The organism is Coleofasciculus sp. B1-GNL1-01, from assembly GCF_040220235.1.
GTDB lineage: Bacteria > Cyanobacteriota > Cyanobacteriia > Cyanobacteriales > Coleofasciculaceae > Coleofasciculus.
The window spans coordinates 1-82253 of sequence record NZ_JAVJTO010000095.1 but is presented as its reverse complement, the minus strand read 5'-3'; the positions used below and the strand labels follow the sequence as shown (position 1 = coordinate 82253).

At 45.8% G+C, this 82253-nt stretch carries 60 protein-coding genes and 3 pseudogenes; 33 read left to right on the top strand and 30 right to left on the bottom strand.

All coding sequences use genetic code 11. The features are described 5' to 3' along the window. Positions 1-548: 548 nt before the first annotated feature. The 5 genes from RID53_RS23700 to RID53_RS23680 form a co-directional block, all read right to left on the bottom strand. Positions 549-950 carry a hypothetical protein gene (locus RID53_RS23700; protein ID WP_446390440.1) on the bottom strand — a complete coding sequence of 134 codons (402 nt, stop codon included), beginning with the start codon at positions 948-950 and terminating at the stop codon, positions 549-551. Positions 951-1024: 74 nt separating this feature from the next. Further along, on the bottom strand, positions 1025-2572 hold the full coding sequence (locus RID53_RS23695; protein ID WP_446390439.1) for a mercuric reductase: 1548 nt from the start codon (positions 2570-2572) through the stop codon (positions 1025-1027). Between the two features lie 43 nt (positions 2573-2615). Next, positions 2616-3149 carry a peroxiredoxin-like family protein gene (locus RID53_RS23690; protein ID WP_446390438.1) on the bottom strand — a complete coding sequence of 178 codons (534 nt, stop codon included), beginning with the start codon at positions 3147-3149 and terminating at the stop codon, positions 2616-2618. A 142-nt stretch (positions 3150-3291) separates the two neighbouring features. Continuing rightward, on the bottom strand, positions 3292-4404 hold the full coding sequence (locus tag RID53_RS23685) for a VTT domain-containing protein (protein ID WP_446390437.1): 1113 nt from the start codon (positions 4402-4404) through the stop codon (positions 3292-3294). Between the two features lie 96 nt (positions 4405-4500). Further along, entirely contained in the window at positions 4501-5349 is an 849-nt protein-coding gene (locus tag RID53_RS23680) for a TIGR04283 family arsenosugar biosynthesis glycosyltransferase (RefSeq protein WP_446390436.1), read from the bottom strand. Between the two features lie 359 nt (positions 5350-5708). Between RID53_RS23680 and RID53_RS23675 the strand changes: the two genes are divergently transcribed. The 6 genes from RID53_RS23675 to RID53_RS23650 all read left to right on the top strand — a co-directional run bounded on the left by RID53_RS23675 (position 5709) and on the right by RID53_RS23650 (position 9747). Next, positions 5709-6362, top strand: coding sequence for a TlpA family protein disulfide reductase (locus tag RID53_RS23675; protein ID WP_446390435.1), 654 nt, complete (start codon positions 5709-5711; stop codon positions 6360-6362). Positions 6363-6381: 19 nt separating this feature from the next. Continuing rightward, entirely contained in the window at positions 6382-7233 is an 852-nt protein-coding gene (locus RID53_RS23670; protein WP_446390434.1) for a cytochrome c biogenesis CcdA family protein, read from the top strand. Between the two features lie 97 nt (positions 7234-7330). Further along, complete coding sequence (locus tag RID53_RS23665; protein ID WP_446390433.1) at positions 7331-7675, top strand: thioredoxin family protein; 345 nt, start codon at positions 7331-7333, stop codon at positions 7673-7675. A gap of 159 nt (positions 7676-7834) precedes the next feature. Next, positions 7835-8065: a nitrate/nitrite transporter NrtS gene (gene nrtS / locus RID53_RS23660; protein ID WP_446390432.1), complete on the top strand. Its 231-nt coding sequence runs from the start codon at positions 7835-7837 to the stop codon at positions 8063-8065. Positions 8066-8422: 357 nt separating this feature from the next. Next, positions 8423-8986: a sigma-70 family RNA polymerase sigma factor gene (locus RID53_RS23655; RefSeq protein WP_446390442.1), complete on the top strand. Its 564-nt coding sequence runs from the start codon at positions 8423-8425 to the stop codon at positions 8984-8986. Further along, positions 8980-9747 (top strand): anti-sigma factor, encoded by a 768-nt coding sequence (locus tag RID53_RS23650; RefSeq protein WP_446390431.1) that lies wholly within the window; start codon positions 8980-8982, stop codon positions 9745-9747. Before RID53_RS23655 ends, RID53_RS23650 begins: the two co-directional genes overlap by 7 nt. Positions 9748-9889: 142 nt before the next feature. On the opposite strand, the gene topA is transcribed toward RID53_RS23650, so the two are convergent. Next, positions 9890-12088: a type I DNA topoisomerase gene (gene topA / locus RID53_RS23645; protein WP_446390430.1), complete on the bottom strand. Its 2199-nt coding sequence runs from the start codon at positions 12086-12088 to the stop codon at positions 9890-9892. 116 nt (positions 12089-12204) lie between these two features. Here topA and RID53_RS23640 point away from each other — a divergent pair, with 116 nt between their 5' ends. Continuing rightward, positions 12205-13026: a DUF4231 domain-containing protein gene (locus RID53_RS23640; RefSeq protein ID WP_446390429.1), complete on the top strand. Its 822-nt coding sequence runs from the start codon at positions 12205-12207 to the stop codon at positions 13024-13026. Here RID53_RS23640 and RID53_RS23635 read toward each other — a convergent pair whose 3' ends face one another. Next, positions 13027-13191 (bottom strand): hypothetical protein, encoded by a 165-nt coding sequence (locus RID53_RS23635; RefSeq protein WP_157453194.1) that lies wholly within the window; start codon positions 13189-13191, stop codon positions 13027-13029. Between the two features lie 220 nt (positions 13192-13411). Between RID53_RS23635 and RID53_RS23630 the strand changes: the two genes are divergently transcribed. After that, the gene (locus RID53_RS23630) at positions 13412-14074 is read left to right on the top strand and encodes a Uma2 family endonuclease (protein WP_446390428.1); all 663 of its coding nucleotides are present in this window, start codon (positions 13412-13414) and stop codon (positions 14072-14074) included. A gap of 93 nt (positions 14075-14167) precedes the next feature. Here the strand turns inward: RID53_RS23630 and bchD are convergent, their stop codons facing one another. Further along, on the bottom strand, positions 14168-16195 hold the full coding sequence (bchD, locus tag RID53_RS23625; protein WP_446390427.1) for a magnesium chelatase ATPase subunit D: 2028 nt from the start codon (positions 16193-16195) through the stop codon (positions 14168-14170). Positions 16196-16529: 334 nt separating this feature from the next. Between bchD and RID53_RS23620 the strand changes: the two genes are divergently transcribed. Beyond that, complete coding sequence (locus RID53_RS23620; protein WP_446390426.1) at positions 16530-17879, top strand: aromatic ring-hydroxylating dioxygenase subunit alpha; 1350 nt, start codon at positions 16530-16532, stop codon at positions 17877-17879. Between the two features lie 269 nt (positions 17880-18148). Here the strand turns inward: RID53_RS23620 and RID53_RS23615 are convergent, their stop codons facing one another. Further along, positions 18149-19375: a sensor histidine kinase gene (locus RID53_RS23615; protein WP_446390425.1), complete on the bottom strand. Its 1227-nt coding sequence runs from the start codon at positions 19373-19375 to the stop codon at positions 18149-18151. Between the two features lie 156 nt (positions 19376-19531). Here RID53_RS23615 and RID53_RS23610 point away from each other — a divergent pair, with 156 nt between their 5' ends. The 11 genes and pseudogenes from RID53_RS23610 to RID53_RS23560 form a co-directional block, all read left to right on the top strand. Then, on the top strand, positions 19532-20590 hold the full coding sequence (locus tag RID53_RS23610; RefSeq protein ID WP_446390424.1) for a YihY/virulence factor BrkB family protein: 1059 nt from the start codon (positions 19532-19534) through the stop codon (positions 20588-20590). Between the two features lie 79 nt (positions 20591-20669). Next, positions 20670-25694: a PAS domain S-box protein gene (locus RID53_RS23605; protein ID WP_446390423.1), complete on the top strand. Its 5025-nt coding sequence runs from the start codon at positions 20670-20672 to the stop codon at positions 25692-25694. A 214-nt stretch (positions 25695-25908) separates the two neighbouring features. After that, positions 25909-27414 (top strand): CBS domain-containing protein, encoded by a 1506-nt coding sequence (locus RID53_RS23600; protein WP_446390422.1) that lies wholly within the window; start codon positions 25909-25911, stop codon positions 27412-27414. Next, a complete protein-coding gene (locus RID53_RS23595; protein ID WP_446390421.1) occupies positions 27356-29959 on the top strand; it encodes a PAS domain S-box protein in 2604 nt (867 codons plus the stop codon). Before RID53_RS23600 ends, RID53_RS23595 begins: the two co-directional genes overlap by 59 nt. Positions 29960-30140: 181 nt before the next feature. Continuing rightward, entirely contained in the window at positions 30141-30797 is a 657-nt protein-coding gene (locus RID53_RS23590) for a phosphoribosyltransferase (RefSeq protein ID WP_446390420.1), read from the top strand. Between the two features lie 403 nt (positions 30798-31200). Then, on the top strand, positions 31201-32541 hold the full coding sequence (locus RID53_RS23585) for an erythromycin esterase family protein (RefSeq protein ID WP_446390419.1): 1341 nt from the start codon (positions 31201-31203) through the stop codon (positions 32539-32541). 460 nt (positions 32542-33001) lie between these two features. Further along, positions 33002-34420 (top strand): ATP-binding protein, encoded by a 1419-nt coding sequence (locus RID53_RS23580; protein WP_446390418.1) that lies wholly within the window; start codon positions 33002-33004, stop codon positions 34418-34420. Beyond that, positions 34417-39348 (top strand): WD40 domain-containing protein, encoded by a 4932-nt coding sequence (locus RID53_RS23575; protein WP_446390417.1) that lies wholly within the window; start codon positions 34417-34419, stop codon positions 39346-39348. The genes RID53_RS23580 and RID53_RS23575 overlap by 4 nt, the downstream gene beginning before the upstream one ends. A gap of 218 nt (positions 39349-39566) precedes the next feature. After that, the gene (locus RID53_RS23570) at positions 39567-40109 is read left to right on the top strand and encodes a ferrochelatase (RefSeq protein ID WP_446390416.1); all 543 of its coding nucleotides are present in this window, start codon (positions 39567-39569) and stop codon (positions 40107-40109) included. A 183-nt stretch (positions 40110-40292) separates the two neighbouring features. Further along, positions 40293-40472, top strand: a pseudogene (locus RID53_RS23565) (STAS/SEC14 domain-containing protein); the annotation flags it as partial. A 79-nt stretch (positions 40473-40551) separates the two neighbouring features. Further along, positions 40552-41993 (top strand): annotated as a pseudogene (locus tag RID53_RS23560) (IS5 family transposase); the annotation flags it as partial. Between the two features lie 104 nt (positions 41994-42097). Here RID53_RS23560 and RID53_RS23555 read toward each other — a convergent pair. Beyond that, positions 42098-42679 (bottom strand): annotated as a pseudogene (locus RID53_RS23555) (cation diffusion facilitator family transporter); the annotation flags it as partial. A 176-nt stretch (positions 42680-42855) separates the two neighbouring features. Between RID53_RS23555 and RID53_RS23550 the strand changes: the two are divergent. Beyond that, complete coding sequence (locus RID53_RS23550; protein ID WP_446390415.1) at positions 42856-44541, top strand: NAD(P)H-quinone oxidoreductase subunit 4; 1686 nt, start codon at positions 42856-42858, stop codon at positions 44539-44541. A gap of 211 nt (positions 44542-44752) precedes the next feature. On the opposite strand, the gene RID53_RS23545 is transcribed toward RID53_RS23550, so the two are convergent. From RID53_RS23545 to RID53_RS23510, 8 genes are all read right to left on the bottom strand, one after another. Further along, positions 44753-46120, bottom strand: a complete 1368-nt coding sequence (locus RID53_RS23545) for a cobyrinate a,c-diamide synthase (RefSeq protein ID WP_446390414.1) — start codon at positions 46118-46120, stop codon at positions 44753-44755. Between the two features lie 164 nt (positions 46121-46284). Continuing rightward, complete coding sequence (opcA, locus tag RID53_RS23540; protein ID WP_446390413.1) at positions 46285-47652, bottom strand: glucose-6-phosphate dehydrogenase assembly protein OpcA; 1368 nt, start codon at positions 47650-47652, stop codon at positions 46285-46287. Positions 47653-48024: 372 nt separating this feature from the next. After that, a complete protein-coding gene (zwf, locus tag RID53_RS23535; RefSeq protein ID WP_446390412.1) occupies positions 48025-49554 on the bottom strand; it encodes a glucose-6-phosphate dehydrogenase in 1530 nt (509 codons plus the stop codon). Between the two features lie 249 nt (positions 49555-49803). Next, the gene (gene tal, locus RID53_RS23530; protein ID WP_446390411.1) at positions 49804-50961 is read right to left on the bottom strand and encodes a transaldolase; all 1158 of its coding nucleotides are present in this window, start codon (positions 50959-50961) and stop codon (positions 49804-49806) included. 102 nt (positions 50962-51063) lie between these two features. After that, a complete protein-coding gene (fbp, locus tag RID53_RS23525; protein ID WP_446390410.1) occupies positions 51064-52128 on the bottom strand; it encodes a class 1 fructose-bisphosphatase in 1065 nt (354 codons plus the stop codon). A 178-nt stretch (positions 52129-52306) separates the two neighbouring features. Continuing rightward, on the bottom strand, positions 52307-52540 hold the full coding sequence (locus tag RID53_RS23520) for a hypothetical protein (protein ID WP_446390409.1): 234 nt from the start codon (positions 52538-52540) through the stop codon (positions 52307-52309). An 84-nt stretch (positions 52541-52624) separates the two neighbouring features. Continuing rightward, positions 52625-55783 carry a CHAT domain-containing tetratricopeptide repeat protein gene (locus RID53_RS23515; protein WP_446390408.1) on the bottom strand — a complete coding sequence of 1053 codons (3159 nt, stop codon included), beginning with the start codon at positions 55781-55783 and terminating at the stop codon, positions 52625-52627. 149 nt (positions 55784-55932) lie between these two features. Further along, the gene (locus RID53_RS23510; RefSeq protein ID WP_446390407.1) at positions 55933-57039 is read right to left on the bottom strand and encodes a hypothetical protein; all 1107 of its coding nucleotides are present in this window, start codon (positions 57037-57039) and stop codon (positions 55933-55935) included. Positions 57040-57510: 471 nt separating this feature from the next. On the opposite strand from RID53_RS23510, the gene RID53_RS23505 reads away from it, so the two are divergent. The 3 genes from RID53_RS23505 to RID53_RS23495 all read left to right on the top strand — a co-directional run bounded on the left by RID53_RS23505 (position 57511) and on the right by RID53_RS23495 (position 58611). Further along, positions 57511-57789: a 2TM domain-containing protein gene (locus RID53_RS23505; RefSeq protein WP_446385904.1), complete on the top strand. Its 279-nt coding sequence runs from the start codon at positions 57511-57513 to the stop codon at positions 57787-57789. 35 nt (positions 57790-57824) lie between these two features. Then, entirely contained in the window at positions 57825-58133 is a 309-nt protein-coding gene (locus RID53_RS23500; RefSeq protein ID WP_006105246.1) for a DUF3181 family protein, read from the top strand. A 235-nt stretch (positions 58134-58368) separates the two neighbouring features. Beyond that, positions 58369-58611 carry a hypothetical protein gene (locus tag RID53_RS23495; RefSeq protein ID WP_446390406.1) on the top strand — a complete coding sequence of 81 codons (243 nt, stop codon included), beginning with the start codon at positions 58369-58371 and terminating at the stop codon, positions 58609-58611. 88 nt (positions 58612-58699) lie between these two features. Here RID53_RS23495 and RID53_RS23490 read toward each other — a convergent pair whose 3' ends face one another. Further along, positions 58700-59143, bottom strand: a complete 444-nt coding sequence (locus RID53_RS23490) for a hypothetical protein (protein ID WP_446390405.1) — start codon at positions 59141-59143, stop codon at positions 58700-58702. 483 nt (positions 59144-59626) lie between these two features. Here RID53_RS23490 and acs point away from each other — a divergent pair, with 483 nt between their 5' ends. Then, a complete protein-coding gene (gene acs / locus RID53_RS23485; protein WP_446390404.1) occupies positions 59627-61597 on the top strand; it encodes an acetate--CoA ligase in 1971 nt (656 codons plus the stop codon). A 223-nt stretch (positions 61598-61820) separates the two neighbouring features. On the opposite strand, the gene RID53_RS23480 is transcribed toward acs, so the two are convergent. Further along, positions 61821-63662 carry a protein kinase domain-containing protein gene (locus tag RID53_RS23480; RefSeq protein WP_446390441.1) on the bottom strand — a complete coding sequence of 614 codons (1842 nt, stop codon included), beginning with the start codon at positions 63660-63662 and terminating at the stop codon, positions 61821-61823. Positions 63663-64048: 386 nt separating this feature from the next. Here RID53_RS23480 and moaA point away from each other — a divergent pair, with 386 nt between their 5' ends. Next, complete coding sequence (gene moaA, locus RID53_RS23475) at positions 64049-65035, top strand: GTP 3',8-cyclase MoaA (RefSeq protein ID WP_446390403.1); 987 nt, start codon at positions 64049-64051, stop codon at positions 65033-65035. A 140-nt stretch (positions 65036-65175) separates the two neighbouring features. Here the strand turns inward: moaA and RID53_RS23470 are convergent, their stop codons facing one another. Both RID53_RS23470 and rpsD read right to left on the bottom strand, forming a co-directional pair. Continuing rightward, the gene (locus tag RID53_RS23470; RefSeq protein WP_446390402.1) at positions 65176-65319 is read right to left on the bottom strand and encodes a hypothetical protein; all 144 of its coding nucleotides are present in this window, start codon (positions 65317-65319) and stop codon (positions 65176-65178) included. Between the two features lies 1 nt (position 65320). Continuing rightward, on the bottom strand, positions 65321-65929 hold the full coding sequence (gene rpsD / locus RID53_RS23465) for a 30S ribosomal protein S4 (RefSeq protein WP_446390401.1): 609 nt from the start codon (positions 65927-65929) through the stop codon (positions 65321-65323). A 95-nt stretch (positions 65930-66024) separates the two neighbouring features. Here rpsD and RID53_RS23460 point away from each other — a divergent pair, with 95 nt between their 5' ends. The 3 genes from RID53_RS23460 to RID53_RS23450 all read left to right on the top strand — a co-directional run bounded on the left by RID53_RS23460 (position 66025) and on the right by RID53_RS23450 (position 69213). After that, positions 66025-67500: an aminotransferase class I/II-fold pyridoxal phosphate-dependent enzyme gene (locus RID53_RS23460; protein ID WP_446390400.1), complete on the top strand. Its 1476-nt coding sequence runs from the start codon at positions 66025-66027 to the stop codon at positions 67498-67500. A 25-nt stretch (positions 67501-67525) separates the two neighbouring features. After that, positions 67526-68131, top strand: coding sequence for a precorrin-6Y C5,15-methyltransferase subunit CbiT (cbiT, locus tag RID53_RS23455; RefSeq protein WP_446390399.1), 606 nt, complete (start codon positions 67526-67528; stop codon positions 68129-68131). Between the two features lie 176 nt (positions 68132-68307). Then, positions 68308-69213 carry a phosphatidate cytidylyltransferase gene (locus RID53_RS23450; RefSeq protein WP_446390398.1) on the top strand — a complete coding sequence of 302 codons (906 nt, stop codon included), beginning with the start codon at positions 68308-68310 and terminating at the stop codon, positions 69211-69213. A gap of 160 nt (positions 69214-69373) precedes the next feature. Here the strand turns inward: RID53_RS23450 and RID53_RS23445 are convergent, their stop codons facing one another. The 5 genes from RID53_RS23445 to RID53_RS23425 all read right to left on the bottom strand — a co-directional run bounded on the left by RID53_RS23445 (position 69374) and on the right by RID53_RS23425 (position 75909). Further along, positions 69374-69982 carry a hypothetical protein gene (locus RID53_RS23445; RefSeq protein WP_446390397.1) on the bottom strand — a complete coding sequence of 203 codons (609 nt, stop codon included), beginning with the start codon at positions 69980-69982 and terminating at the stop codon, positions 69374-69376. 193 nt (positions 69983-70175) lie between these two features. Next, complete coding sequence (locus tag RID53_RS23440; RefSeq protein ID WP_446390396.1) at positions 70176-71807, bottom strand: CHAT domain-containing protein; 1632 nt, start codon at positions 71805-71807, stop codon at positions 70176-70178. A gap of 526 nt (positions 71808-72333) precedes the next feature. Then, positions 72334-73005, bottom strand: coding sequence for a hypothetical protein (locus tag RID53_RS23435; protein ID WP_446390395.1), 672 nt, complete (start codon positions 73003-73005; stop codon positions 72334-72336). Between the two features lie 124 nt (positions 73006-73129). Further along, positions 73130-75490 carry a protein phosphatase 2C domain-containing protein gene (locus RID53_RS23430; protein ID WP_446390394.1) on the bottom strand — a complete coding sequence of 787 codons (2361 nt, stop codon included), beginning with the start codon at positions 75488-75490 and terminating at the stop codon, positions 73130-73132. 140 nt (positions 75491-75630) lie between these two features. Then, entirely contained in the window at positions 75631-75909 is a 279-nt protein-coding gene (locus tag RID53_RS23425) for a DUF6737 family protein (protein ID WP_446390393.1), read from the bottom strand. A gap of 111 nt (positions 75910-76020) precedes the next feature. Between RID53_RS23425 and RID53_RS23420 the strand changes: the two genes are divergently transcribed. After that, a complete protein-coding gene (locus RID53_RS23420; RefSeq protein WP_044210515.1) occupies positions 76021-76281 on the top strand; it encodes a hypothetical protein in 261 nt (86 codons plus the stop codon). Between the two features lie 57 nt (positions 76282-76338). After that, positions 76339-76611: a hypothetical protein gene (locus RID53_RS23415; protein WP_446383565.1), complete on the top strand. Its 273-nt coding sequence runs from the start codon at positions 76339-76341 to the stop codon at positions 76609-76611. An 8-nt stretch (positions 76612-76619) separates the two neighbouring features. Here RID53_RS23415 and ndhM read toward each other — a convergent pair whose 3' ends face one another. After that, positions 76620-76961, bottom strand: coding sequence for an NAD(P)H-quinone oxidoreductase subunit M (gene ndhM, locus RID53_RS23410; RefSeq protein WP_446383567.1), 342 nt, complete (start codon positions 76959-76961; stop codon positions 76620-76622). A 303-nt stretch (positions 76962-77264) separates the two neighbouring features. On the opposite strand from ndhM, the gene RID53_RS23405 reads away from it, so the two are divergent. Beyond that, positions 77265-78134 (top strand): hypothetical protein, encoded by an 870-nt coding sequence (locus RID53_RS23405; protein WP_446390392.1) that lies wholly within the window; start codon positions 77265-77267, stop codon positions 78132-78134. 150 nt (positions 78135-78284) lie between these two features. Here RID53_RS23405 and RID53_RS23400 read toward each other — a convergent pair whose 3' ends face one another. After that, entirely contained in the window at positions 78285-78485 is a 201-nt protein-coding gene (locus RID53_RS23400; protein ID WP_446390391.1) for a hypothetical protein, read from the bottom strand. Between the two features lie 2 nt (positions 78486-78487). On the opposite strand from RID53_RS23400, the gene RID53_RS23395 reads away from it, so the two are divergent. Then, complete coding sequence (locus RID53_RS23395) at positions 78488-80404, top strand: GAF domain-containing sensor histidine kinase (RefSeq protein ID WP_446390390.1); 1917 nt, start codon at positions 78488-78490, stop codon at positions 80402-80404. 416 nt (positions 80405-80820) lie between these two features. On the opposite strand, the gene RID53_RS23390 is transcribed toward RID53_RS23395, so the two are convergent. Further along, positions 80821-81951 carry a hybrid sensor histidine kinase/response regulator gene (locus RID53_RS23390; RefSeq protein ID WP_446390389.1) on the bottom strand — a complete coding sequence of 377 codons (1131 nt, stop codon included), beginning with the start codon at positions 81949-81951 and terminating at the stop codon, positions 80821-80823. Positions 81952-82253 lie beyond the last annotated feature (302 nt).

The following is an 82253-nucleotide window of genomic DNA, read 5'->3' as shown; positions in this document are numbered from 1 at the left end:
ATATCTGCGTTATTCTCGGTTTTTAGGGCAATTTGTAATTTTTCTTTCTGCTCTGGTTTTAAATAATTTTTGGCTGGCATATTTTTTCGTTTTTCGGATTTTCTATTTTGATTATACCCTATTTAAATGCCGAACAGCTTATCAGCAGGTGGGTTAGGATGGCGACATTGTAAAAAAAAGTGAAAGGCTGGGTATTAGATCATCCATTTGGGAGTTCTATACAGAGATACGAAGCTAAAACCAAAAAGGATTTACTCTAGATCCTAGGTTGGATTAGGATATCTGAGTAATTGGAAAGATGCTCCTCAACTCGTCGTTAAGTCTCTTCGGGGACAGAGGCTAATACGCGATTCCCCAAGGTGAATCGTAAAGTAAACAGATTCTCCCTCAATGACGAGTGGATGAGAGGCGTAAACATAATAGCGATCGCAAATGATGTAAATTATTAGAGATAAATTCAGTTAATGGGTTCAACACCAGACGACTCTTGTTTCACAAGAGTTGAAAATGTAAGAAATTGTAATTATTAATATCCTAAATTTAGATAATTAATTTTTATCAACTGTCCAGATGATGTCTAAATCTCTGAGATAATAAAGGGCAAAGCAAGCCGCCAGCATGGGCCAAGCTGCGAAAAATAGCAAGTTTTCAAAGGGAGCGAAATATTGCCGAAAAGATGAAAAGGTGGAAACAGAATGGAAAAATAGCACTAGCAAATAAGTCCACCGCTTTTGGAAACCTGTTACAAATCCCAGAATAATGATAAGCTGAATCCCCCCAATGAGGTAAATTGGCATATTACTCAATCCACCAATCAAATAAAAATTCTGGAAAATTGCTGCGGCATGGTCAGGGTTCACAAATTTATCTAAAGTCCACATCAGCATGACCAGAAACACACTCAGTCGCAGCAAGAGCAATGCAACTGGGATTCGGCGATCGCTATTCATCAGACTGCTTTCAACTCCTTACATCTAAACTGTGAAACTTCGCTTTCATAATTATCAAAATTAGCTAAGAAGCGTTAATACAATTTGGTGAGCAATCCCAATATTTTCTTCGAGGTTGGTGTTAACAAGGTGCGGCGATAAGCATCCGCTGCTTTCTTGATACCTTCAGCTTGAGTCGGATAGGGATGAATCACACCCGATAACCCATTCAAACCGATTTTATTAACAATTGCCGTCGTCACTTCGCTAATCATCTCCCCCGCATGACGAGCGACAATCGTTGCTCCTAAAATTTGGTCGGAACCTTTCTTGTAGTGAATCTTAACAAACCCATCCTCTTCACCATCTGCGATCGCACGGTCTACACTACTAAATGGAATCTTAATTGTATTGACCTCTATTCCCGTTTCCTGAGCCTCATGTTCGTACATCCCCACATGAGCAATTTCTGGGTCAGTATAGGTTACCCAAGGCATGACTAAGCTGCTGAGTTTGGAACGTCCCAAGCCAAACGGAGAAAACAGAGTATTCTTAATTACAATCCGTGCAGCAGCATCGGCGGCATGGGTAAACTTCCATTTCATGCAGATGTCGCCAGCCGCATAAATTTTTGGATTCGTCGTTTGCAGGTAATCATTCACCTTCACCCCTTTGCGATCATAGTCTACCCCAACTGCGTCTAAATTTAGACCTTCAACATTCGGCGCACGTCCCGCACCCACTAAAATTTCATCAACCGTAACTGACTGTTTTGCGCCGTTGCCAGAGGTGTAATAAAGCGTTTTACCTTCAGCCGTTTTAACCACGCGCTCAGTTTGTGAACTCAGCACCAACTGAATCCCTTCTTGAATCAAGACATTTTGAACAATTTCTGCGGCATCAGCATCTTCTTTATTCAACAGATGAGAGCCTCGATGGAAAAGAATTACCTTAGAACCCAACCGATGAAACGCTTGAGCTAATTCACAACCGATGGGTCCACCACCAATGACAGCAAGGCGTTTGGGACGTTGAGTCAGTGAAAAAACTGTTTCATTTGTTAAAAATCCCGCTTCTTCAATCCCTTGAATTGAGGGACGCACCGCTCTCGCTCCCGTCGCAATAACAGCTTTTTTATATCGTAGAATCTTATCGCCAACTTCGATCCGGTTATTCCGTAAAAAATGACCTTCTCCTAAGAAAACATCAATGCCAATTTTTTGGAAACGTTGAACAGAATCGTGATGGCTAATTCCCGCTCGAAGCTTCCGCATCCGTTCCATGACTGCCGAAAAATTCACCTCTATGTTTTCTGGCGGATGAATGCCAAAAACTCCAGCCTCTTTCATCTCAGCAATGACACGAGAGGAGCGAATAATGCACTTAGAAGGAACACAACCGACATTCAAACAATCTCCGCCCATGAGATGTTTTTCAACTAAGGCGACTTTTAAACCGACATCTAAACCCGCTGCACCTGCTGCTACCACTAATCCCGCCGTACCCGCACCAATCACAACTAAGTCATAACAATCGGCAGGTTGAGGATTAACCCAATCAGGTGGATGAACATAAGACACCAGTTTTTTGTTATAGTCATCCATCGGTAGGACATTGACTCTTTGAAAGGCTGAATTTGACATTATTGACTCCTTCAAAAACTAATAATTGCTGAAATAGATTAATTTATTCGGTTCCTCGTATGGGGTAATTCTTTTTCAGAACAAAGTCGATTGACGATAGCATTTCGGATATAGGTGGACGACCAAAGGGTCCACTATTCACGGCAGCATAGAAAAGTATGCCATCAGGTTTAACTAGAAATAGACCGGGTTCACAAAATAGAGGAGGTTCATTTTCAAAAGCACCTTTTGAAATGTAAAGTCCCCAACAACGCATTAGTTCAAGACTAGCTTCATAGCCTATCGTGAGATTTTGAATACCCCACTCATCTTTAGATTGTTGAGCGGCTTCTTGACTATCTCCACTCAGGGCAATGACTTCAACACCAAGTTGCTTAAAATCACCCAACAGTCGGTCTATTTCCGCCAGATAGGAGTGACAAATTGGGCAAAACACACCTCGGTAAAAAACAACCATGGTCAAGTTTTTGGGTTTCTGCTCGGAAAGTTTCCAAAGCTTGCCATCCAGGGTTTTTACTTCAAGTTCGGAAACTTGAGTTCCAGTCATTAATTTAGCTGTCATTGTTCCAGTTGTCATCATACTTACCTCTGTTTTTCAAATAGGATTAAGGAGTCAGCTGATTGGATTTTTTATCCATTGTTGTGATTATTCTGATCATAGATGTCTAACATATTGATGACTCCATCATTCAGATTCAAGATCTGACTTGGCGTATTGGCTAATTCGGATTGATGGGCTTAGTTTGATTGTCTTCATGATCTAAAACTTCCTCTTCTAAAGCCTTACGTGCGACTTTGGTTACATAAAGCGTGACAGCAACGGTGGCGATAAAACCAATAATCCGAATCGCCCATTGCACCGTGGGGTTTGCGGGTTGAGCTTCAGTACCAATTGTGGCTAGACTACCCGCTAAAGAACCGATGTAAACATACATAATTGTTCCGGGAATCATACCCACAGAACCGATAACGTAGTCTTTGAGAGAGACTCCCGTAATGCCATAGGCGTAGTTCAATAAATTGAAGGGAAATATGGGAGAAAGTCGCGTTAATAGAACAATTTTGAGTCCTTCTCTGCCCACCGCTTCGTCAATTGCCCGAAATTTTTTGTTCCCTTCAATGTTTTCGTCTAAAGCTTTTTTGGCAAGGTGGGTTATATAAACAGTGACGGCAACTGTAGCAATTAATCCAATGCCTCGAATTAGATGGTGGGCGATTTGAGTTTCTTTTGTGGAGGGTTGATTGGACAGATTGAGTGTGGCTAAATCAGTAGCTAGGGAACCAATGTAAACATACACCACCGTAGCAGGAATCATACCAATAGAACCCAAAATATAATCTCTGAGTGAAACTTGAGTAACACCAAAGGCGTAGTTGAGCAGGTTGAACGGGAATATAGGAGAAAGGCGAGTCAGCAGGACAATTTTCCATCCTTCTTGCTTCACCGCTTGATTAATCGCTTTGAATTTAGGATTACTTTCAATCTTCCTGCAAACCCAATCGCGAGAGAGATAGCGTCCAATCAGGAAAGCACAGACAGCTCCCAACGTTGCCGCAATTGTGACATAAATTGAACCCCAAAACACACCAAATAAGCAACCTCCTTTTAGTGTCAGGAGAGAACCCGGTATAAATAGCACCGTTGCTAAGTTATAGATGATGATAAACACAACAGGTGCTAAGATGCCAAGGTTTTCAACCCAAAGTAATGAGGCTTGCAAAAGTTGCCGAATGTTGAAGGATTGGGCAGCCACAATCAGGATGAAAACTAAGCCACTGATTAGTATAAATTTTAGCTGAGAATTAAAGCGGCATTTGCTCCTTTGAGTCATTGGACTACCCTCGGTTTCTCCGTCTGCGATTGAATTTAAACGACACATCCTCTCATTGATTATTGGGTTCCTCTGAAATTTTTTTTGGATATTAACTCATACCCAATCGGGGTGGACTATCTCTCTTTTGCTACTTTTTGTCTCTTCTCCTAACTCTGTTGATAAAGGAGTTATTGAAGCGGATTTAGGATCGGGGGTTGACCTAAACCAGTGGTTTGGCGTTAGTTTGGGTTGATGGCGATACCAACGAACCAGTTGCTTGGGTGAAACGTTTAGTAAGTAAGCTAAAATAACCATCTGGTTAATGAGCGTTGTTTGAAGCACTCCCTTTTTCAGCCATCGACGTGCTGAGGTAACAACTGGTGTGGGGATAAGTGCGATGCGTCCAGTGCGCTTTAACCGACGCATCAATTCAAAATCTTCCATAATCGGCAACTCTGGGAAGCCACCCATCTGGTAAAATGTTTTTGCTTTGAGAAAGATGGCTTGGTCGCCATAGGGCATTTGCAGAAAGCGCGATCGCCAATTTACTCCCCATTCAATTAACCACAACCTTCTCAGTGCTGCGTCAATCTGCAATGCAAACGCACCAGCAACTGGAGCTTTTCTACCTCCCGGCATTGATGGTTGCAGCGCCGTGCGAACCATCGTGTCGAACCCAGGGGGTAAGCGAGTATCGGCATGGAGAAACAACAGAATTTCGCCTGTTGCTGCCATTGCACCCGCATTCATTTGACAAGCGCGACCCGCAGGGGCTGACAAAACTTTCACGCCCAAGGACTGAACTAGCCCAACTGTACCATCTGTGGAACCCCCATCGACTGCGATCGCTTCTACATTTGTACTGGAATAGGTACTGGCTAGCGCTTCTTTTATCGTTCCCACCTCATTGAGAACCGGGATAATAATAGAAATTCTTTCAGTTTCTGCTTCCTTTAAAGTCACTCTTCCAAATTTCCTTACTTCAAATCAAAGCACCACCACAGCTCGAACCACATCTAGCCGTGCAGCCATAGCAGTAGGAGCAGACCATTTATGTGAGTGTTCATGAGAGGATACGAAGCTGAAGTCAAAACGGATTTACCAACTAGATGGCTCTTTCGTATTTGGGGTGATAACGCAAGCTGATAATCTAGCCCTATCAAGCTTTTCAGCTTTTCTTTAGGATTTATTTTGTACAATGTACAACATTTTTTACCCAGCATCTGGCAGGCTCGGTTGCATTTCATAGAAAAATTCACTAAATCCTTTTTGGCTTCAGCTTCGTATTCCCTATAAACCGTCGTACTCATGATGAGGATTCTATGAGAGTTAAGTATCTGGCTACACTTGCTGTTGCTTCAATGCTGAGTCTGGGACTTGTTGCTGCTTGCTCTAACCCTTGTGCCGCCAAGACTAACACTCCAGACACGGGTACTACCAACCAAGTTAATCCTTGTGCTGCCAAAGAAAATCCCTGTGCTTCTAAAGCTAATCCTTGTGCCGCTAAAGAGAATCCTTGTGCTTCTAAAGCTAATCCTTGTGCCGCTAAAGAGAATCCTTGCGCCTCTAAAGCCAATCCCTGTGCTGCCAAAGAGAATCCATGTGCTGCTAAAGCTCAATCTGTAGGAAATCCCCTAGCTACAGAACTTCAGGGTAAACCCGTGGTAGTGGATGTGTTTGCGACCTGGTGTGCTGGCTGCAAGAATATTGCGCCCACTCTGACCCAATTGAAACAGCAATATAGTGATCGGGTTAACTTTGTTGTGCTAGACGTAACGGATAAAGCCACACTCGAAGAAACACAAGCCAAGGCGGAAAAATTAGGTTTGGGGAAATTCCTAGAAGATACTAAGAGTAAAACTAGCACCGTGGCAATTGTTGACCCAGCGACTGGCAACATTTTAGCAATGTTCAAAAATAATCCCAATCAGGATGACTACACCCAGATTCTCGACACGGCTCTAGCCAAAAATTAGCTGAGGTAAGGACAATTTCATGGCACAAATACCTCGATCATCATCTGATCACAAGGCTTCTCGACGTTTTAAAGTTTCAAAACAATGGTTGATTTACGGAGGATTGGGATTGCTTTCCCTAGCGTTGGTTATCACCCTAGGACCTGTCATCAGCCACCCAATCGAACGGGCGATATCCCTCGTTGAAAACCGCTACCAGCAGTGGTTTGACCAGCAAGATACTGCCAATCCCCTAGTGCTATTGCCCTTGGCATTTATTGGTGGATTGCTTGCCAGTGTATCTCCATGCATTCTGGCGCTGTTGCCCGTCAACCTCAGTTATATCGGCACGTTGAACATTAAATCCCGTTGGGATGCTTTGACCAAGGCTGGCTTATTTGTTTTGGGGGCTGTAACAATTTTAAGTCTGTTTGGCTTAGTCTCCTCCTTTGCCGGAACCGTCATGGTGGAGTACCGAGGCTATATCAATGTAGTCGTGGGACTGATTATGGCTCTGATGGGTTTGTGGTTGATGGGGGTAGTTACGTTGCCCCTACCACAAATGGATTTGAATCTCCCCCAGGCGGGACCTTATGGAGTAGGGTTGACCTTTGCCTTGGTGAGTTCTCCCTGTGCCAGTCCAGTGCTGTTTGCGGTGCTGGCAGCAGCGGCAGCTACTGGCTCTCAACTCTTAGGCACACTAACGATGGTTAGCTACGCTTTGGGTTACACCATGCTGATTTTCCTGGCGAGTTTGTTTACCGGACTAGCAAAACAAAGCAAGCAGTTATTGAAACATTCCGAGGCAATTATTCACTTTGGCAGTGTGGCTCTGATTTTAACTGGAACGTACTACCTGTTTACTGGCACTCAATGGTTTTTGGGCGGCTAAGTTAGTGAGGGTAGAAAATCGGGTCATTATTGGCTCTGGCACGGGGGTAACTGCCAAACAGTTGCATCGATTTATCAACCAACTAGGAGACAGAAAAATGTCAGATTCCACGAACAATATTTTTTGCGCTGGATACCAAGGACGAAACGCTCTTCAACAGTTGCAGCAAGACGTTGAAACACCGATTTTCGTTAAATTTGTTGCTCCTCACTGCCCTTCCTGCAAAACTCTTGCGCCCGTATTAGAAAAGTTGGTGACTGACCATAGTGGTAAGATTCATCTGGTCACAATCGATATGACGGAAGAACCCGATTTGGCAATGGAATTGGGTGTGCGGAGTGCTCCAACTGTTGTTTTATTGAAAGGAACAACAGTTTTAGAACAGATTGCTGGATTAAAACCAAAGAAGTTGTATTCAGAAGCAATTCTGAAGGCTGTTTAAGCTGATGTACGTTTAAATGGCAGATTTTTGATTTTTCAGCGAGTCAATTCTCTCCGTTAACCTGCGGGAAGCGAGTGGCGCATCTGCAATCAAGAGCCAGCCACTGAAAACCCACTCCCAAAGTAGCTTGAAAGAAAGTAATCGTTATCGAGTTGGGAGATGAAACTTGTAAGGGAATTTTGTTTGTGTCTTTTCGATAAAGATTTGATGCCGACAGCACTCAAGGTTTCTGTGGTGGTTGGTTCTATTCTGTTTGCAATTAATCACGGGTCAGCGCTAGTCAAAGGTCAGATGAATCGAGAACGATGGATTTCCGGCAGTTTGACCTACCTAGTTCCTTACGCTGTTAACATTCACGGTCAGTATATCAGTCGTACAAGGAAGCGCTGACTGACCCGTTTGCCTGATGCCTGACCTAACGAGCGCCTTTAATTCTCGCGAATGAAAATCTTTTTGTGCGCCCTAATTTTCAATTTAATAGTCAAAATACTGTCCATCATCCGTCACGAAACAATCTCGACGTGCCATATCTTACTAAGCTCTCTATTACACAACTCAAGGACGATCAAGAGCGCCATTGAGGGAGAAACTGAATTTCGACTCAACCTGAGTAAATCCTTTTGAGCGTCAGCCTCGTATCACTGATAAATCTCAGATCAATAGGTTTGAATCGAGCAAAAACGGCAGTCGATGATACAAATCAACATCATGCTTTAGCTTTTATGTCAAGACCAATGGTTTTAAATGATGCTATCCCACCAAACGGATGCCGAGGTATTTCAAGCGTTGCGATCGGGGAACCTGCTAGCCTTGGGTATCCTTTACGAGCGCTATGGAGAGGTTGTTTACCGCACCGCTTTGCGGATGTTAGGCAATCCACAAGAGGCTGAAGACCTCACCCAAGAAGTATTTCTTGCCCTCAGACACAGAGGAACTTATGACTCGAAGCGAGGTTCCATGTTAGTTTTTTTATTGACTTTAACCCGCTCAAAAGCAATTGACCGCCATCGTCAGATGCAAGCCCAGTGGCAGCGTCTTCAACGATGGACTCGCAGCCTTCCGCCTGAAAGTTGGAGTACGTTGATGGATAAGGCTTCCTTAGAAGAAATGTCGAGCCGCGTCCGCGAGGCACTCTCTGAACTGCCTTCCCATCATCGGCAGGTTCTGGAGATGGCTTACTATGACGGCTTAAGTCAATCAGAAATTGCCCAAGGCTTGAATATGCCCATAGGAACTGTAAAAACTTACAAGCGCAAGGGCTTGTTAAAGCTTAGACAACTATTACAAGATTTGGTAGAACAGCGATGGTAGACTTTCGAGACTCCGAAGACTTAAACGAACTTTTAGCCAGCTACGTCCTTGGTGATTTGACTCCAGAAGAAGTGGCTTCGGTGAATCAGTTATTGGAGTCTAATCCAGAATTAGCTACTGAAGTGAGCCACTTGCAGAAAACTTTGGCATTACTTCCTTTATCTTTACCGGAAACTTCGCCTCCTGCAAGTTTAGGGTCTCAGATTTTACAAGTGGCTAGAGATAGCGATACGAGTTCAACGGCAAGAGTATCAAACCGACTTCGGAGAAGACAAAAAGCTTGGCTTAGTGTTGCAGGAAGTGTTGCTGCTTCTGTTATAGTTGGACTCAGTATATATAGCTATCGCTTACATCAAGAGGTAATTGCTGCTCGTGCTGAACTATCGCGCTACAAGGAAGCGATCGCGTTACTTCGTCAGCCTAGTAGCCGCTTGGTATCCCTCAAAGGAACGAATGCAATCCCTCAAGCCTCTGGAAGTATGGTGATTGTACCAAACTCTGAGGTGGCAGTATTAACACTCCAAAATCTAGATCCCTTACCCAAAGGACAAATTTATCGATTGTGGGCAACTGCCGACGGGAAAAAAATTTACTGTGGTGAATTTAAGCCTGACCCTCAAGGAAAAGTATTCGTAGAAATCCCGTTAGATAATGTCATGTCAGGTAACTCTTCAATTGTAGTGACTGTCGAGCCATCACAAAGATTCTCGCAGCCCACTGGAGAAACAGTAATGACTGGAGGCGGGGGTATGTCACTTTAATTTGGACTTTGGACAAATAAAAAATAAGCTGATCGCCCATCTAGGTGTCAAAACGAAAGCACTTTTTGTCGAAAAATGGATTGAACTCTTGTAGTGTATAGTTTCCGCCTTAATACAGCAAGCCCTGCATCGCCATCCTCCGTCACTTTTTCACCTCGCCAAACTTGGGACTCCAAAACGTCCCCTTTTTCGTCCAAAAATAAGCCACAGTTTTACATTTTCCCTGACGAGACTTGGGATTTGCACAACGCAGCATTTTCTTCGCTTGACCCTCTTTCTCATATTCATACAACTCCAACGGCTTGCCACACTTGGGACAAGCATATTCCGTTAAGTTGGCTGGTTTGTCTGGCTTGGTGGGTTTGGCTTTAGGACGTTCCGAACGCGGTAACTCATACTCCCCAGCCTTCCCATTCCAAAACATTACCGCCCCACATCCCCCCTCACGATTATCGCAACTAAGGAAATGATCCGCTTTTAGCTTCTTAGAGGTAGAAAATACCTTAGTCATCCGATGCTGACATTTAGGACAGGAATAATCCGTGAGTTCCGTTCTCGGACGCCGTTTCGATTCACCCTTCGGGGTAGACTGAGTTTGACTGGCTATTTCTGGAACTTGGGAAAATGCCGAGTTGAGCGCCGGAGCAAAATAATCTCGATTCCACCCGGTTAAATAGCACTCCCAATCCAACTTCCCTGACGCGATCGCATCTAAATCCGATTCCATCTTAGCGGTAAATTCTGGCTGAATTAGGTCGGGTAACACCTGTGCCAAAAATGCATCCAGTTCCATCCCCAATTGGGTTGGCTGCAATTTCCCTTTACTTAACTGCACATAGTTACGCGCTTTGAGAGTCTTAATTGTCGGCGCATAAGTGCTAGGACGACCAATTCCGGAACGTTCCATCGCCTGCACCAGTTTGGGTTCGCTGTAGCGGGGGGGTGGCTGGGTTTGTTTCTTATCCGCACCTGCGTTATCTAAGGTCAGCAATTGTCCTGGCTGTACTTGTGGTAATTGGGAATCGGCGGCGATATTATTCCAATAGCGAGTATAACCAGGTACGACTAACACCTGTCCCCTGGCTTCCCAAAATACATCCCCTGATTGGGTGACAATCCGAGTTTTGGACAATTGAGCTTGACAGCATTGAGTGGCGATCGCGCGATTCCAAATTAAATCATACAGCTTCGCCTCATCCCTAGTCAGTTGAACCGATAATTGTTCTGGTATACGTTCAACATGAGTCGGACGAATCGCTTCATGGGCTTCTTGCGCCCCGGATTTCGAGCGATGGGCGGCTACTCTAGCGGGTACATTATCCGGGTCATGCTGTAAAAGCCACTGTTTCGCCGCCTGACAAAACTCTGGAGACAACGCCACCGAATCCGTCCGCATATAGGTAATATGTCCCGCTTCATAGAGGCTTTGGGCAATTTTCATTGTCACTTCTGGATTCAGCTTGAGTTTTGCACCAGCAGATTGCTGAAGCGTAGAGGTAGTAAAGGCGGCGGGGGGAGATTGTTTAACCGTTTTTCCTTCGACTGTGACAACATGATGAGAATGAGATCGGGCGATCGCAACGAGTTGATCCGCGTCTTCCTGAGAGAGTACCCGTGTCCCTTCCGAGACTGGCGTCTCCTCACCTGCATCATCAGGTTGAGTCTTATTTTTATCCCTCGAATTCCGCCGTTGCGTCGTTTGCGGGTAAGTTCGACCTGCGTAAACAGCCTTAAATCCCTCCTGATACTCAACCCAGACGACCCAATAATCCTGAGGTTTAAATGCCAAAATCTCCTGTTCTCGCTTCACCAATAGATGCAGTGTTGCACTCTGCACCCGTCCCATGGATTTGCAGCCGTTATTCAAACGCCAGACTAATCGACTCCCCTTATATCCCACCAACTTATCCAAACAATCCCTGGCGCGTCCGGCGGCGACTAAATTAGAATCAAGGGATTTCGGATGTGCGATCGCGCGATCGACGGCGGCTTTGGTAATCTCGGTATAGGTCACTCGTAACGGATTCTTTAATCGCAAAGCCTGGGTCAAATGCCAGCCAATCGTTTCCCCTTCTCTATCGGGATCAGTCCCCAGGTAAATGCGGTCAGCTTGGCGAATCGCACCGCGCAATTCCGATAAGATTTTCTTGGCTTGACTACTCCGGGGAACATAGCGACAGTGGATGTGGGAACCGTCCAAATCAAACCCCAGAGAATCATCCCCATCATCGGCTAATTCCCGCACATGACCCATACTGGCTTTAACTGTCCAGCCAGCACCGAGAATGGATTTGAGTTTTTTGACCTTACCGCCTGATTCGATAATTAATAGATTCGCCATGGCTGTTGGCAGGAGATGAGGACTTATAGCAGTACAAGTTTTTTGGGTTGACTGAGTTGATTCCAGCGTGAAATAATATCTAGTTAAAACGATGGACAATCATCAACTCCAAGATTATGACCACTCTCAACAATACTAATCCATCTGATCCGTCTCAGGCAGGAGAAAAGGGTTCACTCTTACCCAGTATGCCGATTCCCTGGATCAAGATTGGACAATACCTGTTCCTCGCGGCGTTAATTGGTACAAGCATCATTAGCTTTGTTGTTGACAATAAAGCAAGTATCGTTATCTGGATAGCTGTTTTAGTTTCATTTTTTGTTTTCCTTGTCTTGCTCGATAAACAGTTAGCTCAAGCAGCAAGTCGTCAAATTCAGCTTGATGTTGCCAAACGAGCGGAAATTTATCAATATCTCGTTGATGAACAGCAACAACCGGGTAACAATCCCATAACGGTAGCCAGAGAAAATGCTTTGCAGTATTGCCAAGAACTGATTGAAGACTATAAACAAAGTCGCCAGACTTCGAGAAATATCTATTATACATTCCAAATGGCAACGATTGTCTTTTCTGGGATTACACCAATTCTGGTTTTGGTTGATAAGTTAGATATTGGTGTGGTTTGGTTTAAGTGGTTACCTGTTATCTTTCCAGCGGTCGCTTCTATTGTTGCCAGTGTGGTAACGTCATTTCCTTTTCAAGAAAATTGGATTTCGGCAAATACGGCAGTTGAACTGTTAGAAGCAGAACGAGAAAAATTCATATTGGGAGTAACTCAGGCGTATCGTTGCTATGATATAGCCGATGAATCCCAACGTAAGAAAAAGCTGAAACAGGCAATCGAGAATTTCATTAATCAGGTGAATACGATTCATCTGAAGCAGGTTCAAGAAGCCTCGGAAACTCTGCAAAAGCAAGAGGAGAAGGAAACCGACTGATCAGACTTCGCGCCAGTTAATTGTATCTGATGTCCGTAATCCGTAATTGGTGCGATCGCACGATTGCTGAATGTCTTGGTTGGAGGTGATGCGGAAATAGTCGCCCCAGTAGCAAGTAGTGGCGTGGCACACCTTAATTGGTGGATTAGAATTGTAGGGGCGCATAGCGTGCGCCCAATTTCACCGCCAAATCTATTTCACAATTTTAGCTGTGTCAGTCCGCCATCGTGCGTTAGCTCGGCAATAATTTAGGGGAAACTCCAATGAATTGTGTTCCCCGCGTAACGCACCAACACAAATGGATAATATAAATAATCGCGTTTTAAATCAGAAACCGGGTTTTTAACTGCCTAGATCGCTAATCTCTATGACAGGAGAGATAAAAATGGTACAGACACCAGCAAAACCGGAAACCGAAACTCTGTTACTTGAGTTACCAAAAACCATGAAGCTATATGTCACTCCAGAACAGTTTACAGCCCTAGCAGAGTGCAATAGAGAATTACACCTGGAGAGAACGGCAAAAGGGGAATTAATTGTGAATCCACCCACAGGTTGGCGAACTGGCAAACGGAATTGGAGTATTTCTGGAGAGTTGTATATATGGTGGCGGAATGCAGATGAACCGGGCGAGGCGTTTGATTCCTCAACGGCTTTCATTTTACCCAATGGTGCTACTCGTGCCCCGGATGCTTGTTGGATTAGTCAAGAAAGTTGGGATGCACTGACGGATGAACAAAAGGGAACCTTTGCTAATATTTGCCCGGATTTTGTGGTGGAGTTACGATCGCAGTCGGATACTCTGAAGTCGCTGCAAGAGAAAATGCAGGAGTATATGGATAATGGGGCTAAACTGGGTTGGTTAATCGATCCCCAAAATAGAACAGTAGAAGTTTATCGAGTCGGTTTAACAGTAGAAATATTGTCAAATCCGGCTGAGTTATCCGGGGAGGAAGTCTTACCAGGTTTTGTGTTGAATTTGCGTCGGGTATGGGGTAAGGGCACTTCTCAATCTTCTGACACCCTTGCCTATAGGCTGAATGAATGAATGTCTTGGTTGGAGGTGATACGGCAACGGTAATATGGGGTAAGGGCACGGCAATGCCGTGCCCCTACATGATGATGCTCCCCGATCGCACAATTACCCGGATTTCATATCCGCGATCGCATTCTTCGTCATTGAGGCAATGGCTTTATCCGTGGCTTTGGGTAAATGGTAATATTTTCCCCCGGCTTGCTTGGCTAACTCCTTGGCAAACCCTGTGGAGACAAACTTGTTTTCGGTATCAATCACCAATAACTGAATCCCCATTGCCCGAATTCTGGCGGCTATCTCCAATAGTTCCCCTTTAATATCTGGCTTTTCGCCTTCGGGTATCGGTTCACCCAGAGAACGGGCTAAGGGAATATTCCCTCGTCCATCGGTAATCGCCACAATCACGATTTGACCGATATCTCCCGACATTTTGGCATTTGTACCGACGCGCACCGCCTGGGTTAATCCATGTGCCAAGGGAGAACCGCCCCCACAGGGTAAGCGATCGAGTCGCCCCCGTGCCAAGGCGATGGAACGAGTAGGCGGTAATAACACCTCAGCCTGTTCGCCGCGAAAGGGAATTAGGGAGACTTGGTCACGATTTTGATAGGCTTCGGTCAACAGTTGCATCACTGCACCCTTTGCCGATTGCATCCGGTTGAGTGCCATGGAACCCGACGCATCCACGAGAAATACCACCAACGCCCCGGCTTTACGGGCGAGGCGTTTGGAACGCATATCTCCCGATTCGACGATAACCTTGCGATTCGGCTGGCGTTCCCGACGGGCTTTTTGATAGGGTGCAGCCGCCCGTAATGTGGCATCTACAGCGATGCGTTTGACGGCACCTTTAGGAAGTATGGGTTTGACATAGCGCCCCCGATCCTCGGAGAAGATAATGCTGCGCGTTCCTGATTTTCCTTGTCGCTGCGCCATTTGAGCGAAGTAGAGGACGCTGGGATCGAGAACTACGCCCTCGGTATCAAAGACGAATTCTTCGGGGATGCTGGGGGGTTCTTGTTCTTGTTCTGGTTCCTCTTGTTCCTCTTCTTCCTCCTGCTGATCTTCGGGTTCATCTTGATCTTGAGATGACTCATCTTGAGGCGGTGGGGGTGGAGGGGGTGGCGGCGGTTCCTCTGGTGGGGTCTGGACGATGGTAGAACGGGGGACAATCACCAATTCCACGGCGCGTTTCAAATCATCGGCACTGATGGTTTGACGCCCATCTAGAGCGGCTGAGGCTTTGGCGACGCGGACGGCAAAGAGTTCCGCCCGATGTCCCTGTACGCCACCGCGCAGGGCTTCTTCGACGAGATAGGCGATTTGATCGGATGAAATTTGCACCTCTTTGAGCCATTCCCGTGCCAGAATGATCTCGGTTTTCAGGTTATCGATGTCTTCGTTATATTGACCGAGAAAGGCTTGGGGTGAGGTGGTGTAGGCGATCGCTTGTTCGACGGCTTGCACTCGCTGATCCAATGCCAGTACCCCATCAGCAGAGAGGGTTATGGCAATTCTATCCAGTAAATGCTCCCGCAGGGGTCCTTCGTCGGGGTTATAGGTAGCGATTAATAAAGGTTTGCAGGGATGCTGAAAACTAATCCCCTCCCGTTCGATTTGGTTGCGCCCGTCGGTGAGAACGCTTAACAGTTGGTTGGCGATTTGGTCATCCAGGAGGTTAATTTCATCAATATATAACACCCCCCGATGTGCCTGTGCCAAGAGTCCCGGTTGGAAGACGGGTTCCCCTTGTTGGACTGATTTCTCCACATCCACCGAACCCAGGAGGCGATCTTCAGTTGTCCCCAAGGGAATTTGTACAAAGGGCGCGGGGATAATTTCCGTCTCCACGGTATCGGGTTCAACGCCTTGGGCTAAAAGTTGATCATCCCATTCTTGAGGATAGCGGGGATGACAATTAGAAATGGAACCCTTGACCACTTCAATAGGCGGGAGTAGGGCGTGAAGGGCGCGTGCCATCACGGATTTGGCTGTTCCCCGTCGTCCCGCGATCGCGACTCCTCCTAATCCGGGGTCAACCGCCGCCAACAGCAGCGCTAATTTAATTGCTTCTTGCCCCACAACAGCCGTTAGGGGAAAATTGGTTGCTGGGGCAGAGTTCAGCACAGGCATAAGGCACGCATCAGACTATCAGTTCTTCAGCATACCTTGTCCTGAAGTGGTTTGGACGGTTAGCGGAAAAATCTCGTGCATGAGTGGAGATGGGGAAGATGGGGGAGAAATTGTAGAGACGTTCCGGTGGAACTGTAGGGGCGGGTTTTACCCCTAACGTTTCGTTTTCACCCTGATATAACTAAACCCGCCCTGACCTAACCGCTCAATTATCACAAATGACGTAGCTTGCTTTTCAAGGGCAGCGAGTTCTTCACCGTTCACGTTAATTTAATTGTTGTGTAATATCCTTGTATAATATTAATCCACACGCTCAGTAACAATTCGTTTTAGTATGACAGTTGCTCCTCATCAACCGGACTCAGCTCAATCAACGTATCCTTTATCTGAACCAGAATTTGAATCGGAATTTAATTGGATAAATTGTTGGTATCCTGTCTGTTTCCGCCAAGATTTCCCCAAAGATCGCCCCTATAGTTTTTCGTTGTATGATGAACCGTTCGTTATATTCCAACACCAAGAGGAATTAATTTGTTTAACCGATCGCTGTCCTCATCGGGCGGCTAAACTATCCGATGGACAGCTTATTGATGGTAAACTTGAGTGCTTGTACCACGGATGGCAATTTGGTCGTCAGGGTCAATGTTTGCATATTCCTCAGTTACCTGCTGATGGAAAAATACCTGTGAATGCTAATGTGCGATCGCATAAAGTTGTCGAACGCCAAGGACTAATTTGGATTTTGCCCGGTGCGGCTGAATTGGCGGATGAACAAGCGATTCCTACTATCCCGCAATTGGATCAGCCCGGATTTGTTCATTCTGACAAACTCACAGAAGTCCCCTGTGATATCAGCTATGTGCTTGAACACATGTTAGATCCAGCACATATTCATATTACCCATCATGGGAATCAGGGCGATCGCGCCAAGGCTCAACCCTTGGAAATGGAAATCCTGGAGAGTTCCGTCAACGGGTTTCGGGGTCAATCGCGGAATACAAGAGAACCCAACTCAACCTGGATTAAGTTTGATTTTATTGCTCCGAGTTTAGCTCATTTTTGCTTTTCTATTCCTGATAAAGACTGGTTCTTTGGGCAGGCATTTTACCTATTCCCCTTGAGCAAAGGAAGATGTCGAATTTTATCACGAACCTATCGCAATTTTGTCACTCAACCCGTGAAGCTGATGCCCAGATGGTGGACTCATCTAAAACAGAATAAAATTCTGGCTCAGGATATTGCCATACTATTAGGACAACAACATGAAGTTGAACGGTTAGGACAATCGGTACACCAGGTTTATTCCCCCATTCCCACCTGTGACACGTTTGCTATGGAATATCGCAAATGGCTGGATCGGGTTGGGGCGTCTTTGCCCTATTATCGCGGCTATTTAACCTCGAAAGATAGGGAAAATGAACCTGAAGGTCAGTTGAATACAATGTCAGGGCAGCCATTATTTTGGCATACTGAACTTTGTCACTCTTGTAACCGAGCGTACCAGATCACTCAGCGCGTGGAACAATTGGGTGTAGGAGTGGCGATTGTTTTCGCAGCGTTGGCAATTTTGGCGGATGATTCGGGGCTGCAAATAGGAGCCGTTTTGTTGGCAGTTGCAGTAGTAATTGTCGCCGTTGTCGCCAATAAAATTAAGCATCGCTTTAAAGCGTATTCAGTAGGTTAATGGCAATAATTTCACTAGATTTAGTTCGGTCAATAGCCCTCAAACCCTTGTAAAAAATTAATGGGAAATGATAGATAATGCTCCCAGCCGTTAACTTTTATTGTGCCTCCAGACTTAACCATTACTGTTTTCGTTAACGGGAGTTATAGCACTACGCAGACACATTAGGACAAATTAAGAAAAATTCAAAATCGCTCAATCCCCTGATTTAGTAAGCTTTTTTCTTTACTATTGCCTATTGCCTATTGCCTATTGCCTGGCGCGTAGCGCTATACATCCACTGATGTTCTCTCAGGGGTTTGAACGGCTAACGGTAAAATCACCTTAAACGTTGAGCCAACATTAACCTGAGAGTCAAGCTGAATTTCTCCTTGCAAAAGTTGCACCAGCCGCCCAACAATCGCCAGCCCCAATCCGGTACTATCCGGTAAACGTTTAGCACGGGAACCGCCGCGAAAATACGGGTCAAAAATTTTAGCTTGGTCTTCTGGAGCAATACCAATCCCGGTATCGGTAATCACAATCACAAAATGCTCAAAATGATCATTTTGATTAGGTTGATTATTACACTCAACTAGGCAGGTGATGGTAATGCTTCCTGTTTCCGTGTAACGAATCGCATTACTGACCAAATTGGTGATAATCTGTTCGAGTCGCAAGGGATCAGTCGTGACTTGCCTCGGCGCTAGTTCGTAATCTACGGTTATTGTCAGGTCTTTTTCACTGGCTGAGGGTGTTAACGTATCGACCACATTGTCGATCAACGTGCAGACATCAATTACCTCTGGCTGCAATGTTACCTGTCCCGCCTCATGACGAGAGACTTCTAAAGCATCGTTGATCAGGTGTAAAATTTGTCGCCCATTTCTGAGTACCCGCTCAATGTGATCCAGACTGATAACAGTGTCTTGGGTGTTGTGTTGACGTAGAAATAGATCAGAGGATAGGAGAATTGACTGTAGCGGATTTTTCAAATCATGGGCTAAATGGGCTAAATTATCTCGATGAGTGTCCACTAAGCGGGTCAGTTCGTGATTGGTGAGGTTGACTTGACTTTGCAGTTTTTCTAACTCCTGTAATCGTTCTTCAGTATAACTGTTGAAACAACGACCAATCACTTCATCGAGTGCCATATCAATGAGCCGGGTGGCTTGCAAAATCTGAGCGGTTGAACCTTGCAATAGATCTGATTCTAAATGAGCAAAGATAATCTGGCGCAGAATTCGATATTCTCGGGCAACTTCGCTGGGATCGTAGCCTTGTTTGGCTCGGATTATCCCATGTTCTAAACTTTTCTCGACAATTGTTTGATGTGCGCCGTTTTCTGAGTCAGACAGGATTTTGGCGATCGCCCGCAGCACTGAGGGTAAACCATCTAGCACCGCCTTATAGGTGAGTTCACGGCTACTCTCCAGTTCCCCATCTTGGCGAACGACTTCCACCCAGTTGTTGACGATAGAGTCTAGTTTCTTGAGTAACTCTTGACTGAAATCCATGATTGAGCAGGGCGATTGGGAATGTGAGAAGAGAGGGAGGATGGCATCTAGTATAAGGCTAAACTTCTAACTTTAGAGGGTTGCGCTGAAACTCGTGAAATTTTATAAATGGTGAAAACAATATGATATCGAAAATCCTGCGTGGAGTGGTTGGTGATGAATTTTAAGGTTGTTGGAGAACTATTTAAGGAAACGATTCAAGAATGGCAAGAGGATAAAGCGTCACGGTTAGCCGCCGCCTTAGCCTATTACACGGTGTTTTCCCTCGCACCGTTGTTGATTATCGCGATCGCGATCGCGGGTTCAATTTTTGGTCCGGAAGCCGCACGAGGGGAGATTGTCGAGCAAATTCAAGGGCTGGTAGGTACTGAGGGGGCTAAGGTGATTGAAACGGCGATTCAAAATGCCAATCGACCAAATATTAGCAATATTGCCTCAATTATCAGTATCATTGTACTGCTGTTTGGTGCATCGGGAGTCTTCGCTCAACTGCAAGACGCTTTGAATACCGTTTGGGGAGTACAACCCAAACCAGGACGACCCGTTAAAGGTTTTTTACAGAAACGGTTACTGTCCTTTTCGGTTGTGCTGGGGATTGGCTTTTTACTCTTAGTGTCTCTGATTGTCAGTGCAGCGTTATCGGCGTTGAGTAATTATGCCAGTGATCTACTTTTTGGAGTAGGATTCCTCTGGTCACTGTTAAATTGGGTGCTTTCCCTGGGCGTAATTACGCTATTATTTGCGATGATGTACAAGTTCCTTCCAGATGTTAAAATTAGCTGGAGTGATGTCTGGATTGGGGCGAGTATTACTGCCATACTTTTTACCATTGGTAAAACTTTAATTGGCATGTATTTAGGGCGGGGGAGTTTTGCCTCAACATACGGCGCGGCGGGGTCATTAGTGATTTTTCTGGCTTGGGTTTACTATTCAGCTCAAATTCTGTTTATCGGCGCAGAATTTACCCAAGTTTATGCCAGTAAGTTTGGCTCAAACATTGTTCCCGATAAACATGCGATTCAACTGACTGAAGCAGATCGGGCAAAACAAGGAATTGCTCATACCGAAGCCCTGAAAGAAGCGACAGGCGATTCAGATTCAGAGGGTTCAAAAAAATCACCGAAGCAAAAACAGTCCGGTAATGTAGGGGCTAAAGCGTTGAAAACCTACCATGATGCAGCCCGGAAAATGGGGTTAGACAAAAAACAAAAATAGGATTAAACTTGAAGACGAGATCCCCGACTTCTTTAAGAAGCCGGGGATCTGAAGGAAGCGCTATAATCAAGACCAAGAATTGACTCAAAAAACAGCGCAACTGCATCAAATGAATCAGGGATTCAACCAAGCCAATCGAGACCAAGCCGTATTAATTGCCCAACTCCAAGAGAGGGAACATCGCCTCAAACAGCTTCTTGATGCTGTACCTGTGGGAATTTTTGTGTTAGAAGCTGATGGGAAACCTGACTATGTAAATCAAATCGGTGAGCAAATTTTGGGTCAAGGAGGGGTTGAATCAGTGACGGCGGATCAATTCATTGAAACCTATCGGATTTATCGGGCGGGAACCGATGAATTGTATCCCCAGAATCGCCATCCCCTATGGCAAGCGTTACAAGGAAAACGGGTACGGGTTGATGATATGGAAATCCGTCGCCCCGATCGCACAATTCCCGTCGAAGCTTGGGGTGCCCCTATCTATGATTGTCAGGGAAATCTGACTCATGCGATCGCGGCGTTTGTTGATATCAGTGAACGTCAGCCGCCTGAGCGGATTTCAGCCGATTATCATCAGAAATTAGAGCAACAGGTGGCGGAACAAACCGAAGAATTACGCCATAGCCAAGCCCGAAATCAGGCGCTACTGGCGGCGATTCCGGATATGATTTTCTGTTCCCAGGCGGATGGTACGTTTATCGATTTTAAACCCGCGCCGACTATCCCCACATTCGCCCCAGCCCAGGATTTTTTAGGCAAAAAACTAGAAGAGGTTTTACCCCCAGACTTAGCCCAGAAAATTAGGGCGGCTTATCAGGAAAGCTTGGTATCGGGTGAGGTGCAACAACTCGACTATCAACTCCAGATCGAGAATCAATGGCGGGATTATGAAGCCCGTATTGTTCCCTGTTGTAACCAGGAGATCCTTTCCATCGTCCGCGATATTAGCGATCGCAAACAAGCGGAAGCCCAAATTGCTTTTCAAGCCTCTCTACTGGATCAAGTCAATAACGCTGTGATTGCCACCGATTTAGCTGGAACCATTATCTACACCAATCAATTTGCTCAGCGTTTATATCAACTCAATCCCGAAACCATACTCGGTCAATCCATTCTTAATGTTACCGTACTCCCCCAAGATAAAGTCCTAGCCCAGGACATTTTAGCCAGCGTTCAAGCAAACGGCTGTTGGCAGGGAGAATTTACTGTTCAACGCCAAGATGGTAGCACCTTCCCCGTTTATGCCACCAATACCCTAATTCGAGATCACCAAGGAAATCCCATCGGCTATGTGGGTGTAAGTATTGATAGTAGCGCTCAAAAACAAGCCGAGGAACAACTGCGCCAAAGTAAACATTTTATTGAACAAATTGCAGCGGCTTCACCCTATTGCTTATATATTTATGATCTGATTGAAAATCGGAATATCTACAGCAACCAAGAAATTACCACAATTCTGGGTTATACACCCGCAGAAATTCAAGCCATGGGCGATAATTTTATCTCCGGCTTGTTGCACCCCGATGATGTCACTATCGTCTCAGAACAGTTACAAAAGCTGGCGACGGCGGCGGATGGAGAAATTTTAGAGATAGAGTACCGGATGCAGGATATCCACGGGAAATGGCATACCTTATTTGGTCGAGAAACGGTATTCGCCCGAACTCCAGAGGGTACAGTCAAGCAGGTAATTGGTACGGCAATTGATATCAGCGATCGCAAGCAAGCAGAAGTTGAATTACGCAACAGCGAACAACTGTATCGTACCATGGCAAAACATTTTCCTAATGGGGCAATTTTTTTGTTTGATCATAATTTACGTTATTTAGTTGCCGATGGTCAAAGTTTAGGCAAGTCAGGTTCAGGATATAGTCGGAATCTATTAGAAGGACAAACAATTTGGGAGGCTTTATCCGAACCAGAATGTGCGCTGGTTGAACCGCTGTATCGTGATGCTTTGGCGGGGATAGAACAAACCCTGGAAATTCCCTATCTCAATTGCATTCATCTGGTACAAACTCGGGCAGTGCAAAATGATGCTGGAGAAATTATAGCGGGTATGGTTGTCGTTCAGGATATCACCGAACGCAAGCAAGCCGAGGAATCCCTCAGAGAACGAGAAGTCTTTTTACGCAGTATCTATGACGGGATTGAAGCGGCTGTTTTTATCGTGGATGTTCTCGAAAATGGCGAATTCTGTTATGTTAGTATTAATCCCACCCATGAACGGATGTCTGGTCTTCTCTCCTCAGAACTAAGCGGTAAGACTCCGCAAGAAGCATTAACTCCAGAAACGGCACAGGCGGTGTCTCAACGGTATCATGCCTGTGTTGCAGCCGGGGAACGAATGAGTTATGAAGAATGCCTACAGATTCAAGAACAAGAAACCTGGTGGATTACCAATTTAACCCCTCTACGGGATAGCAACTCGCGAATTTATCGACTGATTGGTACTAGCTTTAATATTAGCGATCGCAAACAGGTTGAGAAAACCTTACAGTTGCAAGCCGCCGCGATGTCAGCCGCTACCGATGGGATTGCAATTATGAATCAGCAGGGAGAATATGTCTCTCTTAACCAAGCATACGCCCAAATATTTGGTTATGATAGTGCTGCCCAACTCCTCGGTCAAAATTGGCAGACGCTGTACGATATTAGCGAATATCAACGGCTGCTGGCGGAATCTATACCCTTATTGTTAGAGCAGGGATATTGCCGCACCGAAGCCCAAGGTTTACGCCGTGATGGTAGCACATTTCCCCATGAAGTCTCGGTTACATTATTACCCGGAGGAGAAAGAATTGGCATTGTTCGCGATATTACTGAACGCAAGCAAGCCGAAGCTGCACTACGGGAAAGTCAGCATTTTGTGCAACGAATTGCAGAAGCCTCTCCCAATCTTTTATATATTTTTGACCTGAATGAACAACGCAATATCTACACCAACCGGGAGATAGCAGTGTTTTTGGGCTATACTACAGAACAAATTCAAGCTATGGGTGCAAATGTCCTGCCAACTCTGATTCATCCAGAGGATTTAGCCCGATTACCCGCCTATTTTCAACAAGTCCAAAACGCGGCGGATGAAGAAATCTTTGAAATCGAGTACCGCGTCAGAGATGCCAATGGAGAATGGCGCACACTTTTGGGTCGAGAAACTCCCTTTGCTAGAACCGCTGACGGTAGGGTTACCCAGCTTCTCGGTACCGCCACAGACATCACTGAACGCCAACAGATGGAAGCCGCCTTACAAGAGAGTGAACAGCGCTATGAGTTAGCTACTCGTGCGGCAAAGGTAGGGGTTTGGGAATGGAATGTAGAGACGAATGAATTTTATATTGACCCCACAATTCAAGCAATTCTCGGTTACACAGAAACAGAAATTGCTAATAATTTTAACGATTGGATTATCTTGATTCATCCCGATGATCAGTCCACATTACTAGCCGCAACCCAGGCACATTTAGCCGGAGAAACCTCAGAGTACCGGGTTGAACATCGGATAATGCACAAAGACGGTTCAATTCGTTGGATTGTCGTCCGGGGACAAGCCATCCGAGATGTCCAAGGGAAGGGTATCCGCATGATTGGCACGAATACCGATATTACCGAACGCAAGTTAGCTGAAATTGCCTTACAAGAGGCAAAAGAAGCCGCCGATGCTGCGAATCGGGCAAAAAGCACATTCCTGGCAAATATGAGTCATGAATTGCGAAGTCCTCTCAATGCCATTTTGGGATTTGCTCAACTGATGAGCAATAGTGTCACTCTTCCCCGCCAATACCAAGACAATCTACGGATTATTCACCATAGTGGAGAACATTTACTGACGCTAATTAACCAAGTTTTAGATTTATCCAAAATTGAGGCGGGACGTATTACTTTGAATGAAACTACGTTTAACCTGCATCATCTTTTGCGTGAAGTTGAAGATATGTTTCGACTCAAAGTAAATGAGAAAGGGTTACAATTACGGTTTAACTGGGCGGCGGATGTTCCTCCGACAATCCAAACCGATGAAATTAAGTTACGTCAAGTCTTAATTAATCTCCTGAGTAATGCGGTTAAATTTACCTCAACCGGGAGTGTGGTTATGAATGTTGCACAACAACGGACAAATGACGACGGACGAATGACGCTTTATTTTGAAATTAAAGATACCGGATGCGGTATTGCGGCGGATGAATTAGAGAGTATTTTTGAAGCGTTTGTGCAAAGCCAAAGCGGAGTACAATCCCAGAGTGGAACGGGTTTAGGATTGCCGATTACGCGCAAGTTTATCCAACTGATGGGTGGGGAAATCACAGTTGAAAGCCAAGTTAGCCAGGGAACAACCTTTACGTTTGATATTCAGGCAAAGGAAACCCAGGTGACTTCTAGCACACCTCAAACGACTTCACGTCGCGTTATTGCCCTTGCCCCAAATCAACCCCACTATCGAATTTTAATTGTGGATGATCAAGGGGAAAACCGTCAACTATTAATGCAACTGCTGAATCCCTTGGGGTTTGAACTCCAAGAGGCGAGTAATGGTGAAGAGGCGATTGAGATTTGGCAGAATTGGCAACCTGATTTAATTTTAATGGATTTGCGAATGCCGAGAATGGATGGCTACGCTGTTACCCAACACATTCGACAGTGTAGAGACGCGCCATGGCGCGTCTCTACATCACCAATAATCATTGCCCTAAGTGCTAGTGTAATAGAAGAAGAACGGTTAAAAGCCTTAGAGGTGGGTTGCGCGGATTTCATCACTAAGCCGTTTCACGAATCTGATTTGTTGGCAGCCATAACCCAACATCTGGGAGTCAGCTTTATCTATGATGAACTAGAGGAAACTCCTGCGCCACCGGAGACAATCACCTTAACCTCTGATGATTTGGCTATCCTACCTACGGATTGGCTGTCATCATTTTACCAAGCTACTCTGGAAGGAGATTTTGAGGAGATGTTAAGCTTAATCCGTCAAATCCAGGATCAGGATAAAATCTTAGCCAAGACTCTAACCGACTTGGCTCATGATTTCCAGTTTGAACGATTACTCGATATCACCGAACCTTGGATAAGTAGGGAGTCTGAATTATGCAATAATAATGAAATGTGAAACCCTGATCTCGTCTAAATCAGTCGTGAACAACTCCCAACCTAATACCTTGACTGAGCGACAGGTTATATAGTCGGTCTATTTGAATTGTACAACTCAAGGGACTCCCAAAAAACAAGGAGATAGATACAAGAGGGACAAACAAACTACAAGCCTTGCCAAACATCAAGTATCATTATACTAACTAATCTCATTAAGTTTTGAAAACCTAAAAATGTTATCTTGCAGTCCTCTCTTGGAACAATTATCGCAATCAAAATCTATTGATCGCCATCCCCTAATTGTTACTCCCCAGATTCGGGTAACAACGGTTATTAATTGGCTTAATGAACACCAGAGTAGTTATGCATTAGTCGTCAAAGAAAAACGGTTAGTGGGTATTTTCACAGAACGGGATTTTGTCGGCATCGCTGCCCATCAGCTATCCCTGGAAAATTTAAGCATTCAATCGGTGATGACGCCTGATCCGATTACCGTTTCCGTTGACCAAGATCAAGGCATTTTTGCCATTCTTCACCTGCTACGCCAGCATCATATTCGTCATTTACCTGTCATCGATAAAGGGGGTGAAATTATTGGAGTGATTACGCCTAAAACCATTCGAGAGGTTGTTCAACCGACTGACTTATTAAAGTTTAAACGAGTGGGAGATGTGATGACGTCTCAGGTGATTCAGAATTCTGTCACGGCATCCCTGCTAGAAATTACTCAGCAAATGGTGACCCATAAAAAAAGCTGCATCGTGATTACTGAAACCCAAAATAACGCAGATATTATTCCCCAGGGAATTATTACCGAACGCGATATTATTCAGTCCCAAAAAATGGGGATTAATTTCGCGATAACGTCGGCGGAAACCGTGATGAGTACCCCACTGCTTCCGATTAAAATCGATGATTCAATGATGCTGGCGAATGAAATGATGAAACGCCATAAAATTCGTCGTTTAGTGGTTGTAGACGAAGCGGGAAGACTCGCCGGAATCATTACCCAAAGTACGATCCTAGAAGCGCTGAATCCCATAGAAATGTATGCCACCGTTGAACTTTTGCGTCAACAAGTGGATGAGCGAACCCAGGAGTTAAGTCAAATCAATGAGCAATTGCAGCAAAACCTCAGCCAATATGCCAAGTTAGAAGCACAACTGCAACAAGTCAAAGACGAAGCCGCCGCCGCTAACCAAGTTAAACGTGCCTTCTTAGCTAATTTAAACCATGAATTTAGAACACCACTCCATGCGATTCTCGGGTTTGCTCAACTGATGAACCATTCTAAATCCCTCTCATCCGAGGATCAGAAAAATGTAGGGATTATCTATAGTGCGGGTAAGCATTTGCTCGAACTGCTGGAAAACCTGTTGGAATTAACCAAAAGCCAGTCTACTCACATTGGGGATACTGCAAATTTTGAGCTGTCTGACATGCTACCCAAGAGTCCCGAATCCCCGATAACCATTACCTTGACGCCAACGGATTTGGCTGATTTACCGAGGGAGTGGCGAATATCGCTCCATCAAGCCACAATTGAAGGGGATTTTGATAAGATGTTGAGCCTGATTGAGGAAATTCGCGATCGCGGTGAATCCTTAGCCAATTCTCTCTGTACTTTAACTCATGAATTTCAATTCGAGTACCTATTAGCCTTGACCAAACCACCTACTGATGAAGACGATGACGCTGGAGTCAATTCCTCTGTACAAAGGGACAATACTAACGATTGATGATACCCCGGAGAATTTGCACCTGTTAACCGAGATGTTAAGCGAACAAGGGTACAAAATCCGGATCATTCCCACTGGTAGACTGGCGCTGAAATCTATTGCGAACAATCCCCCCGATTTAATTTTACTGGATATTGTCATGCCGGATATGGATGGCTATCAAGTTTGCCAACAGTTGAAAGCTTCTCCGAAAACCCAGAATATTCCAGTCATTTTTTTAAGTGGGTTGAATGAAACCTTTGATAAGGTGAAAGCCTTTGAGGTTGGTGGCGTCGATTATATTACTAAACCGTTTCAAGTGCAAGAAGTTTTAGCGCGGGTGGAGAGTCAATTGCGTCTGCAACGGTTACAAAAGCAGCTAACCGAACAAAATATCCAACTGCAACAAGAAATTCAGGAACGTCAGCAGGTAGAAATTGCCCTGAGTGAGAGTGAAAAAAAATATCGCCATCTGGTTGAAGCGTCACAAGACTTGATTTGGTCGATTAATCGGGATGGAACTTACACCTTTGTTAATCCGATTGTACACCACCTTTATGGCTACTCTCCAGAGGAAATGCTGGGACGTTCGTTTACCGAGTTTCTGTCACCGGAACGTCTGGAAGCGGATGTCAATCTTTTTGAGCGTTTACTTCAGGGACAATCGGTGTTCCAATATGAAACCACCCATCTCACTAAAGCTGGGGAACCCATTCAATTATTACTCAACGCGATCGCAGTAGTTGATGACCAGGGTCAGGTTGTCGGTGTAACAGGTACAGCCAGTGATATCACAGAACGTCAACAAGCACAAGAGGCATTGCGTTTAAGCGAAATCCGCTATCGAGAACTGGTAGAATTTCAGGAACAAGTCCTCGTCTGTCGCTGGAAACCGGATACCACCCTCACGTTTGTCAATCAGTCTTACTGTCGTTTTTTTGCTAAATCTCAAACTGAACTGATTGGTACTAAATATGTAGATTTACTGCCTGATTTTATTCAAGACCAAATCAGGGATTTTGCCAAATCCCTCGTCAACCACGAATGTCCAGAAACCTCCGAACATATCATGATTTCTGATCAGGGGGAACTCCATTGGTTTAAATGGACAGATCAACCGATTCGGAATACAGAAGGACAAATTCTAGAAGTTCAATCCTTTGGCATTGATATTACCACGCGCAAGCAGGCGGAAGAAAAACTGCGCCTCTCAGAAGAAAATCTGGCTCAAGCTCAACGAATTGCTCATATTGGCAATTGGGAATTTGATGTAATCACGAATCAAATTATTTGGTCAGCGGAACTGTTTCGCATTTTTGGTTTGGAACCCAATCAAACGGAACCCACCTATCAACAACTCCTAGACTTCATTCATCCCGATGACTGCTCGGAATTTGAGCAAACAGTCAAGGAAGCCATTGCTCAAGGACTCTGCTACGAATTAGAGTTTCAAATTTTACCCAAGAATCGCACAAGCGTTCGGCATCTTGAGGTGAGAATTGAACCCATTTTTGATCAACATTATCAGGTAATTAAACTCTTCGGCACCGCCTTAGATATCACCCAACGCAAAAAAGCCGAAACCGCCCTGCGACAATCGGAAGCACGCGAACGAGAACGAGCGCATCAACTCCAACGCACGCTCGAAGAATTAAAACGCACCCAATCCCAGCTTGTACAAACGGCAAAAATGTCCAGTCTGGGGCAAATGATTGCGGGAATAACTCACGAAATTAATAATCCCGTTTCTTTTATTTTGGGCAATCTCACCATTGGTCGTCAATACTTTAATGATTTGCTGCGGCTAATTAATATCTATTACGAAACTTATCCTAATCCCCCTTCATCTATTCAAGATATAGCGGAAGCCATTGATTTACAGTTTATCCAGGAAGATTGGCATAAACTGCTCAATTCTATCCACGAAGGGGCAGAGCGAATTCATCAGATTATTCTTTCCCTAAAGAACTTTTCTCGACTCGATGAAGCTGACCTGAAGTCGGTGGATATTCATCAAGGGATAGACAGTACGCTGTTCATTTTACAGCATCGCCTCAAAAGCCCCGGAAATCGGCAGGAAATTCAGGTGATTAAAGAGTATAGTCAACTCCCCCAAGTGACTTGTTATGCCAATCAATTAAATCAGGTGTTTATGAATATACTTGTTAATGCTCTCGATGCCATAGAAAGTCGCTCGTCACCTGGAATAATTACGATCAGCACCGAAGTCGCTGATGCTCACCGACAACCCCCCCCAAACAATGGAAACCAGCAGACCGACGTTGTGATCATCCGCATTACTGACAATGGAATCGGCATTTCTGAGGAAGTGCAACCGCAAATCTTTGATCCATTTTTTACCACAAAACCTGTGGGCAGTGGTACAGGTTTGGGCTTATCAATTTGCTACCAAATTATCGTTGAGAAACACCAGGGACAACTCAGTTGCCTGTCCACTCCAGGAGAAGGGACAACGTTCATCATCGAGATGCCGATCAACCCGCGATCGCAACAGCCAAGAGAAATCCCCTTAAATGGCATGGATCTGGCGAAAGAAATCAGCTAGGGTTTTGAGTGGTTCAGGTATCTATCTGTAGGTTGACGAATTTCTGGCACCTAGCGATCTAATCTAATAGAAGCTTAAACCTATAGTTAAACCGTCTATTACCGTCCTCACCTGACTTAATCCACTTATATTCCCTGACTGAAATTAGGGATCTAAACTTTGTTGACAACTTAGGATAATTATGATTTTCAAAACTAGAAAAGAAGCAGGTCAAAGACTCACCAGCGACCTGAAAGAGTATGCCAACCGCCCCGATGTGATTGTCTTGGGATTACCCCGTGGAGGTGTACCAGTGGCGTATGAAGTAGCGAGAGGACTCAATGCGCCTCTAGATGTGTGGCTGGTTCGCAAATTAGGCGCACCGGGTCACGAAGAATTAGCCATGGGTGCGATCGCCAGTGGTGATACGCGCATATTAAACAAAGACGTGGTGCGATCGCTGGATGTATCCAAGCAAGCGATCGACAAAGTAGCAGCCAAAGAGCAACAAGAATTAGAACGGCGGGAAAAAGCTTACCGAGGGGATCTTCCGCCTCTGGAATTGCGCGATCGCACCGTACTTTTAGTAGATGACGGTTTAGCGACAGGGGCATCAATGCACGCCGCTGCCGTTGCCTTGCGACAGCATGACCCCAAGGAAATCGTTGCCGCTGTCCCCGTTGCCGCCCCCGAAACCTGCCAGGAGTTTAAAATCAAGGTAGACAAAATCATCTGTAGTGAAACGCCCCAACCGTTCTACGCCGTCGGTTTGTGGTACGACAAATTTGACCAAACCACCGACCAAGAAGTACGTGACTTGATGCAGCGTGCAGCCAGTCAACAACCAGCTAGAGCATAAGTAGGTGGGGACAATTAAAGGGATCGTCATTCGTCATTCGTCATTCGTCATTCGTCATTATGTAAGGGTTTAGGGACAATTGTAGGGGCGGGTTTAGGGACATTGTAGGGGCGGGTTTAGGGACTAAATTAGATATTCTACCAATAAGGGAACAACAAAACCCGCCCTTACCCACCAATAAGGGAACAACAAAACCCGCCCTTACCCACCAATAAGGGAACAACAAAACCCGCCCTGTCTCACCAATAAGGGAACAACAAAACCCGCCCTGTCTCACCAATAACGGAACAACAAAACCCGCCCTGCCTCACAATCGTTGGGTTTCGTACCTCAACCCAACCTACAAATACGTGATCCACAAAATCCGATCAATTGCTCAGACGTTATAGATTATAAAATTATCATGCCTACAAAAACTAAACTTACCGATGCTGTACGTCAAGCCGCACATCCTATTTCCGGGACATCATCCGACTATGATGCCCTACTCGATCAAATCGGAGATGCTCGTTTTGTCCTCATCGGCGAAGCCTCCCACGGCACCCACGAATTCTATCAACAACGGGCAGAAATCACCAAACGGCTCATTCAAGAAAAAGGATTCACCGCCGTCGCCGTTGAAGCCGATTGGCCCGATGCTTATCGGATTAATCGCTACGTTCGAGGTGTTAGTGATGATCCGGACAGTATCCACGCCTTGGCAGATTTCCAACGCTTCCCCACTTGGATGTGGCGCAACGCCGATGTATTAAATTTTGTCGGTTGGCTGCGAGAGTACAATGACGCCTTACCGCAGGATGCCACGAAAGCCGGGTTTTATGGGTTAGATCTCTACAGCCTCTATACCTCAATCGAAGCCGTTCTCAAGTATCTGGAGACCATTGATCCAGAAGCCGCCGCCCATGCGCGTTACCGTTACTCCTGTTTCGATCACTTTGGCGAAGATACCCAAACCTATGGATACGCCACCAGCATTGGCATGAATCAACCCTGTGAAGATGAGGTAGTCGATCAACTGGTGGATTTACGACGCCGTGCGGCGGATTATGCCCAACGAGATGGGCGGATTCCTGAAGATGAGTTCTTCTATGCCGAACAGAATGCCAGACTGATTAAGAATGCCGAAGAATACTATCGTTCCATGTTTCGGGGTCGAATTTCCTCCTGGAATTTACGCGATCGCCACATGGCGGAAACCCTCAACCAATTAGTGACTCACTTTGAGCAACAGGGTCAACCCACGAAGGTTGTGGTTTGGGAACATAACTCCCACCTCGGCGACGCTAGAGCCACTGATATGGGCGCGGCGGGGGAACTGAATGTCGGTCAACTGGTGCGTCAGCAATACCAGGATGATGCCTTCCTGATTGGCTTTAGTACCTACACCGGAACCGTTACCGCTGCATCCAACTGGGGTGCATCAGCAGAACGCAAGCAAGTGCGTCGGGCATTACCGGAAAGTTATGAAGCCTTGTTTCATCAGACGGGACAGCCGAACTTTTGGCTAAACTTACAGGAGCAAAACCCCGCCGTGCAAGGCTTACACAAGCCGCGTTTAGAACGTGCGATCGGTGTGATTTATCTGCCCCAAACCGAGCGCGTCAGCCATTATTTCCAGGCGCGATTACCGGAACAGTTTGATGCGATTATCCATTTTGACGAGACTCGCGCTGTTGAACCCTTAGAACGCACTCCTCAATGGGATCGAGGTGAAGCACCCGAAACCTTCCCCATGGGCGTGTAATTTTAGCCGGTTGTCGGGACAGATAAGGCAAAAGGCAGTTAACCAGCCAGTGGTTTAAACCACTGGCTAAAAGCTTAAGTCGTCTTTAGACGACTGGATCAGGTGTTTGGGCTTACTTACTGACAAGGTATGAACGAGTTAAAGCCGATGTAGATCAGACCAAACGCAAACTCGCCAAGTCGGGCAAGGGCTATATTTGTTTTAAGAAAGATGAATTAGAAACTCATTTTTCCCTCATCCGTCCTGTCCTCAGATAAAGGACGAAATGATTTACCTTACGCTGTTGTAAGCTTCTTGTCACCACACTAACGATAACAACAAGCCCAATATTTTTTAAGGAAAATTATAGTTTCATAAAAATGTTTGCACATCCTACCTAAGCCGTGCTAAATTCCAAAGTGGTATTTCAGTGTATTACAACTACACTGACATGCCTCCATACAATTGAATTAAGATTGCTATGAAGCTGGATTTACGGAGTTTTTTTCAAGCCACGAATCCCGGCAAAACGCTGTTTTTGAACAACGCAGAAACAGACTATAAGTATTACATTGATTTTTCTGTGGTGCGTGGTGGTCAGGTGATCGAAGAGTTACGTGAAAATATCACCTTATGGTCACCGGATACACCAACCTGTCAGCTATTCACTGGACATATTGGTTGTGGCAAGTCTACGGAATTGTTACGCCTGAAGGCGGAGTTAGAATATCGTGGGTTTCATGTAGTTTACTTTGTGTCCGATCAAGACCTAGAGTTTGAAGATGTCGATATTAGCGATATTTTGCTAGCCATCGCCCGTCAGGTGAGTAATAGTCTCGATACCCTGAAACTTGAAGAATCAACCAGTCTCAAGACCAGGCTAAAGCAAGTCAGTAAACTGTTGCAAACGGAGATTGAATTATCTGCCGAAGCCTCAGTCCTGGGAATGGGTAAGATTACAGGGAAAATCGAGGAAGAGTTCTCTGTTGATGTTGGTATTCCTGGAATTGGCAAAGTCAGCCTATCCTCTGAGGAAGGACTTTCCCTAATTGCCCCCTTAATTGGTAAGATTTCAGCCAAGGCGAAGGCGTCTCCTGAGTTACGGAATAAGTTAAGAAGTTATCTGGAACCGCAAACTAAGGGAATTTTAGAGGCAATTAACTCTGAATTATTAGAACCGGGACAGGAACAACTGAGAGTCCAGGGTAAAAAGGGACTGGTGGTAATCGTCGATAATCTTGACCGCATCAGTAATACTCCCAAACCCTTCGGACGACCGCAACAAGAATATTTATTTGTAGACCGAGGTCAACAGTTACGTCAACTGAATTGTCATGTTATTTATACCATGCCCTTGGCGTTACGGTTCTCCAAGGACTTTGGTACTTTAGTGGAGCGATTTTTGGTCAATCCCCAAGTGTTACCGATGATCCCCGTGCGATCGCGGGATGGAACAGAATGTGCTGAAGGAATGAAGCGACTGCGACAAATGGTGCTGGCAAGAGCATTTCCTGATTTGAATGAGCCAGATCGTCTCCATCGGATAACCGAGGTTTTTGATCATCCTGCAACATTAGATCGTTTGTGTCAAATTAGTGGCGGTCATGTGCGGAATTTACTGCGGCTATTAAATGACTCGATTAAAAAACAAAAAGGATTACCCATTTGTCGCGACTGTCTAGAAGATGTAATTCGAGAACATCGCAATGATGCGGTTTTAGCTGTTAGTGATACCGAATGGCAATTACTGCGACAAGTTGCCCAACACAAAAAGGTGGCGGGCGCTCAAGACTATAAAACTCTAATCCGCAGCCTGTTTGTCTATGAGTATCGGGATGACGATGGGTATTGGTTTGATATTAATCCAATTTTGGCAGAGGCAAAGGAATTAAAGTCATGATGGAATCTTACTCCTCTCGGAAAAATCTTTCCCCTAGCGAACAGTCGTTAGAAGATTTGGCTTGGGCAATTTCCATGTCTGAAGGGGAATTTTCCCTAATTTGGGTTCACTGTAACTACGCACTCTTACAGCAGCAGATGGTGCGGCGATTACGCCAACGTTACCCAGAGATGCGAACAATTGTCCTCGAACCATCAGTAACCAGGATCTACGCTACAATTCGTGAGCAATTAGGACATGAACAGCCTTCAGCTTTAATGGTTTTAGGCATAGAGTCAGTGCGGGAGATTAAGCAATTGCTGAGTTCAATGAATTCGGTGCGAGAGGAGTTTCGCCAGCATTGCCCCTTCCCAGTATTGATATGGATTAATGATTCCATTTCCCAGCAACTGACACGGATTGCCCCTGATTTAAAAAATTGGGGAACCCTGACTGAATTGATGATTACGCCGCAAGAGTTGCAAGACATTCTCCACAAGCGGGTGAGGCAACTCTTTAAAGCGGTTTTAAATGCAGGGGCGAATCGCTTCCTCTCCAATGAAGCTATCTTTGGCTGGCGCTATCTCTCAGAAATTAAATGTGCGATCGCCGATTTGAAGCGCTATAATCTGCCATTGACACCAGAACTCGAAGCCTGCTGGCAATTTGTTCAGGGGCGAGATGCGTTTGTCGTCGGTCAACTGGAACAAGCATTAACCTATTACCAAAACAGTCTAGACTTTTGGGAGTCCACAACTCAGGATAATCCTACCCCCTGCTTATTAGAACGACAAGGAGTGCTACTGTTCCATATTGGCTTGTGTTATTCCCGCACCGGAAAACTGTGTCGCTCAGACAACTGCTTTTTCTGTGAAGAATCTCTGCCTTATTTACAACAATGTCTGGAACGGTTTAAACAGGCACAGCGGCAGGATTTAGTGGCTAAGTTTAGCAACGAATTGGGCAAAGTACTGCGACAACTTAAGGATTGGCACGAATTACAGAAGCTGGCAAATCAATTCAAACCACTGCACGAAAGGTATGGGATGAGTGTAGAATTGGCTCAAGATTACAGCTTTTTGGCAGAAGTCGCACTCAACCAGAAGCCGCCCAACCCGACTGAGGCGAAAGAACTGGCGGAAAAAGCCCTGGAAATTGTCAATCGTCTTCCCAGTGAACAACAGCAATATCGGGGGTTACATCTGCTGGTATTAGCACAAAGCTTACGACAAGTAGGGCAGATTCAGGAGGCGTTTGAGACACTAGAAGCGGCAAAAAATGGTGATCCAGAGGACAATCCGCAGCTTTACATTCAGATTCTTGAGGAATTGCGATCGCTGTATTTTGAGCAACAGGATTATCTCCAGGCTTTTGAGGTTAAACAATATCAACGCTCAATCGAGCAACAGTTTGGTTTTCGGGCATTTATTGGTGCTGGGAATTTACAACCCCAGCGACAGCCGAAATCTGAAGTTACCAGATTGCAAAAAACAATTGCCCCAGAGATTATTGCTTCAGGAAGAGAACGGGATGTGCGGCATTTGATTGCCCGCATGGGTAACAATCAGCACCAACTGACGGTGATTTGTGGACCTTCCGGTGTCGGTAAAAGTTCTCTGGTGAATGCGGGTTTAATCCCTGAACTCAAGCGTCGCAGTATCGGTATTCGCGATAGTTTACCCGTTCTCCTACGAGTTTACACCGACTGGTGTCGGGAGTTAGGTCAATCCTTAGCCAAGGCACTTGATCAACGAGGAATAAGCTTACCGAATCCACCGGATTCCACTGTGTCTTTGCTTGAGGCGTTACAACGTAATGAAGAGGATAATTTATTTACGGTTTTAATTTTTGACCAGTTTGAAGAGTTTTTCTTTGCTAGCACAGAATGGAAGCAACGGCAAATCTTCTTTGAGTTTATCGCTGAATGCTTAAGGATGAGTTTTGTTAAAGTTATTCTGTCAATACGAGAAGATTTTATCCATTATTTGCTGCCTTGCAATCGTCTCAAGGCAATGGCAATTGTAAACAAGGATGTTCTCGGTAAAACCTGTCTCTATACATTAGGAAATTTATCACCAGAAGATGCCAAAAATGTAATCCACAGTTTAACTGAGAACTCGGCATTTTCTTTGGAGTCAGCTTTGATCGATGAAATAGTACGAGAACTATCCAAAAATCAGGGAGAAGTCCGTCCCATTGAGTTACAGATTGTTGGCGCACAATTGCAAGCCGAAGGAATTACTACCTTGGCACAGTATAAGCAGCTTGGTTTTCAAGCTAAACAACAATTAGTCCAACGCTATTTGGAATCTGTTGTTCAAGACTGTGGCAGAGAGAATGAAGAAATTGCCTGGTTAGTTTTGTTTTTATTGACGGATGAAAATAAAACTCGTCCGTTGAAAACCCATAATGATTTGAAAAAAGAGATCCTGGAACTTCTGGAAATTTCCCGAAAATCTAAATTATTAGAAGGATTCAGGAATAATTTCTGGAGGTATATATTTACTCTTGATTTGACGACAAAATCAAAAAGCAATGATTTGAGATTAGATAAAACACTTAAAGTTGTATTACAAATTCTCCAAGAATCAGGTTTAGTCTTTCTTTGGCAAAGTATTCCTGATAATCATTATCAGTTAGTTCATGATTATTTGGTGACTTTTATTCGCCAAAAAATTGGAGATGACACTTTAGAAAGGCTCCAGCAGAGTCAAGTGCAGCTTGATCAGCTTTTGCGGCGACAACTGCGAATTTTCCAAACCGTAACAGTGGCTGGCTTTATGTTTATAGTTTTCGCTACGCCAATGGTAGGATGGCTAATCCAAAATCGGAATATGCAAGTCATAACAAAAACTATTGCTGAATCTGAAAGACTTTTTGCAGAGAATCAAGAATTAGATGCACTTAAAAAAACAGTAGTTGCCTGGAAGGAACTGCAAAAAATAGGTGATTTCAAAGCTGAAATAAAGCCTAAAGTAGAACGGATGCTACAGCGAGGCGTTTCCGGATTTAAAGAGTATCAAGAGTATAACAGCCTTGAAGGTGACGAAGGTCACAAGGATGCGGTCATCCAAATGGCTTTCAGCCCAGATGAACAGACCATTGCCACAGCAAGTTTTGACTATACGGTCAAACTTTGGCAGCCTGATGGTAAGTTGATTCATACCCTAAAAGGGCATGAGGATAAAGTTAATAGCTTAGATTTCAGCCCTGATGGTAAAATGATTGCCACAGCAAGTTTCGACCAGACGGTAAAACTGTGGAAGCTAGAAAAAAAGCTAGATAACAAGATAGGTATAATACCAGTACGTACCTTAGAAGGGCATAAGGATAGAGTTTTTGGTGTAGCTTTTAGCCCGGATGGCAAGCTCATTGCTACGGCAAGTGGGGATAAAACCATAAAACTCTGGAGAACTAGGGATGGCAAATTGCTAAACACCCTGAAAGGACACGAAGATGTGATTGACACAATAGCGTTCAGCCCCGATAGTCAGATAATTGCTTCAGCGAGTTGGGATGGGACAGTCAAACTCTGGAAAACTACGGATGACAAATCATTTCGTACCCTAAAAGACGAAACCTTAGAAGGAGACAAGAGCCATAGTAATCGCGTTTTCGGAGTGGCATTTAGCCCTGATGGTCAGATGATTGCCTCTGTGAGTCGAGATAATACAGCTAAACTTTGGGAAATTAATGGTACGTTACGCCATACGCTCAACGGTCATACGGATCGGGTGATCCGAGTTGATTTCAGTCCCGATGGCAAGAGAATTGCGACGACAAGTTGGGATAAGACGATTAAAGTCTGGAGGACAACAGATGGCACTTTACTCGAAACCCTGGAAGGGCATACCGACGGTGTTTTTGGCATAGAGTTTAGCCCTGATGGTGAGATGCTCGCAACAGCAAGTCAAGACAACACAGTCAAACTCTGGAAGCGAGATCAAAGCTTGAACAAAAGAATCCTTAAAAAGCATGCTCAGGAGATCCATAGTATAGACTTCAATCTAAAGGGTCAGAAGATTGCTACAGCGAGTGAAGACAGCACCGTCAATCTCTGGAAGACTGATGGTACTTTAATCAAAACCCTAGAAGGGCATCAGTCTGGCGTCTACAACGTTGTTTTCAGCCCAGACGGTACACTTATTGCTACGGCGAGTCGGGACAATACTGTAAAAATTTGGCAGGCTGACGGCACTCTTGTCGCAACTCTATTCGGTCAGGCTGAGGAGATTAACAGCCTAGCTTTTAGCCCCGATAACCAAATCCTCGCCACGGCGAATAAGGACAAGACGGTCAAACTCTGGACACTCGATGACACCCCAGAAAAAACCTTGGAAGGACATGAGGAGCAAGTTCGGGGAATTGCGTTCAGCCCAGACGGTCAGATGATTGCTACGGCAAGTTGGGATGGAACGGTCAAACTGTGGAATGCTAAAGACGGCAAAGAGATAAATACTCTGATTGATGATAACCAAAAACCTAATGATAAGGAAGTGTTTGGAGTAGCATTTAGCCCAGATAGTCAAGTTATTGCCACAGTGGGTGCAGACAAAATCGCCAGACTCTGGAATCGAAACGGCGAGTTGCTAGAAACCTTAGAAGGTCATACCGATGAGGTTAACGGAGTCGTGTTTAGTCCAAAGGGTGAGAAAATTGCCACAATGAGTAAAGATAAGACCGTCAGACTCTGGAATCGAGACGGTGAGTTACTCCATACTCTGTCGGGACCAAGGGATTTGGATTGGCAGGTGAGATTCAAATCTGAGAATGAACTCATTGCCTCGGCAATTAATGATAAGAGCCTGATTCTGTGGGATGTGACTCTTTTGTCGGCAAATCAGCTCATCGAACGTAGCTGCGATCGCCTACGGGATTATCTCCAGAATAACCCTAGTTTGGACAAACGCGATCGCAGTCTTTGTGACGGAATTGGCTCTCAGCCGTAGCCAACAGCGCATCCTTGTCTAAGGGCGGTTCTCTGTCATATCAACTTGAACCACCATCTGTAGGGACACGACATGTCGTGTCCCTATCCTAATGCTTATCTGTCAAAATTAATCCCATCGAAATATCTGCCAAGAGAGCGATGATCAATTTTGATAGTTTTGATCATTTATAAATACTCAATTTTATTTTAATCAATGGTGATATTTATAAAAAACTTATGACAAGCACGACAATTCAGAACGCTGCCAACCCATCCCAGCATCCCAATCAAATGTCGGTAAACCATCCTGAGCAGATAGCGGTATTATTAACCAGCTATGGTGGCGTGCAAACCTATGACCAATTCACCCAATACAATAAACGCACTAGCGAGTATATTGCCGCCAAGTTTGCCCCGATTCCCTCTTGGCTTTACTCTCCCGTAGCGCGGATTTTAACCTTACGGGATTTATTCAAATGGGGATATAAACATGAGCATTTTACCTCTCCCCAAAATGATATCTTTGAAAACCAACGGCGTGGAATTGAACAGCATTTACAGGAACAGTGGGGTGAGGGAGTGCAAGTCTTCACGGGCTTCTACTTTTGTGAACCCTTTGTCGAAGACGTTTTGGCTGAGATTAAAGACAAAGGATTTAATAAAATTCTGGTTTTTCCCCTCTTAGTTGTAGATTCCGTATTCACCAGTAGTATTGCGATTGAACAGGTGAATCAAGCCCTGGGACAAGAAACCGATGCAAAAAAAGCGGGTCTTCCGTAGTTAGTGTGCTAAATTGTTAGTTGGATTTGCCCAAGTATTGGACAGCAATAGCTTTAACCGTTTTTACCCGAATTTCAATTTATTTTGAGGCGATCAAAAGCTACGGCCCTTGTGTGGCAAGCTTCCTGGTTTATTAAATCTGATAGTTTAGCACACTAAGTCCGGAAGACCCAAAATTTCCAGGGATGGGAAATTCCCGCAATTTTTGAGGATTTACAGTTTGATATTCAATATATCAATAAAATTGCTAAATTTGCGCTGGTGGGAGATAATCAACTCTATCAATGGTACAATACCCTCACCCAACCCTTATTTAGGGTTTGCTGCACAAGGTCGAAACCGCAAAGCCCATCAATGCTTTGAGCCGTATTGACAGTTGACTTGGTGCTCCTGAATCTGGTAATATCGCTCAAAATCCTTGCATCATGATCAGGTCAGGTAGATGTACCGAAAAGTTGAGAATGCCCCCAGGGAAGCCGAAGATTTTGAACTCCCTATGGCGTGAAAGTTATCACAGGATAATCGTTGGGTAATCATGGCTTCTTTAGTACCCTGGGAGGAATTTGAAGAGGAATATGCCCAAAATTTCTCTCGCTTATTGGGTGCGCCAGCCCTACCATTTAGGGTAGCCTTGGGGTCATTAATAATCAAAGAGAAACTAGGGATAAGTGATCGAGAGACAGTCGAACAAATCAAAGAGAACCCTTACTTACAGTATTTTATCGGAAAAACCCATTACAGCAGCTCAGCCCCTTATGACCCATCACTATTAGCAAGATTTCGGGAAAGGATAAATGTGAATCTAGTCAACCGAATAAACGAAAGAATGGTGATTCATCCTCAGGCAGAGAGTCAGTCAGAGCCGAAAAAAAAAGTCCAGAAACAGAAAAGCTTTCAAAAAGCGGGTCAGCGAATAAAGGGAAATTAATATTAGATGCAAGTTGCGTGCCAGGAGATATAAGTTATCCCAATGATTTAGGGATATTAAATCATTGGGATAAAAACAGAAAAAATAATAGACAGTTTATATGAGTCCCGTCCGGGTCAAATAGAGAAAAAACCCAAAAGCTATAGAAACCGAGCCAGAAAGGAATACTTGAAAGTAGCTAATAAAAAGAAACAAACAAGGAAAGAAATAAGAAAAGCCATAAAAAAACAACTACAATACATAAAGAGAAACTTGGGAAGTATAGACGAGCTAATCAAGGCAGGGTCTAGTCTTGAGGCGTTGATTCTTACTGACTATAAGAGCCTGTTGGTGGTTAGCGAAGTCTACCGTCAGCAAGAATGGATGTATAATAATAAAGTTCATAGAATTGAGCATAGAATAGTAAGTTTAAGTCAACCTCATATCCGTCCAATAGTTAGAGGCAAAGCGGGAGTTCCCGTAGAATTTGGAGCTAAAATATCGGCAAGTGTAAGAGATGGATACGTGTTTTTAGACCGTGTCAGTTGGGATAACTTTAATGAATCGGCAGATTTCAAAGCTCAAATAGAAGCTTATTATAACTACACAGGAACCTATCCAGAATCAGTTCATGTAGATAAAATCTATCGCAGTCGAGCCAACGGGTTCCTTCTGCAAAGAAAAAGGAATTAGAATCAGTAGACCGCCCTTAGGAAGACCAAAAGCCAATGTCAGTCAAGAATTAAAGAAACAAGCTCAAGAAGACGAGAGAATTCGCAATAATATTGAAGGAAAATTTGGTATCTCAAAACGTGGATACAGTTTAAGTCGCGTCATGGCTAAACTGCCTCATACTTCAGAAACAGCCATTGCTATTACTTTTCTCGTCATGAATCTGTCTGCCCTGCTCAGGCAGGTTTTTTGTCTTTTTTTATGTTTCAAAAACAATCAGGTCTTTTTCGGAGTCATTTTATTATCAAAGCTTATCATTAGCCGAATTGTTAACAATAAATGCTCATATTTACTGTCGTATTATATAACTACTTAATCCATCAGTTGTGTTTTTCCGACTTATTCAGCAGACCCTAATTAAACTGACAGCCGGGTCAAACCATAGCCACCCTGTCACCGCGATCGCAATACCCGCCAGCACTACCCCCACAGAAACCAGCGCATCCGCCGCCATGTGCAGAAATGCACCGCGAATGTTCATATCCTCTTTACGACCTGACATGAACAAAAGTGCGGTAATGGTATTAATCACCACCCCAACCAAGGCAACCCCAATCACAACACCACCGGGTACAGATTGAGGATTAACGAACTTTCTCACCGCTTCCCACGCCACCACACCCATAGCCATGAGAACCAGGGTAGCATTTAAAAGAGCTGCCAAAATCGAGGAACGACGGAAGCCGTAGGTATAGCGCTTCGTTGGAGAATGTTGGGACAACATACTCGCTCCCCAAGCCAGAACCAAGCCCAAGACATCACTGAGATTGTGACCCGCATCCGCCAGTAATGCTAGGGAATTGTAGACAATACCCGAAGCCGCTTCAACCACGACGAACCCGCCATTGAGAATCAGACCAATGGCAAAAGCGCGATTGTAGTTGAAGGCGTGGTGGTCGTGATGGTGATGGTGATGGTGGTTGTGGGACATGCTGTGATTACCCAATGTAGATTCTTTCTCTCCCCGCCCCAAAACTATGAAAACGGTGGTCTACATCCTCTACGGGGATACCCTATAGTGATCCAAGATAAATATTTATGAGAAAAATGTTACAAAGCTTAGTAAAATAACATCATCTGTTAACTAAGTATTTTTTCTCATCGTTTATGATAGCCGATTCATTTCCCTGGCTGAGTGCGATCGTCCTATTACCACTCGTCGCCTCTCTTGCCATTCCCTTCCTGCCAGATAAGAAGGGTAAGACAGTGCGATGGTACGCCCTAGGTGTCGCGATCGCGGATTTTCTGTTGATGGTTTACGCCTTTTGGCAGAATTACGATTCCAGCAGCGCCACATTCCAACTCACCGAAAAGTATACCTGGATACCTCAATTAGGTCTCAGTTGGGCAGTGTCTGTGGATGGACTGTCACTTCCCCTGGTACTTCTAGCTGGATTAGTGACAACGCTCTCCATTTTCGCCGCTTGGCAAGTTGACCACAAGCCTCGCCTCTTCTACTTTCTGATGCTGGTGCTGTATTCGGCACAAATTGGCGTCTTCATCGCCCAAGACATTCTGCTCCTATTTATTATGTGGGAACTGGAACTGGTTCCCGTTTATCTCCTCGTCTCGATTTGGGGAGGACAGAAGCGTCAATACGCCGCGACCAAATTCTTACTCTATACTGCCGCCGCCTCTATATTTATTTTGGTAGCTGGGTTAGCCATGGCACTCTATGGCGAAGGTACAATTAGCTTCGATATGGTGGAACTCGGCATCAAGGATTACCCCTTGGCGTTAGAACTGTTGCTGTATGCCGGATTATTAATTGCCTTTGGGGTTAAATTAGCGGTTTTCCCCTTACACACCTGGCTTCCTGATGCTCATGGTGAAGCCTCTGCGCCTGTCTCGATGATTTTAGCCGGGGTACTCCTGAAAATGGGCGGATATGGATTAATTCGCCTGAATCTAGAGATACTCTCCGATGCTCACGTTTACTTTGCCCCAATTCTGGCGATGCTAGGGGTGATCAACATTATCTATGGCGGACTCAACTCCTTTGCCCAGCCGAATATGAAGCGTCGTCTTGCCTTTTCCTCAGTCTCTCACATGGGGTTTGTCCTATTAGGGATAGCCTCATTCACGGATTTAGGCATCAGTGGCGCAATGCTGCAAATGATTTCCCACGGTTTAATTGCCGCCGTGCTATTCTTCCTGGCTGGAGTTACTTATGATCGCACCCACACCTTAGCCTTAAATAATATGGGGGGTATTGGTCAGGTTATGCCCAAAGTATTCGCCCTGTTTACTGCTGCTGCGATGGCATCAGTCGCCCTTCCGGGGATGAGTGGGTTTGCCAGTGAACTCTCTGTCTTTGTTGGCGTAACAACTAGCGATATTTATAGTTCAACCTTCCGCACAGTAACAGTCTTTCTCTCAGCATTGGGACTGATTCTCACACCCATCTATCTTCTCTCTCTACTCAGACAAGTATTTTACGGAGCAGGCGTTGCACCAGCCTGTGAACTTGATAATGCTAACTTCGAGAATAAGGATGAAGAAGGCGCGGTTTGTTTTGGCACGGATTGTGTGTTACCCGCTAATGCCGTTTACACCGATGCTCAACCACGGGAAGTGTTTATTGCGGCTTGCTTTTTAGTGCTGATTCTAGGGATTGGATTCTATCCCAAACTCGCCACCCAGCTTTATGATGCCAAGACAGTAGCGGTTAACACGCAGCTACGGGAAGCGTATTTCCAAGTCGCCCAAGATAAGCCCCAGATTTATGCTCAGAACGTCGTAGTTCCTCAAATTAAGGAACCATCGGTAGCAACGGTTTCCTATAATCGGTGACATCCTCCTACACCGAATCAGTCGTAGGGTGCGTTAGGCGCTTACTTGGATTAACATCACGAATAATTTGCGCTTTTGCGCCGTAACGCACCGTTCTCAGGTATATGGTGCGTTACTTTTAACAAAGGACGTAGCTTGCTTCTGGCGAAGCGAGTATGACGAATGACAAATGACAAATGACGAATGACGATCTTTAATTGTCCCCACCTACTTAATTTGGATTAAATTGTTGACAACATTTCAAAAAACGCTGAGGAATATCTGCTGTTCCACCCCAATGCAGATGAATATAGGACGCATGTAATTGATGCATTCGCCACCCCTCAATTCCAACTTTTCCCTTCGGATCAAAACCTCTTGTTTCAAACAAAGGATGTTCAGGACTTGCTGTTAACTGGGAACGATGAAATTCATGTCCCCAAACCCTTTCACCCACTAATACCAATGGCGTATGTTGTAATGCCGTTGCTTGACGATATCCCAGGGTTAAACGTTTGCCCATTACCGCCTTTGTGGGCAATATCCCTACCATCGACCAACATTTTTCCTCAAAATCTGTCACCTGTTGACATAAATACATTAACCCACCACATTCAGCATAGGTAGGCATTCCCTGAACAATGGCATTCAATACCGCCTGACGCGCCTCGATATTATGTGCCAATTCCTGAGCAAACACTTCGGGGAATCCCCCACCAAAAAAAAGTCCCTGCACGCCTTCTGGTAACGTGGTATCCGCTAGGGGACTCCAGGGAACTAATTCCGCTCCCAACTGTTGCAATACATCCAGATTATCTTGATAGTAGAAACTAAAGGCGCGATCGCGAGCGATGGCAATTCGGGTAACGGATTGAGTTACAGAGGTATTTAACGGTTGATTGGTGACGGTTAAATCGTGAATTTCTGCCCTCAACAAAGGCAACAAACGCTCCCAGTTAAAGCAGGTTTCGCCAATATCAGCCAGTTGATCAATTAGCTGATCCAGAAATGTCAGTTCATCGGTGGGAACTAATCCCAGATGGCGATCGGGAATGGTTAAACTATCCTGACGCCGGAGTACACCGAGTATAGGTAATTGTAGGGGTTCTAGGGCATCTTGAAGCAATTCTAAATGGCGATCGCTCCCCACTCGATTCAACACCACCCCAGCCACTTGGATGCTCTGATCAAAGCAACGATACCCCTGTGCGATCGCGGCGACGGAACGGGATAAGCGACTACAATCTAAAACCAACAGCACCGGAACATTTAACAGTCGGGCAATATGCGCTGTACTGGCAACATCATCGCGTCCTGATGCCCCATCAAACAACCCCATCACCCCTTCAATCAGAGCATAGTCTACCCCATTCAGATGACGCTTAAAACAGGCTTGAACATAAGTTTCCGACGTTAACACCGGATCTAAATTGCGACAGGGACGTCCCGTTACCCGTTGATGAAACATCGGGTCAATGTAATCTGGACCCACTTTAAACGATTGCACTCGGCTATACCGCCGCGATAAACACGAAAGTAGGGCAAGTGTCACCGTTGTTTTGCCTACCCCACTCCGTTCACCAGCAATAATTAAAGCCATAAGTAGGTGGACACCATTAACCGTGAACGGTGAAGTTCGTCATTCGTCATTTGTCATTTGTCATTTGTAAATTCTTCCCCATCTTCCCCATCTCCCCCTACTCCTGATAACTGATAACTGCTCACTGATAACTGTTCACTGATAACTCCCCCATCACCGAATCCCTAACTCTTGGCTTTCATGATCTGCCCAGTCACCGCCAGACTTTCTTCATAGAGCAAATCGCGACTCCAACGCTGCAACTGCTGACTCAACAACTGCTCCGTTTTTTGGTCAAACATCGGCGTAACCTGCTGAATCCGGCACGCTTGCGCTCCGCCATGTGCCTCCATCCGCATACAACCCGTGGTTTGGGAACACAACACAGTGCAGCAGTCTGCATCCATGTTTGTTGAACCCAAGCGCAGGCTAATCAAATCTCCCGGCACTTCTCCCACATCAGCCGTAGGAATCCCAGCTAATTCAGCTTCGACTGGGCGATGTTCAGGAGTCGTAAATTTAACCCGTCGGATATCATATTCTCCACCCTCTTTCTCGTAGGAAACCGGACGCCACTGAAGGCGAGAGGCTAACCACCCCAGAAACATTAACGCTTGAGTAGGATTACCTTGTTCATAATCGATGGTAACTTGGTCAACCTCTTTGAGCGCAGAGCGGCGTTCTGGCGGATCAAATGCCTCAGCCGCCAATTCTTGCCATGAGGCTAACCGTTGCCAGTTGAGATCAGCCATGGGGATGTCCTGGGTGATGAACTCCTCTAGTCGCGCCAACCCCTCTTCGGGTGTTTGGAAGGCACTAGAATCCACAATCACGTTATTGCTAATTCCAGCCAGTCGTTTGAACAACCCATAATCTGGATCAGGGCTTCCTTTCCACCAGATAAATCGGGGTAGATCACTAATCATCAGTTCACAGATCAGACCTCCGATGCGCTCTAAAGCTGCTGGTGTACCACTCAAGGTAATGTATTCACAGCAAACCAGGGTACTTTGACTGTGCTTTTGCATCGGACAAGAGGCAGAAACTTGTGCCGTTACCCCTTCATCTTCACCGACAATCGGACACAGGGCGATAATTCGACAAGGATTCGCCGCCGCGATCGCATCAGCAATTCCCGAACCTTCTATATCAGCCGAATAGGGTTGCCGTCTGGTTTCCCCATTCCCATTCACCTCTTGCTGATGCCGTTCATTATACTCTTCGCGCAGTTTTTCCTTAGTTTTGTCGTCTGCCTTACCTGTTCTCGGCAATCCATAAGTTTTCTGGGCAGCTTTGATCGCCGCAAACATGCGCGGTCCAATAATTCCGTCAATGGGACCCGAATAATATCCCAATGCACTTAAAAGCAGTTGAGTTTCTTCAGGTTCGTAAACCACCAACGTAAAAGTAGTTGCCCGTACAGCATTAGGAATATCCGTGTTGTCATCTGCCGTACTGTAGTTTTGCCAGATATGACGCAGTTCTTCCTCAATTTCACTTAAGGAAACGTCTTTAGGTGATTGTAGAGATAGGATTGGAGGAGATTGTACCATCGTTATTATCCTTCGTTATTTGTTTTTGGTTATTCGTCATTCGTCATTCGTCATTCGTCACTCGTCAAAACACTGATTTCACGGATTGATTGGAGAGAGTGGGGTAAGGAAGTGAGAGGTTAGTTATAGCGCTTCGCGCTGGTCTAGTTACACTTTGTTTGTACGAACATCTCATCTGGACTCAGCTTCAGGTAAGGGAGTTGTAAATACACCAGAGCGAACTGCTATACACTGATTATTGAGTGACATCCGAGTGAAAACCTTGGTAAAAACCGCCCCTACTCCCCCTGCTTCCCCTGCTTCCCTTGCTTCCCCTGCTTCCCTTGCTCCCCCTCCTCCCCCTACTCCCCCTGCTCCCTCTGCTCTCCAAAACTAGGGTCTACGCCAGCGTCGTCCATCCCGATTAATCAGGTTTTCCGCCTCTGTGGGTTCCCATGTTCCGGCTTCGTATTGGGGAATCGTGTCGGGGTCAGTGGGCGCTTCCCAAGCGGATAAGGCTGGGGTGATCACCCGCCATGCTTCTTCCACTTCATCTGCGCGGGTAAATAGCGTTTGATCTCCCAACATACAATCGAGTAATAATCGATTGTAGGCATCAGATGTTGCCATACCAAAGGATGAGCCATAGCTAAAATCCATATCCACGGTGCGAGTACGAAGCTGGGGACCCGGCATTTTCGCCTCAAATCGTAGGGAAATGCCTTCATTGGGTTGAATTCGCATGGTTAGCACGTTGGGAGTAGTTTGTTGGGCGGCGGATTGGAAAATCAGTAAGGGGACATCGCGAAACTGAATCGCAATCTCACTGATTTTCTTCGGTAACCGCTTCCCAGTTCGCAGGTAGAAGGGAACACCTTGCCAACGCCAGTTATCGATCATGAGTTTCATCGCCACGTAAGTAGGTGTGATCGACTTGGGATCAATGCCTTCTTCTTCTCGATAGCCTGGTACTGGCTCTCCTTTCATCCAGCCTGCCTTGTACTGACCGCGAACCGCTGAACATTCTAAATTATTAATATCGGCTAAATGTGTTGCCTGAACTACTTTTACTTTTTCAGTCCGGATACTATCTGCATCGAGGGAATTGGGTGGCTCCATTGCGGTTAAGCAAAAGAGTTGCATCAAATGGTTCTGCACCATATCCCGCAGCGCACCCGATGTTTCATAGTAACCTGCTCGATCTTCGACGCCCACGGTTTCGGCTACGGTAATCTGAACGTGATCCACAAACTGGCGATTCCACAGGGGTTCAAAGATGGCGTTAGCAAAGCGGAAGACTAGCAGGTTCTGAACGGTTTCTTTGCCCAAGTAGTGATCAATGCGATAAACCTGTTCCTCACGACACACTTGCTGCACGACGCGGTTGAGAATTTGCGCTGAACTCAAATCTCGACCAAAGGGTTTTTCAATCACCAGGCGATGCTTCATCGGATCATCCAGCATTCCGGCTGTTCCCAGTTGGCGGATAGCTTCAGGGAAAAACTTGGGTGCTACGGCGAGGTAAAATACTCGATTTCCCCGGGTTCCTCGTTTACCATCCAGTTCTGCCAAAAATGCTTTCAATTTCTGATAGCTTTCTGGTTTATCGATATTGCCGGGACAATAGAATAGCCCTTCGGCAAAATCATTCCATAAGTCTTCGGAGTGAATTCCGTCAGAAAACTCCTCAATCCCTTCCCGCATCTGTTCGCGAAAATAGTCATGACTCCATTCGCGACGAGCTACCCCAACAATCGTTATTTCTGCGGGAAGCCGTCGTTGGCGTTTAAGCTGATACAGGGAGGGAACTAGCTTACGTTGGGTCAGGTCTCCAGATGCACCAAAAATCACTAAGATCAGCGGTTCTGGACTCCGTTCCTGTTGTAAACCAACGCGCAGGGGATTTTCTGTAAATGTCACCATTTCGAGTTTTGAGTTGAGTGTAGAGACGCGCCATGGCGCGTCTTGGGTTTTGAGTGTGTAGGGGCAGGTTTTACTATATCTCGTTTCTAGACCTCACCCGGATGTGACTCAACCCGCCCCGACCAAGTTTATACCATGGGTTATTTGTTTACACGGCTCATCGGCAATTTCCCGTTTCACACGCTACCCCGGTGAGGGCGCAAGGCTTGCGCCCCTACAGTAGGGTATACCTCACGCCTTAAGGTATCGCTATACCGTTGCCAAGTCTTTGACTTTGCTATCCAGGGAGGACATTAAGGACTCAAAGGGCTTGACAAATTTGTCAATGCCTTCCTCAAGTAGTTCATCCATCACTTGATCCAGATCGATCGCGATATCGGGATCTTTGAGGTTTTCCATTAACTGATAGGCTTCTTGAACCCCGGTTTCAATTCGATTGTCCGGAGAACAGTGATCGGCACAGGCTTCGATAGTATTCGGTGGTAGGGTGTTGACAGTGTTTGGACCGATCAACTCATCCACGTACATGACATCGCTGTAGTCGGGATTTTTGGTGCTGGTACTTGCCCACAGAAGGCGTTGTACATTTGCACCTTTAGCAGATAAGGCTTTCCAGCGATCGCTTTGGATAATCTCTTTGAACTTCTGATAAGCGATTTTGGCATTGGCGATCGCGACTTTGCCTTTAACATCTTCCAGCTTTGCATCTTTCTCGATCCGGTCAACCCCAGCATGGAGTTTTTCGTCAATGCGATCGTCAATCTTACTGTCAATCCGGCTGAGGAAGAAACTGGCAACCGAGGCTATCTTGCTAATGTCTTCTCCTTTTTCTGCCCGTTTTTCTAAGCCTCGGATATACGCCCAAATGGTGTCCACGTAACTTTGTACCGAGAAGAGTAAGGTAACATTGACGTTAATCCCTTCACTAATCACTTGTTCAAACGCAGGTAAGCCTTCAGAAGTGCCGGGAATTTTAATCATTACATTTTCCCGACCAATCTCTTGGTAATACCGACGGGCTTCATTAATCGTGCTTTCGGTATCTTTGGCGATGGTAGGAGGAACTTCGATACTGACGTAACCATCAAGTCCATCCGTTTGGTCATAAATCGGCTTGAGAATATCACAAGCATTGCGAATATCGTCAAAGATTAGGGATTCATAAATCTCCTGCACCGATTTTTTTGCCTTAATCCCAGCTTCGATATCGGCGTCGTAAATGGCATTCCCAGCGATCGCTTTTTCAAAAATCGCTGGGTTGGAGGTAATCCCGTGAACGCCGCGACTTTCAATTAACTGCTTAAGTTCACCGGATTCGATAATAGTACGGCTAAGATTATCCATCCAGATACTCTGACCGTAATTGTTTTCGATTTGGAAGATAGGATTATTGGCTGTTGCTGTCATGCTTAAACTCCTAAGTTAGGGTATAGATTACTATTCGTCTGGATTCAAGGGCATGTCCCTGGGTAAAGGAACCCTGAATCATTCGTTACGATTGATACTAGGCTAAGAACGAGACGCGATCGCTTCTTTGGATTCTCGCGCTCGTTCTTGAATAAAGGACTCCACTAACGCCACATCCTCTTTACTCCCGATAACCAATGGTGTGCGCGTATGGAGTTTTTCTGGCACCACATCCATCAGGTTTTCGGTACCGGTACTGGCTCGACCCCCAGCTTGTTCTATTAAAAAGGCTAAGGGTGCGGTTTCATAGAGTAGACGCAGCTTCCCTTCCGGTTTTTTCACGGTACCGGGATAAATGAATACGCCCCCTTGACACAAGATGCGATGGAAGTCTCCCACTAAAGCTCCACTATAGCGAGCCGTATACCCTTCATGGCGATGGACGTAGCGAATATAGTCGCGAATCGATTCATCCCATTGCCAGAAGTTCCCTTCATTGACACTATAAACCGGTCCATGCTCCGGCACTTGCATGTTTTCCTGGGACAGAATAAACTCACCCAAGCTGGGATCAAGGGTAAACGCATGAACCCCCGTGCCAATGGAGTAAACCAGCATTGTACTCGGTCCATAGATCACGTATCCAGCCGCGATTTGTTGGTGTCCATCCTGCAACAGATCCGTGGCTTCGCCGTCCATATCTTCGCCTTGTTGCCGACGAATTGCAAAAATTGAGCCGATATTCAAGTTAATATCAACATTCGAGGAGCCGTCAATCGGATCATAGATCAGGGAATACCGACCAATCGGGCAGTTTTCGGGAATGTAGTAGGGTTTTTCCATTTCCTCGGATGCCAAGCGGCAAACGAGTCCACTTTGTTTAAACACCGAGATAAATACATCATTAGCATAAGCATCCATCTTTTTGACGGATTCGCCCTGCACATTCACATTCCCGGTAAATCCCAACGCACCTTCGACCAAATCAGCGCGACTCAACCGTCGGGAAATAATTTTGGCGGCTAAGGCTATACGATTCATTAAGGCACTGAGATCTTGGGCGTCAGCACTAAAACTCTTCAGTTGTTGCAGAACGTGACGGGATAGCGTGGTACAATCCCGATCCAGAGAATGCTCTTCCACTAGAGACCGCTCGACATCTGCCATATTCTTTCCTCCTTATCGGTCACGCTGTTGGTAAGCGAGGGTACATCGTCAAGAAGCCCTGATACCAATCCTGGCATGGTAGTCTTTTCCACTTTACTCCCTATCTTAGAGAGGCATTGACCAACAAGCGTCTCACTTTAGAGGAATTTTGACATCTTTTTCGGCTGGATGGGAGGGTTCAGTTGTTCAGATTGCATCGAAATGATGCTAAATTCAGGTTGCTTAAGGAGTGCGATCGCCGTAACGCCCGTTCGTTGGTAGTATTCGTAGGGTGCGTTAGGCGCATTGGAGGATTAACTTTGATTATCTCAATACATAAGCGCCGTAACGCACCATGTTGCGGTTCGGTATGGCAATATTTCGGTGCGTTAAGCTGCGCTAACGCACGATGGCGGCGTGGCACAGCTAACATTGTGGATTAGATTTGACCATTGAATCGGGCGCACGTCGGTGCGCCCCTACGGTTTCCGGTATCATGCCATGACGGTTTTGAAACTTAATTCCATTCACCTTGTAATGTAAACGCCGCCCAATAATAGGGGGATTTCCATTGGGTTTCCTGCTGCATTTGTAACTGCGTTTCCCGCAACGCTTGGGCAGGCTTTAACCCCTCATTCAACATTAACTGATAAAATCGAGTCATAAACTCCGCCGTTGCTGCATCATCCACATTCCACAAACTCACCACTAAACGCGGCGCACCTGCATACATAAACCCTCGCGTTAAACCCACTAATCCTTCGCCTCGAATTTCTTCTCCTAATCCCGTTTGACAAGCACTTAATACGACTAATTCCGCTGGCAGATTCAGGTTAAAGATATCATGGAGACGTAAGAAGCCACTTTTTGGATTCCCTTGTTTATCCACTAAGGATAACACCACACCCGATAATTCGGGCGCTTCACTATTGAGAATGCCGTGAGTGGCTAAATGAATAATTTGATAATTTCTCAGTTGCGGATTGTTGATAAAATCACGATTAGCCTCAAAATCAAACGCATTGGTTTGTGTCTCTGGTGACACTAAATTGAGAATCGCTTCGGCTTCAGTGCGAGTTCCGGGGAGGCGATTTAAGTTAATCTCGGACACGCGAATAGAACGGTTGAGTGAAGCTTGGTTTAAGTTGACTTTCATCTCTCGGCTGGGGACATTTTTGAGGCGGTTATCATTATCCGTGAAAACCGGGTCAGCCAGAATTGCTAATTGTTGGGGCGCTTCCTGGCGTCCGTTAATTTGGTCACGAATAATCCCTAAAGTGGAACTGGAGGGTAAGTTGACCAGTTCGTATTGATTGATTAGGGGGATAGGAGTATCGGTATCAGCAGTTTCGGGAGTGGCTAAAGCGGCAAAAGGAATGTATTGTAATGCCCCATCTGCAACAACGACGATGCGTTTTTTGGTTAATTGTTCAGCCACTTGTCCGAAGAGGAGTTCACTCAGTTGTGCTACGGAATTTAAATTATCACGGGGGACAACTTTAGCAATGCCTCTGGGATTACCAATTTCATAACCGGGAATTTGTAAGAGGCGATAAAATCGGCGGGCTAGGGTTTCGATTTCGTCTCTGGGAGGGAGTTGATAACTGGTAAAGCTATCTTTGGTTACTGCCCACAGATAACTATTGTCTCTTCCCAAGGAATACTGTAATAGAAGAGTGTCTTCATCCAGAATCTGTTGTTGAACTTGTTCTAAGGTGAGGGGTTGGGGATATTTCAGCGCGGCATACTTAGGACTTGTCGCCCGGATTTGGTCTTGCAGTTGTTGATAGTCCTCTAAAAGTTGTTGCCGTTGTTGTTCAATGGCGGTTTTCTGGGCTGGGGTGGATGCAGGATTGCTATATATTTCAATCCGTTGTTTTTCCGTTGCATCAAGTTTAGCGTTTAAGGTTTGTTCTTGTTGCAGTAAGTCAGGATCTACACCTTCTCGAATATTGGCATTGGCTTCGGTGAGTAATTCTAATAGAGTTCTGGCGCGAGAACGTTCACTGATGTGAAAGGCTAGTTTATCGTAGCCTTGATTAGGATTTTGTTGATGCAGTTGCATCAGCAGGTCGATGTAGAATTGGTAATAATGTTGTACAGTTGCAAAATAGGTTTGACGTAATTCTGGACTAGCTACTTTAGTCCGCAAGTCTTCGATAATCTCAATCGAAGCTTGCATTTGAATCAACGCTTGTTGGAAATTGCCTCGACTTCTTTCTGCGTAGGCGATATTGGAGAGAGTTGTTGCTTTAAGGGCGCGATCTTCTACAGCCTGGGATAAAGGTAAAGCCTGTTGGTAGTACTCTAATGCCTGTTGTTTTTCTCCTAAGGCATGATAGACAGTACCAATATTAGAGAGGGTTGCTGCTTCTTGGGCGCGATCGCCCACAGCCTGAGATAAGGGTAAAGCTTGTTGGTAGTACTCTAATGCCTGTTGTTTTTCTCCTAACTCACGATAAACAACACCAATATTAGTCAAGATTGTTGCTTCTCCGGCGCGATCGCCCACCGCCTGGATTAAGGGTAAAGCCTGTTGGTAGTACTCTAATGCCTGTTGTTTTTCTCCTAAGGCATGATAGACAGCACCAATATTAGTCAAGGTTGTTGCTTCCTTGGCGCGATCGCCCACAGCCTGGGATAAGAGTAAAGCCTGTTGGTAGTACTCTAATGCCTGTTGTTTTTCTCCTAACTCACGATAGACCAAACCAATATTAGAGAGGGTGGCTGCTTCCCCGGCGCGATCACCTACAGCCTGAAATAGGGATAAAGCCTGTTGGTAATACTCTAATGCCTGTTGTTTTTCCCCTAAGTTATCATAGATATCACCAATATTATTCAGGGTTATTGCTTCCCCTTCACGATTGCCCACAGCCTGGGATAAGAGTAAAGCCTGTTGGTAGTACTCTAATGCCTGTTGTTTTTCTCCTAAGTCGGAATAAACAAGACCAATATTATTCAGAGTGGCTGCTTCTCCTTCGCGATTGCTTACAGCCTGGAATAAGGGTAAAGCCTGTTGGAAGTACTCTAATGCCCGTTGTTTTTCTCCTAAATCAGAATAGACATCACCAATATTATTCAGGGTTGTTGCTTCCCTGGCGCGATCGCCCACAGCCTGAGATAAGGGTAAAGCCTGTTGGTAGTACTCTAATGCCTGTTGTTTTTCTCCTAAGTCATCATAGACACTACCAATATTATTCAGGGTGACTGCTTCAAGGGCGCGATCTTCGAGTTTTCGATAAAGAGGTAAGGCTTGATTATAATAATCCAGCGCTTTTTGCTTGAATCCTAGTGAATCATGAGTGCTACCCAGTGCCAGATTAATAAAAGCCTCTTTTGATTGATCTCCCACCTCACGCCACAGAGGAAGCGCTGTTTGCCATTTTTCGATCGCTTGTTGCAGTGATTCGGCTGTCCTTTGTCGAAACAGTTGCAATCCCTCTTCATACAGTCTTTCGGCTTCAGCGCGTTTGTCGGTTTGGGCGATCCTTATCGGCGCTATCTCTCCAGCGCGTTTTGGTAGGGACAACACCTGATCTTGTTCCACAGCTACAATAAAAACGCTGCTGAAGATGGTGATTACAGCATGGCAGGAATAAACCAACCATTGCCAAGAGGTTGGCTTGAGAAAATAGGTTTGACGTTTTTCTGTTGGCTGTTGTTGTTGGTAATGCATCCGTTTACCTTCAGTTTAAGATCGAGTTTTGAGACATTTGCCCCTTACCACCCTTTATGTCTGGACAGGTTGAGGTTATGCAATTATGTAGAGACTCCTCATGCTACGTCTCTCATTGTCCCCATTTTCACCTACCCAAGGATTTATCCCTACCTAGCAAACCGTTCTAATAATTCCTGACGAGAACGAGTCAACAGCAAAGGAGTCAACTCTTGATGGGGTAACTCTAACATGGATGCGATTTTGTCGGCTAATTCCTGATCAACTTCACCAAACCGCACTCTCAGCAGGTTCTCCACTTTTTCTCGCCCTTCTTCGCCTAATCTCAAATCTTGCCCAGAACTCTCACCAAACCACAGTAATAACTCTTCGGGGGAAAAGTTCAACAGTAGACGAGTCAACACATCTGGCGGTAACTGTAATATCGGTGAGATGATCGCTTCTAATTCTTCATCCAGTTCCCCAAACCTTACTCTGAGAAAGTTTTCCACCATTTGCCGCCGTTCTTCCAGCCTGCCTTCTTGTCTGCCTTCTTGTCTGCCTTCTGATACAGCCTCTTCCCGCCATTTAAAATACGCTGGTGATAAGTTCATGATCAACTCCCGATCTGCATTACTTAACGTTTCACTACTGCCCACATTGATGCGCCAATTGGCTAGTATTTCCAGGATATTGCGCCGGAATGGGTTCTCTTGGGGTAATCCGACTAACTCATCAATTGCCTGTTGCTGCGTTCTCCTTTTTCCTAATACTCTTAACCAAAGTGTATCTTGACTTACGGGTAATTGGTTGATCGACACCAGTACGGTTCTCTGAAACTCCGGTAAGAAGTAAACCCCTTCTCCCCAATTCTCCTCCTGATTCAACTTGGCACCAAACCCGTTGAGTAACCGTTGAGAACAAGAGGGGGACAGAATCCATAAACGGGGTGACTCATCTTCTGATAGAGAACGTCTCTCCCGTCGCGCCTTGCGTAAAAGTTCAGCTTCCACAGAATACAATTTCAACATGCAACTTCGCACTTCTACTGGGGTAGGAGCATTGCGAAACGGTTCAAATAAACAAGTGGTTGCTGCCATTTTACTTAGTAATCCTAGAGTCTCGGATTCTGGGGAGGGTGAAGGCGCAGGTACAAACCAAACATCAACCTGGCGAACTTCGCTGAGTACATCGCGGCTGGTTTCTACTGTACCCAGAGGTGCTAATAATTCTTCCAGATACTGTTTGGCAAATTGGTCGTGGGGTTGTCGTGTCATTGGTCATTTTTTGTAAATCACTCTCAAATCCTTACTGTTCCCTGTTGCCTGTTGCCTGTTGCCTAATCTCCACGGTTAACTTTAATTGTGTCCATTTACTTAGTGCTATATGTGCGATCGCATCAGAGAATTTCTGAGCAACATTCACGTCAACTCATCTTATCGGAGGAAGGGAACACGATGAAATTCAAATTAATAAACCCCAATTCCTAATTCATTGGTTGTTTTTATCACCCCTAAAACTACTCTGATTACTCCTCACCAGAACAAATGACAGCAAAGGCATCAACGCTTGAGGCGGTAAGCGTAAAATCGGTGCGATCGCGCTAGTTGACAACGTTTCCAGTCAGGCTGGCATCCCGCATCCCACCCTTGTTGCCATCCCTTGAGACCGGAATACTCGAAAATTGCCTTATCAAAAAAATACTAGATAGTATAACCTATTCTCATACGTCTATCTTACGAACTGCTATGCCTCCTCGTTGGTCCCGCAAACCTGATCGTCGCGATGCGGCGTATCGACGCCTAGATGACCGAATGAACTTTGCTGTCCATGTCGCTGTGTTTGCGGCGTGTAATTCGGGTCTATGGTTCGTCCGTACTATCCAGTATGCCAATTGGACTTGGACGTATTGGGTAACGGGTATCTGGGGATTAATCTTAGTCGGACACGCCGTCTATATCTTTGCGATCGCGGATTATACTCCTTTACCGGGTCAAGATAATTCGGCTAACTCTGCTCAAGGATAAACTGAGAATGTCCAGTTCGTCCTACTCAATTTATTATGGCTAACCCGAATACCAGCGAAGCGATCGAAACCTTGGCGGCTGAAATTGGTGAGAATATATACATCGATGTTGCCAAATGGCATCTTTACTTACAGGATGCCCATTTACACACCCCTTTAGCTGAACGCCTCTATCCCCTGCTGACAGAGGATAACCTCTCCGAAGACCAAGTGGTGCAAATCTTGCAAAGTATTCCGATTAAACTGGGGGGTGGCAAACGGGAAGTTCCCCTAGCGGATTTACTACCGATGCAGTGTCAGGTTAATCTGCTGGATTTACTCGAAGAGTTTCAACGCAAAATGTAACTAGCAAAACAATTGATCGCTCAATACGAGGTGTCATTAGTTCCGCAATGAGAACTAATGACCATTTTTTTATCAAAATTCTACCTGAAAAAGATACTCAATGACCATCTGGTGTATCCTTTTAACCGTTAGCGATCGCCTATCTCACTGTCACACTCTGTCTTGTTCCCTATTGGTGTGTTGACTCAGAACACCCCACCGTGACTGACTCAGCTAAGAGTTGCCACCGTCCACTATGGATCAGCATTGGATTAAATTAAGTTATGAGCGCGATACGTATCTGATTGATCTCAATCGTATCAGCACCTTTGTTTGGGCGAAGAACGGTCGGTTGATAGTTTGGTTACCGGATGGTAAGGTGCGACTCATTATCCATCCTAAAACCAATCCAGACGCTTATCAAGAAATTTTAGACTATGTGCAAAAGACAGTTGGTCAACCTATTGGTTGTCAGTTATCCGCTAAACGTGAAACGTGAGTATTACTTAGGGATTGCTGAATAAATATTGTGGTGAGGATAGGGAACAGAACACAGGGGACTGCCAACCCCACTTAGAATTGATTGGTCAGGCAAGAAACTGTTTAATCGTTCTGGCTAAATGTTGCTGTAGTCTACAATCTGTAGAAGGAATTGGAGTCAAATAGAATAGCGCTCCAGAGAAAAGAACCAACCTGAGCCGATATAACTTAAGCCCGAATAGGTTAAGCTGTTCAACTTGTACCTCAGTCACCTGGTCAATTGGACGGCGGATCACCTTGCTTCCTAACCAACCTTGTTGCTTAAACATTACCAAATTGCTCTGTTTGTCGAATTGGCACGCCTTCACTGGACTGCCGAACATCATCCCATTCGCTAACCCAATACAAACCAATCCGAACCAATCAATCGATGAATTAGAAGAAAGAAAAATCAGCAATCCGATCGCGGCTGTTAAGCCACTCAATATCCAAACCCCAATTGGGCGTTCTTTCAGCGTCAGTAATGTCACCGTTTGTTGAACGACTTTCATGTCATGTTTTTAGTTTAGATGTGGCACTCATGAGGGTAGAGATAGGGAACAGTGAACACCTCGACTTCGCTCGGTGTGTCACAGGGAACAGGGAACAGGGAATAAAAAGCCTGCCCTGAACCTAGCAAAAGCATCAATTGTAGGGGCGGGTTTAGGAACTAACGCTAGCTTAATCACCAATAACGGCTAAACAAAACCCGCCCTTATTCATGCGTCAAAAAAGGAGGTATTTTGTATAAGTAGGTTAGTGGAAATCAACTCAAATATATTAAGTTATGTAAATAGATTTCAAACCCTTACAAATGACAAATGACAAATGACAAATGACAAATGACGTAGCTTGCTTCTCAAGGAAGCGAGTATGACGAATGATGCCGCCCCTATCGAGGAGTCGGTAAGCTTTACAAAACGTCAAAATTGCTCATTCAGGCAAATCTGCCTTCAAAATGGTTTGAGTACAGCAACAGATTACAACTACAAACGATGCCTGAATCAACGATTGAATCAGTTCTGCAAGAAAAACGCCTATTCCAACCCCCGGCTGAATTTTCCCAGACTGCCCACATTCAGAGTCTGGAGGACTATCAGCGCCTCTATGACAAGGCAAAAGCTGACCCGTTAAAATTTTGGGCGGAGTTAGCCGAACAAGAGTTGCACTGGTTCCAGAAATGGGATACAGTCCTCGATTGGCAACCTCCCTTCGCTAAATGGTTTGTCGGAGGCAAAACGAATATTGCCTACAATTGTCTAGACCGACACCTAACCACCTGGCGACGGAATAAAGCCGCTTTGATTTGGGAAGGAGAACCAGGGGATTCTCGCACCCTCACCTATGCCCAACTGCACCGGGAAGTTTGCCAGTTTGCTAATGTCCTCAAGCAATTAGGCGTGAAAAAAGGCGATCGCGTGGGGATTTATATGCCCATGATTCCAGAAGCCGCGATCGCCATGTTAGCTTGTGCCAGGATTGGTGCGCCGCATACAGTGGTATTTGGCGGGTTTAGTTCCGAAGCGTTAAAAGACCGATTAGTAGACGCCCAAGCGAAAGTAGTCGTCACCGCTGATGGCGGCTGGCGTAAAGATAAGATTGTTCCCCTGAAACCCGAAGTCGATAAAGCCCTCGCCAATAACGGCGCCCCCACGGTAGAAAACGTTCTCGTGGTTCAACGTACCCAGCAGAAAATCCAGATGGAACCGGGGCGCGATCATTGGTGGCATGATTTACAAGCCGGGGTATCAGGGAATTGTCCCGCTGAACCCATGGATAGTGAGGATATGCTGTTCATTCTCTACACCTCTGGCACAACCGGGAAACCCAAAGGCGTTGTTCACACTACCGCTGGCTATAACCTTTACACCCATATCACCCTGAAATGGACGTTTGATCTTAAAGACACTGATGTTTACTGGTGTACCGCTGACGTGGGTTGGATTACGGGTCACAGTTACATTGTTTATGGTCCGCTGTCCAATGGTGCCACTACCGTCATGTATGAAGGCGCACCTCGTCCCTCGAATCCAGGCTGTTTGTGGGATATGGTGGAAAAATATGGCGTCACTATTTTCTATACCGCACCCACGGCAATTCGGGCATTAATTAAGATGGGCGAACACCATCCCAAAGCCCGCGACTTGTCATCTTTACGAATTTTGGGAACCGTCGGTGAACCGATTAATCCAGAAGCCTGGATGTGGTATCACCGAATTATTGGCGGACAACGTTGTCCAATTGTCGATACCTGGTGGCAAACAGAAACCGGGGGATTTATGATTACGCCCCTACCCGGTGCGATTCCCACCAAACCGGGTTCAGCTACGTTACCGTTTCCAGGTATTCTGGCAGATATTGTCGATTTAGAAGGCAATCCGGTTTCCGCTAATCAGGGAGGATATCTGGTGATTAAGCACCCGTGGCCCGGAATGATGCGAACCGTTTATGGTGATCCGGATCGCTTCCGCCGCACCTATTGGGAACATATTGCACCCAAAGACGGGCAGTATCTCTACTTTGCTGGAGATGGTGCGCGTCGAGATGAAGATGGCTATTTCTGGGTGATGGGGCGTGTAGATGATGTGATTAATACCTCTGGACATCGCCTAGGTACTATGGAAATTGAATCGGCGTTAGTCTCCCATCCCGCCGTAGCAGAAGCGGCTGTGGTTGGACAACCGGATGAGGTGAAAGGGGAAAATGTTTTTGCCTTTGTCATGTTGGAGAATGACTACAGTCCAACGGAGGAATTGGCAAACGAACTCAAGGCACATGTAGTTAACGAAATTGGTGCCATTGCCCGTCCCGGTGAGATTCGCTTTACAGAGGGAATGCCCAAAACGCGATCGGGTAAAATTATGCGGCGTTTGTTGCGGAATTTAGCAGCCGGTCAGGAAGTGGCTGGAGATACGTCTACATTGGAAGATCGCAGCGTATTAGATAAATTAAGAGGCGGCGCTTAAAACGTTGCCGGAATGGATGCCTCCATTCTTCCGGCATCCCGCTATCCCTGCTCGGCTGACTTCGTTGAAGCCGAGGACTCTCGCGAACACGTTGAATCGGGCGCAAGTCTTTGCGCCCCTACGGTTTCGGGGCGTAATTCTAATTCATCCAATCAAATAAGGTGTGCCACGCCACTACAACTCAATTCTTGCACCTGACAAGAGCAATTGGAAATCGCGGAAATCAACAGGCTTCTTCGGTTTCCGGTTCACAAACTGGTACTGAATTGTCTCCAGTGGGTTCTTTTGTTTCAGGTTTAGCGTTTTGGGGATTTGACTGTTCAGATGACGGCGGGGTTTCCTGATTCGTATCCCCTTGATTTTTACGTTGGGTGGCTTTGCGAACTAAGTCATTCAACTTTTCTCGCCAATAGCGCTGTTCCGGAAAATCGCTGTCTGCGGCATAAATGATCACATCAACATAGCGACCTTCATTGTAGGCTTGCTGAATCTTATCGAATTTGGTTTTTGCTTCTGACCATTCCTTTTGCCAGGTCTCGATTTTCTTTTGAGCATCCTCAAAGGCTGGACTACTGGGGAGAACCGATTGAGCCGCCGCGATCGCTTTATCTAAGTTACCCTGTTGATACTCTTCTGCCGCTTCTGTCAAGACCTCTGCCCCATTATCTTTGGGCTGAACGGGGGATTTTTCCGGCGTTGGGGTTGGTTCTGGGCTGGGACTGGGTTTTGTCTCAACTGGGGTGGGACTCGGTTGAGTTTCTACTGGGGTAGGGCTAGCGGGTTGTTCCGCAATGGTATCTACGGTAGAACAATCGACATACTTGCCAAAAACCCACCCTGCTTTAGGTGAACGAATTTCCACCCAATCCCCTTGCTTAGTTCCCGTTAAGGTTAACTTTGTGCCTTTATTAACTGTGCCAACAATCGCTGCGTTGGGATTTGAGCGCACGTTCAAGCCTTGAGCCGTTACTGTACAAGTCCCTCGTGCCATTCCACCGGACATCCCCTGACGAATGCCATACGCCATGCCTGCGGCTGCCATAGCCACGGCTAAACCCACACCAATGATTAATGGTGCGCGATTCGGTTCAGATGCAGGTTCGGGTTCAGGGGGCGGAGGAGGAGTCGGAGGAGTTGGTCTTCGAGGGGGTGCGGCGGGGGAAACTGCCAGGGTGCCCTGTTGGGATAGGGGCTGGGGGTGAGGGGTTGGTTGAGACGGTGAAACAGACTGACCCGAAGAAGCGGTGATGAGCGATCGCACGGCTTGTAACGCTTCTCCGACTGACTGGTAGCGGTCTTTGAAATGATAGCGTACCATCCGGGTCAAAATATGTTTTAGCCCTGGACTCACAGGGGCAAGATGTTGCCAGATCAGTTCGCCCGTATTTAAATCTTCTTGTAATTCAGCAGGCATACGACCTGTAATGGCTTGGATAGCGATAATTCCTAAAGCGTAAATATCGCTGGTGGGACGCGGTTGACCCAAAGCCTGTTCACTGGACATATAACCCGGAGTCCCTACTGCCACCGTATTGCTCATTTGCCCCTGAGGACTTGCCAATTGAGTCCGGATTTGCTTCACCGCCCCAAAGTCTAATAAGACTAACTTTTTATCTAAATTCCGTCGAATCAGGTTATCTGGCTTAATATCCCGGTGAATGACGCCGTGGTTGTGAACAAAGTCTAAAAGCTCTAAGAGTTCTTGCAGCAGGTCAACAACTCGCGTCTGATCCCACGGTTGACCGGGTATCAACTCTTTGCTGAGGGGATGCCCTTCGATATATTCCTGAACCAGATAAAATTCTTGGTCTTCTTCAAAGTAGGCAAGCAGGCGTGGGATTTGGTCGTGATTGCCCAGCACCTCTAGGGTTTCCGCTTCGCTGTTGAACAGGCGTCGGGCGGTTTCTAAGAAATTGGGGTCACGATTTGCTGGCTGAAGGTGTTTGACCACACAAATCGGGCTACCTGGACGACGGGTATCTTGTGCCAGGTAGGTGCGACCAAATCCTCCTGCACCGAGGACTTGGTTGACTTGGTAACGACCATCCAGTAACTTGCCTAACATAAAAGTGATGCGCCTCAACGTTCACATTGTTAATAGTTACATACACTGACGGGACATGTGTGCCAGGATTGTGCCAATTTAGGTTTTGCTCTCATAAGTAGGTAGGGACAGTTAAAGTTAACGGTGGTGATCGTCATTCGTCATTCGTCATACTCGCTACCCTTGAGAAGCAAGCTACGTCCTTTGTAAGGGTTTGGGGACTATTTACTTAATTCAGTAGGGTGGGCATTGCCCACCAGCCTTAATGAGCGTGACATTCATCCTAACCGTTGTAGCAACAGCTATATATCTATGCATTGAATACATAATCCTTACTCTCCGATGAGTTAAAGATTCTTATTATGAAACAGTAGCCGCCTAGAGATGGGGGATAGCCGCGAATTAATATGAACACAGTCGATTATCTCCGGATTAGCCTAATTGACCGTTGCAACTTCCGCTGTCACTACTGTATGCCGGAAGGGTCAGAACTTGACTATATCCTGCAACAGGAACTCCTCACCCATGAGGAACTGCTGACGCTATTGAAAGAAGTTTTTATCCCAGTCGGGTTTAAAAAGTTTCGCCTGACAGGTGGAGAACCGCTACTGCGTCCAGGGGTAGTGGACTTGGTGAGAGAAATTGCCGCCCTGGATCAAACCGAAGATTTAGCCATGACGACGAATGCCTTTTTACTCGCAGGCATGGCACAAGACTTGTATGATGCGGGATTGCGGCGGATTAATATTAGCTTAGATTCCCTCAATCCTGACACCTTTGACAAAATTATCGGGAATCGCGGACGATCGCGCTGGCAACAAACCTGGAACGGAATTCAAGCCGCACATCGGGTAGGGTTTGATCCCCTGAAATTGAATATCGTCGTGATTCCTGGGGTGAATGATGCAGAAGTGCTGGATTTAGCTGCCCTTACCCTGGATCGCCATTGGCACATTCGTTTTATTGAGTTTATGCCCATTGGCAATCCTGAATTATTTAGCGATCGCGCCTGGATTCCTTCTGAGGAACTCCGCCAGCAAATCCGCGATCGCTGGGGCTTAGTTGAGTCGAATGTGCGCGGGAATGGACCGGCTGACGTCTTCCAGATTCCCGATGCTTTAGGGACTCTCGGCTTTATCAGTCAAATGTCCGAATGTTTTTGCGATCGCTGTAACCGGATGCGCCTATCTGCCGATGGCTGGTTGCGTCCCTGTTTACTCAATGAAACGGGTCAGATTGACTTAAAAAGCGCTCTCCGCAGCGGCGTTGATCTCGCCCAATTGAGAGCGCGAGTGCAGCAGTTACTCGCGATTAAACCAGATATCAACTTTAAGCAGCGAGACTCTGGTACTGATGGTTACTACACTCGCACCATGTCCCAAATTGGTGGATAGTCATTTGTCATTTGTCATTTGTCATTCGTTCTTTGTCATTTGCTGTTTGTCCAGCAATCCCCAACTCCAACGAAGTAAGTTGGGGTTATTGAATCGTTTTTTCCAGTACCCAATATGACAAACTTGTTTTACCGATGGACTCATGAACCATCAACCAATGACCAATGACCAATGACCAATGACCAATGACCAATGACCAATGACCAATGACCAATGACCAATGACCAATGACCAATGACCAATGACCAATGACCAATGACCAATGACCAATGACCAATGACCAATCTACGCTTTCCGTGAATAGAACTCAACCACCAGCAGTTCGTTAATTTGCAGAGCAACCCACTCACGCTCAATCACACCATTGACCTTACCCGTGAATGTTTTCTTGTCAAACTCTAAATGGCTCGGTAGATTTGCCAATCCGGGGTATTCCAGATTTTTTTCCACCAAACGCCGAGAACGATCATTATCTTTAACCATGATCACATCACCGGGACGGCATTGATAGCTAGCGATATTTACTTCCCTACCATTGACCATCACATGACCATGATTCACAAGTTGACGCGCACCCGGAATAGTACCTGCCATGCCTAACCGAAATACGGTGTTATCCAGTCGCATTTCTAGCAGTTCTAGCAAGGCTTGACCCGTGGAACCCGTTGCCCGACGTGCTTTGCGAACATAGCGAAGCAATTGCTTTTCCGTGACTCCGTAGTTGTAGCGGAGTTTCTGTTTTTCTTCCAATCGAATCGCATATTCTGACCGCTTCCGGCGAGCTTGACCATGTTGACCGGGTGGATATGAACGACGGGGAGATTTGCGAGTCAAACCGGGTAGATCGCCTAGACGACGGACAACCCGCAGGCGCGGACCTCGATATCGCGACATAGAACTTCCTTGTGTACCTAACTAATTTTTTACCCAAATACTTTATAGTACAACTGACGAATGACAAATGACAAATGACGAATGACAAATGACGAATGACAAATGACGAAGGACAAAGGATTATCCCGATACTTGATGCTTTACAAGCCTGTGCTGGAAGCCCCCACGCGCCGTTCTACGCCCCAGGTCACAAGCGAGGAAAGGGTATATCTGACAGACTGGCGAACCTATGGGGAAAATCAGTCTTTGAGCATGATCTCCCCGAATTACCAGATTTTGATAGCTTATTTGCCCCTTCAGGAGGGATTCAAGAGGCGCAAGCGTTAGCAGCGGAGGCGTTTGATGCCGATAAAACCTGGTTTCTGGTAAATGGCTCAACCTGTGGCGTAATCGCGGCAATTTTAGCCACTTGCGGTACAGGAGATAAGCTGATTTTGCCTCGGAATAGTCATCAATCCGCGATCGCAGGTTTGGTTCTTTCTGGTGCGAGTCCGATTTTTATTACCCCAGAATCCGATCCCTCTGGTGATTTGGCACACAGTATTACCCCAGACGCCGTTAGCCAAGCGCTCAAGCAACATCCGGATGCTAAGGCGGTGATGCTACTGTATCCGACCTATCATGGCGTGTGCGGCGATATTCAGGCGATTGCCCAACGGGTACATCATTACAATATTCCTTTGCTGGTTGATGAGGCACACGGGGCGCACCTGACCTTTCACCCGGATTTGCCGCCAAGTGCAATGTCAGCTGGGGCTGATTTAACCATACAGTCCACCCATAAGGTTTTGACGGCGATGACCCAAGCCTCAATGCTGCACATTAAAGGTCATCGCCTTGATCCGGAACGATTGAGTCAAGCTTTACAGCTTGTCCAGTCTACCAGTCCCAGCGCCCTCCTCTTAGCCTCTCTAGACGCCGCACGACAACAAATGATGTTGTATGGGAAAACGCTGATTAGCCGCACTCTAAGACTGGCTGAGGCGGCGAGGGAACAGATTCAGCAAATTCCAGGATTATCGGTGTTAGATGCCACAAATACTCCGGGCTGTTTTACCCTAGATCCGACCCGGTTGACGGTGAGAGTCACAGAGTTAGGGTTGAGTGGGTTTGCAGCCGATGAAATTTTTTGTGAGCAGTTGGGTGTAATTGCCGAGTTGCCGACATTCCAACATCTGACGTTTATTCTGAGTTTAGGAAACACGGCGGAAGATATTCAGCCATTAGTCCAAGCCTTTACCGACTTACAACAGCGCTATTCTCGTCCTGATGCTTCCTTTAGGCAAAATTTATACCAACCGGGAATGACATCAGGATTAATCCTGGAACCATCCATGTCTCCTCGCGATGCCTTTTTTGCCCCGAAAGAACGGTTGACTCTAGACCAAAGTGTTGGTCACATTAGTGCTGAATGGATTTGTCCCTATCCTCCGGGGATTCCCGTTTTAATACCAGGATGTGCGATCGCGTCAACTACAGTGGATTATCTGCGACAGGTTCAGCACTTGGGCGGCTATATTACTGGGTGTAGTGACCCTAGCTTAAACAGCGTCAACGTTGTTATACAGTAAGGACTAATGACCAAGGACGAACAGAATGTCTTCTCCCCTGTGGAACTATACCACTCCTGGTATTCCCGATGATTTATTCGAGCGCTTGCCTGGTATTCCGCTGAGTAAGCGAGAAGTAAGGTTACTGATTATTTCCGCATTGCGCCTAGAATCCCATTCCTTGCTCTGGGATATCGGTGCAGGGACAGGTACGATTGCCGTAGAAACCGGATTACTTTCTCCTCACGGTAAAATTGTGGCGGTAGAACGGGATGAAGAGGTGGCGAACCTGATTCGACGCAACTGCTCCCGCTTCGGTGTTGAGAATGTTGACGTTATCGAAGGATCTGCACCTGAATGTCTCCAAGATCTACCGGGAAAACCCCATAGAGCCTGTATTGAGGGAGGACGCCCGATTAAAGAAATTCTTAAGGCAGTCTGGCATTACTTAGAACCCCAAGGTCGGATTGTTGCCACAGCTAGTAATTTAGAGAGTCTTTATACCCTCTCCGAAGGATTGGCTGAGTTACAAGCCCGTAATATCGAGGTTGTGCAATCCTCAATCAATCGCTTGGAAACCCGAGGGACTCATCAAATCTTTGCCGCTGTGAATCCTATGTTTATCCTCAGTGGGGAGAAGCTGGATTCTTGACATCCTCACCGTCCTTGTAGGCGGTGATTCCCCACCAGTTAGTACGGGTTTGGTAACCAAACCCCTGCTACCCATCCTCAAATTGACTAACGGCGAATGCTGCCCGATTGTTAATCTTAATGTAATAGTTTTATTCAGACAGTTAATTTCGACTGTCTTGTGTCAAATAAAGTTCTATGCCCTGGTCTCGGATTTTTAGTGGAATTGTAGCGATTACCCTAGCGATGGGGATGATTGTGGCTGGAGGATGGTATTTTACCCTCGGTCTCTGTGTCATCGTCTATTTGGGTCAACTGGAATATTTTCAACTGGTTCAGGCAAAAGGAATTGCGCCTGCGGCTAAAACCACGTTAGTTGTGAGTCAACTTTTATTGGTGACAGCCGCCCTTAACTCTAATCTGACGGATGCCGCCTTTCCCATTGCTGGAACCCTGATTTGTTTTTACCTGCTCTTTCAACCCAAGATGGCAACGATTGCGGATATTGCCGCTTCGATTTTGGGATTACTCTATGGCGGTTATCTGCCTAGCTACTGGATACGATTGCGCGTTGGTTTAGATGGAGGGGTTTCATTACCCTTGAATGCTACAGCGAGCCTCAATAGTTTCTCGTTCAATGACTCTTGGCTTCACCCTTGGACTAATCTAACGATTCTGTCCCAAGGCTTAACCGTAACTCTACTCGCGTTTGCCTGTATTTGGGCAGCCGATATTGGTGCGTATAGTTTTGGCAAGTTTTTTGGTCGCACTCCCTTATCGAATATTAGTCCTAAAAAGACAGTAGAAGGGGCAATTTTTGGAATTTGTGGCAGTGGGGCAGTTGCTATGCTTGGGGCTTGGTATCTGCAATGGTCAAACTGGCAACTCAGTGGATTTGTTTTCGGTACGTTAATTGGAGTGGCTAGCCTTTTGGGAGATTTAACCGAATCAATGATGAAACGAGATGCTGGGGTCAAGGATTCAGGACAATTAATTCCAGGTCATGGCGGTATTTTAGACCGCACAGACAGCTACGTTTTTACTGCTCCATTAGTTTACTATTTCATTACACTTTTGCTGCCTCTTTTACCACCTTTTAGTTAGGGCTTGCTGAATAAGTCTTGTGGTGAGGGTAGGGAACAGGGAACAGCTTCCCCCCAGTAATTGGACTCTTGGGCGGGTTTTGTTGATAAGTTATCATCTGATGAGCTTACCTAAGTAACTCTTACCCGCCCCAATACCATAAAACGAATTAATTCGGCAATTAGTTGTCCTCAGAAGCTTCCTCAAGTTGGGTGAGAGTATAATGGGCAATAGCCAAACTTAAGCGCACCTGCTCAATGGGTGATAATTCAGACCATTCGACTGAGCCAATAGTGCCAAAGTCTTGATTACCTCGCATGGCGTAAGCCCACGGACGTGCAAAAACGAATAAATCATCTTCCGTCCAGTTGGGTAATAAGGGTCTAACGCATAAAACAAGCTGATCGGCAAGTGATATATTCATGGATAACGCTTGTTGAGCTTGATTGGCGATCGCGTCCAACCAAGACGACGGCACCCCAGAAAATCGTTCAGCCAATGACCGCTTTAGCGAGGCGGAACCGGAAGAATCTGAGGGCGTTAGCGATGTCCAGCACTGGTGCAAGCGATTGAATAGGGTTTGTGATCCCGATGTAATTTCTGCCTCGGTTTGACAAGCATCTAGAGAAAATCCCGCTTCCAGATCTGCCAAATAGTCTTGGGCTTCAGGTTCAGCGGGATTCCAGGGATAACAATCGTCTTCAGTTTGCCAGAGTGCCTCCAGGAGTTCTCCTTGGGCTTGACTCAAAGCATCCTGATAATTTTGGTATGGTTTATGTTGACTGGTCATAATACCCCTTATGTGATCGTTGGTGGTGATGAAAATTGATAGGAATAGCTACATCAGCACTCTCGAAGGTTCCGTAATCATTCCGAAAATAAAGGTTAGTGCCAATAATTGGCAGAACTCTAGAACCATTGAATTGAGCTATGTTCCTCGCGACTCAATTCTCTCTGAGTCTAAGATTTGTTAAATTTTTGGCTTAAAGGTTTTCAATAATAAACTCCAGGGTTTGACTCTGAGTACTGCCAAATTTTAACTGACTACCCGACTCCAATGGCACTTCCTGATGGTGGATTTTATGCCACCCATCTGCTCGTAAAATATGAGTGCCGTTGCGAGAAAAATCACGCAGGAAGTAAGTCGGGATTTGTCCGGGATGAGTGAAGGTATCGCGACAGATAATTTCTGCATGTTTATAGCTCACCCACATTTCCTCATCCAAAACCAAATCATTCTCCTGCCCGCGTCCCACCCGCATCAGTGCGCCGCGAATTCGCCAAACTTTACCCATCGAGTTTAAGGAGCGTAAGCAAGCGGTGGGCGTTTGTTCGCCATTCCAGTTGCTCGGCATAGGCGGAAGCTCAGTAATCCCTTCTTCTAAGAAAGCAATTAACTGTCCTTGAAACTCCGGATGCATATACAGCACAGGTAACGTCCAAGCTGGTTGGTTGAACTTATAAAGCGTGAGCAATTGTTGTCTGGCAACAGCGACAGCTTGGTCAATCGGCATCCGGGCAGCTAGGGCTTGGGCAAGACTTTGGATAAAACTCAAGGCTTCGTGATCCGCGATCGAGTCACGCATACCCAAAACAGCGGGGACACCATGTTGAATTAACACTTCCGCTAAACTACTCCGGGGAATGGTTTGACCTTCCACCTGATCCGGTTGAGCGCCCCAACAGGTATTGAATACCGCCAAGGTTACCTGATTCCGAACTAAGACTTGAGCGAGTTCCGTACCGTTAATTGGTGCATCCGGACTGAGAAATAATAAACCCCCATCTGGAGCAGGTTCACCATGACCCGCATAGAAAAGGATATTGTAACCTCCTGTGTCTAAAGCGGCAATTAAGTCAGCGGGTGTTGGCTGTAGCAGCTTTTCCACAAAACAGGGAACGGCTGTGGGGTTGAACTTTTGACACGATTGGAAGGCATTTTCTAGAACCGTTGCCTCTTGTTCAAGCTGTAAGCGAGCCGCTGACTGATCACCCCCGGAACGGTGGACATCTTGTCCAAATACGAGCAGGATATTCAGGGCTTGATCATGGCGGATCAGCGGTTTGAGAGAGTCAACATTACTCGTCGTGCGGCTAAACAGTAGTTGAGTAGACAGAGAAATCGCGGGTTTGCCTGCCATTTCTTGCATAATTTCCCAGGGGAGGGGAATCAAGTCAGGATGTCGAATTTCCAAGCGCACGCGCAGAGATTTATTTTGTCCCCGGGCAATGCCCCGACTTTCTGCCAACGTTGTTTGAATGGAACCCGCAAACAGCCAATTCCACAAGTCTATGCCCAACTGCTGCATCAGCCGTCCCCCGTAGCTAGTCGTCTGCGGTGTAGCGTTTTCGCTTTGGGGGGATAGGGTTGGGGTTGGTGTAGGCGTAGGCGTCAAGGGATTAGGTAGGGGTAATAAGGGGGGCAAATTACCCGTAGAAAACATTTGTTGCCAAGCCAACCAAGTCTGAGTCAAAGTGGGAGACCAAATCGAGTCATGATGAACATAACCCCCAGGATAAGGAGCTTCAATGACCCACACGGCAAAGTTATCTGCCCCAGCCGTAGACAGACGTGCGATCGCTAAACTGAGGCAAGGAGTTTCGATATCAGACATTCAACGCCCAGATGTAGAGCAACATTATCAGTTTGTGATAAGTGACAGACCAAATCAGAATCAATCAGACTCGACTGTTGTCCCCTGTCCTCTGCGATCCCTATTTTAGGTCTTAGGGTCAGTTCAAACTCAGACAGCACAGGAGAGTCGTCAGGAGTTGGGGAGTAGCCAAGTTGATCCTTATACAATATGGTACACGGATCACGATGGTTGAAAGCCCATGCTCGTTTCAGCCGTGGATTTGTCAATAGTCTGGTCTAATCGTTGCTCTGATGACTTTGCCTGGGACGTCGCCAAGTAGGATGTGGGAGTAGGGTGTAGGGGAGCGGGATTGAATGATGCCTTGATAATTCAGACAATATGTGTATTTTGGGTATGTTTTAAATGTTGCTCAAAAAAAATATGATAGAGTTTACAACTAAGAAATATTCTTTGGTGGCGAAATTGAATTAATCCTAACCATTAGCTGTTCTATTGGCGTCAACAGCACGGTTTCCAGAACCTTGCTCAGACTCCGCCTTGCGTCTCAATCGTTCTCCGATTCCGATTCTAACCTTTGCTGCTGAATCTGAAACCGTTTAAGCCGAGCTTCTAAATCAGCACAAATACCTTTGACTTCTTCTAGATCGCTAGGAAGTAAATGGTTAGACAAAACTTGGAATACCTGTTCTAAATCTACATCGTAATTGAGCAAAAGTAAGAGAATATCATTTTCATAAATACTCACTCGGTCGAACTTACCTTGTCGATAAAGAGAAGGCAACGCATAAAATTTGAGAATAACTAACCCTTCCACATCGACACAACGAATCCAGCGATCGCCAAACTGTCTAACTGTGGCAAATTGCTGACTAATTTGAGAAAACAGTTGATTATGCGTTAATAAAATATCAACAATTAACTGCTGAAACCTTCCTCTAATAAAATCTTTGTTTTCTTCAGCAATAGCAACCTCAGGTAATGCTTCTAACTCAGAACGGGAGAGAATTAAATCAATATCTTGGGTATTTCGTCCCTCCACATAACTTAATAATGCCACTCCCCCAACTAACAAATAGTTAATGTTTCGCTCAGACAAAGTATTGAATAAGTTGTCGATGATCTGCTCAAAGTTCTCTAAATTAGACATTCCTTGATGCCAGTTTTTTAGGTCGAATAAAATTCCATTTATGATGATTTCGCTGATTGCTACTGTCATAAAATAAAACCATTTTAAATTTTATATTATCATGACTAGGACTTACACTTGGGAGCATGTTAGGGAAAGCACAAAATGTCCGTAGGGGTACGACATGTCGTGTTCCTACAGATATGTCGTGTTCCTACGGAGAACTGAGGGAAGGCGTTAAAGCATCAGATTCAGGCGCCGTTGCACATACGCCTTTTTGTGCCAATGTTGGGTTAACATTTAAGTCAACATTTGAGCGAATATTAACAACTTTTATCCAACCCCTCTCTCCTGGCTGCACCTGAGGATAAATGTTGCGGCGCCGTTTGGCGTCCGCTAGGGTAGGGGATGCTGGAGCGGTCTGTATCGATTGCGTCTCGGCGTTTTCCGTCCCCGTCGAACACACTCTCAATTTCAGCCAATCCTCTTCCCCAGAATCGGACGATTGCCGAATCACTTGCAAGACACTCCCTCTGGGAACTAACCGAATGGGTGAGAGATTTTCCTCCGGAGGATTTAATCGGAGTAGCAACGGAACATCTTGTCCTTGGGAATTCGTAATCGTTGAGCGAGTCACCCGCATCAGCGCCAAGTTTTCCAAGGACGAAACCGTTTCCGGCGTTGGCGTTGGACTAGCGGTTGGAGATGGCGTCCCCGACACGGATACTGGGGCATCAGAATTAGAACTCTGCCTCACAAATCCTTGAAGCCAACGCCGAGGCAATAATAGGTAAGCTAGTCCTGCACCCACGACCAAAAGTACAACAATTGCCAACATAAGTCCCCAAGGACGCCGTTTGGGTCGGGTCAAGGGTTGGGTTTTCATTTTGGAAGGGACAATGGTGGTCGTCGCTGGGGTTTCCGATGGCGTTTCCGTTGTCGGTAAAGGCAACGATTCCGGCTGAGGCGGCGCAAGTTCTGTTGGTGCTGTTTCCGCTGATGCCGTTACCTGACAATAGAGCAGCGCCAACGTAACATTATCATGACCATTTTGCCGATTTGCTATTTCGATGAGATGGTCAGCGGCGGTTTGCACATCACGCTGTCCGTCCAGAATCGGCAGAATTTCGGTTTGCCAGTATTGTTCCACTCGGTCATGGTCACTGAGACCATCGGAACAGAGAAGAAACACACTATCTTCGTCCAGGATAAATCGCTGGGTGGTTGGATGTAATGTGTTAGACGATGCCATGCCCAAAGCCTGGATTAATGAGCCAGAAGTCGGCTGTTGCACAGCATACCGATACAAGGTGTAACCCAATCGCACTTCACGGGAGGCTAGATCATCATCTTGGGTAATTTGATGGCATCCTTGGCGCGTTACCCAGTAGACGCGACTGTCCCCGACATGGGTGATATATATTTCATGGGCGCTGGTTTGAGCCATGACCAGGGTTGTACCCATCCGCTGTCGCTCAGAGCGATGTTCGCTATCATTTTGCTGGCTGATGGCGTCATTAGCGGCACAGGCGGCTTGTTCAAGTTGTAGCGTCAGATGGGTTGGGTTCCAATGGTCGCGATCAAAATGGAGGCGTTCCACTTGCTCTCGCAAAACATTGATGGCTAATCCCGAAGCTACTTCCCCCCCTTCATGTCCGCCAATCCCATCACAGACGATCGCTAAGGCATTTTCATCGGTTGAGCGACTCCATAGTTGTCCAATGGGTGGGTAACAAGCATCTTCATTGTGGCGGCGAACTGGACCCGAATCCGTACCTGTAAAAATCTGATAATGACGCGATTGCCCTTGCCCACAGTCTTTGATTCCCTGATCAAGCAGTCCCACCAGTTGTTCGGCGGTGCGAATTTTTCCTTGGGTCAATTGATCACAGAGTTGCCCGAAAAACTTTTTTATGACCGAGGAGGCGTCAGGTTGGAGTTGAGACCAGCACTGACCCAGTTGTTTAAGCGTTGGTGCGGCGGGTTCATCTCTCTGAAGTTCCAGTAGATGCAGAATAGAGGATTCTGGACGCAGCCAATCGAGATTGAGTAAACTTGTCGCCACTCGTTCACTGCTTAAGGGTTGCCACAGGTTCGCGATTTGCCACAACCAGTTGAGTTGGCGTATTGCTGTCGCCTCTTGCCAAACGGTTCTCAGGGGAGGAAAGAGTTCTCCTTGAGTCCCAGCCGTATCGGTTTCCAGAATCGGCGCATCTTCCAAGAGCCAGATTTCTGAATCTTGGCGTCTTTCACCGCCTGTCAGTCGCCCATAGACTTGGGGAATATGTAAGCGATAGGGAGAGAGTCTTAAATAGGGCAACAACTCCTCCGGAATCTCTTGAGGGGTATCCGGTGGTGTTGCTGGTTTTGTATCCAGTACAATCCGTTCCCTGACCAACACATAACGGTTGGCAATTAGCGATTCGGGCTGATAAGCTTCTATCCCCGATCCTAGCGCCCACAGATAACGCCGCTTCAAGGGCGTGCGACAGTTCTGACAAAACTTATTGACAGGGGGATTGGCAGCCTGACAGCGGTAGTTAGGGCAGTGAAGGGTTGCTGCAGGATTGTCCATGGAAAAACTCTTGGCTACATCTAGCTAGGGGTAATTGGGCGGTTGAAGTCGCACTGCCGCGATCGCAATGCATATCCATTATGGGATCATTGAAATAAGCCTACTGATTACAAATTCTAGCGTCTGATTTGAGAAGCCGTTCACTCATTGGAGGGATAAATGGTGGCAACCGACTCGGATTCTTGATCGGGTTGGCGATTTTTCAACTCAAGGTAACTCTGCCGCAAGAGACGGGGCCACAGCCATAAAAAGTAAAACCACCAAACCAAAATGGGGGTAGCCACTATCAGGGTTATCCAGGGCGTTTTGGCTAGCATCCAACTCCCCGCGATGATTACGATTCCGGTCAGGAGAATCGACCACGGTTGACACCACCACGGTTTATAATTCCAAGGATTCAAGGGATCTTTGACAGACAATAGTTGCCTCTAGGGGAAAAAATAACTTTATTTATACTACTTTTTTTGGACTTAGATATAGCGTGGGACTTATGGTTCCTCCCCCAAACGCCCATCATTATCTTAGACAATATGCCTAAGCCCGATTATGACACCTCCGATGATCACTCCTTTGAAGAGCTGAACTCCCCTGCGAGTGTTGAAATGAAACAGCTTATGGAGCAAATTGAGAACTCCCATGACCTATTGTACAAAATGATTAACTTGGAAATGTGGGCATTAGCCGAAACGATGGATGAGTTTATCCCAGGTTTTTGGAGTCGTTTTTTGGAAAATCGTCGTTTAACCCTCAAACAATTCCTGCAGAACAATTCTCACTCTAGAAAGAGGTAAATCACCCCATAGATTTTCTAGGATCAAACTAGACAGGCAAAGTACAAGGAGCTTTTTATGAATAAGCCAGAACGCCCAGATACCCATGATACGCTCAATCCCGGTGATAAGGTATCGCCAGAGGAGCAAACCCTGGAACAAAAATCTGAGAAAGTCGCGGTTGATGCTCCTGATATTACCGGTGATCACATTGAAGTCCCAACCTACTTCAACGTGAAAGACGAAAATGGGCAAGAAAAAGCCTTACACCATGTTGAGGATGCTGAAGAAATTTCTGATGTCATTCGCCAAGCACGCACCGATGAACAAGGCAATCGCACTTGGCGTTAGAGTTGGACTTATGAGTCCTGAGACACGACCTGGGGCAATCCCATGCTATAGTTCATTACCCGACACTCCAGGTTGTAGCTAATTTCACCATTTTGCAGGAGCGATCGCATGTAATGCTCTAAATCCGAGCCGATGCGGCGAAGATTATACTCAGTCAAATCTTCACCGCTATAGGCTTCTACAAAATCATCAAACTTACGATAGATTTTTTGCAGGGCATCTTCACTCCAATTAAATTCATTATCGGGGTCAACGTCTAGTGTTAAAACGTTGTCACTCTCAACTAATTCGCTGTTTAGCACCTCGGCAGCGTAGATGCGAATGTGACGAGTTGTCGATTTAAGCAGCATGGAAACCCTCCTAGTCTGGGCTATATTTTACCTTAATAATTGTAAATCTTTGTAAATACACTGCCCCCATTATTCCTTAAAGCCAGAATATTGGCTCAATATGCCCCATTGGTGTCAATTTAAGCCACAAACCGAGGTTTTCACCTTAAGTTGACACCAATGAATATGCCCTAACCCCTACCCCCTATCTACCAATCAGGTAGCCTGTCATCCCTGAAGTAGGTGGGATTCTTGTGTCCTAGAGCGCTGGACGGTAAATTATAACAGTCAGCCCTAGCGACATAATCCATAGCTTAACCCAATATGCACGATTCGATGGATGATATCGCCAAACAAGCTCACCAAGGCAGTGTGGCGGCGATAATTCAAATTCTGAATCAACAGTTAGCCGATGATCGCGTCAGAACCCGAGCGGTTTTTGCGGATGGCGTGTTGCACCTGTTGTGTGAAGCACCTGTCGCCGAACCCCTGGAGCGCTCTGTTCTCGTCAACCACATCCAAAAAATCCTGGAAGATATTGCGCCGCGTAACATTCGCCGGGTAAACATCAACAGTCGTATTGTGCAAGAGCAACAACTGCTATGGTTAGAAGAAATCAGCCGTAATCCAGACCATCTTTTATGGTCTCAAGAAATCGTACTGAGTAAGCCTAACCTGCTTCAGCAAGGGATAAAGGCATTCAAATCTTCTAAAACTGAACCAAAGAAGAAAACTCAGCTTCCCCAGGTATCCTCCCGCAAAGTTAAGGAAAACCCTCGTTTCCAGCGCCGTTTTGTTGGTGGTATTAGCGTTCTTGTTCTCCTACTTTTAGCAGGTTGGTTGGTTTACGATCGCTTAATTCCCTCTCCTTACGCCAGCACCACTTCTCAAGAACCAACTCCTCCCCCCATACCTGTCTCACCTTCACCACCAACACCCTCAACAACCGCAACACCTTCCGATCCCTTTACCGAAGCGGTTCGGATCGCCATTGAAGCTGATGCTGAGGGAAAAACGGCGAATACAGCCGCTCAGTGGTTAGATATAGCAGCGAGGTGGGAGAAAGCATCAACTCTGATGAGTAGCGTTAACCCGGATCATCCCCGTTATGAAACCGCTAGAGATCGGGTTATCCTTTATCGCCAAAACAGTCAACTGGCTCAACAGCAGGCAAAACAGAGACAGTCGCAGTAGTGGTCATTTGTCTTATGTCATTTGTCCTTCGTTTATTGGTGTGAATGAAGAGACATAAGCTTATGATCTCATCCACCTTGCTCCGGGGACGCGACATTTCTCTCAAAAAATATGAACTCTGTTGGTATATCCCTCGTCAGAACGGGAATACTAAGTACGACCATCTATCTTTGAGCCAGTTGTATCAGCAGCAACCGTTTCAAAAATCCATCCTTTGACTGATGTCTGGAGACTAATCCGAAAATTAATCCCTAAGCCTTGTAGCACTTGGGGAAAGCAGGTGAAACGTCGGATATGTCTTCTACTAAAACTGTTGTCGCCGTTCTCACCTAGGAGCATAGAGGTATTCACTCATGCATTACCCGCCTTCATCCAGTCCACTGGGACAACAGATTATTTCAAGGATCATTGCTAGTCCCAATCCACAGACGTTATTGGCGAGTATTGCCCAGGTATTAGGTGAGGCGTTTCAGGTTGATTGTTGCTTAATTGCAGCGCCCTCCCCAGAAACCGCAATCCCCCAATTGGGATTATGGTATGCCGAGGGCGGCTCCAAGCTACAACCTCAACCGCAAAACCTAGGGCAATACCTCTGGTTGACTGGGGTGGAAAAACCTTTGGCAATTCGGGATATTCAGGAGTCTGATCTGGAGTTAGCCGATCAACGGTGTTGGGATTGGCTCCCGGTTAGGGCAGTGTTGAGGCTTTATACCTGGTGTCAATCCAGGATCAATGGGATGATCGTGTTAGGGCGATCGCAGCCTTATGATTGGACAATACAGGACAAACAACGGTTAAGTGAGGTGGCTGAATCTGTAGCCGTTGCCATCGCTCACGTTCAGCTTACCCAGCAGGTAGATCAGTCTAAACGATACCAGACGCTGCTTTCCCCATTCAGTCAGTTTATCCAGAGCGATCGCAATCTCGATGAGACAATGGCAAAAGTGGTTGCTAGTACCACTCAAGCACTTCAGGCAGATCGGGGTTGGCTACTGCTGTTTAATGATAATCATGCTCTCGATCAACCGCATCACGATGGCAAGCATCAGCCACCAATTGAGGTTAAAGTTGTCGCTGAATGGTGTACCCCTACGCTTGATCAATCAGTTCAGCTAAACTCCCAACGATTACTCAATCAATCCTTCCGGTTATCCGAGTCTTACTTATGCCAAACAGCTTGGAAACAAACACCTGAACCGATTGCGATCGCGGATTGGGCAAATACTCCAATCAGAACTCAAGAAATCTCCCTATTTGAGGAGGCGATTAGCCATGGAGTGTTAATGGTTTCCCTGTGTCACACCTTTAGCAATGGTTCTCAACATCTGAAACGGTTGGGATTTTTGGTTGTCCAACAGGATCAGCCCCGTTTATGGCAAGGGGATGACATTGAATGGATCAGATGGGTGGCGACGCAACTGAGTGAGTTGATTCACGAGCATCAAAACCAACAGCCAGAACCCTCCCGCCTTAACCATCACTCGGTTCAGCCATCCCCCTGTTTAACCGTTCCCGCTCAGTTACATCAAAGCATCCGCCAACAGGTGGATCAGCTTCAGGAATTAAATCAGCTTAAAGAAGAATTCATTAGTACCATGAATCATGAGCTGAGAACCCCGTTAACGGCGATGAGTCTGGCAATTCGTATGTTACGCCAACCCAAACTCCCCGCCAAGCGTCGGCAAAAGTATTTAGACATTCTTGAGCAACAGTGTAATCAAGAAATCGATCTGATTAACGATTTACTTAGTTTACAGCAACTCGAATCCAATCCCGCTTATATCCAGAAGCGATCTATTGACGTAATCCTGCTAATCCAGACATTAGCCCAGGATTTTGAGCAGAAATGGGCGTCGAAGTCATTGACATTGAATCTAGATTGCTCCTTAAACTCGTTGATGATTCACACTGATCCAGAAAGTTTAAACCGTATCCTGCTGGAATTGTTAACCAATGCTGGCAAATATTCCCACCCTGATACAACGGTTTCGCTCAAAGTTGAGTATCACATTCATGCTGCGGTCAATCAGTTGGTGTTAACCTTGACCAATATCGGTGACGGTATATTACCCACTGATATTAACTATATTTTCGAGAAATTTCGGCGCGGTCAAGGAATTACTAAGCAGGCTGTTCCCGGAACCGGATTAGGATTAGCATTAGTCAAGTGTTTAGTCAATCATCTCAATGGCGCAATTGAGGTGGCGAGTCAGCCGTTAGACAATTCACATCAGGCGATGGTTTCATTTACCTTAACTCTACCCGATTAATATACGATTAATATAGCAGTACGCACTAAGGTTAGGACAAATTAAGAAAAATTCAAAATCGCTCAACACCAAGCAACTTGTACTGATCGCAGTTCGACCAAGCTTACTGACCATCGAGGTATAGCAACCGCCATAACGGTTAGGACACATCATTTATGTTATGTAGAGACGCGCCATGGCGCGTCTCTAAGCTGTTCGGCATTTAAACCTTAATATCAATAATGGCGAAATCATTGTAGTGCGTTTAGCGAAGCCATGCCGCAGGCTTTGCATCTTGCTCGCTACCCATTCCCAATTTAAATGCATGACAGCTTACAATGGTGCTATTACCCATTACCCATTACCCATTACCCATTGCCCATTGCCCATTGCCTATTGCCTATTCCCACCACAAAACTGATTCAGCAACCCCTAGTTTAGGCAAATTCGGCTTGTTTTTCTAAGGAAGCTGTCTCATTATTCAATACAGGTAAGGTGACGGTAAAAGTAGTCCCAGCGCCAACTTTGGAGTCTACGTCAATGCTTCCTTGATGCAAATCAACACACTGTTTCACAATGGATAGTCCTAACCCGGTTCCCTTGATCTGACCGACATTTTGGGCGCGGTGAAAGGCAGTAAAAAGGTTTTGTAAGTCTTCAGGGGGAATGCCAATCCCAGAGTCTTGAATGCAAAAACTAACGGTTTTCTGAGCCGAGGTGATCTCAAATTTTACTTCACCGCTATTAGGAGAGTATTTGATCGCATTGCTGAGTAAATTGGTCAGGATATGTCTGAGTAAGTTCATATCCAGATAAGTGTTCGATTCGCCCACAAATTTAAACCGGATCGTCGGTTGAGCATCTCCCGTTTCAAATGACTCCACTATCTCTTGACAAAAGTTGTCTAAATCAACCCAACTGGGATGAAGGGTGAACATACCAGATTCGGCTTTGTTGAGAAATAGCAGATCTTCTAACAAGCACAACATCTGGTCGGCGGCGAGTTGGATTTTTTGGATGTGCTTTTGTTTTTTGGCGTCGCTTAACCGTTCACTATATCGCTCCATGATGTCTGAGGAAGATTTGATGGCGGTTAAGGAATTTCGACCCTCATGAGACACCATGGACACCATTTGCGATTTGTTTTGCTGGTTTTCTTCCGCTTCGATTTTCGCTTGGTTAAGGGTTTTTAACAGGTCATGTTTACGTAGGGCAATTTTAATTGTAGCGCTGAGTTCGTCGGGTTCAATGGGTTTGATAATGTAGCCAAAGGGATCAGTTTGAGTGGCTTTATTGATGGTATCCTGATCGCCATAAGCGGTGAGGTAAATCACGGGAATGTCTAAGCGATCGCGGATTTGTTCGGCGGCTTCAATTCCACTGAGTTCTCCCTCTAAAACAATATCCATTAACACTAAATCAGGCTGCACTTCAGATACGATTTGAATCGCCTCTTCGCCTGAATCAGCAATTCCGGCAACTTGATATCCTAAGTTCTCAATCGTTAAGGAAATCGTGCGAGCTAAGATGATTTCGTCTTCAACGATAAGGATTTGAGGGATGTTCATGATGAAATGTATTATTTTTTACAGAATTTCTTGGCGGGTTGATTTAATCAATACGCTTACCGTAGCTTTACGTATGATTACGGATTTTGTGTTTAACATCTACCTACAGTATGATATCTGATAACTGATCAGAGAAACCGTGAAATTACGGAAAACATCAGTTAATGTCTGCGGAAGGCGGACGGCTGCCTGTGGACGCGGAGTAAGACCAATAGAGGGCAACCTCTGGAGGCATCGGCGAATGAAGCGGGAAATCCCAAAGACGAATAAGACCGTCCTTGTTTTTAAGGAGTTGGAAGCTC

Bases quoted from the DNA above. Each gene is read 5' to 3' on its own strand.
- RID53_RS23700 (WP_446390440.1), bottom strand. From the start codon at position 950: ATGAATAGCGATCGCCGAATCCCAGTTGCATTGCTCTTGCTGCGACTG.
- RID53_RS23695 (WP_446390439.1), bottom strand. From the start codon at position 2,572: ATGTCAAATTCAGCCTTTCAAAGAGTCAATGTCCTACCGATGGATGAC.
- RID53_RS23690 (WP_446390438.1), bottom strand. From the start codon at position 3,149: ATGACAACTGGAACAATGACAGCTAAATTAATGACTGGAACTCAAGTT.
- RID53_RS23685 (WP_446390437.1), bottom strand. From the start codon at position 4,404: ATGACTCAAAGGAGCAAATGCCGCTTTAATTCTCAGCTAAAATTTATA.
- RID53_RS23675 (WP_446390435.1), top strand. From the start codon at position 5,709: ATGAGAGTTAAGTATCTGGCTACACTTGCTGTTGCTTCAATGCTGAGT.
- RID53_RS23670 (WP_446390434.1), top strand. From the start codon at position 6,382: ATGGCACAAATACCTCGATCATCATCTGATCACAAGGCTTCTCGACGT.
- RID53_RS23665 (WP_446390433.1), top strand. From the start codon at position 7,331: ATGTCAGATTCCACGAACAATATTTTTTGCGCTGGATACCAAGGACGA.
- nrtS (WP_446390432.1), top strand. From the start codon at position 7,835: ATGAAACTTGTAAGGGAATTTTGTTTGTGTCTTTTCGATAAAGATTTG.
- RID53_RS23655 (WP_446390442.1), top strand. From the start codon at position 8,423: ATGCTATCCCACCAAACGGATGCCGAGGTATTTCAAGCGTTGCGATCG.
- RID53_RS23650 (WP_446390431.1), top strand. From the start codon at position 8,980: ATGGTAGACTTTCGAGACTCCGAAGACTTAAACGAACTTTTAGCCAGC.
- topA (WP_446390430.1), bottom strand. From the start codon at position 12,088: ATGGCGAATCTATTAATTATCGAATCAGGCGGTAAGGTCAAAAAACTC.
- RID53_RS23640 (WP_446390429.1), top strand. From the start codon at position 12,205: ATGACCACTCTCAACAATACTAATCCATCTGATCCGTCTCAGGCAGGA.
- RID53_RS23635 (WP_157453194.1), bottom strand. From the start codon at position 13,191: ATGCGCCCCTACAATTCTAATCCACCAATTAAGGTGTGCCACGCCACT.
- RID53_RS23630 (WP_446390428.1), top strand. From the start codon at position 13,412: ATGGTACAGACACCAGCAAAACCGGAAACCGAAACTCTGTTACTTGAG.
- bchD (WP_446390427.1), bottom strand. From the start codon at position 16,195: ATGCCTGTGCTGAACTCTGCCCCAGCAACCAATTTTCCCCTAACGGCT.
- RID53_RS23620 (WP_446390426.1), top strand. From the start codon at position 16,530: ATGACAGTTGCTCCTCATCAACCGGACTCAGCTCAATCAACGTATCCT.
- RID53_RS23615 (WP_446390425.1), bottom strand. From the start codon at position 19,375: ATGGATTTCAGTCAAGAGTTACTCAAGAAACTAGACTCTATCGTCAAC.
- RID53_RS23610 (WP_446390424.1), top strand. From the start codon at position 19,532: ATGAATTTTAAGGTTGTTGGAGAACTATTTAAGGAAACGATTCAAGAA.
- RID53_RS23600 (WP_446390422.1), top strand. From the start codon at position 25,909: ATGTTATCTTGCAGTCCTCTCTTGGAACAATTATCGCAATCAAAATCT.
- RID53_RS23595 (WP_446390421.1), top strand. From the start codon at position 27,356: ATGAAGACGATGACGCTGGAGTCAATTCCTCTGTACAAAGGGACAATA.
- RID53_RS23590 (WP_446390420.1), top strand. From the start codon at position 30,141: ATGATTTTCAAAACTAGAAAAGAAGCAGGTCAAAGACTCACCAGCGAC.
- RID53_RS23585 (WP_446390419.1), top strand. From the start codon at position 31,201: ATGCCTACAAAAACTAAACTTACCGATGCTGTACGTCAAGCCGCACAT.
- RID53_RS23580 (WP_446390418.1), top strand. From the start codon at position 33,002: ATGAAGCTGGATTTACGGAGTTTTTTTCAAGCCACGAATCCCGGCAAA.
- RID53_RS23575 (WP_446390417.1), top strand. From the start codon at position 34,417: ATGATGGAATCTTACTCCTCTCGGAAAAATCTTTCCCCTAGCGAACAG.
- RID53_RS23570 (WP_446390416.1), top strand. From the start codon at position 39,567: ATGACAAGCACGACAATTCAGAACGCTGCCAACCCATCCCAGCATCCC.
- RID53_RS23550 (WP_446390415.1), top strand. From the start codon at position 42,856: ATGATAGCCGATTCATTTCCCTGGCTGAGTGCGATCGTCCTATTACCA.
- RID53_RS23545 (WP_446390414.1), bottom strand. From the start codon at position 46,120: ATGGCTTTAATTATTGCTGGTGAACGGAGTGGGGTAGGCAAAACAACG.
- opcA (WP_446390413.1), bottom strand. From the start codon at position 47,652: ATGGTACAATCTCCTCCAATCCTATCTCTACAATCACCTAAAGACGTT.
- zwf (WP_446390412.1), bottom strand. From the start codon at position 49,554: ATGGTGACATTTACAGAAAATCCCCTGCGCGTTGGTTTACAACAGGAA.
- tal (WP_446390411.1), bottom strand. From the start codon at position 50,961: ATGACAGCAACAGCCAATAATCCTATCTTCCAAATCGAAAACAATTAC.
- fbp (WP_446390410.1), bottom strand. From the start codon at position 52,128: ATGGCAGATGTCGAGCGGTCTCTAGTGGAAGAGCATTCTCTGGATCGG.
- RID53_RS23520 (WP_446390409.1), bottom strand. From the start codon at position 52,540: ATGTTAGCTGTGCCACGCCGCCATCGTGCGTTAGCGCAGCTTAACGCA.
- RID53_RS23515 (WP_446390408.1), bottom strand. From the start codon at position 55,783: ATGCATTACCAACAACAACAGCCAACAGAAAAACGTCAAACCTATTTT.
- RID53_RS23510 (WP_446390407.1), bottom strand. From the start codon at position 57,039: ATGACACGACAACCCCACGACCAATTTGCCAAACAGTATCTGGAAGAA.
- RID53_RS23505 (WP_446385904.1), top strand. From the start codon at position 57,511: ATGCCTCCTCGTTGGTCCCGCAAACCTGATCGTCGCGATGCGGCGTAT.
- RID53_RS23500 (WP_006105246.1), top strand. From the start codon at position 57,825: ATGGCTAACCCGAATACCAGCGAAGCGATCGAAACCTTGGCGGCTGAA.
- RID53_RS23495 (WP_446390406.1), top strand. From the start codon at position 58,369: ATGGATCAGCATTGGATTAAATTAAGTTATGAGCGCGATACGTATCTG.
- RID53_RS23490 (WP_446390405.1), bottom strand. From the start codon at position 59,143: ATGAAAGTCGTTCAACAAACGGTGACATTACTGACGCTGAAAGAACGC.
- acs (WP_446390404.1), top strand. From the start codon at position 59,627: ATGCCTGAATCAACGATTGAATCAGTTCTGCAAGAAAAACGCCTATTC.
- RID53_RS23480 (WP_446390441.1), bottom strand. From the start codon at position 63,662: ATGTTAGGCAAGTTACTGGATGGTCGTTACCAAGTCAACCAAGTCCTC.
- moaA (WP_446390403.1), top strand. From the start codon at position 64,049: ATGAACACAGTCGATTATCTCCGGATTAGCCTAATTGACCGTTGCAAC.
- rpsD (WP_446390401.1), bottom strand. From the start codon at position 65,929: ATGTCGCGATATCGAGGTCCGCGCCTGCGGGTTGTCCGTCGTCTAGGC.
- RID53_RS23460 (WP_446390400.1), top strand. From the start codon at position 66,025: ATGACAAATGACGAAGGACAAAGGATTATCCCGATACTTGATGCTTTA.
- cbiT (WP_446390399.1), top strand. From the start codon at position 67,526: ATGTCTTCTCCCCTGTGGAACTATACCACTCCTGGTATTCCCGATGAT.
- RID53_RS23450 (WP_446390398.1), top strand. From the start codon at position 68,308: ATGCCCTGGTCTCGGATTTTTAGTGGAATTGTAGCGATTACCCTAGCG.
- RID53_RS23445 (WP_446390397.1), bottom strand. From the start codon at position 69,982: ATGACCAGTCAACATAAACCATACCAAAATTATCAGGATGCTTTGAGT.
- RID53_RS23440 (WP_446390396.1), bottom strand. From the start codon at position 71,807: ATGTCTGATATCGAAACTCCTTGCCTCAGTTTAGCGATCGCACGTCTG.
- RID53_RS23435 (WP_446390395.1), bottom strand. From the start codon at position 73,005: ATGACAGTAGCAATCAGCGAAATCATCATAAATGGAATTTTATTCGAC.
- RID53_RS23430 (WP_446390394.1), bottom strand. From the start codon at position 75,490: ATGGACAATCCTGCAGCAACCCTTCACTGCCCTAACTACCGCTGTCAG.
- RID53_RS23420 (WP_044210515.1), top strand. From the start codon at position 76,021: ATGCCTAAGCCCGATTATGACACCTCCGATGATCACTCCTTTGAAGAG.
- RID53_RS23415 (WP_446383565.1), top strand. From the start codon at position 76,339: ATGAATAAGCCAGAACGCCCAGATACCCATGATACGCTCAATCCCGGT.
- ndhM (WP_446383567.1), bottom strand. From the start codon at position 76,961: ATGCTGCTTAAATCGACAACTCGTCACATTCGCATCTACGCTGCCGAG.
- RID53_RS23405 (WP_446390392.1), top strand. From the start codon at position 77,265: ATGCACGATTCGATGGATGATATCGCCAAACAAGCTCACCAAGGCAGT.
- RID53_RS23395 (WP_446390390.1), top strand. From the start codon at position 78,488: ATGCATTACCCGCCTTCATCCAGTCCACTGGGACAACAGATTATTTCA.
- RID53_RS23390 (WP_446390389.1), bottom strand. From the start codon at position 81,951: ATGAACATCCCTCAAATCCTTATCGTTGAAGACGAAATCATCTTAGCT.